Source organism: Streptomyces flavidovirens DSM 40150 (genome assembly GCF_000429085.1).
In the GTDB taxonomy this organism is placed as follows: domain Bacteria; phylum Actinomycetota; class Actinomycetes; order Streptomycetales; family Streptomycetaceae; genus Streptomyces; species Streptomyces flavidovirens.
On the sequence record NZ_AUBE01000006.1, the window covers coordinates 281,655 to 394,066 of the forward strand.

Below are 112,412 nucleotides of genomic sequence, written 5' to 3' on the forward strand. Positions count from 1 at the left end.
GTACCGCACGAGCGTGGCGCGTGTCACGGGAAAGGACTGTGCCGGCAGCTCGGTGCCGACCTCGACGTCCGCGTAAGAGATCTTCGCCGCCATCACGCCTCCTCGGCCGCGCGCGCGACGAGCTTCGTCCACGCCGTCACCACATGCTCGCCGGACTCGTCGTGGACGTCACCGCGGATGTCCAGGATGTCGTTGCCGGCCATCGACTTGACCGCCTCTATGGTCGAGGTGACCGACAGCCGGTCCCCCGCACGCACCGGGCGCTTGTACGTGAACTTCTGGTCGCCGTGCACCACCCGGCTGTAGTCCAGGCCGAGCTGCGGGTCCTCGATGACCTGTCCCGCCGCCTTGAACGTGATGGCGAAGACAAAGGTCGGCGGTGCGATCACATCGGAGTGACCGAGTGCCTTGGCGGCTTCCGGATCGGTGTACGCGGGATTGGTGTCGCCCACTGCCTCGGCGAACTCCCGGATCTTCTCCCGGCCGACCTCGTACGGTGCGGTGGGCGGATAGGCCCGCCCCACGAAGGACTGGTCGAGCGCCATGGACTCGTACCTCCTGGTGCGTGATGCGTGATGAATTGACGGGATCAAACGACGCGAGGCCGCCCCCGAAGTGGGGACGGCCTCGCATACGAGCCTGTGTTTAGCGGGTTTCGCGGTGCGCGGTGTGCGAGTTGCAGCGCGGGCAGTGCTTCTTCATCTCAAGACGGTCCGGGTTGTTACGCCGGTTCTTCTTGGTGATGTAGTTCCGCTCCTTGCACTCCACGCAGGCCAGCGTGATCTTCGGGCGGACGTCGGTGGCAGCCACGTGAGTGCTCCTTGGACGGACGGTTGACGGATGAACGCATAAAAGAGTAGCCGATCGAAGGACCGACCCCACAATCGGCTACCGTGTGTAGCGGTGACCGGACTTGAACCGGTGACACAGCGATTATGAGCCGCTTGCTCTACCGACTGAGCTACACCGCTTTGATGTCCGGATCCCCCCGCCCGAAGGCGGGGATCACCGATCACCAGAGCCCCAATACGGAATCGAACCGTAGACCTTCTCCTTACCATGGAGACGCTCTACCGACTGAGCTATTGGGGCGAGCGATGAAGACATTACACGGTCGCCCGCCGATCGCCCAAATCCGTTTCCCGCACCTCTTCACCTGCCCACCACAGCAGTCCCGTACGCCACTCGTGACCCACACCGGTACGACTTTTTCGCTCCTCCTCGAAGGCTGGTTTAAGGCCCCCTAGGCTCGACTCACGCTGCGTGATCTTGATCTTGCACGCCCCAGCCGCACCAGGAGCCCGATGTCCGACAGCCAGCCGCAGCCGCCGCGTTCGTCCGGCGGCCCCCCTGGGAACAGCGACGGCTTGCCCAGCACCGACAGCACCACGCTCCTGCTGTGCGCGGCCCGTCTCACCGACGGCCGCACTGTGGACGTACGGCTCAGCGGCGGCCGCATCGAGGCCGTCGGAACCGCGGGCAGTCTCCCCGGCGTGGGCGCGCGCGTGGACCTCGGCGGCCATCTCCTGCTCCCGGCTCCCGCCGAACCGCACGCCCACAGTGACACCGCTCTCACCGCCGACGCCGGCGGCCCCGTCTCGTACAGCACCCAGGACGTCCAGCGCCGCACCACCGAGGCCGCATTGCTGCAGCTCGGGCACGGTGCGACCGCGGTGCGCTCGCACGTACGGATCGGGGGCGTGCAGGGACTGCGGTCCATGGAGGCGGTGCTCCAGGCCCGGCGCTCGCTGCGCGGGCTGGCCGATCTGACCGCCGTGGCCGTTCCACGGCTGCTGACCGGGCTGGCGGGCGCCGACGGGCTCGCCATGCTGCGGGACGCCGTGAAGATGGGCGCCGGTGTGGTGGGCGGCTGCCCGGACCTCGACCCCGACCCGGCCGGGTACACGGAGGCGGTCCTGGAGATCGCCGCCGAGCACGGCTGCCCCGTGGACCTCCATACGGAGGGTGACGATCCGGCCCGGCTGGCTCGGCTCGCGGCGATGGTCGGCGGGCTGCGGCCCGGCGTCACCATCGGGCCGTGCGCCGGGCTCTCCCGGCTCCCCCTGGAGGCCGCGACGCGCGCCGCCGGGCAGCTGGCCGCCGCCGGCGTGACCGTCGTGTGCCTGCCGCAGGGCGACTGCTCCGGGGTGGAGCGGCGCGGCGGCGGACCGGCTCCGGTACGGCTGTTGCGGGCGGCGGGGGTGAGGGTGGCGGCGGGCAGCGGGGCGCTGCGGGACGTGGCGAATCCGGTGGGGCGCGGGGATCCGCTGGAGGCGGCCTATCTGCTGGCCTCGCAGGGCGGGATGCGGGCCGCGGACGCGTACGGGGCGGTGAGTTCGGCGGCGCGGGAGGCCATGGGGCTGCCCGAGGTGCGGGTGGAGGCGGGCTTTCCGGCCGAGCTGGTCGCCGTACGCGGGGACCGGATCGCGGGTGTGCTGTCGCTGGCGTACAGCCGGGTCGTCATCCACCGCGGGCGGGTCGTGGCCCGTACCAGCGCGGTCCGCGAGTACTGCGACTCGGCGGCCGCCGTCGCGCTCGATCTGCCGCGGCAGGGGCGGGGCTGAACTCCGGCTCCCCGGCGTGGGCACGCGCGCGCCGGTGAGCGTACGGTCGGAAACATGCGCATTGTCATCGCGGGTGGACATGGTCAGATCGCGCTGCGGCTGGAGCGGTTGCTCGCCGCGCGCGGGTACGAAGTCGCGGGCGTCATCCGCGACTCCCGGCAGAGCGAGGATCTGCGGGCGGTGGGCGCCGAACCGGTCGTACTGGACCTGGAGTCGGCCTCGGTCGAGCAGGTCGCCGAGGTGCTGGCGGGCGCCGACGCCGTCGTCTTCGCGGCGGGCGCGGGATCCGGTAGCGGTACCGAACGCAAGGACACGGTGGACCGGGGCGCGGCCGTGCTCTTCGCGGACGCGGCGGAGCGGGCCGGCGTACGCCGCTATCTCGTCGTGTCCTCGATGGGCGCCGACGCCGGACGGGCGGGTGACGAGGTGTTCGACGCGTATCTGCGCGCCAAGGGGGCGGCCGACGACGACGTACGCTCGCGGGCCGGTCTGGACTGGACGGTGCTGCGGCCGGGCAGCCTGACCAACGACGCGGGCACCGGGCTCGTGTCGCTCGGGGTCTCGACGGGGCGTGGTCCCGTGCCGCGCGACGACGTGGCGGCCGTCCTGGCCGAGCTGCTGGAGACGCCGTCGACTGCGGGCCTGACGCTGGAGTTGGTCAGTGGATCCGTGCCGGTCACTGTCGCCGTGAAGGACGTCGCCGGTAATTGATGGCGCGGCCCGGTCGGTGGATCCGGTCGGCGGGTCCGGATGAACGAGAAAACCCCCTCCGGGCTGCGTTTCTGCAGTCCGGAAGGGGTTTCCCTACCTGTGGCGGCGCCAGGATTCGAACCTGGGAAGGCTAAGCCGGCGGATTTACAGTCCGCTCCCATTGGCCACTCGGGCACACCGCCATGGGATGTCGCCTTGGGACGACCGCCTGGGCGGTTGTTCCGTGGCAACGACATAAACGATACCCGATACCCAGGGGTGCTTCGCCACTGGATTGATCAGCGCCCGGGGCGGGTGCGGGTGGCTAGGCTTTACGGGAGCGGCCCGGACGCCCGGCCGCGCACGCTGCCCGTCGAGGCACCTGGTACCGGTGCCCCCGTCCCCCGATCACAAGGAGCCACAGGACATGGCCGACTCCAGTTTCGACATCGTCTCGAAGGTCGAGCGGCAGGAGGTCGACAACGCCCTCAACCAGGCCGCGAAGGAGATCTCGCAGCGCTACGACTTCAAGAACGTCGGCGCCTCGATCGATTGGTCCGGCGAGAAGATCCTGATGCAGGCCAACTCCGAGGAGCGGGTCAAGGCCATCCTCGACGTCTTCGAGACCAAGCTGGTCAAGCGCGGGATCTCGCTCAAGGTGCTGGACGCCGGCGAGCCGCAGCTGTCCGGCAAGGAGTACAAGATCTTCGCGTCCATTGAGGAGGGCATCTCCCAGGACAACGCCAAGAAGGTGGCGAAGATCATCCGCGACGAGGGCCCCAAGGGCGTCAAGGCGCAGGTCCAGGGCGACGAGCTGCGGGTCAGCTCGAAGAGCCGTGACGACCTGCAGGCCGTGCAGGCGCTGCTGAAGGGCAAGGACTTCGACTTCGCGCTGCAGTTCGTGAACTACCGCTGACCGCTGGTTGCCGCGACGGTGGTTCGCGTCGGGACGGGGGTGGAGGCGGCTCGGCCGGCTCCACCCCCGTCGCGATGTCCGAATCCCGCCAGCCGGAGCGGTCGCGGCGGCGCAGACTCGTGGTGACGGGACGTACCGCGAAGGGAAGGAAGCCATGACGCTCTACGCGACCATGGACAGCCCACTGGGCGAGCTGCTGCTGGTCGGTGAGGAGTCCGCGACCGCCACCGGTGGCACGGCGCTGGCCTCGTTGTCGGTGCCCGGACAGAAGGGCGGGGTCGCCGTCGAGGACGTACCGGGCGCGTGGCGGCGCGATGCCGGGGCCTTCGAGGAAATCGCGCGGCAGGTACGGGCGTACTTCGGCGGAGAGCTGACGCGCTTCGACGTCGAGTACGCCGCCGGTGCCGGTACGGACTTCCAGCGGCGGGTGTGGGACGCCCTGGAGACGATTCCGTACGGCACTACGACGTCGTACGGGAAGCTCGCCGAGCGGATCGGGGTCTCGCGGGCGGGGGTGCGGGCGCTGGGGACGGCGATCGGGCATAATCCGCTGCTCGTCGTGCGGCCGTGCCACCGGGTGATCGGGGCGGACGGCTCGCTGACCGGGTACGCGGGCGGGCTGGAGCGCAAGCGGCGGCTGCTGGAGCTCGAGGGAGCCGGGGCGCGGCCGTGAACGGCCTCTTTCCCCGGCAGCGGGCGCAGGTCGCGCCGGGGGCTGTGCATGTGCCCGGCTGGCTGTCGGTGGACGAGCAGCGGGAGCTGGTCGTGGCCTGCCGGGAGTGGGCGCGCGGTCCGGTGCCGATCCGGCATACGCGGCTGCCGAACGGCGGGGTGATGTCGGTGCGGACGGTGTGCGTGGGGTGGCACTGGCAGCCGTACCGGTACACGCGCACCGCGGACGACGTGAACGGTGCGCCGGTCGCGGAGTTTCCCGAGTGGCTGGCGGAGCTGGGGCGGCGGGCGGTGGCGGACGCGTACGGGAGCGCCGGTCCATGGCGGGCGGCGGAGTACGCCCCTGACACCGCGCTGGTCAACTTCTACGACGGCGACGCGAAGATGGGCATGCACCAGGACAAGGACGAGCGGTCCGGGGCTCCTGTGGTGTCGCTGAGCATCGGTGATTCGTGCGTCTTCCGGTTCGGCAATACGCAGGGGCGCGGGCGGCCGTACACCGATGTGGAGCTGGCGTCGGGGGATCTCTTCGTGTTCGGGGGGCCTTCGCGCTTCGCGTACCACGGGGTGCCGAAGGTGCTGCCGGGCACGGGGGATCCGGCGACCGGGATGCCGGGCGGGCGGCTCAACATCACGCTGCGGGAGACGGGGCTGGGGTAGCCCGGCCCGGCGGCTCAGCAGGCCGGGTGAGTCAGTAGGGTGCGGCGCATGACACGGGAACTGCGCCGGACGCTCGGGGTCTTCGATGCGGTCGTGATCGGGCTCGGGGCGATGGTCGGGGCCGGGATCTTCGTGGCGCTCGCGCCGGCGGCGCGGGCGGCCGGTTCCGGGACGCTGCTGCTGGCGGGGCTGGCGCTGGCCGCCGTGGTGGCGTACTGCAACGCGATGGCGTCCGCGCGGCTGGCGGCCCTCTATCCGGCCTCGGGCGGGACCTATGTGTACGGGCGGGAGCGGCTCGGGCCCTTCTGGGGGTATATCGCCGGCTGGGGTTTCGTGGTGGGGAAGACCGCCTCGTGCGCCGCTATGGCGCTGACGGTCGGGGCGTATGTGTGGCCGGAGCAGGCGCATGGGGTGGCGGTGGGTGCGGTGGTCGTGCTGACTGCCGTCAACTACGGGGGCGTTCAGAAGTCGGCCTGGCTCACGCGGGCGATCGTGGGTGTGGTGTTGGTGGTTCTGGCGGGCGTTGTGGTGGTTTGCCTAGGGGCGAGTGGCCCCTCGCTGGGGTCTGGGCCCGGTGGTTCGCCCGGTGGGGTGCTTCAGGCGGCGGGGCTGCTCTTTTTCGCGTTCGCCGGGTACGCGCGGATCGCGACGCTGGGGGAAGAGGTGCGCGATCCGGCGCGTACGATCCCGCGGGCGGTTCCCCTGGCGCTGGGGATCGCGCTGGTGGTGTACGCGTGCGTGGCGGTCGCGGTGGTGTCGGTGCTGGGGGCCGGGGAACTGGCGTCCTCTGCCGCGCCGTTGGCGGATGCGGTGCGGGCGGCGGGGGTGGGGGAGCTGGCGCCCGTGGTGCGGGTCGGGGCGGCTGTGGCGGCGCTCGGGTCGCTGCTGGCGCTGATCCTCGGGGTGTCGCGTACGACGCTGGCGATGGCGCGGGACGGGCATCTGCCGAGGGCTCTGGCCGCCGTACATCCGCGGTTTCAGGTGCCGCACCGGGCCGAGTTGGTGGTGGGGGCGGTTGTCGCCGCGGTGGCCGCGGTGGGTGATGTGCGGGATGCCATCGGGTTTTCGTCGTTCGGGGTACTGGCTTACTACGCCGTGGCCAATGCGTCTGCCTGGACGCTGGGCAGGCGTGGGCGCGTTGTGGCCGGGGGCGGGCTTGTGGGGTGCGTGGTGCTGGCGTTCTCGCTGCCGGTGTCTTCGGTGGTGGCGGGGGCGGCGGTGCTGGCCGCGGGGGCGGGGGTGTACGCGTGGCGCGTTCGCTAGCGGGTTGCGAAGGGCTGGTCCGTGGGGACGATGTCGCGGCCCAGGGGGAGAAGCGAGACGGGGATCATCTTGAAGTTGGCTATGCCGAACGGGATGCCGATGATCGTGACGCACAGCGCGACGCCCGTGACGATGTGGCTCAGCGCCAGCCACCAGCCGGCGAGGATCAGCCACAGGACGTTGCCCACGAAGGAGGGCGCTCCCGCGTCGCGACGCTCTGTTGTGGTGTAGCCGAACGGCCAGAGGGCGTAGACGCCGATACGGAACGACGCCAGGCCGAAGGGGATGCCGATGATCGTGAGGCAGAGGAGTACGCCGGCGAGGAGGTAGCCGACGAAGAGCCAGAAGCCGCTGACGACCAGCCATATGACGTTCAGGATTGTCTTCACGGGCGGTGACCTGCCATCTGCTCGAGTCGGGCGATGCGTTCCGCCATGGGCGGGTGGGTGGAGAAGAGCTTCGCGGCTCCCTGTCCGGGGCGGAACGGGTTCGCGATCATCATGTGGCTCGCGGTCTCGATGCGCGGCTCGGGAGGCAGTGGGAGCTGCTTGGTGCCGATCTCCAGCTTGCGCAGGGCGCTTGCGAGGGCGAGCGGGTCGCCGGTGAGCTGAGCTCCGGAGGCGTCCGCCTGGTACTCGCGGGAGCGGCTGACCGCGAGTTGGATGACGGAGGCGGCGAGCGGTCCGAGAATCATGATCAACAGCATGCCGAAGAGACCCGGACCCTCGTCGTCGTCGGAGCGGCCGAACGGGATCAGCCAGGCGAAGTTGACGAGGAACATGATCACTGAGGCCAGGGCGCCGGCGACCGAGGAGATCAGGATGTCCCGGTTGTAGACGTGGCTCAGTTCGTGGCCGATGACGCCGCGCAGTTCACGCTCGTTGAGCAGTTGGAGGATGCCCTCGGTGCAGCAGACGGCGGCGTTGCGCGGGTTGCGGCCGGTCGCGAAGGCGTTGGGCGCCCGGGTGGGCGAGATGTACAGGCGGGGCATGGGCTGGCGGGCCTGGGTGGAGAGGTCGCGGACCATGCGGTACAGCTGTGGCGCCTCGAACTCGCTCACGGGGCGTGCGCGCATGGCTCGCAGGGCGAGCTTGTCGCTGTTCCAGTACGCGTAGGCGTTGGTGCCGAGTGCGACGAGAACCGCGACGATCAGGCCCGTACGGCCGAAGAAGCTGCCGATGACGATGATGAGTGCTGACAGTCCCCCGAGGAGTACGGCGGTCCTCAGCCCGTTGTGCCGGCGGTGCACGGTGCGCCCTCCAAATGGTGCGGCGGGGGAACCCCTTGCTGTGGGGGTGCTTCCACATCCAGTGGACCCTCCCTTACTGGTCAACGCCAAGCGAGGGGTGCTAGTTCCCTTGTGCTACCGGGCCGTCCGTTGGGCCATACGTGATTACTGGAAGAGGTTGCCCGTCGCGAAGCGCAGTACTAGCTGCGGTACGCCGGACAGGGCGATGCCCAGGACGGCGGTGAGGGCGATGGCAACAGTGACGGGCACGGGGACCGCGCGCCGGGGCTGCTCGCCCTCGGGGGCGCGGAAGAGGACCGCGGTCCACTGGAGGTAGTAGTAGAGCGCGATCACGACGTTCACCGCCATGACGACCGCGAGCCAGCCGAGTCCCGCGTCGACCGCCGCGGAGAAGACCGTGACCTTCGCGAAGAGGCCGATGATGCCGGGCGGCAGGCCCGCGAGGCACAGGAGGAAGAAGCCGAGCGCGAGGGCTGCCAGGGGGCGGGCCGCGTACAGGCCGCGGTAGTCGGCGATCCGGTTGAGCGGGTGCGTACGGGCCACCAGGGCGGCGACGGCGAAGGCGCCGAGGTTCACCACGGCGTACATCAGGGCGTACGCGACGGTGGAGCCGATCTGGTCGTCACTGGAGTACGCCGCCGCCGCGATCGGGACCAGGATGTAGCCGGCCTGGCCGACGGAGGACCAGGCGAGCAGGCGGACCGCGCTGTACGCGCGCGTGGCCGACTGGCGCAGGGCGGCGACGTTGCCCACCGTCATGGTCAGCGCCGCCAGCACGGCGATGGCCGGGCCCCATACGTCGGCGTACGAGGGGAAGGCGATGACGGTGACCAGGATGAGGCCCGTGAAGCCGACCGCCTTGCCGATGACGGAGAGGTAGGCGGCGACCGGAAGGGGCGCGCCTACGTACGTATCGGGGACCCAGAAGTGGAACGGGACCGCGGCCGTCTTGAAGGCGAAGCCGACGAGGGTAAGGGCGACGCCTGCCTTGGCGAGGGTGTCGAGCTGCGCCGGTACGTCGTCGAGGCGCACGGCGATCTCGGTGAGGTGCAGGGTGCCGGTCGTCGCGTACACGAAGCTGACGCCGAGCAGCATCACGGCGGTCGCCGTGACGGAGGAGAGGAAGAACTTCAGGGCCGCCTCGGAGGAGAGGCGGTCGCCGCGCTTCATGCCGACGAGGGCGAAGGCGGGCAGCGACGCCACTTCGAGCGCGACGACGAGGGTGGCGAGGTCGCGGGAGGCGGGCAGCAGGGCCGCACCGGCCGCGGAGGACATCAGGAGGAACCAGAACTCGCCCGCGGGGAGCTTGTTCTTCGTCGTCTCGGTCATCGACAGGAGCGCGGTGAGCAGCGCGCCGCCGAGCACCAGGAGCTGGATGACCAGGGTGAAGTGGTCGGCCGTGTAGCTGCAGACCTCGGCGTCGGACGTCAGGCAGAACGTGGAGCGGTCGCCCTGGCGCAGAGGCAGGAGGGTGAGGAGCGCTGCGGCCAGACCGGCGACGGAGAGCCGGCCGAGGAGCTGCTTCTTGTTCGCGGGTACGAAAAGGTCGGCGACCAGGACGATCATGCCGACCGTCGCGGTGATCGTCGGCGGTGCGATCGCCACCCAGTCGACGGACTGGACGAGGCTGGCGCTTTCGGCGGCCACGGTCACGACTTGCCTCCTGCGAGGAGCTTCTGCACGGCCGGGTCGGTGAGGCCGAGGAGGACCGCGGGCCAGAGTCCGGCGAGGACGGTGAGGGCGACGAGGGGGGTCCAGGCGGCGAATTCGTAGCCCTGGACGTCGGCGATCTTCGCCGGCTCGGGGGCTTGCTGTGGGGGTACGCCCATGCAGACGCGGCGTACGACTACGAGCAGGTACGCGGCGGTGAGCAGGGTGCCGACGCCGGCGATCGCCATGAAGGTGAGGAACGCGGGGCGGCTGAGGCCCTCCGCCGGGTCGAAGGCGCCGAACATCGTCAGCATCTCGCCCCAGAATCCGGCGAGGCCGGGGAGGCCGAGGGAGGCGACCGCGCCGAAGGCGAGGAGACCGCCGAGGCGGGGGGCGCGGCCGTAGAGGGCCGCGCCGGTGGCGCCGGCGAGGGTGTCGAGGTCGGCGGTGCCGTAGCGGTCCTTGAGGGCGCCGACCAGGAAGAAGAGCAGGCCGGTGATCAGGCCGTGGGCGATGTTGGCGAAGAGTGCGCCGTTGACGCCGGTGGGGGTCATGGAGGCGATGCCGAGGAGGACGAAGCCCATGTGGCCGACGGAGGAGTACGCGATCAGGCGCTTGAGGTCGCCCTTGGCGCCTTTGCGGGCCAGGGCGAGGCAGGCGAGGGATCCGTAGATGATGCCGACGACCGCGAAGGCGGCGAGGTAGGGCGCGAAGGTTTGCATGCCGTCGGGCGTGATGGGCAGTGCGATGCGGACGAATCCGTACGTACCCATCTTCAGCAGGACGCCCGCGAGGAGGACCGAGCCGACGGTGGGGGCGGCGGTGTGGGCGTCGGGGAGCCAGCTGTGCAGCGGCCACATCGGGGTCTTCACGGCGAGGCCGATGCCGATCGCCAGAACGGCGATGACCTGCACGGATGTGGTCAGTCCACGGCCGTTGTCAGTGGCGAGTGCCACCATGTCGAATGTGCCCGACTGCAGTCCGATGAGGAGGATACCGAGCAGCATGACGACGGAGCCGAGCAGCGTGTAGAGGATGAACTTCCAGGCGGCGGGCTGTCGTTGGTCACCGCCCCAGCGGGCGATCAGGAAGTACATCGGGATGAGCACCATCTCGAACGCCAGGAAGAACAGCAGGAGATCGAGGACGGCGAAGGTCGCGAGCATGCCGGATTCGAGGACCAGGACGAGGGCGACGAAGGCCTTCGGGGAGGGGCCCGCAGGCAGCTTGAAGTAGCTGTAGAGCGCGCAGAGGAAGGTCAGCAGCGCGGTCATGACGAGGAGGGGGAGCGAGATGCCGTCGATGCCGAGGTGGATCCTGACGTCGAGCGCCGGGATCCAGCTGATGTCGGTCGTGGCCTGCATCTTCGACGGGTGGTCGTGGTCGAAGCCGAGCGTGAGCGCGATGGCTGCGAGCAGGATCGCGCCGGTCACGGTCACGCCGTGGCGGAGTACGGCCTGGTGGGGGTTCTTGCCCTTCAGGCCCGGCGGGGCCGGGAGCAGGGCCGCCGCGGCGCCGAGGAGCGGGCCGACGACGATGAACGCCAGGAGGAACTGCATCACGGACGGGCTGATATCGATCACGGCTCACGCTCCGACGGCGGCGACGATGACGGCGGCGATCGCCAGGACGACGGAACCGGCGAGCAGTGCGCTGAGGTAGGTCTGCACGTTGCCGGTCTGGGCTCGGCGGACGCCCGCGCCGAGCAGGCGCGGGAGGGTGCCCGCACCGCGTACGTACGTCTCGACGACCTCGCGGTCCAGGAAGCGGACCAGCTCGGCGGCTGCCTGGACGGGCCGTACGAAGAGGGTGTTGTAGACGGCGTCGAGGTGGAAGCCGACGGCGGCGTGCCGGTGCAGGGGGCCCAGCAGGAGCCGGCCGGGGTCGGCCGGGTCGGGGGCCGACGCGATGTCGCCGTAGGCGGGGGTGTGGGTGGCGATGGCTTCCGCCTCGGAGACGGCCGGGCTTTCTTCGGGGTGGGCGGCCACGGCGCCGATCGGGGGGCGGGCGGCCATGGCGGTGGTGTGGCGCCAGGCGCCGTAGGTGACCAGTCCGCCGACGAGGGCCACGCCGGTGCCGAGGACGGCGGTGGTGACGGTCGGGGTGAGGGCGTGGCCGTCGAACCAGCCGGCGAGGTGGCCGACGGTGAGGCCGAGGGCGAGGGAGGGGATGGCGAGGAACCACAGGACGCCGTTCATGGCGACGGGCTGCTTGCCGTGTTGCGGGGCGGCGGGGCCGTGGCCGCGGAAGGCCAGCAACCACAGGCGGGTGGCGTACGCCGCGGTGAGGACCGCGGTGAGCAGGCCCGCGACGAGCACGGTCCAGCCGGCTCCGGAAGGCACGCCCGTGGTGTCACCGAGGGAGGCGTGCTCGGCGGCGACGAGGACGGCTTCCTTGGAGAAGAAGCCGGCGAAGGGCGGGATCGCCGCCAGGGCGAACAGGGCGATCGTCATCGTCCAGTACGCGTCCGGGATGCGCTTGGGCAGGCCGCTCATGCGGGACATGGCGGCGAGAGAGTTCGTGCCGGCGGCGTGGATGATCACGCCGGCGCCGAGGAAGAGGAGCGCCTTGAAGGCGCCGTGGGAGAGGAGGTGGAAGACGGCGGCGCCGCGGTCACCGACGGCCAGGGCGCCGGTCATGTAGCCGAGCTGGCCGATCGTCGAGTACGCGAGGACGCGCTTGATGTCGTCCTGGGCGAGGGCGGCGAGGGCGGAGCCGACCATCGTGACGGCGGCCATCACGGCGAGGACGGTCAGGGCCGCGGCGGAGGCGGCGAAGACGGGGAGGAGGCGGGCCACGAAGTACACACCGGCGGCGACCATCGTCGCGGCGTGGATCAGCGCGGAGACGGGCGTGGGGCCCGCCATCGCGTCGGGCAGCCAGGTGTGCAGCGGGAACTGGGCCGACTTGCCCGCCACACCGGCCAGGAGCAGCAGGGCGATCAGGGTCGGGTGGTCGAGCCCGCCGCTGCCGACGGCGCTGAGGATGCCGGTGATCCGGAACGTACCGGCGTCGGCGGCGAGGGCGAACAGGCCGAAGAGGAAGGGGATGTCGCCGAGCTTGGTGACCAGGAAGGCCTTGAGGGAGGCGGCGCGGGCTTCGGGCGTCTCCCAGTAGTGGCCGACGAGGAAGTACGAGCAGATGCCCATGATCTCCCAGCCGACCAGCAGCACCATCAGGTCGCCGGAGTAGACGACGAGCAGCATCGCGGAGGTGAAGAGGGAGATGAGGGCGGCGTACGACGGATAGCGCGGGTCGTCGCGCAGGTAGCCCGTCGAGTAGAGCTGCACGCAGGTCGCGACGACCCCGACCAGGACGGCGACGAGGACCGCGAAGCCGTCGAGGTGCAGGGCGAGGTCGATGGGGACCGAGCCGGTGGGGGTGAGCTGCGTCGAGGCGTCGATCGGCCCGTCACCGCCCTGGCGTACGGCGACGAGGGCGGCCAGCACGGCGGCTGCCACGGTCGGCAGTACGGCGAGGGGCCGGACGAAGCCGGGCGCGGTGCGGCCGAGCAGCAGGCCGGCGGCGGCGCCGAGGAACGGAAGGAGGGGGACGAGGACGGCGAGGGTCGTGGTCGTCACGCGGCGGCCTCAGCCTTCTGTGCGGCCTCTTGTGCGGCCTTCTGTGCCAGGGCGGAAGCCGCTGCTTCGTCGGCGGCCGGGCCTTCGGCGGTGTCGCGGAGTCTGTCGATGTCCGAGGTGCCGCGGTTGCGGTAGACCATCAGGACGATCGACAGGCCGATGCCGATCTCCGCCGCGGCGATGGCGATGGTGAACAGGGTGAGTGCCTGGCCGGTGTGGAGGGTGTCGCGCAGCCAGACGTCGAAGGCGACCAGGTTGAGGTTGACGGCGTTGAGCATCAGCTCGACGGACATCAGGACCAGGATCGCGTTGCGGCGCGCGAGCACTCCGTACAGACCGGTGCAGAAGAGGAGGGCTGCGAGCACGGCGGGATAGGCGAGGTGCATCAGCGCTGCTCCTTGTCGCTGTCGCTCTTGCGGGAGAGGACGATCGCGCCGACGAGGGCGGCGAGCAGCAGGACCGAGAGCGCCTCGAAGGGCAGCACCCAGTGCTGGAAGAGGATCTCGCCGGTCGCCCTCGTCGAGCCCTGGGACGGTCCCTCCAGGTCGATCCACTGGGTGCGGAACGCGTCCACGACCACCCAGACGAGTGCGGCGGCCGCGGCGACGGCGACCACGAGTGCGGCCCAGCGGTTGCCGGAGTCGGCGTCCGGGGAGCGGCCGATGGGGGCCTTGGTGAGCATCAGCCCGAAAAGGAGGAGGACGACCACGGAACCGACGTAGATCAGGACCTGTACCCAGGCGACGAACTCGGCCGTCAGCAGGAGGTACTCGACGGCGAGACCGCCGAGTGCCACGACCAGCCAGAGGGCGGCGTGCACGAGCTGCTTGGTGGTGACGGTGACGACGGCCGCGCCGAGGGTGACGATGCCGACGAGAAGGAAGGCGATCTCGACGCCGGTCGGGGAGAGGAAGCCCTGCTCGGCGGCTGCGGCGAGGTGGCTCATTCGGTGGGCCCCTCGTCTTCCTGCTGGGCGGGCTGTTGCTGGGCGGCCTGTTCCTGGGCGGCCTGTTCCTGGGCGGCTGCGAGCTTGTCGGCGGCCTTGCGGGCAGCCGCGATCTCCTTGGGCTCCTCGGCGCCCGGGTCCAGGGCGGGCGGCTCGGGCACCGTCCACATCCACTCGCGGAGCTTGTCCCGCTCGTGGGTGAGTTCGTGGATGTCGGTCTCGGCGTACTCGAACTCCGGGGACCAGAAGAGCGCGTCGAAAGGACAGACCTCGATGCAGATACCGCAGTACATGCAGAGCGAGAAGTCGATCGCGAAGCGGTCGAGGACGTTTCGGCTGCGCTCGCGGCCGCCGGGGACGGCGGCCGGGACCGTCTCCTTGTGCGAGTCGATGTAGATGCACCAGTCGGGGCACTCGCGGGCGCAGAGCATGCAGACCGTGCAGTTCTCCTCGAACAGGCCGATCACACCGCGCGAGCGGGGCGGGAGTTCGGGCTGGGTGTCCGGATACTGCGCGGTGACGTGCTTCTTCGTCATCGTGCGGAGTGTGACGGCCAGGCCCTTGGCGAGGCCTGCGCCTGGGATCGGAGGCATTACTGGATCGCCACCTTCACGATGCCGGTGAGCGCGATCTGCGCGAGAGCGAGCAGGATGAGTACGGTCCAGGCGAGCTTCTGGAGCTGGTCCTCGCGAAGGCGCGGGTAGGTCACGCGCAGCCAGATGACGCCGAACGCGAGGATCGCGGTCTTGAGGAGCGTCCAGACCCAGCCGAGGCCGTCCGCGCCCCAGGGGCCGTGCCAGCCGCCGAGGAACAGGACGGTGGTCAGACCGCACAGGACGACGATTCCGGCGTACTCCGCGAGCAGGAACAGCGCGAAGCGCAGGCCCGTGTACTCGGTGTACGCGCCGAAGATGATCTCGGAGTCGGCGACCGGCATGTCGAAGGGCGGTCGCTGGAGTTCCGCGAGGCCGGCGACGAAGAAGACGATGGCGCCGACGATCTGCCACGGCAGCCACCACCACTCGAAGGCGTTCAGGATGCCGGGGAGCGATACGGTGCCGGCCGCCATCGCCACGGAGGCGGCGGCGAGCAGCATCGGCAGTTCGTACGCGAGCAACTGGGCGGCGGTGCGCAGGCCGCCGAGGAGGGAGAACTTGTTGGCCGAGGCCCAGCCCGCCATGAGCGAGCCGAGCACTCCGACGCCCATGACAGCGAGCACGAAGAAGATGCCCGCGTCGATGACCTGGCCGACCGCGCCCTCGCTCGGGCCGATCGGGATCGCGACGAGCACGAGGAGGTACGGGAGGAGCGCGACGGCGGGCGCGAGCTGGAAGATACGGCGGTCGGCGTTGGCCGGGACGATGTCTTCCTTCTGCGCGAACTTCACGCCGTCGGCGACGAGCTGAGCCCAGCCGTGGAAACCGCCCGCGTACATGGGGCCGAGGCGGCCCTGCATGTGGGCCATCACCTTGTGCTCGGTCTGCCCCACGACGAGCGGCAGGACCATGAACACGGCGAAGACGATGACCAGGCGGAAGGCGACATCGAGTACGTCGTTCACGCGTTGTCGCTCCCTCGGTCCGGGTCTGGGGTGGCGGCGGCCGCGCCCTCGCCGTCGGCGGAGCGGTTGGCGGAGCGGTTGGCGGAGCCGTTGGCGTCCTGGCCGGGCTCCCGGTCGGCGTCGGCCTGACCGGCTTCCCGGCCGGCGGCCTGCTTGCCGGGCACCTCGCGGGGCTCCTTCGCGGCGCCCGCGTCGCCGCCCAGGGCTTCTTCGGCGGCCGCGTCGGCGGCTTGGGCCGCGTCGGCCTCGGTGTCGGCGGACGCGCCCGTTTTGGTGGCGGCTTCCGCGTCCGGCCGCGTCTGTGGCTCCGGCCGGGTCGTCGGCTCGGGATGGGTCGCCGGTTCGGGCCGCGTCTGCGGACCGGTCTCCGTTTGCGGCGCGCCCTCGTCCTCGTCCTGGAAGGCGGGGCGCGGGTGGTGCCAGGGCGCGTCCGCGCTGCGCGCGGGCGCCGCCGGTGCGGGCCGTGCCGCCGGTGCGCCGACCCCGCCCTCGGCGGACCCCGCAGCCGGCGGGGTCGTGGCTTCCGGCTCCGGGGAAGGCTGCGTCGCCGGAGCCGCGCCTGCGGTCGAGGCGCCTGTGGTCGAGGCGTCCGAGGCCTGGCTCGCCGAGCCGTCGGTCGCGCCGCGCGTGCGGCGCGGCGCGACCGGGGTCGTCGCGTCGGTCGCGGGCGTCGCGGCTTCCGCCGCCTCGCTTACCGAGCCCTCGCTCGGCTCCCGGCCCGGCGCGGCCGGGGTCGCAGCCTCGCTGGTGGGTGTCGCAGCCTCCGCTGCCTGGGTTACCGAGCCCTCCGTCGAGCTGCGGACCCGACGCGGCGACGCCGGGGGCGCAGCCTCCGGGGAAGTCGTCGCCGCCTCCGCCGCCTGGCTCGCCGAGCCCTCGGTCACGCTGCGGGCGCGGCGCGGGGGGCGGGCGGTGGTGGCTTCGGGGGACGGCGTCGTCGTCTCCGCCGCCTGGGTTGCCGGGCCTTCGGTCACGCTGCGGGCGCGGCGTGGCGGGCGGTCGGCTGCTGTGCCGGCCGCGCGGGGGGTGCGGGCGGGGCGGGCCGGAGCCGGTGGGAGCTGGCCCTTCAGGGGGCCCCACTCGTTCGGGTCCGGTACGCCGGGCGGCAGCATCTGGCGGCGCTTGGGGCCGCCGTGGTCCGACTCCCCCGGCTCCTTCGCGCCCGGCCACGCCTTGGCGACCCGCGCCGCCAGGACGAAGTCCTTGCGCAGCGGGTGGCCTTCGAAGCCCTCGGGCAGGAGGAGCGGCGCCAGGTGCGGGTGGCCCGTGAAGTCGACGCCGAACATCTCGTGTGTCTCACGCTCGTGCCACTGCGCGCCCGCGTAGATCTCGACGGCGGAGGGAACGGCGGGCGCCGAGTGCGGGACGGTCGTACGGAGCAGGAGGCGTCGTACCGTACGGCCTTCGAGGGCGACGACGTGGGCGCAGACGCGGAAGCCCGTGCCCGGCTCGTCGACCGCGCTCAGCCAGTCGAAGTAGGTGCAGCCCAGCTTGTCGCGAGCGATTTCGAGCGCCGCGATCCAGGAGCCGACCGGGACGTCGACAGTGAGCAGGTCGTAGCCGCGCTCGGCGGTCGCTTCCTCGCCGAAGATCTCGGTGACGGCGTCGGGCAGGCGGTCGTACGCCGTCGTGTTGGTCGCCTCGCTCACTTCGCGGCCTCCCCCGGTGCCGGCGGCGGCGGGACGAGGCCGCTGCGCAGGGCTGCCGTGGAGGGCCGGCCGTGGCCGTAACGCTCGCTCAGGGACTCGCGGGCGATCTTCTCCTGGAGCTTGAGGATGCCTTGGAGCAGAGCCTCGGGGCGAGGCGGGCAGCCCGGTACGTACACGTCGACCGGGATGATCTGGTCGACGCCCTTCGTGACGGAGTACGAGTCCCAGTAGGGCCCGCCGCAGTTGGAGCAGGCGCCGAAGGAGATGACGTACTTCGGCTCGGGCATCTGCTCGTACAGCCGCTTGACGGCCGGGGCCATCTTGTCCGTGACCGTGCCGGAGACGACCATCAGGTCGGCCTGGCGCGGTCCCGGCGCGAAGGGGATCACGCCGAGCCGGATGAAGTCGTGGCGCGCCATCGACGCGGCGATGAACTCGATCGCGCAGCAGGCGAGACCGAAGTTGAAGACCCACAGGCTGTAGCGGCGGCCCCAGTTCAGGACCACCTTCATGGGCTCGGGGGCTAGGCGCGCGAGCGCTCCCAGGCGCTTCGGACCGGAGAGCGGCGGCAGCGTCGGCTCGGGGAGATCGACAGGGGTCACGCGGGTCACGTCCATTCGAGGACGCCCTTCTTCCATGCGTACAGCAGTCCCACGGCCAGGAAGCCGAGGAAGATGAACATCTCGACCAGCGTCGTCGCACCGTATTCGGGCGCGGCGAAGACCGTCGCCCAGGGGAAGAGGAAGATCGAGTCGACGGCGAAGATCACGTACAGGAAGGCGTAGACGTAGTAGCGGACCTGTGTGTGCGCCCAGCCCTCTCCGACCGGGTCCACGCCGCATTCGTACGTCAGCAGCTTCTCCGGCGTCGGCACGACGGGGCGCAGCAGGCGCCCGGCGCCGAAGGCCACGGCGACGAAGAGGACGCCGATGACTGCGAGCAGTCCGACGACCGAGTAACTCTGGAAGTACCCGTCCGCGAGAACAACCGTCGGTTCCGGCACGTCCGCCCCTCTCGCTCCCTGGCCTCGTTCGCCTCGTCCGGCGATCTGTACGCACGGGAGTCTAGGCCCTGGTAAAGGCCGGGTAAGCAGCCGTCTCACACAGGGGTGGAGTTGTCCCTGCTTCCGCGCTCCCAGGCACCCCATGGCTTCCGTGGTCGGCGCCCGGCAGGCTGAGCACCATGACCGCCACCGGCAGCGACCACCTCCCAGATTACGACCGGTCAGAGCGGCCCGGGCGGGCGGCCATGGTGACAGCGACGGCGACGGTCGAGCGCCGAGCAGGGGTGGGGAAAACCCCCGGTCGGAAACGGTGACCGGCCTCATGGTTCCGGCTCTGTACGTCCCAGCATTCTTGAGTCACACACGGCAACGCTCACCAGAACCACCAGAGCAGAAACGGACGGCAGCGATGGCCACGGAGTACGCACGGCAGACCGGGGACCAGTGGGCGCCCGATGACCGGCCCCGCAGGAGGCACGTCCTTCCTCCGGCGCTGCGCGCGCCGGTCGAGGCCCGGACCTGGCGCGAGTTCGGCTACCTGATGCTCGGCCTGCCGGTCAGCGTGCTGTTCTTCGTCTTCGCGGTCACCATGACGTCGCTGGGCATGGGCCTGCTGATCACCTTCCTGGGCGTACCGGTACTGGCGGCGTGCCTGGCCGGCTGCCGCGGTTTCGGGGCGGTGGAGCGGGCCCGCGCCAGGGGGATGCTGAAGCTGGACGTGGCGGACCCGGCGCCGGTGCGCGCGAAACCGGATGGCGGGCCGATGTCCTGGATGCTCGCGATGCTCAGGAGCGGGACGTCCTGGCGTCATCTGCTGTACGCCGTGCTGCATCTGCCCTGGGCGGTGTTCGCCTTCTCGGTGTCGCTGGTCCTGTGGTCGTACGGCTGGGCCATGCTCACGTACCCGCTGTGGCAGTGGGTCTTCCCCGTCTACGCCGGTGTGGACGGTATCCAGCTATACGGCGACGGCACGCACCACATCTACCTCGACGAGGCCGGTGAACTGGCCGTGACCAGCGCGTTCGGCCTGCTCCTCACCCTCGCCACCCCCTGGGTCGTACGCGGCCTGGTGACCGTGGACCGGGTGCTGGTGACCGGGCTCCTCGGCCCGTCCAGGCTCGCCACCCGCGTCTCGGAGCTGGAGTCGGACCGGGGCGTCGTCGTCGACACCGCGGCCGCCGACCTGCGGCGCATCGAGCGCGATCTGCACGACGGGGCGCAGGCCCGGCTCGTCGCTCTCGCGATGGACCTGGGGCTGGCCAAGGAGAAGCTGGCGCACGACCCACAAGCCGCGGCACGCATGGTGGACGAGGCGCACGGCGAGGTGAAGATCGCGCTTCAGGAGCTGCGGGACCTGGCCCGCGGCATCCACCCGGCCGTCCTGACCGACCGCGGTCTGGACGCGGCGCTCTCGGCGGTGGCCTCCCGGTGCACGGTGCCGGTGCGGGTCGAGGTGGACCTTCCGGCGCGGCCGGCCCCGGCCATCGAGGGCATCGCGTACTTCACCGTCTCCGAGCTCCTCCAGAACGTCAGCAAGCACGCACGGGCGTCGCGGGCCACGGTCGACGTGTGGCAGACGGCGGACCGGCTGATGCTCCAGGTGGGCGACGACGGGCAGGGCGGCGCGGACCCAACGGCCGGTTCGGGGCTCGCGGGGCTCGCGGAGCGGCTGGACGCCGTCGATGGAGTCCTGGTCGTCGACTCGCCGGCGGGCGGGCCGACCACGGTCACGGCCGAGCTGCCCTGGCGGGGCTGACCGGCGCTGCCCACCGCCCGCTCCCCCGGCCGCCCTCCCGCCCGCCTCGCCGCCCGCTCCCCTGCCCACCTGGCCGCCTGGCCGCCCGCCCGCTCCAGAGTCGTACGCCACTATTCCCAGCACCTGGGCCCGCGCCGGTCCGGATGCTGGGATGCTGGGGTTCGACGTGTGAGGAGCAGTCAATTGCTGGGGGGCTACAGGGCCGTGAAGGACAGAGTGCGGGTCGTCATCGCCGAGGATTCAGTGCTGCTTCGGGAGGGCCTGACCCGGCTGCTGACCGATCTCGGACACGATGTCGTCGCGGGCGTCGGGGACGCGGAAGCGCTGATCAAGACGGTGGATGAGCTGGCGTCGCAGGGTGAGCTGCCGGATGTGGTGGTGGCCGACGTACGGATGCCGCCGACGCACACCGACGAGGGCGTGCGGGCGGCGGTGCGGCTGCGCAAGGACTACCCGGACATCGGGGTCCTGGTGCTCTCGCAGTACGTCGAGGAGCGGTACGCGACGGAACTGCTGGCCGGGTCGAGCCGGGGCGTGGGCTATCTGCTCAAGGACCGGGTGGCCGAAGTGCGTGAGTTCGTGGACGCCGTCGTACGGGTGGCCGGGGGCGGGACCGCGCTCGACCCCGAGGTCGTGGCGCAGTTGCTGGGCCGCAGCCGCAAGCAGGACGTGCTGGCGGGGCTGACGCCCCGCGAGCGGGAGGTCCTGGGCCTCATGGCCGAGGGCCGCACGAACTCGGCGGTCGCCAGGCAATTGGTGGTGAGTGACGGAGCCGTCGAGAAGCACGTCAGCAACATCTTCCTTAAGCTCGGACTCTCGCCCAGCGACGGTGACCACCGCCGGGTGCTGGCGGTGTTGACGTACCTGAACACCTAGGGACCGGGCAGGTGATCCGGCCGGGGGTCCTAGAACCAAAGGACGAGTACGGAGCGTCTTCGAGCAGAGCGCCGGGGGGCGGGCAAAATATGGCAAAACAGGGCAGTAGAGCGTCTCAAAATGGGGCCCAGCATGTGATAACCCCAGGGAAGGGCACCCTTACCGACGTAGGGTGGGCCCTGGGGCCACCGGCCGGCCGGCGGGCCCCGAGCAGCCGCCTCGAGGGAGGTCCAGTTCAGTGACCAGCCAGGTCAGTAGCCCGGCCGAGAAGGCCGACGGAGCCGATGGTGCCGACGGAGCGAATGACACCGTCGTCGGGGAACAGCGCAGCACGGCGGGCCAAAAGCCCTCCGAAAAAGAGATCCGCCGCCTCGATCGGGTGATCATCCGTTTCGCGGGCGACTCCGGTGACGGCATGCAGCTCACGGGCGACCGCTTCACCTCGGAGACGGCGACCTTCGGAAACGATCTGTCGACGCTGCCGAACTTCCCGGCCGAGATCCGGGCGCCCGCCGGCACGCTGCCGGGCGTATCCAGCTTCCAGCTCCACTTCGCCGACCACGACATCCTGACGCCCGGTGACGCACCGAACGTCCTGGTGGCCATGAACCCGGCCGCGCTGAAGGCGAACATCACGGACCTGCCGCGCGGCGCGGAAATCATCGTCAACACCGACGAGTTCACCAAGCGCCCGATGGCCAAGGTCGGCTACGACACCTCTCCGCTGGAGGACGGCTCACTGGACGCGTACAACGTCCACCCGGTGCCGCTGACCACGATGACGATCGAGGCGCTCAAGGACTTCGGCCTGTCCCGGAAGGAGGCCGAGCGGAGCAAGAACATGTTCGCGCTCGGGCTGCTGTCGTGGATGTACCACCGGCCGACCGAGGGCACCGAAAGGTTCCTGCGGACGAAGTTCGCCAAGAAGCCCCGGATCGCGGAGGCGAACGTCGCGGCGTTCCGGGCCGGCTGGAACTTCGGCGAGACCACCGAGGACTTCGCGGTCTCCTACGAGGTCGCCCCGGCGACCCGGGCGTTCCCTCCGGGTACGTACCGCAACATCTCCGGGAACCTGGCTCTGTCGTACGGGCTGATCGCCGCGAGCCAGCAGGCGGACCTGCCGCTCTACCTGGGCTCGTACCCGATCACTCCGGCCTCCGACATCCTGCACGAGCTCAGCAAGCACAAGAACTTCGGCGTGCGGACCTTCCAGGCCGAGGACGAGATCGCGGCCATCGGCGCGGCGCTCGGCGCGGCGTTCGGCGGGCAGCTTGCCGTCACCACCACCTCGGGCCCCGGTGTGGCGCTGAAGTCGGAGACCATCGGGCTGGCGGTGTCGCTGGAGCTGCCGCTCCTGGTGGTCGCCATCCAGCGCGGCGGGCCCTCGACGGGCCTGCCGACCAAGACGGAGCAGGCCGACCTGCTCCAGGCGATGTACGGGCGCAACGGCGAGGCCCCGGTGCCGATCGTGGCGCCGAGGACCCCCGCCGACTGCTTCGACGCGGCCATGGACGCGGCGCGCATCGCGCTGACGTACCGGACGCCGGTGTTCCTGCTCTCCGACGGTTACCTGGCCAACGGCAGCGAGCCGTGGCGGATCCCCGAAATCGACGAGCTCCCGGACCTGCGCGTGCAGTTCGCGACCGGCCCGAACCACGAGCTCGCCGACGGCACCGAGGTCTTCTGGCCGTACAAGCGCGACCCGCAGACGCTGGCGCGTCCGTGGGCGGTGCCCGGCACGCCGGGTCTGGAACACCGCATCGGCGGCATCGAGAAGCAGGACGGCACGGGCAACATCTCGTACGACCCGGCCAACCACGACTTCATGGTCCGCACCCGTCAGGCCAAGGTCGACGGCATCGAGGTCCCGGACGTTGAGGTCGACGACCCGGACCGCGCCAGGACGCTGGTGCTGGGGTGGGGCTCGACGTACGGCCCGATCGCGGCCGCCGTACGCCGGCTCCGCGCGGCCGGGACACCCATCGCGCAGGCCCACCTGCGCCACCTCAACCCGTTCCCCCGGAATCTGGGCGAGATTCTGGGGCGTTACGAGAAGGTGGTCGTGCCCGAGATGAACCTCGGACAGCTGGCCACCCTGCTCAGGGCCAAGTATCTGGTCGACGCCCACTCGTACAACCAGGTCAACGGAATGCCGTTCAAGGCCGAGCAGCTCGCCACGGCTCTCAAGGAGGCCACCCATGACTGAGGCGCTCTCGCTGGTACCCAAGGCCGAGGCCAAGCAGTCGATGAAGGACTTCAAGTCCGATCAGGAAGTGCGCTGGTGCCCCGGTTGCGGTGACTACGCGGTCCTCGCCGCCGTGCAGGGCTTCATGCCCGAGCTCGGGCTGGCGAAGGAGAACATCGTCTTCGTCTCCGGTATCGGCTGCTCGTCCCGCTTCCCGTACTACATGAACACCTACGGGATGCACTCGATCCACGGCCGCGCGCCGGCGATCGCGACCGGCCTCGCCTCCTCGCGGCGTGACCTGAGTGTGTGGGTGGTGACCGGTGACGGCGACGCGCTGTCCATCGGCGGAAACCACCTGATCCACGCGCTGCGGCGCAACGTCAACCTGAAGATCCTGCTGTTCAACAACCGGATCTACGGGCTGACCAAGGGCCAGTACAGCCCGACCTCCGAAGTCGGAAAGATCACCAAGTCGACGCCGATGGGCTCGCTCGACGCGCCCTTCAACCCCGTGTCGCTCGCCATCGGCGCCGAGGCGAGCTTCGTCGCCCGTACGGTCGACTCGGACCGCAAGCACCTCACCGAAGTACTGCGGCAGGCCGCCGACCACCCCGGTACCGCGCTGGTGGAGATCTACCAGAACTGCAACATCTTCAACGACGGCGCCTTCGATGTCCTCAAGGACAAGCAGCAGGCCGAGGAGGCCGTGATCCGGCTGGAGCACGGGCAGCCGATCCGCTTCGGCGCCGAGGGGGCGAAGGGTGTCGTACGGGACGCCGCCACCGGCGACCTCAAGGTCGTCGCGGTGACGCCCGAGAACGCGTCGCAGATCCTGGTCCACGACGCGCACGCCGCCTCGCCCACGACGGCTTTCGCGCTCTCGCGCCTCGCTGATCCGGACACGCTGCACCACACCCCGATCGGGGTACTGCGCAGCGTCGACCGGCCGGTCTACGACACGCTGATGGCCGAGCAGCTCGACACCGCCATCGAACGGAACGGCAAGGGCGACCTGGGTGCGCTGCTCGCGGGCAACGACACCTGGACCGTCGTCGGCTGAGCCTTTCCGGTACGTGAGAGGGGCGCCCGGTCATCGGACCGGGCGCCCCTCTCACGTCCGCACCACCGGGCCGTCGTGAATGCCATGACCGTCATTGCTGTCATGACCGTCCTGCAAGACGGACATGACAAGCGAGCGGGATCGGCGTTACCTTCAGCGGATTGGTGTGCGCGCGTCGGGAGGGCCTGTGAAGTCGGTCAAAGAACAGCGATCAGGGTTGCTGTACGGCATCGGCGCCTACGGGATGTGGGGCCTCGTCCCCCTCTTCTGGCCCCTCCTCAAGCCCGCTGGCGCGATGGAGATCCTGGCCCACCGCATGGTGTGGTCGCTCGCCGTCGTCGGCGTGGTGCTGGTGGCGGTACGCCGGTGGGCGTGGGTCGGGGAGCTGGTCCGGCAGCCGCGCAAGCTCGGGCTCATCGCCGTCGCCGCGACGGTCATCACCGTCAACTGGGGGCTCTACATCTGGGCCGTCAACAGCGGCCAGGTCGTCGAAGCGTCGCTCGGTTACTTCATCAACCCGCTGGTCACCATCGCCATGGGTGTCCTGCTGCTGAAGGAACGGCTGCGGCCCGCGCAGTGGGCGGCGGTCGGCGTCGGCTTCGCGGCGGTGCTCGTTTTGGCTGTCGGGTACGGGCGGCCGCCGTGGATCTCCCTGGTCCTGGCGTTCACGTTCGCGACGTACGGACTGGTCAAGAAGAAGGTCAACCTGGGTGGCGTGGAGTCGCTGGCCGCCGAGACCGCCATCCAGTTCCTGCCGGCGCTGGGCTACCTGCTGTGGATCGGGTCGCACGGGACCTTGGCCTTCGGCGCGCAGGGTGCCGGCCACGCGGCGCTGCTCGCCGCCACCGGTGTGGTGACCGCCGCGCCGCTGGTGTGCTTCGGGGCGGCGGCGATACGGGTGCCGTTGTCGACGCTCGGGTTGTTGCAGTACCTGGCGCCGGTCTTCCAGTTCGGGCTCGGCGTCCTGTACTTCCACGAGGCGATGCCGCCGGAGCGGTGGGCCGGCTTCTCGCTGGTCTGGGCGGCGCTGGCACTGCTGACGTGGGACGCGCTGCGGAACGCCCGGCGGGGCCGGACGGAGGCGGCGCGGCGGCTCGCGGCGGCGGGGGCGGGTGGTGCTGTGGGGGCGGGTTGCCCCCGGCCAGCATCCAGCCCCTCCGGCGTTTGAGGAGCGGGGCCTGGGGCGGCGCCCCAGGTCGGGAAGGGGCGGGGTGGGGAAAAGGCCCCGCAGGGCCCATCCCGCAGGGCCCGCCACCCCCGCCTACGCCACCGGCACCGTGCCGGCGTTCGCCGCAACCGGGTCAGGGGTGGCCGCCCGTACGCCGCCCGTGCCGCGCCCCCGCAGGCCGAACGCCGTGAGTGCCGCGCCCGCGACCACCATCACCGCCGGTACCGCCAGCGCCGCCCGGAACGCGCTGAGGGTGGATTCCGGCGAGCCGTCGCCGTTCGCCGCCACCAGGCCGTACACCGCCGTCACCGCCGAGATCCCGACCGCGGAGCCGAACTGCGTCGCGGTCGCGAGCAGTCCGCCCGCCACGCCCTGCTCCTTCTCCTCGATGCCGTCCGTCGCGGCGATCGTGAGCGGCCCGTACGCCAGCGCGAACGCCGTACCCGTCAGGAACAGCGTCGGCAGCATCGCGGCGTACGACCAGTCGAGACCCACCGGCAGGAACAGCACGTACGACACGATCGCCAGCACGAAGCCGCCGAAGATCACCCGCGCGTTGCCGAACCGGTTGACCAGGCGAGGGGTGAGCGTCGGTGCCAGCACCGCGTCCGCGCCCATGATCACCAGGGCCAGCGCCGTCTCCAGCGACGACCAGCCGCGCAGTTCCTGGAGGTAGAGCGTGACCATGAACTGGAAGCCGAAGAAGGAGCCGACGAAGAGCAGCGCACCCAGATCGGCACGGACCATCGACGCCTTGCGCAGGATTCCGAGCCGTACCAGCGGGGCGGGCGAGCGGCGCTCGATCGCCACGAATCCCGCCGCGAGCAGCAGCCCAGCGGCCACCACGGCGGCCGTGGTCCGCCAGCCGTCGAAGCCGTGCTCCAGCCGTACGATCCCGTACGCCAGCAACAGCATCGCCCCGGCGGCCGTCACCGCACCGGCGAGGTCGAAGGAACCCCCGCCCCGGCGCCTCACCGGCCGCGCCTCCGCCGGGAGCAGCCGCAGCGCCGCGATCAGGATGAGCCCGCCCAGCAGCACCGGCGCGAAGAACACCCACCGCCACCCGAGCTGGGTCAAAAGTCCGCCGATGACCAGGCCGAGCGAGAAGCCGCCCGCAGCGGTGCCGGCGAAGACGAGCAGCGCCTTGTTGCGCTGCGGGCCCTCCTCGTACGAGGTGGTGATGATCGACATGGCCGCCGGAGTCATGAACGCCGCCGCCACCCCGGTCGCGAAGCGGGCGACGATCAGCATCCAGCCCTCGGTCGCGAATCCGCCCAGCGTGGAGAAGCCGAGGAAGATCGCCAGCCAGGTCAGGAACATCCGCCGTCTGCCGAGCAGGTCGGCCGCGCGGCCGCCGAGCAGGGTGAATCCGGCGTACCCGAGGACGTACGCGCTCATCACCCAGGCGGCGGTGCCGGTCGGCAGCTCCAGGTCGGACCTGATGGACGGCACGGCCACCGACAGCATGGCGACGTCGATGCCTTCGAGGAAGATGGTGCCGCAGAGTACGAGCAGGAGTGCCCAGGCGCGTCGGGTCATGAGTGGTGGCCCCTCACATCACGTCAGGTGACGTCAGATGACGTCAGTTATCGGAATGCCGGTCGGTTCTCTCTTGTAACCATTGGCATCCTGCGGCAGCATCACGACCTATGGAAGAAGGCACTTTGAAGTCACCGAGTAACTGCGAAGTCACCGACTCCCAGGGGGCTTACGGCGACACCGACCCTTTCCAGTGGGACACCCGCGAGGACTGCGAGGTGCGCCAGATCCTCGACCGCGTCGCCGACAAGTGGTCGCTGCTCGTCATCGCGCTGCTCGACAGCCACGTACTGCGCTTCACCGAACTGCGGCGCAAGATCGACGGGATCAGCCAGCGCATGCTGACGGTGACGTTGCGTCAACTGGAGCGAGACGGGCTCGTCAAGCGCACGGTGCATCCGGTGGTGCCGCCGCGTGTGGAGTACGAACTCACGCCGCTCGGCGCCACGTTGCACACGACGATCCGCTCACTCGTCACGTGGACCGAGAAGCACCAGAACGAGATCGCGGCGGCCCGCGCCGACTACGACGCCCGCACGGCGGCCGACGACGAGGCAACTCCTGCGGCTCCGGCGGCAGTCGGCGCACCTTCCGCCCGCTGACTCTCCCTCCCGCTCGCGCTCCGGCGGGCCCGGTGGGCGCGCGCCTTGTTGCGGTTCCCGCAGCGTTCCATCGCGCACCAGCGGCGGCGGCCGGGGCGCGAGGTGTCGACGAACAGCAGCGAGCAGTCGTGCGAGCCGCATGCGCGGATGCGGTGGGCGTACGGTCCGGTGAACAGGTCGATCGCGTCGCGGGCCACCGTCGACAGCAGCTTGTCCCCCGTGGCGCCCGGCGCCCACGCGCGTACGGCGCCCACGCCCGCGCCCACGTCGATACGGGCGACCAGCGGCTCCCGCGCCGCCCGCGCGTTGACCACATCGAGGTCGCCCGCCGCCAGGGCCCGGCCGTGGGCCCGGTCGGCGGCCAGCCGGTGCAGCGCGTCCCGCAGGGCGCGCGCGTCCGCCAGCTCCCTCGCGCTCACCGCCAGGCCGAGCCCGCCCGGCAGCCGGCTCCGCGCCGCCCAGCGCACGAGATCGGCCGGCTCGTGCAAGACCTCGTACCGGGCGAGCAGGCCGGGGCCGCCGGTCGGGAGCAGCTCAAGGCAGAGGGCTCCCGGATCGAAGAGGTAGGGGCGGCCTTCCGGCGTACGCAGGGTCAGTCCCGGCGTTTCTGTCGCTGGCTCCATCACGTAACCAATATAAATGGTTAGCATGACACTGCACTGGAAGCTTGTCGTCGACGCCAACGACCCGCACCCGCAGGCCGATTTCTGGGCCGCTGCCCTCGGCTACGAGGTGGAGAACAACAGCGCGCTCATCGAGCGCCTCATCGGCTTCGGCGCCGTACCGCAGGCTGCTGCGGTGGAGTCCCACGGCCGCCGCGCATGGCGTGATCTGGTCGCCGTCCGGCATCCGGACGACCCGTACGACGAGGACAGCGGGGCGGGCCTCGGCCGCCGGATCCTCTTCCAGCGCGTACCGGAAAGGAAGACAGTCAAGAACCGGCTGCACATCGACGTGCACAGCGAGCCGGGAACACGGGAGGCCGAAGTCGCCCGTCTGGAGACGCTGGGCGCCGCCGTCGCCCGTCGCGTGAAGGAGTCCGGAGGGGAGTGGGTGGTCATGACCGACCCCGAGGGCAACGAATTCTGCGTCCACTGAAGCCCTGAAGCTCTGGCTTGGCTCAAGTCGGGGTTGTTCTCCCCGGCCGGGCGGCATGGTCGATTCACCGACTCGACCGACGGGGGATCTGATGAAGTACGCCATACGCCCGGCTGCCGCCGCACTCACCGCGTTCGCCTTTCTCACCGGTTCGGCGGCCTGCGTTACGCCGTCGGCTCCCGAGCCACAGCAGGCGGCGGGCGACGCCCCGCCCCGCTTACCCAGCGAGCAGCAGCTCGGTGATGTCGCCGCCGGCGCCCTGAGCGACCAGGACACGCTCGACGACGCGGGGACGTTCGTACTGTCGACGACCGACGGTATCGACAGCGCCGCCCGCAGCGAGATCGCCGCCGGCACTCCCCTGCTCATCGAGGCCGCCTGCGCGGGCAAGGGATCGGTGACCCTCACCGTCACCTCGGGCAGGTCCGGGACCCGGCAGCAGGTGGCCTGCGCCGACAAGCCGCGCGCGAAGACCTTTGCCTTCACCACCCGCGCGGGCTCGATCTCGCTCGATGCCGACCGGGGCACAGCCACGCGCGGCGGTCTCGCCTACCTCGTACGCCGTCCGGCATCCGAACACCGCTGACCGGTTTCCGCTCTTGACGAAGAGTCAAATTGTCGCTGAACATGCAGCACGCACAGCCCACGCACAGCCACGCGCAGCCCATGCACCAGCAGCTCCAGCGCCCCGCGCCGTCACCCGCGTGCCGGGGCGTCCCGCACGTTCCGTTTGTCCCCGTACGGAATCCGGAGCCCCCCACATGAACCTCTCCAGCGTCTCCTGCCGCCCGACTCCCAGACGCACCGCCGTCGCGGCCGTCGCCCTGGCCCTCACCGGCCTGGCCGCCGCCACCGCGCCCGCCGCGTCCGCCGCACCGACCGCCGCACCGACCGCCGCTGCCACCGCCCTCGCTCCCCTCGCCGCCCCTGACATACCCCTCGCCAACGTCAAGGCGCACCTGACCCAGCTCCAGTCGATAGCCACCGCCAACGGCGGCAACCGCGCCCACGGCCGCCCCGGCTACAAGGCCTCAATCGACTACCTGAAGGCCAAGCTGGACGCCGCCGGATTCACCACCTCCGTCACGACGTTCACCTCCAGCGGTGCGACCGGCTACAACCTGATCGCCGACTGGCCGGGCGGCGACCCGAACCAGATCCTGATGTCCGGCGCGCACCTCGACTCGGTCAGCTCGGGACCCGGCATCAACGACAACGGGTCCGGATCAGCCGCCGTCCTGGAGACCGCACTCGCCGTCTCCCGCGCCCAGCTCAAGCCCACAAAGCACCTGCGGTTCGGCTGGTGGGGCGCGGAGGAACTCGGGCTCGTCGGCTCGAAGGCGTACGTCAACAGCCTTCCCGCCACCGAGCGTTCGAAGTTCTCCGGCTACCTCAACTTCGACATGATCGGCTCGCCGAACCCCGGCTATTTCGTCTACGACGACGACCCGGCCATCGAGAAGACCTTCAAGGACTACTACGCCGGCCTCGGCGTCCCCACCGAGATCGAGACCGAGGGCGACGGCCGCTCGGACCACGCGAACTTCAAGAACGTGGGCATACCGGTCGGCGGCCTCTTCACCGGCGCCAGCCGTACGAAGTCGAGCGCCCAGGCCCAGAAGTGGGGCGGCACCGCCGGAACGGCCTTCGACCGCTGCTACCACTCGTCCTGCGACACCACGGCGAACATCAACGACACCGCCCTGGACCGCAACAGCGACGCGATCGCCCACGCCGTGTGGACGCTGGGCAGCGGGCCGGCCGTCCCGCCCGGCGACGTACACGAGAACACCACCGACGTCGCCGTCCCGGACAACGGCGCGGCCGTCACCTCCTCCGTCACCGTCTCCGGCCGTACGGGCAACGCCCCGGCCGCGCTCAAGGTGGGCGTGGACATCAAGCACACCTGGCGCGGTGACCTGGTCGTGGACCTGGTCGCGCCCGACGGGACGGCGTACCGGCTGAAGAGCTCCAGCAGCAGCGACTCGGCCGACAACGTGATCGCCACCTACACGGTGGACGCGTCGAGTGAAGCGGCCAACGGCACCTGGAAGCTCAGAGTCCAGGACATCGCCGCGCAGGACACCGGTTACATCGACGGCTGGAAGCTCACCTTCTGACCCACGCCGTTACGGCCCGGCCCCCGGCGGGGGCCGGGCACATTCACGCTGTCACGCTGTGATGTCCTTCGTCGTGAAACGCGCCCAGGCGGCGGAGCCGAACACCGCCGCGTACAGCGTCTGGAGTCCGAGATTGTCCAGCACCTCGTCCCAGTACACCGGCTCGCGCAGCAGGTCCGCGAAGGACAGCCAGTAGTGCGGGAAGAGGTACGGGTGGATCGCGTCCAGCTGCGGGATCGTGTCCAGGATCTGCACCGTGATCAGCAGCCCGACCGTCGCCGCCATCGCCGCGATGCCGCTGTTGGTGAGCGTCGAGACGAACAGGCCGATCGCCGCCAGCCCGGCCAGCGAGGCCGCTACGACGGCCGCGATCAGCACGGCCCGCAGCAGGCCGTCCCCGAAGCCGATCCGCGTGCCGGAGATCGTCGTGACCTCGCCCAGTGGGAAGAGCAAGGCCCCGGTGACCAGCGCCGATACGGCGACGACCAGGGTCGCGACCAGGCAGAAGACCAGGGTGGACGCGTACTTGGCGAGCAGCAGCCGGGTACGTCCGGCCGGGGCGACCAGCAGATAGCGCAGCGTGCCGGCGTTCGCCTCGCCCGCCACCGCGTCGCCCGCGACGACGCCGACGGCCATCGGCAGGAAGACCGGCAAGGTGGCGGCAAGCGCCGCGAAGACGAGGAAGAGACCGTTGTTCGTGATCTGGGTGAGGAACGCCGGGCCCGCGCCGCCCCCTTCTCGGCCTCCGCCACCGGACGGCGAACCACCGCTCGTCTCGATCTTCACGGCGATGCCGATGAGCACGGGTACGGCGGCCAGCACCGCCAGCAGCGCGAGCGTGCGCCAGCGCCGGAAGGTGGTGGTCAGTTCGGACCGGAAGAGGCCGAGGGTCCACAGCGGCCTGCGAGCCCGCGGGCCCTCCTTCGGCGGCCGGACCGCCGGCTCAGCCCGCGACATCGAAACCCTCTCCCGTCAGCGCCACGAACGCGTCCTCCAGCGAGGCCCGTTCGACGCCGAAGGACCTCACCCGTACATCGGCCCGCACGAGTGCGGCGTTGAGGTCCGCGAGGTCCACGTCTCCCTGCGGGAGCTCCCCGGTCACCCGAGCCTCCGTGACCGTCAGGTCGGTGACGCCCAGCTCCTTGAGCACCCGCGCCGCGTCCGCCGGGTCCGGTGTGGTGACGGCGAGCCGCCCGCGCGCGTCGGCCGCCAGCTCGGCGACCGGGCCCTGGACGACGAGCCGCCCCCGGGCCATCACCGCCGCGTGCGTACACACCTGTTCGATCTCGTCGAGCAGGTGCGAGGAGAGGAAGACCGTCGTACCGTCCGCCGCCAGCTCCCGTACCAGCGAGCGGATTTCGCGCATGCCCTGCGGGTCGAGGCCGTTCGTCGGCTCGTCGAGCACGAGCAGTTTGCGCGGCTGGAGCAGCGCTGACGCGAGCCCGAGCCGCTGTTTCATGCCGAGCGAGTACGCCTTGGCCTTCTTGCTCCCGGCGGCCGTCAGGCCCACCCGGTCGAGCGCCGCCTCGACCCGCGCCCGGCGGGTGCGCGGGTCGGCCGCCGGGTCGGCCGAGTCGTAACGGATCAGGTTGTCGCGGCCCGACAGGAATCCGTACAGCGCCGGTCCCTCGATGAGCGCGCCCACCTGCGGGAGGACGCTGCGGGCGGCGCCCGGCATGGGCCGGCCGAGCAGCGTCGCCGTACCGGATGTCGGTTCGATCAGGCCCAGCAGCATCCGGATGGTGGTCGTCTTCCCGGAGCCGTTGGGTCCGAGGAAGCCGAAGACGCTGCCGGCGGGCACCCTGAGTTCGAGGCCGTCGACGGCGAGCTGCCCGCCGCGGAAGCGCTTCGTGAGCCCACGTGTGGCGATCACGGCCTCACTGTCCACGGCGGACAACTCCTCCATCGCCGCTGTGCCTTACTTGGCCGCGTTGGCGGCCTGGACCAGCGCTTCCTCGGTGACCGCGCCGACGTACACCTTGCCGTCGTCCGTCATCAGGGCGTTGACGAGACGGGTCTTGAAGACCGTGCCCGAGCCGAACTCGCCGGACACCTTGTCACCCAGCGCGTCCATGAACTCCGCGGCCTCCGGCGGCACGTCGCCCTTCTCGGGCGCCTTGAAGCCGGCTTCGCCGCCGGGGGACGAGATTTCGGCGACCGTGGTCCAGCCGTTGCCGATGACGTTGAGTCCCTCGAAGTCCTTCAGGTCGTCGTGGCCCTTGAAGTCCTTGTCGAAGCCCTTCTTGAAGTCCTTCTCGTGGGCCTTCAGTTCGTCGGCCTCGGTCACCTTCGCGCCCTTGGGCGGGCTGAACCTGAAGGTGTCCGCGGACGGCTTCGCGAAGTCGACCTTCGTGAAGCCCGCGTCGATCGCGGCCTTGCCGCCGCTGCTCGGCGTGAGGGTGAACTTGAGCGGTACGCCGTTCTCGGCGTCGACCGCGACCCGGATGGACCCGATCGTCGAACCGGACTGCTTGGGCTTGATCAGCAGCTGGTACGCGTCCCGGCCCGCGACCTGCGCCGTACCGTCGACCGTGACCGATGTGGTGTCGTCCGCGGCCTTCAGCGCCTCCTCGGCCAGCTCCTTGGGGGTCGTCGGAACGCCCTCGGGCAGCTTCTCGCGCTTGCCCGAGTCCTTGGCGTCGGCGGGTGCCTCGGCGTGGAAGGCCTCGTTCGAGGCACTGTCGTACGCCCAGACCTCGCCGGCGTTGTGAATCAGGCTGTACTCCGCGGCGTTGCCCAGGATCGAGACCCGCTGCTTGTCCGGGCCGTCGGCCGCGACGCGCAGTGTGTGCGTACCGGAGGCGAGTTCCATCAGCTTGGCCTGCGGGTCGGCCGACGAGCCGTCGCCGCCGGTCTCACCCTTGGGCATCAGGCTGCCCGCCATGCCGCCGAGCGAGGGAATGCCCAGGTCGGTGTTGATCTTCACGGTGCCGGAGAGCTGCTGGGTGTCCGAGGCCGCGATCTTCTCGATCAGCTGCTGAGCAGAGATCTTCGGCAGGTCGGGGTCGCCGGAATCGGCGAGCGCCGGGACGAGCCCGATGGTCGCCGCCGCCACCCCCGCCACCGCGACCGGGACGATGTAGCGCGCCGCCTTCCGGCGCCCCGCGGCGAAGTCCCTGCCCTCGGTGGTCTGTGCGCTGTCGTTCGGTGCCATGTGTGCCCTACCTCCGTGGTTGGCGGCCGTCGTCCAGTTGCACTCGTCCACCCCGCGCCGCCATTCTCACCCGAATTGGTGGGGAGTGGTGGTTTCAATCTGACCAAAACGGCGGGCAGGAAGCGTCAGCCCCGGGGATCAACTCCATCTACTGCTACGGGATGACAACCGGCGTCGGCGCCTCCACCATCAGAGAGCGGAGACGCCGATTGCCCCTTGCATCCAGTTGCCGCGGTTGCCGCTATCGCTGGATGAAGACGTAGTACGCCTGATACGGAACGGCCGCCGACGAGCCCGCCGCGCAACTGCCGGCCGGCGCGACGCCGCCCACCGTGTTCAGCCGCAGAATCTCGGTGGTCTGGGCCAGGAGCCCGTGCTTCTCGCCGGACTGCTCGGCCTGGAGGGCGAGTTCCGGGATGTTGCCCGCACCGTTCGGGCTCTTGCTGATGAGCGAGCCCGTGACCGCGCTGTGGTCCTGGGCGATCCATTGCGGCGTACCGGAGTTCGGCCGTACGAAGGAGTGAGCGATGTCGCCGGCGAGTACGGCCCGTACGTCACGCTGCTGGAACGAGCGCTTGCCGTCCGTCCCCTTCACGCACGCGTAGATCTGCTTGCCCCTGACGACCGGTGACTGGAAGTTGTTCAGCGCGCGGTCGAAGTCGAAGCCGTTGGTGACCTTGTGGAACTGGCCGCGCACCGCGCCGGCCGGGAACTCGGCGGTGTGCAGGTTGGCGTAGAAGCTCGTCGGATTGGCCTTGAACGCCTTGAGCAGCGCCGCGTCCGCGACCTCGACCGAACCGGTCGCGTTCCGCGCCTCGCCCTTTCCGTTGCCCTTGTCCTTGCCGTGGCCCGTCCCGTGGCCGAGCTGCTCTGTGAAGTCGGCCTTGATGCCGCCGTTGGCGCCCTTGCGGCCCTGGTGGATGTGGAGCGCGGTCGGCTCGCCGGTGCCGCGCCACTCCACGGCGAACGACACCGTGCTGCCCTTGACCTTGACGAACTCCAGCGCGACGCCGTCCCGGTCGCCGAGGGCGGGCCCGCCCTCGACCGGTACCTCGTTGGCGCCGGTCAGGCTGGCCACGAAGAACGACGCCCCCGTGCCGCTGCCCGTACCGCTGCCGCCCCTGTCGGCGGCGATGGCCGGAACGACGGCGAGGGTGACGCCCGCCGCTGCCGCGACTGCGGTGATGCCGATGACGACGTCGCTCTTACGCCTGCGAATCTTCGCAATCGACCCCATGCCCGAACATCTCCCCGCTCCAGTGCCGCCGCCCCTGCGTCGACTTCCGGGCATGAATACGGAGCGAATACGATTCCGAACTCAACGCGACAATGTGACCTGAGTCACATCTCTCGCTACTACCCCGCGCGGTGCACCACCGCGTCGCACAGCTCCTCCAGAGCCGACTTCGCGTAGCACTCGGGAAGCGGCGCCAGCGAAGCCCTCGCCTCCTCGGCGTACCGGATGGTGTCGCGCCGCGCCTGCTCAAGGGCCGGGTGCGCGCGCAGCCGCCGCAGCACCTCGGCGAGCCTGGCGTCGTCCGCGAGGTCGCCGTCCAGCAGCTCGCACAGCTCGACGTCGTCCGGGCGCCCGTGCTCGGCGGCCTGTGCGCGCAGCAGCAGCACCGGCAGCGTGGGGATGCCCTCGCGCAGGTCCGTGCCCGGCGTCTTGCCCGACTCGTGGCTGTCGCTCGCGATGTCGAGTACGTCGTCGGCGAGCTGGAAGGCGGTACCGAGGCGCTCGCCGTACTGCGTGAGGATGTCGACGACGCGCTCGTCGGCGCCCGACATCAGCGCGCCGAAGCGGCCCGATACGGCGATCAGCGAGCCGGTCTTGCCGGCGATGACGTCCAGGTAGTGCCCCACGGGCTCCTGGCCCTCGCGCGGACCGGCCGTCTCCAGGATCTGGCCGGTGACGAGACGCTCGAACGCCTCCGCCTGGATCCGTACGGCTTCCGGCCCGAGGTCCGCCAGAATGTGCGAAGCGCGCGCGAAGAGGAAGTCGCCGGTGAGGACCGCGACCGAGTTGCCCCAGCGGGCATTGGCGCTGGCGACCCCGCGGCGTACGTCCGCCTCGTCCATCACGTCGTCGTGGTACAGCGTCGCCAGATGCGTCAGCTCGACGACCACGGCAGAGGGCACGATGCCCGGCGCGTGGGGGTCACCGAACTGCGCGGCCAGCATGACCAGCAGCGGCCGGAACCGCTTGCCCCCGGCCCGGACCAGATGCCGGGCGGCCTCCGTGATGAAGGGCACCTCGCTCTTGGTGGCGTCGAGGAGTCCTTCCTCGACGGCTGCCAAGCCGGTCTGGACATCGGTCTCAAGAGCCTGGTCCCGCACGCTCAGTCCGAACGGCCCGACGACGGTCACGAGGGTCACTCCTGTCTGCTGACGATCACACGGATTGTCGATGTGTCGCTGCCTTCACTCAAGTCAGCGTATCCGGTCGCCTTTCGATCACGGTGAGCGCCTTCCCGTGGCCCTGAGCACAGCCCGATGGGCCCGGTATGCCCCTTATCAACCCACGCGGTAATAAATACTACCTTTACTCCGCGCCGTGTCCGATGCCCGCCCCGAGGGCGATCACGCCGCCGTCGGACAGCCCCGCGGGCTGCTGACGCCGTCCGGCCTGGACGGACCTGGGAAGCCGCTCGCACCCTTCGGTCAGGGTCCGGCCGCGCCCGTCTCCCCAAAGGGACGCCAAGCCGGAATTCCCCCTCCAGCAAGGCTTTTTCGGACATTGCGAACTCTTTTGGCACTGCCCTCCCGGGCGACACCCACGTAACGTGTTGTCCTCCACGACCTGGAAAGCGAGGCAGCACCGATGCCCGAGCAGAGCCCGCTCGACCTGGCCGAAGGCGACCTCTTCGGCCCGCACAACCTCCCCTACGGTGTCTTCTCCACCGCGGACGAGCCCGAGCGCCGCCGTGTCGGTGTCCGTATCGGCGGCCATGTGCTGGACGCGGGGGCGGCAGCGCTCACCCTGGGCTCTCCGTACGCGGCGCTGCTCGCCCAGCCGACACTCAACCCGCTGCTGGCGGCGGGGCGTACCGCTTGGCGCGACGTACGCCGGGCGCTCACCGCGTGGGTGACGAGCCCGGCGCACCGCGCCGACATCGAACCCCTGCTGCACCCGGTCACGGCGGTCACGCTGCACCTCCCGTACGACGTCGCTGACTACGTCGACTTCTACGCGAGCGAGCACCACGCCACGAACGTCGGCAAGATCTTCCGCCCCGACGGCGACGCGCTGACCCCCAACTGGAAGCACCTGCCGATCGGTTACCACGGCCGGGCCGGCACGGTTGTGGTGTCCGGTACGGACGTGGTGCGCCCCAGCGGCCAGCGCAAGGCCCCGGCGGACCCTGCCCCGGTCTTCGGCCCTTCGGTCAAGCTCGACATCGAAGCGGAGGTCGGCTTCATCGTCGGCACGCCTTCCACTCACGGCACGCCGGTCCCGCTGGCGGACTTCCGGGAGCACGTCTTCGGTCTGTTCCTCCTCAACGACTGGTCCGCGCGGGACATCCAGGCCTGGGAGTACGTGCCCCTCGGCCCCTTCCTGGGCAAGTCCTTCGCCACCTCCGTATCGGCGTGGGTGACCCCCCTCGAAGCGCTGGACGCGGCCCATGTGGCGCCCCCGGCCCGCGACTTCCCCCTCCTCCCCTACCTGGACGACTCCCACGAGGAGGAGCCCGGCGGCTACGACGTCCGCATCGAGGTGAAGATCAACGGCGAGGTGGTTTCGTCTCCGCCCTTCTCGACCATGTACTGGACGGCGGCGCAGCAGCTCGCCCAGATGACGGCGAACGGTGCGTCGCTCCGTACGGGCGACCTCTTCGGCTCCGGCACGGTCAGCGGCCCCGAGGTGAACCAGCGGGGCTCCCTCCTCGAACTCACCTGGAACGGCCGCGACCCGATCGAACTTGCCACGGGCAAGCGCACGTTCCTGGAGGACGGCGACGAGGTGACGATGACGGCGTGGGCGCCGGGCCCGCACGGCACGAGGGTAGGCCTGGGCGAGGTAACGGGGCGGATCGTTCCGGCATCGGAGTGACGGGGTGAGCGAACCTCCCCCGTACACACGAACGGGGGAGCCGCTTGCGAACACCCGCCGTACGCTGGACAGACCCGCCAGACTCCGTCCCATGGGAGCACTGATGAGCGTCGTACCCGAGGACCCGGAGCCCACGTGGCCGGTCCCGCCCCCGGGCGGCTGGACCGCCGACGACCTGGACCGGCTTCCGAATCTGCCTCCGCACACGGAGCTGATCGACGGGAGCCTCGTTTTCGTGAGTCCACAGACCCTCTTTCATTCGCGGGCGGTCAGCTTCTTCGAGTGGCAACTGCAGGCCATCGCCCCGCCGGAGCTGGAGGTGGTGCGCGAGTTCACCATCGACATCGACCGCTACAACCGGCCCGAGCCCGACGTGATCGTCGTGGACGGGGACGTCATCGAGGACCCGGAGCAGACCCGGTTCCCCGCCGGGGCAGTGCGGCTGGCGATCGAAGTCGTCTCCGCCGAGTCCAGGTCGCGGGACCGTGAGACCAAACCGGTGAAGTACGCGCGCGCCAAGATCCCCCACTTCTGGCGGGTCGAGAACAACGGTGGCCATGCTGTCGTCTATGTCTTCGAGCTGGAGCCGAGCACCGGGGCGTACACAAGCACGGGGATCTTCCACGACCGCATGAAGGTGTCGGTCCCGTTCGCCGTTGATCTCGACCTCAGCCGCATCACCCCTCGCCGGAAGGCCGGCGGCCAGCAGTAGAAGGAGCTGGGCCCTCGGGGCCCAGCTTCTCCCCGCCACCGGCGCTCACTGCGACTCGGGCGGCTCCGTGTCCCACTCGGGCTCCGCGTCCCAGTCCCAGTCCGCCGCCCCACCGTCCGCACCCGGGGACGCCGAGGCCACCGCCCCGACCGGGGCCACCACCCCGACCGGTCCTGCCGGTGCCGCCACCGGCGCCGACGCTCCCGCCCCGCCCTGCGAGGCCAGTACGCCCAGCACGCCCTCCCCGTACGTGGCCAGCTTCTTCTCGCCCAGGCCGGCGATGGCACCCAGCTCCGAGACCGAACCCGGCCGCACCGTCGCGATCTCCCGCAGCGTCGCGTCGTGGAAGATCACGTACGCCGGTACGCCCTGCTCGCGCGCCTGCTCCGCGCGCCACGCCCGCAGCGCTTCGAAGACCGGTACCGCCTCCGCCGGCAGGTCCGCCTTGGCGGCGGCAGCCTTCGCCTTGCGCTCGCCCTTCGCGGACGCGGACCGCGCGGCCGGCACCGCCTTCGCCTCCTTGCGCAGGCGCACCTCACGCTCCCGGCTCAGCACAGAGGCACTCTCCTCCGTCATCACCAGCGTGCCGTACTCACCCTCGACCGCCAGCAGCCCCTGCGCCAGCAGTTGTCGCACCACGCCCCGCCACTCCACCTCCGCCAGCTCCTCGCCGATGCCGAACACCGATAGCTGGTCGTGGTCGAACTGGATCACCTTGGCCGTCTTGCGGCCCAGCAGGATGTCGATGATCTGGCCCGCCCCGAACTTCTGCCGCCGCTCCCGCTGCAACCGCACCACCGTCGACAGCACCTTCTGCGCCGGCACCGTCCCGTCCCACGTCTCGGGCGGGGTCAGGCACGTGTCGCAGTTGCCGCAGGACGGCGCACCGGGCTCCTGCCCGAAGTAGGCCAGGAGCTGTGCCCGCCGGCACTGCGCGGTCTCACAGAGGGCGAGCATCGCGTCCAGATGCGACGCCGCACGCCGCCGGAACGCCTCGTCACCTTCCCCGCTCTGGATCATCTTGCGCTGCTGCACCACGTCTTGGAGGCCGTACGCCATCCACGCCGTCGACGGCATGCCGTCACGCCCGGCACGGCCCGTCTCCTGGTAGTAGCCCTCGACCGACTTCGGGAGGTCCAGGTGGGCGACGAACCGCACGTCCGGCTTGTCGATGCCCATACCGAAGGCGATGGTCGCGACGACCACCAGCCCCTCCTCCCGCAGGAACCTGGACTGGTGCGCCGCGCGCGTCCCCGCGTCGAGCCCCGCGTGGTACGGAACCGCCTCGATGCCGTTGCGGCAGAGGAACTCCGCTGTCTTGTCCACCGAGTTGCGCGAGAGGCAGTAGACGATGCCCGCGTCCCCCGCGTGCTCCTCACGCAGGAACGACAGCAGCTGCTTCTTCGGGTCCGACTTCCCCACGATCCGGTACTGGATGTTGGGGCGGTCGAAGCTCGCCACGAAGTGCCGGGCCTCCGGCATGCCGAGGCGTTGCGTGATCTCCCGGTGCGTGGCGTGCGTCGCGGTCGCCGTGAGCGCGATCCTCGGCACCTCCGGCCACCGCTGGCCCAGCACGGACAGGCTCAGGTAGTCCGGCCGGAAGTCGTGGCCCCACTGGGCCACACAGTGCGCCTCGTCGATCGCGAAGACCGAGATCTTGGCGCGGGACAGCAGATCAAGCGTCGCGTCCAGACGCAGGCGCTCCGGCGCCAGGTACAGCAGGTCCAGCTCCCCGGCCAGGAACTCCGCCTCCATCGCGCGCCGCTCGCCGAAGTCCTGCGTGGAGTTGATGAACCCGGCCCGCACACCGAGCGCCCGCAGCGCGTCGACCTGGTCCTGCATCAGCGCGATGAGCGGGGAGATCACGATGCCCGTACCCGGTCTGACCAGCGCCGGGATCTGGTAGCACAACGACTTTCCGCCGCCGGTCGGCATCAGTACGACGGCGTCCCCACCCGCCACCACATGCTCGATGACCGCCGCCTGCTCGCCGCGGAACGCGTCGTACCCGAAGACGCGGTGCAGCGTTTCCAGGGCGTCGCTCCGCGTCACCTCACCGGCCTCGGCCGCCTCGACCATGCCACCTGTCCCGTCCATCGCCCTGTCCCCCGTACGTACCGTGCCCGGCTCCCCACGATAGGGGCACCCACTGACACCACCGCCCAAAAGCTGCCGCCCGGCACCCCTACGAGGAGGGACACCGGGCGGCAGCACCCACACACCACGGTCAGTCGTACGGTCAGCGGACGAAGACTCCCGCCTGGCCGGCCAGATCCAGGAAGTACTGCGGCGCGACGCCGAGCGCCAGCGTCACCGCGACGCCCACCCCGATCGCCGCCGTGGTCAGCGGCGACGGCACGGCGACCGTCGGGCCGTCGGCCCTCGGCTCGCTGAAGAACATCAGGACGATCACCCGGATGTAGAAGAACGCGGCGATCGCGGACGAGATCACACCGACCACGACCAGCGCCCCGGCACCGCCCTCGGCCGCCGCCTTGAAGACCGCGAACTTGCCCGCGAAGCCCGACGTCAGCGGGATTCCGGCGAAGGCCAGCAGGAACACCGCGAAGACCGCCGCCACCAGCGGCGACCGCCGCCCCAGCCCCGCCCACTTCGACAGGTGCGTCGCCTCGCCGCCCGCGTCCCGCACCAGCGTGACCACGGCGAAGGCGCCGATCGTCACGAAGGAGTACGCCAGCAGGTAGAAGAGGACGGACGAGATGCCCTCGGGCCTGGTCGCGATCACACCGGCCAGGATGAAACCGGCGTGCGCGATCGACGAGTACGCGAGGAGCCGCTTCATGTCGGTCTGGGTGACCGCGACGATCGCGCCGCCCAGCATGGTGATGATCGCGATGGCCCACATCACCGGACGCCAGTCCCAGCGCAGGCCCGGCAGTACGACGTACAGCAGCCGCAGCAGGGCACCGAAGGCGGCCACCTTGGTCGCGGCGGCCATGAAGCCGGTGACCGGGGTCGGAGCGCCCTGGTAGACGTCCGGGGTCCACATGTGGAAGGGGACCGCGCCGACCTTGAAGAGCAGGCCCATCAGGATCATCGCGGCGCCGATGAGGAGCAGCGCATCATTGCCCATGGTGTCGGCCAGCGCCGGGTCGATCTGCTTGACCGTGCCGTCGACGACGCTCGCGATCCTGGCGTACGAGACGGAGCCCGCGTACCCGTACATCAGCGCGATCCCGAAGAGCAGGAACGCCGACGAGAAGGCGCCGAGGAGGAAGTACTTCACCGCGGCCTCCTGCGACATCAGCCGCTTGCGGCGGGCGACGGCGCACAGCAGGTACAGCGGGAGCGAGAAGACCTCCAGCGCCACGAACAGCGTCAGCAGGTCGTTGGCCGCCGGGAAGACGAGCATCCCGGCGATCGCGAAGAGCAGGAGCGGAAAGACCTCGGTGGTGGTGAACCCGGCCTTCACCGCCGCCTTCTCACTCTCACTGCCCGGTACGGACGCGGCCTGGGCGGCGAACGAGTCGACGCGGTTGCCGTGCGCGTCCGGGTCGAGCCTGCGCTCGGCGAAGGTGAACACGGCGATCAGCGAGGCCAGCAGGATGGTGCCCTGGAGGAAGAGCGCCGGGCCGTCGACCGCGATCGCGCCCTCCGCCGCGATCTGCGCCTTTGTCGTGCCGTACCCGCCGGCCGCGAGCGCCACGACCGCCGCGAAGGCGGCGGCGACGGCGACGACCGACAGGAAAAGCTGTGTGTGGTACCGCGCCTTGCGCGGCACCACCGCCTCGACGAGTACGCCGACCACGGCCGCGCCGACGACAATGAGCGTCGGTGACAACTGGGCGTACTCGATGTGCGGGGCCGTGAAACCGCCGTCGGCGCCGGGCGCCGCGACCGTCGTCCACAGGCTGTGGACAGCTGATGCGCTCACTTGGCCGCCTCCGCCTCAATCTCGGGGGTGGGGTCCGTTTTCCGGACGTCGTTCATGGTGTGCTGCACGGCCGGGTTGACGATGTCCGTCAGCGGCTTGGGGAAGACGCCGAGGAGCAGCAGCAGCGCGATCAGCGGGGCGACGACCACCAGCTCACGGGCCTTGAGGTCGGGCATGGTCCGCACCTCGGCCTTGACCGGGCCCGTCATCGTCCGCTGGTACAGGACGAGCGTGTAGAGCGCGGCGAGCACGATGCCGAGGGTCGCGATGACTCCGGCCACGGGGTACGCCGCGAACGCGCCGACCAGCACCAGGAATTCGCTGACGAACGGTGCCAGGCCCGGCAGCGACAGCGTCGCCAGGCTGCCGACCAGGAACGTCCCGGCGAGCACCGGGGCGACCTTCTGCACACCGCCGTAGTCGGCGATGAGCCGCGACCCGCGCCGCGTGATCAGGAAGCCGGCCACCAGCATCAGCGCGGCGGTCGAGATCCCGTGGTTGACCATGTAGAGCGTCGCGCCCGACTGGCCCTGGCTCGTCATCGCGAAGATGCCGAGCACGATGAAGCCGAAGTGCGAGATCGAGGCGTACGCGATCAGCCGCTTGATGTCGCGCTGACCGACCGCGAGCAGCGCGCCGTAGACGATGCTGACCAGCGCCAGCACGATGATGACGGGCGTGGCCCACTTGCTTGCCTCCGGGAAGAGCTGGAGGCAGAAGCGCAGCATCGCGAAGGTGCCGACCTTGTCGACGACGGCCGTGATCAGGACGGCGACCGGGGCGGTCGCCTCGCCCATGGCGTTGGGCAGCCAGGTGTGCAGCGGCCACAGCGGCGCCTTCACGGCGAACGCGAAGAAGAAGCCGAGAAACAGCAGCCGCTCCGTGTTGGCCGCCATCTCCAGCTCGCCGCTCGCCCGCGCCTCGGCGATCTCCGCGAGCGAGAAGCTCCCGGCGACCACGTAGAGACCGACGACGGCGGCCAGCATGATGAGCCCGCCGGCCAGGTTGTAGAGGAGGAACTTGACGGCGGCGTACGAGCGCTGGGTGGCCGCCGCCCCGTCGGTGCCCGCGTGCGCCCGGTCCCCGAAGCCGCCGATGAGGAAGTACATCGGGATGAGCATGGCTTCGAAGAAGATGTAGAAGAGGAAGACGTCGGTGGCCTCGAAGGAGAGGATCACCATCGCCTCGACCATCAGGATCAGGGCGAAGAACCCCTGGGTCGGCCGCCAGCGTGACGACTTCGTCTCCAGGGGGTCGGCGTCGTGCCAGCCCGCGAGGATGATGAAGGGGATCAGCAGCGCCGTGAGCGCGATCAGCGCGACGGCGATGCCGTCCACGCCCAGTTCGTACCTGACCCCGAAGTCGGGGATCCAGGCGTGGGATTCGGTGAGCTGGTAGCGGTCGCCGCCGGGCTCGAAGCGGACGACCACGAGGGCCGCCAGTACGAGCGTGGCGAGCGAGAAGGCCAGCGCCAGCCACTTGGCGGCCGTTCGGCGCGCGGCGGGCACGGCGGCGGTCAGGATCGCACCGGCCGCCGGGAGCACTGCCGTAACCGTCAACAGGGGAAAGGACATCTTGATCAGACCGCCCTCATCAGCAGGGTCGCGGCAATGAGGATCGCCGTACCGCCGAACATCGAGACCGCGTACGTGCGGGCGTAGCCGTTCTGCAGTTTGCGCAGCCGGCCGGAGAGCCCGCCGACCGTGGCCGCTGTTCCGTTGACCACGCCGTCGACCAGAGTGTGGTCGACGTACACCAGCGAGCGGGTGAGGTGCTCGCCGCCGCGGACCAGGACGACGTGGTTGAAGTCGTCCTGGAGGAGGTCGCGCCGGGCGGCGCGGGTCACGAACGAGCCGCGCGGGGCGACGACCGGGACGGGCTTGCGGCCGTACTGGAGGTACGCGATGGCCACGCCCGCCAGCAGGACGGCGACCGTCATGCCGGTGATCACCGGGACGCTGATCGGCGGGTGCGGGTGGTCGAACTGCGTCACCGGCTCCAGCCAGTTCACGAACCGGTCCCCGATGCTGAAGAAGCCGCCCGCGAAGACCGACCCGAAGGCGAGCACGATCATCGGGATCGTCATCGACCTGGGCGACTCGTGCGGATGGGGCATCTCACCGGGGTGCACCTCGATGCCGGGCTCGACACTGGCCGTCTTGTCCGGGTCGGGGGCGGGCTGCCAGCGCTTCTCGCCGAAGAACGTCAGGATCATCACGCGCGTCATGTAGTACGCCGTGATGCCCGCGCCCAGCAGCGTCACCGTGCCGAGGATCCAGCCCTGGGCGCCGCCCGAGGCGAAGGCCGCCTCGATGATCTTGTCCTTGGAGAAGAAGCCGGACAGGCCCGGGAAGCCGATGATCGCGAGATAGCCGAGCCCGAACGTCACGAACGTCACCGGCATGTACTTCCGCAGGCCGCCGTACTTCCTCATGTCGACCTCGTCGTTCATGCCGTGCATGACCGATCCGGCGCCGAGGAAGAGGCCTGCCTTGAAGAAGCCGTGCGTCACCAGGTGCATGATCGCGAAGGCGTAACCGATCGGGCCGAGGCCCGCCGCCAGGATCATGTAACCGATCTGCGACATCGTGGAGCCGGCCAGCGCCTTCTTGATGTCGTCCTTCGCGCAACCGACGATCGCACCGAAGAGGAGCGTGACCGCGCCGACCGCCACGACGGCGGTCTGCGCGTCGGGAGCGGCGTTGAAGATCGCGCCGGAGCGGGTGATGAGGTAGACGCCTGCGGTCACCATGGTGGCGGCGTGGATGAGGGCCGAGACCGGGGTCGGGCCCTCCATCGCGTCACCGAGCCACGACTGGAGCGGCACCTGCGCCGACTTGCCGCACGCGGCCAGCAGCAGCATCAGCCCGATGGCCGTCATCTTGCCCTCGGACGTCTCCCCCGTCGCCTCCAGGACCGGCCCGAAGGCGAAGGTGCCGAAGGTGGTGAACATCAGCATGATCGCGATGGACAGACCCATGTCACCGACGCGGTTGACGATGAAGGCCTTCTTGGCCGCCGTCGCCGCGCTGGGCTTGTGCTGCCAGAAGCCGATGAGCAGGTACGACGCCAGACCGACGCCCTCCCACCCGAAGTACAGCAGCAGGTAGTTGTCGGCGACGACCAGCAGGAGCATCGCCGCGAGGAAGAGATTCAGGTAACCGAAGAAGCGGCGCCGTCGCTCGTCGTGCTCCATGTAGCCGATCGAATAGATGTGGATCAGCGTGCCCACACCGGTGATCAGCAGCACGAACGTCATCGACAACTGGTCGAGCTGGAACGCGATGTCACCCTGGAACCCCTCGACGGGAATCCAGCTGTAGAGGTGCTGGCGCATGGTCCGCGCCTCAGCGTCGTACCCCAGCATCGCGCCGAACAGCACTACGCCGACCACGAACGAGGCCGCCGCGAGGGCCGTGCCGATCCAGTGACCCACCCGGTCGAGCCGCCGCCCGCCGCACAGCAGGACGGCCGCTCCGAGCAAAGGCGCTGCGACGAGCAGCGCAATCAAGTTCTCCACGATTCTTGCGACCCCTTACAGCTTCATCAGGCTGGCGTCGTCGACCGAGGCCGAGTGGCGGGTCCGGAACAGCGACACGATGATCGCGAGACCCACCACGACCTCGGCGGCGGCGACCACCATCGTGAAGAACGCGATGATCTGGCCGTCGAGATTGCCGTGCATCCGGGAGAAGGCGACGAACGCGAGGTTGCAGGCGTTGAGCATCAGCTCGACGCACATGAACACGACGATCGCGTTCCGCCGGATCAGCACACCCGCCGCGCCGATGGTGAACAACAGCGCCGCGAGATACAGGTAGTTGACCGGATTCACTGCGCGACCTCCGATTCGTCCTGGCCACGGGCACCGTCACCGTCACGCTCATGCCCGGCGTCACGGCCGGCGTCACGCCCGGCGTCACGCCCGGCGTCACTGCCGGCCTCGCGGCCGAGCCGCTCCTCGGCGCGCTGCTCCAGCGCCTTGAGGTCGGCCAGCGCCTCCGTCGACACGTCCCGGATCTGACCGCGCCCGCGCAGCGTCTTGTTGACCGTGAGCTCGGACGGCGTACCGTCCGGCAGCAGACCGGCGATGTCCACCGCGTTGTGCCGGGCGTACACACCGGGTGCGGGCAGCGGCGGCAGGTGTTTGCCGCGTACGCGCTCCTGGGACATCTCCCGCTGCGTCTTCGCGCGCTCGGTGCGCTCGCGGTGCGTGAGCACCATCGCGCCGACGGTCGCCGTGATGAGCAGGGCGCCGGTGAGCTCGAAGGCGAAGACGTACTTGGTGAAGATGAGTTCGGCCAGGCCCTCGACGTTGCCGCCGGCGGCGGCGTTCGCCCTGCCGAGCCCGTTGAAGGTGGACAGCGAGGCCTGCCCGATGCCGGCGATCAGCAGGATGCCGAACCCGAGACCGCAGCCCGCGGCCAGCCAGCGCTGCCCCTTGAGCGTCTCCTTCAGCGAGTCCGCGGCCGTGACACCGACCAGCATGACCACGAAGAGGAACAGCATCATGATCGCGCCGGTGTAGACGACGATCTGGACGACGCCGAGGAAGTACGCGCCGTTGGCGAGGTAGAAGACGGCCAGGACGATCATGGTCGCGGCCAGGCACAGCGCGCTGTGCACCGCCTTCTTCATCAGGATGGTGCACAGGGCGCCGATGACGGCGACCGTACCCAGCACCCAGAACTGCACGGCCTCGCCGGTCGAAGTGGCGGAGGCGGCAAGAGCGTTCATCCCCCGATCACCTTCTTCGTCGTCGGCTCGTCCTCGCCGAAGGTCGACGCGGCCTCCTGGGGGCGCTCGCCCTTGCTGAGCGCCACCTGCCGCTCCGTGCCCGGCGCGGCCTCGGTCACCAGGCCCCGGTAGTAGTCCTGCTCGTCCATGCCGGGGAAGATCGAGTGCGGTGCCTCGACCATGCCTTCCTCCAGGCCGGCGAGCAGCTGCTCCTTGGTGTAGATGAGCGACTCGCGGCTGCTGTCGGCCAGTTCGAACTCGTTGGTCATCGTGAGCGCGCGCGTGGGGCACGCCTCGATGCACAGGCCGCACAGAATGCAGCGGGCGTAGTTGATCTGGTAGACGCGGCCGTAACGCTCACCGGGGGAGTAACGCTCCTCCTCCGTGTTCTCCGCGCCTTCCACGTAGATCGCGTCGGCCGGACAGGCCCAGGCGCACAGCTCGCACCCGATGCACTTCTCCAAGCCGTCCGGATGGCGGTTGAGCTGGTGCCGGCCGTGGAAGCGCGGCGCCGTCGTCTTCTGCTGCTCCGGATACTGCTCGGTCAGCCGCTTCTTGAACATGGCCTTGAAGGTCACGCCGAAGCCGGCCACCGGATTCTGCCAGGGCGTCCGGGGGGCTTCCCCCGGCTTTGAGGTGTCAGGCATCGTCGGCCTCCTTCCCGTCACTCATAGTGTCCGGCCCACCACTGACAATCAGCTCACGCTCGTGGCGCGGCCGCCTGCGGGGCACGGGTGGCAACTCCTGGCCGGGCAGCGGGGGCACCGGGAATCCGCCCGCCATCGGGTCGAAAGCGGGTGGTTCCTCCCCGTCTCGCGCCGCCTTCTCCTTCTCCTTCTTGTCGCGGAAGATGTCGGCGACGAAGGACAGCAGCAAAATCGCGACGATCGCCCCGGCGACGTACAGCACGATGTTCTGGAATTCCATGTTCTCGTTGCGCATCGCGCGCACCGTGGCGACCAGCATCAGCCAGACCACCGAGACCGGGATCAGGACCTTCCAGCCCAGCTTCATCAGCTGGTCGTAGCGCACGCGCGGCAGCGTGCCGCGCAGCCAGATGAAGAAGAACAGGAGCAGCTGGACCTTGACGACGAACCAGAGCATCGGCCACCAGCCGTGGTTCGCGCCCTCCCAGAAGGCCGAGATGGGGTACGGAGCCCGCCAGCCGCCCAGGAAGAGGGTGACCGAGACCGCCGAGACGGTGACCATGTTGACGTACTCCGCCAGCATGAACAGCGCGAACTTGATCGACGAGTACTCGGTGTTGAAGCCGCCGACCAGGTCGCCCTCGGACTCCGGCATGTCGAAGGGGGCCCGGTTCGTCTCGCCCACCATCGTGACGACGTAGATGATGAAGGACACCGGCAGCAGGATGATGAACCATCGGTCGTGCTGCGCCTCGACGATCGCCGAGGTCGACATCGACCCGGAGTAGAGGAACACCGAGGCGAACGCCGCGCCCATCGCGATCTCGTACGAGATCATCTGAGCGCAGGAGCGCAGGCCGCCGAGCAGCGGGTACGTCGATCCCGACGACCAGCCCGCGAGCACGATGCCGTAGATGCCGACGGAGGCGATCGCGAGGATGTACAGCATGGCGATCGGCAGGTCGGTGAGCTGCATCGTGGTGCGCTGCCCGAAGATCGACACTTCGTTGCCCGCCGGTCCGAACGGGATGACCGCGATCGCCATGAAGGCCGGGATCGCCGCGACGACCGGAGCAAGGATGTAGACCACCTTGTCCGCCCGCTTGACGATCACGTCCTCCTTGAGCATCAGCTTGACGCCGTCCGCGAGGGACTGGAGGAGACCCCACGGACCGTGCCGGTTGGGGCCGATGCGCAGCTGCATCCACGCGACGACCTTGCGCTCCCACACGATGGAGAAGAGCACGGTGATCATCAGGAACGCGAAGCAGAAGACGGCCTTGATGACGACGAGCCACCACGGGTCGTGCCCGAACATGGACAGGTCCTCGGCCGCGAGAAGCATGGAGTTCACGCGAGCACCTCCGGTACGTCGGTGGCGGTGGCAGCGGCCGCGGGGCCGATGCGGACGACCTGTCCGGGGACCGCGCCGGTGTCGGTGGCGACGCCGCCGCCCGTCGAGTTCAGCGGCAGCCACACCACGCGGTCCGGCATCGCGGTGACCTGGAGCGGCAGTTCGACCGTCCCCGCGGGCCCGGTGACGGCGAGCAGGTCGCCGTCCTTCACGCCGGTCCCGGCCGCCGTGGTGGCGGAGAGCCGCGCGACGGCGGCGTGGCGGGTGCCCGCGAGGGCCTCGTCGCCGTCCTGGAGCCGGCCCTGGTCGAGCAGCAGCCGGTGGCCCGCGAGCACGGCCTCGCCGGCGCCGGGGCGCGGCAGCGGCTGGGCGGACTCGGCGGGGTCGGTGGCGTGCGCCCCGCCCCAGGCGCCGAGCCGGTCCAGCTCGCGGCGTACGGCCCGTACGTCCGGCAGCGCGAAGTGACTGTGCTTGTCAGTGCCTGCGGTGCGGGCCAGGGCGTCGGCGAGCATGTGCAGCACCCGCGCGTCCTCAGGGGCGAGCGTGCGCGTCATCTGGTCGGGCTTGAGCGCGGCCTCGAACATCCGGGCCCTGCCCTCCCAGTTGAGGAAGGTGCCGGGCTTCTCCGCGACGGCGGCGACCGGAAGGACGACGTCCGCCCGGTCCGTCACCTCGCTGGGCCTGAGCTCCAGGGAGACGATGAAACCGGCCTGGTCGAGTGCTTCACGCGCGCGTACCGGGTCGGGAAGGTCCGCGACCTCGACGCCCCCGACGAGCAGCGCGGCCAGTTCACCGGTGGCGGCGGCCTCGATGATCTGGCCGGTGTCGCGACCGTAACGGCTCGGCAGTTCGGCCACGCCCCAGACCGCCGCCACCTCGTCCCGCGCGCGCGGGTCGGTGGCCGGGCGGCCGCCGGGAAGCAGCGCGGGCAGCGCGCCCGCCTCGACGGCGCCGCGCTCACCGGCCCGGCGCGGGATCCACACGAGGGAGGCGCCGGTCGCGTTGGCGGCCCGTACGGCCGAGGTGTACGCGCCCGGCACGGCGGCCAGCCGTTCACCGACGACGATCACGGCGCCCTCGGCCCGCAGTGCCTCGGTCGCGGCGTTCCCGTCGCCCCCGAGCTCGGTGCGGTCCGCGATCGCGTCGAGCCACTCGGGTTCGGTGCCCGGCGCGGCGGGAAGCAGCGTGCCGCCCGCCTTCGTCAGGCCGCGCGTCGCGTGCGTCGCGACGGCGAAGGTGCGCTGCCCGTGCTTGCGGTGGGCCTTGCGCAGCCGCAGGAAGACACCGGGGGCCTCCTCCTCGGACTCGATGCCGACAAGCAGTACGGCGGGCGCCTTCTCCAGCGCGGTGTACGTGATGCCCGTGCCGTCGAGATCGATTCCGCGCCCGGCGACACGGGACGCCAGGAAGTCGGCCTCCTCGCCGCTGTGCACGCGCGCGCGGAAGTCGATGTCGTTGGTGTCCAGGGCGATACGGGCGAACTTGGCGTAGGCGTAGGCGTCCTCGACGGTGAGCCGGCCGCCGGTCAGGACACCGGCCCGCCCGCGCGCCGCCGAGAGCCCCCTGGCCGCCGCTTCGAGCGCCTCGGGCCAGCTCGCCGGTTCCAGTACGCCCGCCTCGCCGCGTACGAGCGGAGTGGTGAGCCGGTCGGGGCGCTGCGCGTAACGGAAGCCGAAGCGCCCCTTGTCGCAGATCCACTCCTCGTTGACCTCGGGGTCCTCGGCCGCCAGGCGCCGCATGACCTTGCCGCGCCGGTGGTCGGTCCGGGTCGCGCAGCCGCCCGCGCAGTGCTCGCAGACGGACGGCGACGACACGAGGTCGAAGGGCCGCGCCCGGAAGCGGTACGCCGCCGAAGTCAGCGCGCCCACCGGGCAGATCTGGATGGTGTTGCCGGAGAAGTACGACTCGAAGGGGTCGCCCTTGCCGATACCGACCTGCTGGAGCGCGCCGCGCTCGAGCAGCTCGATCATCGGGTCGCCCGCGATCTGGTTCGAGAAGCGGGTGCAGCGCGCGCACAGCACGCACCGCTCGCGGTCGAGCAGCACCTGGGGGGAGAGCGGGATCGGCTTCTCGAACGTCCGCTTCCTGCCGTCGAAGCGGGACTCCGCGTCGCCGTGGGACATGGCCTGGTTCTGGAGCGGGCACTCGCCGCCCTTGTCGCAGACCGGGCAGTCCAGCGGGTGGTTGATCAGCAGCAGTTCCATCACACCGCGCTGCGCCTTCTCGGCGACCGGCGAGGTGAGCTGGGACTTGACGACCATGCCGTCGGTGCAGGTGATCGTGCACGACGCCATGGGCTTGCGCTGGCCCTCCACCTCGACGATGCACTGGCGGCAGGCGCCGGCGGGGTCAAGGAGCGGGTGGTCGCAGAAGCGCGGGATCTCGATGCCGAGCAGCTCGGCGGCCCGGATGACCAGCGTCCCCTTGGGAACGGAGATCTCGATGCCGTCGATCGTCAGAGTGACCAGATCTTCGGGCGGGACCGCCGCCTCGCCGCCTCCGGAGGGAGCACTTGTCGTGACGGTCATGCGTTCACCTCCGTGGTGTGGGCGGGCTTGTCGGCCCAGACGGTCGACTTGGCCGGGTCGAAGGGGCAGCCCTTGCCCGTGATGTGCTGCTCGTACTCCGCGCGGAAGTACTTCAGCGAGGAGAAGATCGGGGACGCGGCGCCGTCGCCGAGCGCGCAGAACGACTTGCCGTTGATGTTGTCGGCGATGTCGTTCAGCTTGTCGAGGTCGCTCATGCGGCCCTTGCCGGCCTCGATGTCACGCAGCAGTTGAACCAGCCAGTACGTCCCTTCGCGGCAGGGTGTGCACTTGCCGCAGGACTCGTGGGCGTAGAACTCGGTCCAGCGGGTGACGGCCCGCACCACGCACGTCGTCTCGTCGAAGCACTGGAGCGCCTTGGTGCCGAGCATCGAGCCCGCCGCGCCGACGCCTTCGTAGTCCAGCGGTACGTCGAGGTGCTCGTCGGTGAACATCGGCGTCGACGAGCCGCCGGGCGTCCAGAACTTCAGGCGGTGCCCGGCGCGCATGCCGCCGCTCATGTCGAGCAACTGGCGCAGCGTGATGCCGAGGGGGGCCTCGTACTGGCCGGGGCTGGTGACGTGGCCGCTCAGCGAGTAGAGCGTGAAGCCCGGGGACTTCTCGCTTCCCATCGAACGGAACCACTCCTTGCCCTTGTTGAGGATCGCGGGAACCGACGCGATGGACTCGACGTTGTTCACCACAGTCGGACACGCGTAAAGACCCGCGACGGCAGGGAAGGGGGGACGGAGCCGGGGCTGGCCGCGCCGGCCTTCGAGCGAGTCGAGCAGCGCGGTCTCCTCACCGCAGATGTACGCGCCCGCACCCGCGTGCACGGTGAGTTCGAGGTCGAGACCGCTGCCGAGGATGTTCTCGCCGAGGTAGCCCGCCGCGTACGCCTCACGTACGGCCTCGTGCAGCCTGCGCAGTACGGGGACGACTTCGCCGCGCAGGTAGATGAACGCGTGGTTCGACCGGATCGCGTAGCAGGCGATCACGATGCCCTCGATGAGGGAATGCGGGTTCGCGAAGAGGAGCGGGATGTCCTTGCAGGTCCCCGGCTCCGACTCGTCGGCGTTGACAACCAGATAGTGCGGTTTGCCGTCGCCCTGCGGGATGAACTGCCACTTCATGCCGGTGGGGAAGCCGGCGCCGCCGCGGCCGCGCAGACCGGAGTCCTTGACGTACGCGATGAGGTCGTCCGGCGACATGGCGAGGGCCTTGCGCAGGCCTTCGTACCCCTCGTGCCGCCGGTAGGTGTCCAGGGTCCAGGACTCGGGCTCGTCCCAGAACGCCGACAGGACGGGCGAGAGCAGCTTTTCAGGGCTGGTCTCGTTGATCTCGGCTGCCAAGGTCATCACTCCCCCTCCTCGGTTTCCGGTCCGGCCGGGTGAGCGGGGTCGGACGCCGAGGTCTGCTGCGGAGCGTCGTGCGAGCTGAGGTGCTCGGACGGCGAAGGATCGTGCGGCGGCCCGTCCTGCTGCTGGGCCTCTCCGCGCGGGTGGACCACACGGTGCTGCGGTGCCTCACCCTTGGCGAGCTTGAGGCCGATGAGCGAGGCGGGCCCGGCGCCACCGGTCGCCTCGACGGCGCCGGGGCGCTCGTCGGGGAAGCCGGCCAGGATGCGGGCGGTCTCCTTGTACGTGCACAGGGGCGCGCCGCGGGTGGGCCGGACGGGCCGTCCTGCCCGCAGGTCGTCGACGAGGCGCTTGGCGGATTCGGGCGTCTGGTCGTCGAAGAACTCCCAGTTGACCATCACCACGGGCGCGAAGTCGCAGGCCGCGTTGCACTCGATGTGTTCGAGGGTGACCTTGCCGTCCTCGGTCGTCTCCTGGTTGCCGACGCCGAGGTGCTGCTTGAGCTCGTCGAAGATCGCGTCGCCGCCCATGACCGCGCACAGCGTGTTGGTGCAGACGCCCACCTGGTAGTCGCCGGAGGGCTTGCGCCGGTACATCGAGTAGAAGGTGGAGACCGCGGTGACCTCGGCGGTGGTCAGGCCGAGCGTCTCGGCGCAGAACCGGACGCCGGTGCGGGTGACGTGGCCCTCCTCCGACTGCACCAGGTGCAGCAGCGGCAGCAGGGCGGACCGGCTGTCGGGGTAGCGGGCGACGATCTCCTGCGCGTCCGCGTCGAGCCGGGCGCGTACGTCGGCCGGGTAGTCGGGAGCGGGGAGCTGCGGCATCCCCAGGCTCACCTCTTGATTTGCTGGTGTGGCGGTCACCGGTCGACGCCTCCCATCACGGGGTCGATGGACGCGACGGCGACGATGACGTCGGCGACCTGGCCGCCCTCGCACATCGCCGCCATGGCCTGCAGGTTGGTGAAGGAAGGGTCGCGGAAGTGGACCCGGTAGGGACGGGTGCCGCCGTCGGAGACGACATGCACGCCGAGCTCGCCCCTGGGCGACTCGACGGTGACGTACGCCTGCCCGGCCGGGACCCGGAAGCCCTCGGTCACCAGCTTGAAGTGGTGGATCAGGGCCTCCATGGAGGTGCCCATGATCTTCTTGATGTGGTCGAGCGAGTTGCCGAGGCCGTCCGGCCCGAGCGCGAGCTGCGCGGGCCAGGCGATCTTCTTGTCGGCGACCATCACGTCGCCCGGCTCCCGGAGCCGGTCCAGGCACTGCTCGACGATCCGCAGCGACTGCCGCATCTCTTCGAGCCGGATCAGGAAGCGGCCGTAGGAGTCACACGTGTCGGCGGTCGGCACGTCGAAGTCGTACGTCTCGTAACCGCAGTAGGGGTCGCTCTTGCGCACGTCGTGCGGCAGGCCCGCCGAGCGCAGGACCGGGCCGGTCGCGCCGAGCGCCATGCAGCCGGTGAGGTCGAGGTACCCGACGTCCTGCATGCGGGCCTTGAAGATCGGGTTGCCGGTGGCGAGCTTGTCGTACTCCGGCAGGTTCCTCTTCATGGTCTTCACAAGCTCGCGGAGCTGGTCCATCGTGCCCGGAGGCAGGTCCTGGGCCAGGCCGCCGGGGCGGATGAACGCGTGGTTCATGCGCAGGCCGGTGATCAGCTCGAAGGCATCGAGAATCAGTTCACGATCACGGAATCCGTAGATCATGATCGTGGTCGCGCCCAGCTCCATGCCGCCGGTGGCGATGCACACCAGGTGCGAGGAGATCCGGTTGAGCTCCATCAGCATCACGCGGATGATGCTCGCCCGGTCCGGGATCTGCTCCTCGATGCCGAGCAGCTTCTCGACGCCCAGGCAGTACGCCGTCTCGTTGAAGAACGGCGTCAGGTAATCCATGCGCGTGACGAAGGTCGTGCCCTGCGTCCAGTTCCGGAATTCGGTGTTCTTCTCGATGCCGGTGTGCAGGTAGCCGATGCCGCAGCGGGCCTCGGTGACCGTCTCGCCGTCGATCTCCAGGATGAGCCGGAGCACGCCGTGCGTCGAGGGGTGCTGAGGCCCCATGTTGACGACGATGCGCTCGTCGTCGGCCTTGGTCGCGGCCTGCACGACGTCGTCCCAGTCGCCGCCGGTGACTGTGTATACGGGACCTTCGGTGGTCTCGCGTGCTGCTGCGGGTGGGGTAGTCACGAGTACGACCTCCGCTGGTCCGGAGCCGGAATCTGGGCGCCCTTGTACTCGACGGGGATGCCGCCGAGGGGGTAGTCCTTGCGCTGCGGGAAGCCCTGCCAGTCGTCCGGCATCATGATCCGGGTGAGGGCGGGGTGCCCGTCGAAGACGAGGCCGAAGAAGTCGTACGTCTCGCGCTCGTGCCAGTCGTTGGTCGGATAGACCGAGACCAGCGACGGGACGTGCGGGTCGCTGTCCGGGGCGCTCACTTCGAGCCGGATGAGCCGGCCGTGAGTGATCGAGCGCAGGTGGTAGACGGCGTGCAGCTCGCGGCCCTTGTCCTCCAGGTAGTGGACACCGCTGACGCCCGTACACAGCTCGAAGCGCAGGGCCGGGTCGTCGCGCAGGGTCTTCGCCACCCGCACCAGGTGCTCGCGCGCGATGTGGAAGGTGATCTCGCCGCGGTCGACGACGGTCTTCTCGATGGCGTTGTCCGGGAGGAGGTTCTGCTCCTCCAGGGCGCCTTCGAGCTCGTCGGCGACCTCGTCGAACCAGCCGCCGTACGGGCGGGTCGCGGGTCCGGGCAGGCGTACGGAGCGGACGAGGCCGCCGTAGCCGGTGGTGTCGCCGCCGTTCTTCGGGCCGAACATGCCGCGCTGGACGCGGATCTCTTCGCCGTGATCACCGCGCTGGCCGGGCAGGTTCTGCGCGCTGAGTTCCTTGTCGGGGTTCGGCTCGTTGATGTCGCTCACCGGAGCAGCCCCTTCATCTCAAGAGTGGGGAGCGCCTTCAGGGCCGCTTCCTCCGCCTCGCGGGCCGCCTCTTCCTGGTTCACGCCGAGCTTGGAGTTCTGAATCTTGTGGTGCAGCTTCAGAATCGCGTCGATCAGCATCTCGGGGCGGGGTGGGCAGCCGGGCAAATAGATGTCAACAGGAACAATATGATCAACACCCTGCACAATTGCGTAGTTATTGAACATTCCGCCTGAAGAGGCGCAAACACCCATGGAGATAACCCACTTGGGGTTCGGCATCTGGTCGTAGACCTGCCTCAGCACCGGCGCCATCTTCTGGCTGACCCGGCCTGCCACGATCATGAGGTCGGCCTGCCGCGGCGAGCCGCGGAAGACCTCCATGCCGAAGCGGGCCAGGTCGTAGCGGCCGGCGCCCGTCGTCATCATCTCGATGGCGCAGCAGGCGAGGCCGAAGGTCGCGGGGAAGACGGAGGACTTCCGCACCCAGCCCGCGGCCTGTTCGACGGTGGTCAGCAGAAAGCCGCTGGGCAGCTTCTCTTCGAGTCCCATTGGTGACCCCTCAGCCCCTCAGTCCCATTCCAGGCCGCCGCGCCGCCATACGTACGCGTAGGCAACGAAGACGGTGAGCACGAAGAGCAGCATCTCGACGAGCCCGAAAAGCCCCAGGGCGTCAAAGGAGACGGCCCAGGGGTAGAGGAAGACGATCTCGATGTCGAAGACGATGAAGAGCATCGCCGTCAGGTAGTACTTGATGGGGAAGCGGCCGCCACCGGCGGGTGTGGGTGTCGGCTCGATGCCGCACTCGTACGCTTCAAGCTTTGCCCGGTTGTAGCGCTTTGGGCCGATAAGCGTGGCCATGACCACGGAAAAGATCGCAAACCCTGCCCCGAGGGCGCCGAGCACGAGGATGGGCGCGTAGGCATTCACGCTCCTCGCTCCTTCCAGTCGTCCTTGACCGTTGGACCGCACCCGGACCTGCATTTCGCGCCGCCTCCACGATCTTCGCCACGCGAGGATCACGTATATGTGAGGCAGTTCACAAGCCCGGCTGCTTCGCATCTTATGCCTGCTGGTCTGTGATCTGCGACACGGGTCGCGACAACGTCTTTGTGATCTCCACCACCCGACGAACGATCATCAAGCCGGGTGATCGGTGATCTTCATACGCGAAGTGCACGAGTGGCTACCAGCCGTGACAAGCGGTGGTGTTGCCGCTGGTCGCGATGGGTGTGCGCTATCAAGCGATGTCCTGTACAGGCAAATTCGCAAGGGGCGGCTCGATAGTGATAAGGGAAAGCCGCCTCATCACTCCGAGGGAGCCCGGCGGACGAATGTGGACGCGTGAGCGCGTTCACGAGCGATCCAGGTCCCGAACGGTTGCCGATCTGTGACCTGCGCCACTTGATCCCCGCCTCAGGGAAAGCGGGCTTGGCCAACGGTGTGAACGGGTGGTAAGCGCCGGGCAATTGGGACGTAATGCGGAAAGCCCATGATCACAGGCATGATCACGCATGCCCGTATTGCCCGTTACGGCGTCAATAAAGCCCGGAGGAAGCCGGATTCGGGCCGCTGAGGCGCAACTGTGGCGGAGCACACCTTTCTTGAAGGGAACCGCGAACGCCTGATAGCGGTTGTCCCATGTCCCTCACCGCTCACATACCCAGCCACCGGAAACCCCGTCGTAGCGCCTCCAAGGTCGCGCTCCGTGCCGGAGTTGCCGGTGGCGTCCTCAGCACCATTGGTGTGGCTGGTGCTGCCGGGCCGGCGAATGCCGAGCCGGTGACCGCCACCATCGAAATGCCCACCATCACCGCGGACCTGGCGAACAGCGTCGCCGTCTCCGCCGAGGCCACCCAGCAGGTCGCGCACGCCTACGACCTCCAGGCCCAGCAGGACGAAGCCGCCGCCAAGGCCGCGAAGGCCGCCAAGAAGGACAAGGCGGAGGCCGAACGCAAGGCCGAGGCCGAGGCCAAGAGGAAGGCCGAAGAGGCCGCCAAGGAGAAGGCTGCTCAGGAAGCAGCCGCGAAGGCCGCCGCGAAGGAGCGCGCCTCGCGTTCCTCGGAGCGCACGACGCTCAGCGCCTCCGCCTCCGCCTCCGTCGGCTCCTCCGACTCCCCGTCGTCCTCCACCGCCACCGGCAGCGCGGCGGCCGTGGTCGCCTTCGCGCGCGCCCAGGTCGGTGACGCGTACGTCTCCGGCGGCACCGGCCCCAACTCGTGGGACTGCTCCGGCCTCACCCAGGCCGCGTTCCGCACGATCGGTGTCGACCTGCCGCGTGTCTCGCAGTCCCAGTCGACCGCGGGCACCCAGGTCGGCCTGGACAACCTCCAGCCTGGCGACATCCTCTACTGGGGTGGCGCGGGCAGCGCGTACCACGTGGGCATCTACGTGGGCGGCGGCAACTTCGTCGGCGCGCAGAACTCCGGTACCGGCGTGGTCGAGCGCCCGATGTCGTACGACATGCCGACCGGCGCGGTCCGCGTCCTCTGACCGGCCCCGCCTTTCACCTTCCTCGCGACGGAGGGCCGTCGTTCCCACGCCCTGGGAACGACGGCCCTCCGTCGTGCGTTCACTCCACGACCGCCGACGCTCACCCCTTGCGGAACAACTCAACAAGGCGCGCATAGCTGTCCCCGCCGTTCCCCCCGTCGACCGCCCGCTCGATCAGCGCCTGCGACAGCTCGGGCAGCCGCCCGTCGATGCCCCGGTCCCTCCCCGCGTGGACCAGGTGCGGCCGTGGCGTGCAGCCAGCCGCCCAGCGTGGCCCACATGATGTCGAGCAGCGCCACGTCGTACAACGCCCGCGTCTTCGCCGAGGCCGATGGGGTCGCCCAGGGCGGCCAGCGTCTCCCGGTGGGCCGCGAAGGCGGCGGGCGAGCCGCTGTAGAGAAACATGCTCGCCGGGCTGCCGGCCCCCGGCGGCGTCGACATGATGGCGCCGTCGAGGTAGCCGAAGCCGTGCCCGGCGGCCCAGGCCGCCGCTTCCCTGGCCTGCTCGGGTGAGCCGGTGGTGAGGTTGACGACCGTACGGCCCGCGAGCGACAACCAGCGCGGGTGTTACCGCCGCCCTCGACCTCTGCCTGCACCTGGTACGCCGCGACCTCGGCGCGCAGGTGGCCGGTCAGCTGGCCCGCCGCCTGGTCGTGCCGGCCCATCGCGCCGGCGGACAGGCGCAGTTCATCGACCAGCCCGTCCCCGAGACCGACGACGACAACCTCGGGCCGGCCCTCCAGTGGGCGACCGCCCGACTCCACGAGCCGCTCACCGTCGAAGACCTGGCCCGCCGCGCCCGTATGAGCCCGCGCACCTTCTACCGGCGCCTCCAGGAAGCCACCGGCACCACACCGCTCCAGTGGCTACTGGCCCGCCGCTTGGCCCGCGCCCAGTCCCTCCTCGAAACGACCGACCTCCCGATCGACCGTGTCAGCGAGGAGAGCGGCCTCGGCACGGCGGCCAACCTCCGCCGCCACTTCACCCTCCAGGTCGGCGTCTCCCCCAGCGATTACCGCCGCAATTTCGCCGGAGCCGGTGGCCGGATCTGACAGATGGCCGTCATTGCGGTCGCGGGGTGGGTGGCCCCCATGGTCGAACACCTCACATATGTCATCAGTTTCTGTGCGGCAGATCGTTCTGTGGGCGGAGGGCGTGGCGCGGCGGCGCGACGAGGATGGAGCAATCGCGTATGCCCGTACGCGAGTTGACCCCACGGGAGTGACCATGACCCCAGCCCGCCCGTACGGCCGCCGACCGCACCACCGGAGAGGCCGCCTGGCCGTCGCGGCCTCGGCCGCCGTTCTGTCGCTCGCGGTCGGCGTCGTGCCGGCGCAGGCCGCCGCCGCCGAGCACGTGACAGCCACCCCCACCTACGCCACCTCCGGCGCGCCCTTCACCGGGGTCGGCGGCCACCGCCTCGACCGGGCAGCTCTGCGCGACTCCCTCGCGGCCATTCACCGGGCCGGTATGTACGGGGCCTATTCATCGGTCCGGGACGGCTCCGAGCAGTGGCGGGGCGCCACCGGATTAGCCGATGTGGACACCGAGCGCCGGATGCGCCCCGACTTCGAGCACCGGATCGGCAGCATCACCAAGACCTTCACCGCGGTGGCCGTCCTCCAGCAGGTCCACAAGGGCCGCATCGGACTGGACGCGCCGATCGGGCGCTACCTGCCCGAGCTGGTACCGGGCGAGAGAGGCCGCGAGGTGACGGTACGCATGCTGCTCAACCACACCAGCGGCATAGCCGACTACGTACTCCCGGCCTTCCCGGGCGTCGTCGAAAACCCGGGCAAGGTACTGGAAGAAAACCGCTTCCGCCGCATGGACCCCGAGCACCTCGCCCGCCTCGGCCTCGCGGCGCCACCGGTCGCCGAACGCGGCAAGCACGCATACGCGAACACGAACTACATCCTCGCCGGGCTGCTGTTGCGGAAGGTCACAGGCCAGGACCCGGAAACGTACATCACCCGCAACGTGATCCGTAAGGCCGGGCTGCGGCACACCTACTTCCCCCGCTCGCCCTACATATCCGGGCCGCACGCCAAGATGTACGAGTCGATGTACGGCTACATCGACCCGGCCCGCGACTTCAGCGCCTACGACATGTCCTGGGCCGGTACGGCCGGGGCGATGGTGTCGACCATGCGGGACCTCAACGACTTCTACCGCCAACTGCTCGGCGGAAAGCTGCTCGGCCCCGCCGAACTCCGCGCCATGAAGACCACCGTCCCGGCACACGTCCCGGAGCCGGGCCAGGAGGTCGTGATGCGTTACGGACTGGGCCTCTTCTCCATGCGCATGCCGAGCGGCTGGTACTGGGGCCACAACGGCGCTGTCTTCGGAGCCGGGACCTGGGCGCTCTCCACCGAGGACGGCCGCAGGCAGGTCGCGATGGGCTACAACCTGACGAAGTACGAGCGGTTCGACGAGGACAACAGGCCGAAGCCGGACCCGATAGGGAACGCGCTGTTCCGGTATGTCGACGGCGCGCTCAGCGACGCGGGGCAGTCCTCCGCACCCCGCCACCGGCCGGCACCCGGCTCACTTCCCCCGCTCAACGACCTGGTGAAACCCGGACAACTGCGCTGAGCGTCATCGCTCCGGCCGGAATTTGTGCGTACGGACGGTGTCCCGCAGCCGAGCCGCCTTGCCGCGTACGACGTCCGCCGGGAGGCGGTCGTCGTCCGGGCGTACGTACGGCTCACTGCGGCAGACGCGGCACAGACCACCCGCCAGGGATTCCGGCGTACCGGGGGCATGGCAGTCGGTGCACTCCATGACGTACCGGCCCTGGACGGGCGCCGGAAGCGCGGGCGGCAGCCGGTCGATCAGCCGGTTCTGTACGAAGCCGAAGGGGTGCCGTACGGGGTCGGGCAGCATCGTCGCGACGGCCCGCACGAGCTGCGCCTCGGTGGCCCCCCGCCGGAACCAGTCCCCGGCGAGGTCGGCCAGCGCATCGCATTCCACGCCGGACAGGCCGAGCTGGGGATGCTGGTGCACGAGCCGGGCGAGCGCGTCGCGCCCGCGCGCCGAGGCCTCCTGCGCGGGCGCGGGGTCGGCCAGTCCGGTCTGCGGAACATCGCCACCAAGGAAGGCGGCCCACCAGGCGTCGGGACGAGCGGTACGCGTGAAGAACGTCCGGTACACCCACCGCGCCCCTTCGGCGTCCAGCACTTCCCGGCGTACGCGCCGCAGGTGCCCGGCCTCGGAAAGCCTGCGCAGTACGGTGCCGACGGCGCACTGCCCGAAGCCTTCCAGCTCCCTGGCCAGCGCCTTGATGGAGATGTCGGCGCCGTCGGGCAGCCGGTCGATGTAACCGGCGATCGCCGCTTCACGCTTGGGCAAGTGTGCGAAATCCCCCGCACGGCGCGGCTCCTGGTCGGGCGCGGACCGTTTCCCGAACCCGGGCTTGGCCATCGGGTGGGCGGGCGCGTGCAGGGCGGGACTAAGCTGCTGAACAGCCATGAGATCGCTCCACGATCTTGTTGGTCAGACCCCTGTGTGGTGCTGCTAACACCGCATGGGGGTCGTTTCGTTGTGGCGCACGCTACACGGCAACAGCACTGCGTGGCGACCCGACCACAAAAAGTCATCACCGCTGCTACGCCGACCAGTTGGCGCGCCGCACGCGGGTTGGGTGGGAAGGATCCCCACCCCCCATTCCTAGCAAAAGCCGCTCGAACCTCGCCCCCCGAAGCTCAAGCACCAGGTGCTGCTCTGCTCTACGGCTGTCGACGCGGGTGTGTCAGGAATTCGGGGCGACCTTTGCCAGGCCGTTGATGATGCGGTCCATCGCGTCGCCGCCTGTCGGGTCGGTCAGGTTGGCCAGCATCTTCAGGGTGAACTTCATCAGCACCGGGTGCGTCAGGCCGCGCTGGGTGGCGAGCTTCATGACCTTCGGGTTGCCGATGAGCTTCACGAAGGCGCGGCCCATCGTGTAGTAGCCGCCGTACGTCTCCTTGAGGATCTTCGGGTAGGCGTGGAGGGCGAGTTCGCGCTGGGCCGGGGTCGCGCGGGCGTGGGCCTGGACGATGACGTCGGCGGCGATCTGGCCCGACTCCATGGCGTACGCGATGCCCTCGCCGTTGAACGGGTTCACCATGCCGCCCGCGTCGCCGACCAGCAGCAGGCCCTTGGTGTAGTGCGGCTGGCGGTTGAAGGCCATCGGGAGCGCGGCGCCGCGGATCGGCATCGTCATGTTGTCCGGGGTGTAGCCCCAGTCCTCCGGCATCGACGCGCACCAGGCCTTGAGGACCTCGCGCCAGTCCAGTTCCTTGAACGCCTTGGAGGAGTTCAGGATGCCGAGGCCGACGTTCGACGTGCCGTCGCCCATGCCGAAGATCCAGCCGTAACCGGGGAGCAGGCGGTCCTGCGGGCCCCTGCGGTCCCACAGCTCCAGCCAGGACTCCAGGTAGTCGTCGTCGTGGCGCGGGGAGGTGAAGTACGTGCGTACCGCTACGCCCATCGGGCGGTCCTCGCGGCGGTGCAGACCCATGGCGAGGGAGAGGCGGGTGGAGTTGCCGTCGGCCGCGACGACCAGCGGGGCGTGGAAGGTGACCGGGGTCTTCTCCTCGCCCAGCTTGGCGTTGACGCCGGTGATCCGGCCCGTACGGGGGTCGGTGATCGGCTCGCCTACGTTGCAGCGCTCGTGCAGGCGGGCACCGGCCTTCTGGGCCTGGCGGGCGAGCTGCTCGTCGAAGTCGTCGCGCTTGCGGACGAGTCCGTAGTCGGGGTACGAGGCCAAGTCCGGCCAGTCGAGCTGGAGGCGTACGCCGCCGCCGATGATGCGCAGGCCCTTGTTGCGGAGCCAGCCCGCCTCTTCGGAGATGTCGATGCCCATCGAGACCAGCTGCTTGGTGGCGCGGGGCGTCAGGCCGTCGCCGCAGACCTTCTCGCGCGGGAACGCGGTCTTTTCGAGGAGCAGGACGTCGAGTCCGGCCTTCGCCAGGTAGTAGGCGGTGGTGGAGCCGGCGGGTCCGGCCCCGACGACGATCACATCTGCGGTGTGCTCGGAGAGGGGCTCGGTCACGGCGGGATCTCCCGTAAGACTCGACATCGCGTGCCTTGGGGGCACAGGTCAGGGGCAGTCTATTGGGGGGCGCGGAGCGGTCCTCGGAAGGGTGGCCGGGGGAGGGTGGTCAGTAGAGGGTCCAGGTGGACAGCGCGGTGTCGAAGGTCTTGCGGGAGTACTGCCAGTCCCGGTCCCGGCCCTTGGTGTAGATCGAGTAGTCGGTGCCGTTCGGCGCGATGTAGCCCTGGTCGATGGCGTGGAGGGTCTCGCCCGTCTGCTTGTCCGTGAACGTGTACTCCCAGATCGCGCCCGGGCGGCCCTGGAAGGTGTTCCGTTCCAGGCGCAGGCGCCGGAAGTCCTTCTGGTTGACCCTGGCCTTCTTCTCGATGCTGAGGAAGTTGTCGTACGAGGAGGCGTACGGGGGGTTGGGGACGACGCCGATGAGCAGGTGCTCCATGCCGGTGGAGCCGGAGTAGGTGATCTGGCCGGAGACAGCTTTCGTACGGGACCAGAGCTCGGGCACGGCGAGGGAGAAGCCGGCGGGGTCGGTCACCGTGCGGAAGCCGGCGGGGGCGTCAGGGGTTGGTGGACCTGGCAGGTCTGATGGGCTTTGTGGGGCTACCGGTGTGGTCTCCGGGATCTGCTGGGGCGGGGCCGTGGGCGCGGCCGTCGATGGCGCTGATGGTGTCGACTCGGTCGGGTGGTCGCTCGTGGTCACGACGGGCTTGTCGTTCTGCGACCGGGCCGGGGCGGTGCCGCCGCCGTCGTCGCTGAGCAGCAGCACACCGGCGGTCGCGCCGCCGCCGATGAGGAAGGCGGCGGTGAGTGTGGCCGCCCAGACGCGGGCGGGGTTCTTACGTGCAGGCGGAGGCCGGGGTCCAGGCGCGGGCACGGGCGCGAGGTGCACGGGGGGCGGCGGGTTGACGGGGGTGGCCGTCGCCGTCTCCATCGCTTCCAGGGGTACGGGTGGGACGTACTGCGGCTGCGGTCGTTCGTGCCCGCACCTCAGGCAGTAGCGGGCGTCGTCGGAGACCTCGGTCCCGCAGTGCGGGCAGTGCGGCGGCATGGACCCATCTTGCCCGGCGGGCGGGGCGCGTCAACCGGCTTCCGGGAAGCGGGGGTTGCGGCGCCGGCCGGGGTGCGGCCGGGGAGCCCTTCCTGGTCAGCTGCCGAAGAAATCACCCAGGGACGTGGCGAGCGCGTCCGGGGCCTCTTCGGCCACGTGATGTCCGGAGTCGATTCCGTGGCCGCGCACGTCGGGTGCCCAGTGCTGCCAGATCTTCAGCGGGTCACCGTAGAGGTCTTCGAGGTCGTCCTGGAGCGACCACAGGATCAGTGCGGGGCAGTTGATCCGCTCGCCGGCCCTCCGGTTGGCTTCTTCGTGGCGCTTGTCGACGGTCAGACCGGCTCGGTAGTCCTCCAGCATCGCGCGCACCACGTCGGGGTTTCTGGTGGCCTCGCGCCATTCGTCGTAGTTCTCCTGCCCCATGCTCTGCGGATCGCCGCGGTACCAGCTGTCCGGGTCGGCGTTGATGACCCGCTCGGGAATGTCCGGCTGGGCGAAGAAGAACCAGTGCCACCATCGCGTCGCGAACTCCCCGGTGATACGGGACAGGTGCTCGCTGATGGGCAGGCAGTCGATCAGCGCCACACGGGACACCGAGTCGGGGTGATCGAGGACGAGGCGCAGCGCCACGGCTCCTCCTCGGTCGTGCCCGGCGAGCAGGAAGCGGTCATGGCCGAGGGAGCGCATCACCGCCAGCATGTCCTGGGCGACCGCGCGTTTGGAATGGGCGGTGTGATCGGCTGTGGGTGCCGGGCCACGAGAGCGGCCGTATCCCCGCAGGTCGGGGCAGACGACCGTGAAGCCTCGCTCGACCAGCCGCGGGGCGACGCGGTGCCAGGTCGCGGAGGTCCTGGGGTGGCCGTGCAGCAACAGCACCGGCGGGCCCTCTCCGCCGTAACGGACGAAGATGCTCGCGTCCCGCACCTGAACCAGCTTGGATTCGAAGTCTTCGAACATCACCCCAGCGTCTCGCACCCCGTGCCGGGAGGGGGCTAGAACACCGACAAACCCGTCAGCGTCGTGAAGCGGTCCAGGGCCGCCACGCCCGTCACCGAGTTGCCGCGCTCGTCCAGGCCCGGGCTCCACACGCACAGCGTGCACCGCCCCGGTACGACCGCCACGATTCCGCCGCCCACGCCGCTCTTGCCCGGCAGCCCGACCCGGTGGGCGAATTCGCCGGCCGCGTCGTACGTACCGCACGTCAGCATCACCGCGTTGATCTGCTTCGCCTCGCTGCGCGTCAGCAGCCGGGAGTCGTCCGCGCGCAGCCCGTGGCGGGCGAGGAAGCGCGCCGCCAGGGCGAGGTCCGCGCAGCTCATCTCGATCGCGCACTGCCAGAAGTAGTGGTCGAGGAGTGTGGGGACGGGGTTGGTGATGTTGCCGTACGACGCCATGAAGTGGGCCAGGGCCGCGTTGCGGTCGCCGTGCGCGGATTCCGACTCCGCGACCTCCGGGTCGAAGGCCAGGCCGGGGTTGCCGGATTCCTGGCGGAGGAAGTCGAGGAGTTCGCTGCTCGCGTCGCCGGTCAGGGTCTGGAGGCGGTCGGTGACGACGAGCGCGCCGGCGTTGATGAACGGATTGCGCGGGATGCCGTTCTCATACTCGAGCTGGACCAGGGAGTTGAAGGGGTTGCCGGACGGCTCGCGGCCGACGTGCTCCCACAGGGAGTCGCCGCCCGTCGCCAGGACCAGCGCCAGCGTGAAGACCTTGGTGATCGACTGGGTGGAGAAGGGGCGCTGCCAGTCCCCGACTCCGTACACCTTGCCGTCCACATCCGCGATGGCCATGCCGAAGTGGCGCGGGTCGACGGCGGCGAGCGCCGGGATGTACTCGGCGGGTCTGCCGCTGCCGGCCTGCGGCGCCACGTCCCGCGCGATCCGCTCCAGGACCGACTGGTAGTCCACGGGTGGCTCTCTACTGCGGCTTCGTGCCGCGGTGCAGTGCTACGACGCCACCCGTCAGGTTGCGCCAGGCCACCTTCGACCAGCCTGCCCGCTGGAGCCGGGTCGCCAGTGCCGCCTGGTCGGGCCACGCGCGGATGGACTCGGCGAGGTAGACGTACGCGTCCGGGTTGCTGGAGACGGCCCGCGCGACCGGCGGCAGCGCGCGCATCAGGTACTCGGTGTAGACGGTGCGGAACGGGGCCCACGTCGGGTGCGAGAACTCGCAGATCACGACCCGGCCGCCGGGCTTGGTGACCCGGTACAGCTCACGCAGCGCCGCGTCCGTGTCCTGCACGTTGCGCAGGCCGAACGAGATCGTCACCGCGTCGAACACGTCGTCGCGGAACGGCAGCTTCGTCGCGTCACCGGCGGTCAGCGGCAGGTGCGGGTGGCGCTTCTTGCCCTCGCGCAGCATGCCGAGCGAGAAGTCGCAGGGGACGACGTACGCACCGGTGGCGGCGAAGGGAAGGGAGGAGGTGGCCGTACCCGCCGCGAGGTCGAGGACCTTCTGCGCGGGGCGCGCGTTCACGGCCTTGGCGACCTCCTTGCGCCACACCCGGTCCTGGCCGAGCGAGAGGACGTCGTTGGTGAGGTCGTAGTTCGCCGCCACGTCGTCGAACATCGACGCGACTTCGTGCGGCTGCTTGTTCAGGGATGCGCGGGTCATGCTCCGTATTCAAGCAGTACGTCCCGAAGCCGGGATCAGCGGAATCCACCCTCGACCCGCCCCGTGATCACACCGGCTCCGCGCTCATACCCGCCCGCGGTACACCAGCCGTCCGTCCAGGGCGGTGACCAGGCACGGCCCGTCACCCTTCTCCCCCGCGAATACGGCGAAGTCCGCGACGCCGGAGGGGGTGAGCACGCGTGGCCGCGCCGTGACCGGGGCGTCCGGCGTGCTCTCGTACCACCGGATGCCGGACCGCTCGACGGCCGTGCGCACCTCGGGCCGGGTGAACGGCCCGGCGAGCACGGTCGTGCCGCGCGCCAGCAGCCGCTGCACGCCGCGCCGGGCGCTGGCGCCCCACCGCGCGGCGGTCATGTCGAGCGCGTCCAGGGCGGCGCCGGTCAGGGGCTCGGTGCCGAGGGCGCCGGCCTCGCGGGGGTCGGGCCAGTAGGCGGCGTCGAGGAGCGCGGCGGCGTCCGGCTCGTACCGGCCGGGCGTCAGCAGCCCGGCCCACTCGCGGACGCGGGCCCGGTCGCCGTACGCGGCGTACAGCTCCTCGTACGGGCCGATGGCGGCGAAGCGCCGGCCGTCCACGACGACCGCGTGCCCGGTGTCCGTCCGCTCCTCGTCGGGATGATCCGCGAAGGGACGGACGCCGAGCACCCGGTGAATCGTCAGCACGAGGCTCCTAGTTGGGGCTGGTTGGTGCTGGTCGGCGCCAGTTGGAGGCTAGTTGGTGCTAGTTGGTGCTGAGGATCTTCAGCTCGGGGTGCGCGGTGCCGCCCTCGATGGCCGTCGACGAGAGGTGGGAGACCACGTGGTCGTGGACCGGGTCGTTCGCCGGGTCGTCGTGCACGACGATGTGCTCGTACGTCGTCGCGCGCTGCGCGGGCACGCGCCCCGCCTTGCGGATGAGATCGATGATCTCCATCCGGTTCGAGCGGTGCTTGGCCCCGGCGGACGAGACGACGTTCTCCTCCAGCATGATCGACCCCAGGTCGTCCGCGCCGTAGTGCAGCGACAACTGGCCGACCTCCTTGCCGACCGTCAGCCAGGAGCCCTGGATGTGCGCGACGTTGTCGAGGAAGAGGCGGGCGACGGCGATGAGACGCAGGTACTCGAAGAGCGTGGCCTGCGTACGGCCCTTCAGCGCGTTGTTCTGCGGCTGGTAGGTGTACGGGATGAAGGCGCGGAAGCCGCCCGTCCGGTCCTGTACGTCGCGGATCATCCGCAGGTGCTCGATGCGCTCGGCGTTGGTCTCACCCGTACCCATGAGCATCGTCGACGTCGACTCGACCCCCAGCCGGTGCGCCAGCTCCATGATCTCCAGCCAGCGCTCGCCGGACTCCTTGAGCGGCGCGATGGCCTTGCGCGGCCGCTCGGGCAGCAGCTCGGCGCCGGCACCGGCGAAGGAGTCGAGACCGGCGGCGTGGATACGGCGGATGGCTTCCTCGGCGCTCACGCCCGAGATGCGGGCCATGTGCTCGACCTCGGAGGCACCGAGGGAGTGGATGACGAGCTGGGGGTACGCCGCCTTGATCGCGGCGAAGTGCTCCTCGTAGTACTCGACGCCGTAGTCCGGGTGGTGTCCGCCCTGGAACATGATCTGCGTACCGCCGAGCTCGACGGTCTCCGCGCAGCGGCGCAGGATGTCGTCGAGGTCGCGGGTCCACACCTTGTCGCTCTTGGGCGCGGCGTAGAAGGCACAGAACTTGCACGCGGTGACGCACGAGTTCGTGTAGTTGATGTTCCGCTCGATGATGTACGTCGCGATGTGCTCCGTACCGGCGTAGCGGCGGCGGCGCACGGCGTCGGCGGCCTGGCCGAGAGCGTGCAGCGGCGCGTGGCGGTAGAGCTCCAGCGCCTCTTCCGGGGTGATCCGCCCACCCTCAGCGGCGCGGTCGAGGACGGCTGTGAGGTCGGCCTTCTCAGTCACCGGAGTTGTCCCTTTCGGCAGGGTGTGGACGGACCGGCCCAGCCTACGCCAGCCCCTCGGGTGAGCTTCGGGCACCCGGTTGACGTACAGGTGGCGACCGGGTCGCGCATCACCGTACGCTCGCCGTATGGCCGACACAGCACGCGTCACCATCACGCTCCCTGCCGCTCAGGTTGAAGCGCTCAAACAGATCACCGACAACGTCTCCGGTTACGTCGCGGACGCGGTCGCCCGGCGGCTCCGCGGCGAGCTGATCGACCAGGAGCTGGAACGCCATCAGGAGGAGCACGGCGAGTTCACCGAGGAGGAACTTGCCAAGGCTCGCGCCGAGATCTACGGCAAAGCCCTTCCCGAAGCGGGGTCGGTTGCCGCGTGACCGAAAGTTACTTCCGGACGATCGTGCTCGACAGCGAAGGCCTCTCTGGCTGGCTCGCCGACGATCGCCGGATCAGCACCATGATCAAGGTGTTCCGAGAGGCGGAGGCTGATCTCGTGATCAGCGCCGCCACCATCATCGAAGCCAGCCATGGCAAGACCAACACGGCAAGACTCAACTGGTTGCTGTCCCGCATCGGGATTCAACCCGTCACCGAGCAGGCATCCCGAGCAGCAGCCAAGCTCCTCAAGGACACAAACCTGCACGGCCACAAGTACGCCATCGACGCGATGGTCGCCGAAGTGGCCCTGCGCCAGCCGGGACCGGTCGCCATGCTGACCTCGGACACCGACGACATGCGCAAGCTCTGCGGACGCGCCGTACACCTGGTCGGCATCTGACCGGCGCCCGGTCCGCCGCGTCGGACCGGGCGCCGGTCCGCCGGCAGCGGGGGCCGCTGTCAGCGGCCCAGCCGGCGCAGTGAGCCGGCCGGGTTCCCGGTGCCCGCGCCCTTGGCCCTGACGGTCAGCGTGCCGTCCTTCTCCAGCGTGTACGTGACCTGAACGGTGCCGCTCGCGCAGCCCGGCGTGGAGGGGCGGGCGGGGTCGGCGCGGTCGGTGATGCGGAGCCGGTTCGCCGTGGCGGAGTCCAGTTCGCCCAGGCCGTTGCACCGGAGCGGGCCGAAGGTGTTCGTCGTACGGGCCACGGCGTCGCCCGGCACCCCTGCGCTGATCTTGACGGAGTACTGGCTGGCCACACCGCCCGCCGTGACGCTTCCCTCCCACGTGCCGGTGAAGGCCTTGGGCACACCGGGCGGCGTGGCGGGCGCCGCGTCGTAACCGCCGCCTTCGTCGCCGGTGTCGGTGTTGTCACCGCCCAGTCCGCTCAGGTAGACGGAGCCGCCCACCGTCGCGACCGCCAGCGCGCCCGCGACGGCGAGGACCACCGTGCAGCTCCTGCGGCGGCCGCACCCCCGGTCGCCGGGGGTGTTCTCGGTGGTCAGCGAGAGCGAGAGGCGGCCCGCCGGATCGGTGGCCATCGCGGTCGCGTCCCCGCGCGGCTCCGGTACGACGGGCACAGGCGCAGGCACGGGCACGGGCCCGGCGGCCCCGCTGCCGAACAGCGCCGGCGGCGGCCCGAACGCGCCCACCGCCGGGCTGCTGAACGGCACAGGCCCCGACAACCCCGGCGGCGCCGAAGCCGGTTCCAGGTCGAGCAGCCGCACCGCCGCCCGGCCGGCCCGCTCGACCAGCGGACCCGGCAGCCACCCCGCCGCCACCAGCCGCGCGGCCCCGCCCGGCGCCAGCCGCCGCGCCACCTCGCCGGGGGACGGCCGGTCCGCCGCCTCCTTCGCGAGGCACGCGGCGACCACCTCGCGCAACTCGCCGTCCAGCGCGTCCAGCCCGTCCAGCCGCGGCTCCTCGTGCACCACCTTGTAGAGCAGTGCCGCCGAGGAGTCGCCGGGGAACGGCGCCTCGCCCAGCGCGGCGTACGCCAGCACCGCACCCAGCGAGAAGACGTCGGCCGCCCCCGTCACGTCCTTGCTGAGGATCTGCTCGGGCGACATGTAGCCGGGCGAGCCGATGGACACGCCGGTGGAGGTGAGCGACGTGGTGCCGTCGGTGGCGCGCGCGATGCCGAAGTCGATCAGCCGGGGCCCGTCGAGCGTCAGCATGACGTTCGACGGCTTGACGTCCCGGTGTACGAGACCGAGCCCGTGCACCGCCGTCAGCGCCTCCGCGAGCCCCGCACCCAGTGCCCGTACCGCGTACGCGGGCAGCGGCCCGGCGTCGGCGACGGCCTCGGTCAGCGTCGGCCCGGCGACGTACCCGGTGGCCACCCACGGCACGGTGGCGTCCGGGTCCGCGTCCAGCACGGGCGCCGTCCAGTCCCCGCCCACCCGCCGGGCCGCCGCCACCTCGCGCCGGAAGCGGGCCCGGAACTCGTCGTCGAGCGCGTAGTGCGGGTGCGCGACCTTGACCGCGACCGTACGGCCGCCCGCGCTGCGCCCGAGATAGACGCGGCCCATGCCGCCCGCCCCGAGCCTGCCGAGGATCCGGTACGCGCCGACGGTCTGCGGGTCCCCCGCGTCGAGCGGCTGCATGGCCTCGTCCTCCCCCGTACTGCCCACTGTCGGCTCCGCCCGGTGCTCGCGGTCGCCAGCAGCCTAGGGGGCGCCCCGCTCAGCCGAGCAGCTCGACGGTGACATCGGCCGGAAACCCGGTGGTCGGGCCGGTCCTGCGGGCGAATTCCCGTACGCCCGCAAGCTGCTCGGGGCCGAAGCGGAAGTCCAGCGTCGTGAAGTAGCGCTCCAGCAGCTCCGCGTCGAAGACCTCCCAGCGCGCTGCCTGCTCGGCAACCTTGCCGACCTCTTCCAGGGACAGATCGCGGGAGGTCAGGAACGCCTCGTGCGCCTTCTTCACGACGCCCGGCTCCCGCGCGAGGTAGTCCTTGCGCGTCGCCCACACCGCGAAGACGAACGGCAGGCCCGTCCACTGCTTCCACATCTGTCCCAGGTCGTGGACCTCAAGACCGAGCCGCGGCGCGTCGTGCAGCGCGGCCCGCAGCGCCGCGTCGCCGATCAGCACGGCCGCATCCGCCTCCTGCATCATCACCCCGAGGTCGGGCGGACACGTGTAGTAGTCGGGCCGTACGCCGTACTGCTCGGCGAGCAGCAACTGCGCCAGGCGCACCGACGTACGCGAGGTCGAACCGAGCGCGACCCGCGCCTTGTCGAGCTGCTCCAGTGGCACCTGGGACACGATCACGCAGGACATGACGGGCCCGTCGCAGCCGACCGCGAGGTCGGGGAAGGCGACGAGATCGTCGGCGTTGCGCAGGAACTCGACGAGGGTGACGGGCGCGATGTCGAGATCGCCGCGCACCAGTTGCTCGCTCAGCCGCTCAGGGGTGTCCTTCGACAGCTCGAAGTCGAGAAGCGCTCCGGTACGGGCCAGCCCCCAGTAAAGAGGCAGGCAGTTCAGGAACTGGATGTGGCCGACACGTGGCCGGCTGCGACGGTGGTCGACAGCAGTTGAATTGTCCACATCGCGAGGCTAGACCCGTCCGTGACCGGGGCCGACGCCGGGGCGGCCAGGGCGAATCGGTGACCTCGGAAAGGCCTGCGGATGGACGCCGTCAAACTTCCGGGTGACGTGATCTTTCCCTCTTCCACTCTCCTCAAAGTGCGTGCTACGCTCGCCGCAAGTTGCAGTTTGGTTTCCCTTGCAGTACAGAGCCTGCGGAGCATGTGACCCGCAGGCTTTTGTAGTTTTCAGACTTCTTTGCAGGTTCTGGAGCAGGGCAACCCTTTGGCCCATAGGAGGGCTTATGGCTACCGGAACCGTCAAGTGGTTCAACGCTGAAAAGGGCTTCGGCTTCATCGCCCAGGACGGCGGCGGCCCGGATGTCTTCGTCCACTACTCCGCGATCAACGCGTCTGGTTTCCGCTCGCTCGAGGAGAACCAGCAGGTGAACTTCGACGTCACGCAGGGCCCCAAGGGCCCGCAGGCGGAGAACGTCACCCCGGTCTAGTTGCCCGGGCCGACTGATCGCGGTCGGAATACGCAGTACCAAGGAGCCCCGTTCCGTCAGGAACGGGGCTCCTGCCTGTGGTGGGCGGCGGGTACCCCGCTCACCCCGTGCCGGTGCCGGTCGCGTACAGCGCCTCTATCTCGGCGGCGTACCGCTCGGCGACCGCCCGCCGCCGGACCTTCAGCGTCGGCGTGAGCACGCCGGCGTCCACTGTGAAGTCTTCGTCGAGCACGGCGAAGGCGCGGATCCGCGCCGGACGGGAGACCCGCGCGTTCGCCGCGTCGACCGCCTCCTGGACCACGGCGCGCAGCGCCTCGCGGTCCCCCGGGTCGCGGCCTTCGCGGGCCGCCCAGCCGGCGACCTCCTGGGCGTCGAGGGTGACGAGCGCGACGGGGTACGGACGGCGGTCGCCCACCATCACCACGTGTGACACGAGCGCGGACTGCTGCTGGACGGCCTGTTCGACCGTGGTCGGAGTGAGGTTCTTCCCCGCCGACGTGATGATCAGGTCCTTCTTGCGGCCGGTGATCGTGAGGTAGCCGTCACCGTCCAGCGCCCCGAGGTCCCCGGTGTGCAGCCAGCCGTCCGCGTCGACCGTCTCGCGCGTCGCCGCCTCGTTCGCGTGGTAGCCGGGGAAGACCATCGGCCCGCGCGCCAGCACCTCGCCGTCCTCCGCGATGCGCACCTCGCAGCCCGCGACCGGCCGGCCGACCGTCCCGTACCGGACCGCACCCGGATGATTGAGCGAGATGACGCCGCCCGACTCGGTCATCCCGTACCCCTCGAAGACCTGGATGCCGCAGGCGCGCAGGAAGTCCATCGTCCGCGGGGCGATCGGGGCCGCGCCGGTCAGCGCCCATCGCAGCCGCCCTCCGAAGATGGCCCTGACCAGGCTGTAGAGACGCTGGTCGGCCTCTTCGTACGCGGCTGTCAGCTCGTCCGGCAGCCGCCCCTCCGCCGCCAGCACCCCAATCCGTACCGCCTCCTCGAACCGCTCGCGTCCGCCCTCCCGCGCCTCGGCCAGCGACAGGACCGTCGCGTGCACCTTCTCGAAGAGCCGGGGCACGGACGGCAGATGCGTCGGCTTCACCTCGGCCAGCTCGCTCACCACGTCCTCGATCCGGCCGCCGAAGTAGCAGAGTTCGCCGCCGCGCAGGAGGGTCGTGAACTGGATGAGCTGGGCGAGCAGGTGGGCGAGCGGCAGGTAGAGGTACGTGCGGTCGCCCGGCCCGCCGCCGATCAGGTCCAGGTTGGCTTCGAGTACGGCCCCGAGGTTGCCGTGGGTGAGGTGGCAGCCCTTGGGGAGCCCGGTGGTCCCCGACGTGTAGACGATCGCCGCGAGGTCGCCGTCCCCGACGTCGGCGGCCCGTGCCGCCAGTTGGCCGGGGGGCGCGGGGGGCGTGAGGGGTGCGGCTGGTCCGGTGGGCGGGCGGAGCTCGTCCAGCAGGAGGACGTGGCGCACGTCCGGGGTCTTCGCGCGCACGCCCGTCACCCGGGCGGCCCGCTCGGCGTTCTCGCAGATCACGACCGTGGCACCGGAGTCCCCTAGCACCCAGGCCAGCTCCTCGTCGCCCGCCGTGGGGTAGACGGGGACGACGACCGCGCCCACGGCGAGCACGGCGAAGTGCGCGTACGTCCACTCGACGCGGGTCTCGGAGAGGATCGCCACGCGGTCCCCCGCCCGGACTCCCGTGCCGGGCCCGGCCAGCTCCCCGGCGATCGCGCGGACCGTGTCGCGCAGTTCGGCGTATGAGACGGGCGGCATCCCCTTCGCCCGCAACGCCGGATGGTCGCCGTACCGGTCCCCCGCCCAGGCGGTGAACACCGCGAGTGTGCCGGGCCGCCTCATACGAGCTGCTCGATTCGCCTCATGCGTCCGACGGTAGGTACGGCACGGGGCCACGGGGGATGACGGGAAACGTCACCGGCACTGACCGGGCCGCTCATCCCGGTTACCGTCGTTGACTATGGCGACCACGGCTGCGGGAGCGGTTTCGGCGGCGGGGACGGTGACCACGGCGAAGACTACGATCACCGTGCACCATGTACGGGCCGTACTGCGCGGCGCCGAACGCCGAGGCATCGACACCGTGCCGCTGCTCCAGGCGGGCAACATCCCGCCCCTACTGCTCGGCGACGACCGGGCGCGCGTCACGGCCGCGCAGTTCGCAGGCCTCTTCCGCGCGGTGTACCGGGCGACGCGGGACGAGTTCCTGGGGCTGGCGTCCGCACCGAGCAGACCCGGCACATTCGCGATGATGTGCTACGCCGCGCTGGGCTGCCGGGACCTGGGCGCGGCGGTCGAACGCGGGACGGCGTTCTACCGGCTGTTCCCCGGCGGCCCGGACCTCGCGCTGGAACACGGGGGCGGGGGGCCCGGGGCGGCGTTCAGCATCCGCAGTGCTCCGGACCGCGACGAGGACCGGTTCCTCAGCGAGTGCCTGCTGATCATCTGGCACCGGTTGTGCAGCTGGCTGATAGGGCGGCGCATCCCCCTGCGGTGGGCGGAGTTCCACTACCCGCCGCCGCCGCACAAGGACGAGTACGACATCCTCTTCGGCTGCCCCGTCCGCTTCGGTGCCGAGCGCACGGCCGCCGGCTTCGACGCCCACTGGCTCGCCGCGCCGCTCGTACGGGACGAGGCGCAGCTGCGTGTGATGCTCGGCCGCGCCCCCTTCGAACTCCTCAGCCGCCGCGAGTACGGCACGACAGTGGCCGAGCAGGTCCGCCACACCCTGGCGCAGTCCCTGCGCGCGTCGCACCGGCTGCCCTCCCTCGGCGAGACGGCGGCGCGGCTCGCGGTGAGCCCGGCGACGCTGCGCCGCCGCCTCCAGCGGGAGTTGACGTCCTTCCAGCAGCTCAAGGACGCGGTGCGGCGGGACGCGGCGATCGCGGGCCTGACGGAGGGCCGCGAACCGATCGCGGAACTGGCCGCGCGGCTCGGCTTCTCCGAGGACACGTCGTTCCACCGCGCGTTCCGCCGCTGGACGGGGACCACACCGGCGGCCTATCGGGTGGGGGCGGTTGTGGAATCGGTACCCCGACCCCGGTCCCTGCTTCGCCCCTGCGTCGTTGACATGCGCGGTCAGCAAAGCTGAGCTTCCCGGTCAGCTCCGTACCTACCGGTCAGTCTCTACCGTCTCGGCAACGACCCCAGCCCCCGTAGGAACGTTGGGAGAGCCGCATGAGTCACACGAGCCGCGCCCACATCCCCGCTCGACGCAGACTGGCCGCCGTCATCACCTTGGCAGCCGCTCTCGCCCTCAGCACCACCACCTCCACCGCCGCCCCCACCGCCACCCCCGGTGACATCGTCACCTCCACCCCCACGTCCTTCCATCCCCTCCCCAACCAGCCCACGCACACCAACGCCTGGCACCTCACCTACCGCTCCACCACCGCCAAGGGCGCCCCCAACGTCGTATCCGGCACCCTCATCGTCCCCAAGGACGCGCGCACCGGGCCGCGCCCGCTGGTCACGTACGCCGTCGGTACCGTCGGGCTCGCCGACCAGTGCGCGCCGAGCGCCGGGTTCCCCAAGGGCACCACCGTCGAGGCCAACCTCATCAACCAGGCCGTCCAACGCGGCTGGGCCGTCGCCGTCACCGACTACGAAGGGCTCGGCACCCCGGGCGACCACACCTACACCGTCGGGCGCGCCGAGGGGCACGCCGTCCTCGACGCGGCACGCGCCGCCCTCCGCCACCCGGAGGCCGGCCGGAGCGGTCTGAGCGACCAATCACCCATCGGCATCATGGGGTACTCGCAGGGCGGCCAGGCATCGAGCTGGGCCGCCGAACTGCACGACTCGTACGCCCCTGAGCTCAACGTCAAGGGCACGGCGACCGGCGGCGTACCGGCCGACCTGCTGGAGGTCGCCGACTTCAACGACGGCAACATCGGCGCCGGCCTGATCCTGATGGCCGCCACCGGCCAGCACGCGGCGTTCCCCGAGCTGGAGCTCGACAGGTACCTCAACGCCAAGGGCCGCGCCTACGTCGACTTCATGAAGAAGAACTGCGTGGCCGTCGACACCGTCGCGGGCCTCTTCCAGCGCATCTCCGACGTGACTGTCACCAACCCGCTCGACCAGCCCGACTGGCAGCAGCGGCTCACCGAGTCGAACGTCGGCACCCACGCCCCCGACCACCCCGTCTACCTCTACCACGGCGGGCTCGACGAGCTGATCCCGTACTCCGTCGGCAGGCAGCTGCGCGCCGACTGGTGCGACAGGGGCGCGAATGTCCAGTGGCGCTCGCATCCCCTGCTCGGGCACATCGGCGCGGTGACCGTGGGCGCGTTCCCGGCGATGGACTGGCTGGGCGAACGGTTCACCGGCAGGCCGGCCCGGGGCAACTGCTCGTAACACCCCTTCCGGAGGGGGCGGCCCCCAGCGGGCTCCCCCTCCGCTCACTGTCGCCACCACTCGCCCTCACCGCCCGTACAGCCCCCGCATCTCTCCCCCGAAGTCCCGTACGATCGCCGCCCGCCACAGCTTGAGCGACGGCGTCAGGTAGCCGTTCTCCTCCGTGAACTCGACCGGGTCCTGCTGCCCGCGACCGTCACCTACGCGGCGGCGGGTGACGCCTTCCAGGTGCGCGGCCAGGACGGCCGGATCCACCTCACGGGCACGCGGTCGGCCCACCGGCCGGGCTCACCCCCGGAGTGAGGGCGGCGCCCACCGCTGCCCGTTCATGAGGTTCTCCAGGCCCGCCCAGGCGAAGTTCATCAGCGTCGCGGCCGTCTCCTTCGCCGAGACGCCCGGCGTCCCGTTCCCCCACCCCGCGAGCGACTCGGCGGCCCCCACCAGCGCATGGGCCAGCCCGGCCACTTCCCGCTCGGCCAGTTCCGTGTCGCAGTCCGCCTCGCGCGCCGCCGCCCCGATCAGGTACGTCACGAAGCCGATGATCTCCGCACGCATCGCGGCGACCTCGGCGGCGAACGGCTCCCCGTGCGTACGGGCCTGGTTGTGCAGCACCGCCCAGCCGTCCGGGTTCCGCGCGGCGTGCGTGAAGAACGCCCTCAGCCCGGCCCACAACTGACGATCGGCAGGCACTCCGGGCTCCCCCCCTGCCCGTACCGCTTCGACAAGCGCGCTCGCCTCGCGCCGGATGCAGGCCGTGAACAGCTCTTCCTTGGAGTGCAGGTACAGATAGACGAGCGGCTTCGACACCCCGGCCAGCTCGGCTATCTCGTCCATCGACGCGGCGCGGTACCCCCGCTGTCCGAAGGTCTGCACGGCCGCGTCCATCATCTGCCGCTCGCGCACGGCACGCGGCATCCGCTTGCCCTTCACAGCACCATCCACATCCCGGTCCTCCCGCCCCACGGCCACCTCACCGCATACCGCGACCTACTCTCCGGTAAGCGTACGGCGCCCCCTCGCCCCAAACCCGAAGTGCCCCTGAACGCAAGGCATCCAGGGGCACTTCAGCGGGTCAGCGGTAACAGCGCTGCCTGGTCACGCGGTGACCGGCACAGCGACCTTCTCCTCGGCGTCACGCACACCGTCACGCACGTCGTCGTACTCGTCGACCGGCGAGGACGAGGCCGAGTTGTACGCGTCGTGGTCGAGGATCTGCTCGCGGGCCGCGACGACGACCGGCACCAGAGCCTGACCCGCGACGTTCGTGGCGGTCCGCATCATGTCCAGGATCGGGTCGATCGCCATCAGCAGGCCCACGCCCTCCAGCGGCAGCCCCAGCGTCGAGAGGGTCAGCGTCAGCATGACCGTCGCGCCCGTCAGACCGGCGGTGGCCGCCGAGCCGATGACCGAGACGAAGGCGATCAGCAGGTAGTCCTGGATGTCGAGCTGTACGTCGAAGATCTGCGCGATGAAGATCGCCGCGAGCGCCGGGTAGATCGCGGCGCAGCCGTCCATCTTGGTCGTCGCGCCGAACGGCACGGCGAACGACGCGTACTCCTTCGGCACGCCAAGGCGCTCGGTGACCCGCTGGGTGACCGGCATGGTGCCGACCGAGGAGCGGGAGACGAAGGCGAGCTGGATGGCCGGCCAGGCGCCCTTGAAGAACTGGACCGGGTTGACCTTGGCGACCGTCGCGAGCAGCAGCGGGTAGACGCCGAACAGCACGATGGCGCAGCCGATGTAGACGTCCGCGGTGAAGGTCGCGTACTTGCTGATCAGCTCCCAGCCGTAGTCGGCGATGGCGAAGCCGATGAGGCCGACCGTACCGATGGGCGCGAGGCGGATGACCCACCACAGGGCCTTCTGGAGCAGTTCCAGGACCGCGTTGCTGAGCTTGAGGATCGGCTCGGCCTTTTCGCCGAGCTGGAGCGCGGCGATACCGGCGACGGCGGCCATGAAGACGATCTGGAGCACGTTCAGTTCGGTGAACGGCGTGATGACGTCGGTCGGCACGATGCCGGTCAGGAAGTCGCTCCAGGAGCCGGAGCCCTCGGGCTTCTTGCCGTCCTTGGGAGTGAGGCCCGTACCGGCGCCCGGGTTGGTGATCAGGCCGATCGCGAGGCCGATGGCGACCGCGATCAGTGACGTGATCATGAACCAGAGCAGCGTGCGGGAGGCCAGCCGGGCGGCGTTGTTGACCTTGCGGAGGTTGGTGATCGACACCAGGATCGCGAAGAAGACGAGCGGCGCGACGGCCAGCTTCAGCAGTTGGACGAAGATGCCGCCGACCTGCTCCAGCGTCGCCTTGAGCCAGCTGATGTCCTGGCTGCGGGCGAGCCAGCCGAGGAGGACACCGAGGATCAGACCGGTGATGATCTGGGCCCAGAAGGGGAACTTGTCGGATATCCGGAAGCGGGTCTTCTGCTTCTCGGGCGCGGTCGCGGAGTTCGCGGACACGGACACACTCCGTTGATTACGTATCGGCATACGGGACGGGGGTGCGGCGGCCGTGAGCTGCACGTGGCGTGGCGTGCTGGAGCTGTGGGCGGTCGCCGCTGCGTGATGTCGCTTCTGATGTCAGATGTGGCGGCGACAGGCCGCGGACATGCAGCGGCAGAGATCGACATGGAGGCGCGCCACCAGCACGAGCGGGACGCTCGGGTCAGGGGAGTGCGCGGCTGCTGTCGTCATGCGGAGAACGTTAACACTTGTACTTTGAGAACATCAAAGCTCTTCTTTGGGTCAGCACACCTCGGCGCCCGCCGGGAATACGCCAACACCCCAGCCCCGGACGGGTGTCCGGGACCGGGGTGTCGGTGAGGCCGCTGAGTGTGACGTACCTTACGCCGCCCCTACTGGGTCAGGCCGTCCTCCTGGCTGCGGTTGGAATCCAGCCTGGCCTTCGCGCTGTCCACGCGCTCGGCGATCCGCTCGGACATCGCGTCGCGCTGCTTGCGCAGCAGCACGAAGCTGAGCGGCGCGGAGACGACGATGGCGAGCAGCAGGACCCACAGCAGGTTGGAGTCGCCGAGGCCGGCCGGGAGCACGCCGAAGTGGACCAGGCCCCAGATGACGAAGAAGCAGCCGACGAAGACGCCCAGGCGCATGGCGGTGTAGCGGATCGTTGCGTGCTTGGTGCTCACGGGGGACCTTCTTCTCAACGGCAACCTAAAGGGTCTCTACCAGTCAAGCACAGGCCCCCGGCGAGCTGCCCGGGCCCCCACCCTCAGTGCAGTTCCAGCAGCATGATGATGTCGTCGCGGTCGTCCCCCGGCGCGACCCGGATCGCGCCGGGCACGCGCCCGACCTCCTTGTAGCCGCAGGAGGCGTAGAAGCGGTCGACGCCGGTGCCGCCGCGGCAGGTCAGCCGTATCGCTTCGACGCCCTCGAAGCCGCGTACCGCCGCCTCTGTCGCGGCCATCAGGTCCTGCCCGTATCCCTTGCCCTGATGGGCGGGGTGGACCATGACCGTGTAGAGCCACACCCAGTGCCGCATGAGGCGGTGCGTGTTGTTCGCGATGAAGACCGTCGCGGCGACGGCGCCGGCCTCGTCGTAGCCGACGAGCAGCCGGGTGCGGCCGTCGTTCATGGCGGCGAGGTGCTTGGTCCACTCGGGCCTGATGTCGTCGGCGGTCACCGGTGGTACGAAACCGACGGCGCCGCCCGCGTTGGAGACGTCCGCCCACAGGGCGAGGACGCCGTCGCGCAGGCTGGGGCCGATCCGCGGATCGAGTTCGAAGGTCAGCGGCATGCGTTCGACGATAAACGGATCAGCCGAGCGCCTGCGCCGCTATCCGCAGATCGGACACCAGGCCCTCGTAGGCCGCCTCGCGGTCGTCGGCGCGCAGGACCGCGGAGGGGTGGATGGTGGCGACCACGCTCTCGCCGCGCCCTTCGAAGGGGAGCAGCATCCCGCGCTGCTTGGTCACCCGGAAGGAGGGGCCGAGCAGCGCCTTCCCGGCGGTCGCGCCCAGTACGACGATGATCTCGGGGTCGACGACCCGCAGTTCGGCGTCGAGCCAGGGCTTGCAGGCGGTCATCTCGCGCAGGTTGGGCGTCTTGTGGATGCGTCGCTTGCCGCGTTCGGCGACGATCTCGAACTTGAAGTGCTTGACGGCGTTGGTGACGTACGTGTCGTCCGGGTCGATGCCGGCTTCGTCCAGGGCCCGTGTCAGCACCTTGCCGGCGGGGCCGACGAACGGCCGGCCCTGCCGGTCCTCCTGGTCGCCGGGCTGCTCACCGAGCAGCAGGACCCGGGCGTGCGCGTTGCCGGCGCCGAAGACGGTCTGCGTGGCGTCGCGGTGCAGCGGGCAGCCGCGGCAGCCGGCCGCGGCCTCGCGGAGGCCGGGGAGTCCGGCCCGGCCGGAGGGGAGGAAGGGTTCGGCCGTGTACGCGTCCTCGGGCGACTCGCTTGGGCTTGCCATGCGGCGCGGGTACCCCCTGGCGCCGCCGGTCACACCGCGAACCGCCAGCAAACGCCCATAAGCCACCCGTACGGCGTCAGATCCGCATCGCCTGTGGCGACTCGCGGCGGTCCGCCTCCGGCCCCGGGTACTCGCGGATGATCTCGTACCGGGTGTTGCGCTCCACCGGGCGGAATCCCGCGTCCCGGATCAGCTCCAGAAGGTCCTCGCGGCCGAGCTTGTTCGGCGTGCCGTAGTTGTCCGCGTCGTGCGTGATCTTGTACTCGACGACCGAGCCGTCCATGTCGTCCGCGCCGTGCTGGAGCGCGAGCTGCGAGGTCTGCACGCCGTGCATGACCCAGAAGACCTTGACGTGCGGCACGTTGTCGAAGAGCAGCCGCGACACCGCGAACGTCTTCAGCACATCCACGCCGCTCGCCATCGTCGTACGGGCCTGAAGACGGTTGCGGATCTTGCCGTCCTTCATGTCCTCGAAGTCGTGCTGGTAGCGCAGCGGGATGAAGACCTGGAAGCCGCCGGTCTCGTCCTGGAGCTCGCGCAGCCGCAGCACGTGGTCCACGCGGTGGCGCGGCTCCTCGATGTGCCCGTACAGCATGGTCGAAGGGGTCTTGAGGCCCTTCTCGTGCGCGAGGCGGTGGATGCGCGACCAGTCCTCCCAATGAGTCCTGTGGTCGACGATGTGCTGGCGGACCTCCCAGTCGAAGATCTCGGCGCCGCCGCCGGTCAGGGACTCCAGACCGGCCTCGATGAGCTCGTCGAGGATCTCGGAGGCCGACATGCCCGACACAATCTCGAAGTGGTGGATCTCGGTCGCCGTGAACGCCTTCAGCGAGACGTTCGGCAGCGCCTTCTTCAACTCGCTCAGAGAACGCGGGTAGTAACGCCACGGGAGGCTGGGGTGGAGGCCGTTGACGATGTGCAGCTCGGTGAGGTTCTCGTTCTCCATCGCCTTGGCGAGCTTGACAGCTTCCTCGATGCGCATCGTGTACGCGTCCTTCTCGCCCGGCTTGCGCTGGAACGAGCAGTACGCGCACGACGCGGTGCACACGTTCGTCATGTTGAGGTGACGGTTGACGTTGAAGTGGACGACGTCGCCGTTCTTGCGCGTACGCACCTCATGGGCGAGGCCGCCCAGCCAGGCCAGGTCGTCGGACTCGTAGAGGGCGATGCCGTCCTCGCGGGTCAGCCGCTCCCCGCCCCGGACCTTCTGCTCCAGCTCGCGCTTCAGCCCCGCGTCCATGTACGGCCGCCTCCCATATGTCTACGTAAAACAGGCTCCGCCCAAGGTACGCCACCCCTCGTTTCCGGGGGGCGACCCCCCAGCCCCCCTACTCCTCGGGCAGTTCCCCGACCCGGTTCTCCCACTTCGTGGAGAGCACGATCGTCGTCCGCGTCCGCGACACGCCCCGCGTCCCGGACAGCCGCCGGATCGTCTTCTCCAGGCCGTCGACGTCCCCCGCGCGGATCTTGAGCATGTACGAGTCGTCGCCGGCGATGAACCAGCAGTCCTCGATCTCCGCCAGATCGCGCAGCCTGCGCGCCACGTCCTCGTGGTCCGCCGCGTCCGAGAGCGAGATTCCGATCAGCGCGGTGACGCCGAGACCGAGCGACTTGGCGTCGACCGTGGCGCGGTAGCCGGTGATCACACCCGCTGCCTCAAGACGGTTGATGCGATCGGTGACGCTGGGGCCCGAGAGGCCGACGAGCCGGCCGAGTTCGGCGTACGAGGCCCTGCCGTTCTCCCTGAGGGCCTGGATGAGCTGCCTGTCCACGGCGTCCATATGCCTGAAGCCTTCCATTATTCAGCAATACCGCGAGTTTACGTAGGTAATCTAAGGCGCGCAGGGCTCAACGCCCCGCAAATCTTTCAGAAGATCAAAGAAGGCGACGTACTGGTCCCTCACTGGTCCTTCCGGGAGCCACCGAGCTCTCCCTCCCAGCGGCGGTACAGACGGTGCGGCACCCCCGCCGCGTCCAGCACCCGCCCCGCGACGAAGTCCACCAGGTCCTGGATGTGCGTCGCTCCCGCGTAGAACGCCGGGGAGGCCGGGAGCACCACGGCGCCCGCCTCGTCCAGCGCCACCATGTGCTTGAGGGTCTGGCCGCTCAGCGGCGTCTCGCGCACCGCCACCACGAGCCGGCGCCGCTCCTTGAGCGTCACGCTCGCCACCCGTTGCAGCAGGTCCTTCGACAGCCCCAGCGCCACGCCCGCCACACTCGCCGTCGACGCCGGGACGATCAGCATGCCCCTGGCCGGGTACGAGCCCGACGAAGGACCGGCGGCGAGGTCCCCGGCTGCCCAGTACCGCACGTCGCCGACATCGGCCGTGAACGTGCCGGGCTTCCCGTCTGCGCCGCGCGCCAGCCACGTCCGCAGGTCTTCCTGCCAGTGCGCGTCCCGGAACGCGATCCCCGTCTCGTCCAGCAGCGTCAGCCGCGCGGCCCGGCTCACCACCAGGTCCACGCTCTCGCCCGCGTCCAGCAGCCCGCGCAGCACGGCGGCGGCGTACGGCGTACCGGACGCGCCGGAGACGCCGACGACCCAGGGGCGGCGCGGCGACCGCGGCTGCTGACTGCGTGCATGTCCTGACTCCACGTGCCCGACCTTATCCGGGCGCGCGGGGGCGGAACCGAGTCAGGTGCCCGGACGTTCCACTGACAGGCCGCCACACAGGTCGTACGTACCGCAGGGGGACGCCATGCCACCGACCGCAGTCGACCGGAGCCGGAGCGCGAGCCATCCGGCCAGGACCGCCATCGTGCTCATGCTGGGCTGGGTCGCGCTGCTGTGGGTCCTGGAGGCGCTGGACGCCGCGACCGGCGCGCTGGACACGTACGGGCTGAGCCCGCGGGACTTCGGCGAGCTGCGTGACGTACTCCCGATGTCGTTCCTGCACCACGGCTTCGACCACGTGGCGTCGAACACGATCCCCCTGCTGATCCTCGGCTTCCTGGCCGCCCTGAGCGGGATACGCCGCTTCGCCGCCGTCGTCCTCACGATCATGCTCGTGGGCGGGCTCGGGGTGTGGCTCACCGCCCCCGACCACTCCAACACGGCCGGCGCGTCGGTCGTCGTCTTCGGCCTGCTCGGCTACCTGCTGGTCCGCGGCTTCGTCGACCGCAACGCCGTAGACGTCGTGATAGGTCTGCTGGTGGCCGCGGTCTACGGCTCGCTGCTGTGGGGCGTGCTCCCGACGAACACCGCCGTCAGCTGGCAGGGCCATCTCTTCGGGCTGATCGGCGGCGTGCTCGCCGCGTACCTCTTCCGGCGGCGGTCGCCGCTCATACCCGCACCCGCCGGGCGCCGCCTCACACCGTGAGACCGCGCACCAGCAGGTCGACCAGCGCGCACACGAACAGCGCTATCCCGATGAAGCCGTTCGTCGAGAAGAACGCCCGGTTGAGGCGGGACAGGTCGTGCGGCTTCACGATCGTGTGCTCGTAGAGGAAGGCCACGGTCACGACCACCAGGCCGGCCCAGAAGAACACCCCGGCGCCGGTGGCCAGCGCGTACCAGACCAGCAGGACCGTCGTCACCGCGTGGCAGGCCCGCGAGCCGTACAGCGCGGCCGGGACACCGAAGCGGGCCGGCACGGACTTCACTCCGTGCGCGCGGTCCGCCTGGACGTCCTGGCTGCCGAAGATGAGGTCGAAGCCGCCGATCCAGATGCCGACCGCGAGACCCAGGATCACCGCGTCCCAGGACCACTCCCCCGTGATCGCGAGCCAGGCACCGACAGGACCCATGGCCTGGGCGAGACCCAGAATGGCGTGCGGGAAATTCGTGAAGCGCTTGCCGTACGGATAGACCACCATCGGGACGACGGCGATCGGCGCCAGCGCCAGGCACAGCGGATTGAGCGCGGCGGCCGCGCCGAGAAAAACGACCACGGCGATGAGCGCACCGGTCCACGCCGACCGGACCGAGACCGCGCCGGTGACCAGCTCCCGGTTGGCGGTGCGGGGGTTACGGGCGTCCAGCTCGCGGTCGATGATCCGGTTGCACGCCATCGCGAACGTACGCAGGCCAACCATGGCGACGGTGACGAGCAGGAGATTGCCCCAGTGGATATTCCGGTCCAGCTCGAACATGGCGGTGAGCGCGGCGATGTAGGCGAAGGGCAGCGCGAAGACCGAGTGCTCGATCATCACGAGCCGCAGGAAGGCCTTAGTCCTCCCGACCGGCGGAACCGCGGCCGCTGCGCTGCTCACAGCCCGTACTCCGGTTCACCCCCGCGGAAGCGGGGAAACCCGGCCTCCGCACTACCGCAGCCCATTTTCGCCGAGTCCCTCACAGGCCGTACTCCTTCCAGCGCTTTGTCACCCGTTCGGCCGTAGCCGGGTCGGATTCGACCATGTTCGGCCAGCCGCCGTCGCGGGTGTAGCCCTCCTCGGGCAGCTTCTTCGTGGCGTCGATGCCCGCCTTGCCGCCCCAGAACTGCTGGTACGACGCATGGTCCAGGTGATCCACCGGACCCTCGACGACCGTCAGGTCACGGGAGTAGTCCACATTTCCCAGCGCCCGCCACGCGACCTCGTGGTAGTTGTGCACGTCGCAGTCCTTGTCGACCACGATGATCAGCTTCTCCAGCGACAGCATGTGCGCGCCCCAGATGGCGTGCATGACCTTCTGCGCGTGCTTCGGGTACTTCTTGTCGATCGCCACGATGACGCAGTTGTGGAAGCCGCCCGCCTCGGGCAGGTGGTAGTCGACGATGTCCGGCACGATGATCTTGAGCAGCGGCAGGAAGAAGCTCTCCGTGGCCCGCCCCAGCGGCCCGTCCTCCGTAGGCGGCCGCCCCACCACAATGGACTGGAGCAATGGCCGACGCCGCATAGTGATCGTGTCGATCGTCAGCGCCGGGAAGTCCTCCTGCGGCGTGTAGAACCCGGTGTGATCACCGAAGGGTCCTTCCGGCAGCATCTTCCCGGGCTCCAGCCACCCCTCCAGTACGACCTCGGCGTGCGCCGGGACCTGGAGCGGAACGGTCTTGCAGTCGACCATCTCAATCCGCTTGCCCGACAGGAATCCGGCGAAGAGGTACTCGTCGATGTCACCCGGCAGCGGAGCGGTCGAGGCGTATGTCACGGCCGGCGGAGCCCCGAAAGCAATCGCGACCGGCAGGCGCTCACCGCGCCGAGCGGCCACCTGGTAGTGATTCCGGCTGTCCTTGTGGATCTGCCAGTGCATGCCGATGGTGCGCTTGTCGTGGCGCTGGAGCCGGTACAGCCCCAGGTTCCGGATGCCCGTCTCCGGGTCCTTGGTATGAGTAAGCCCCAGATTGAAGAACGACCCACCGTCCTCCGGCCACGTAAAGAGCGCGGGCAGCAGGTCCAGATCCACGTCATCCCCCGTGATGACGACCTCCTGCACCGGCGCGGCGTCGGACTTGACCTTCTTCGGCGGCACGTGGGCCATCGCCCCGAGCTTGCCGAAAGCCTCCCGCACACCGACGAAGCCCTGCGGCAGCTCCGGCTTCAGCAGCCCGCCGATCTTGTCCCGGATGTCGTCGTACGACTTCAGCCCGAGCGCCTTGAGCAGCCGGCGGTCCGTACCGAAGACGTTCATCGCCAGGGGCATGGCGGAGCCCTTGACGTTCTCGAAGAGAAGCGCCGGGCCGCCCGCCTTGTTCACCCGGTCGACGATCTCCCCGACCTCCAGGTACGGATCGACTTCGGCCTTGATGCGCTTGAGGTCGCCCTCGCGCTCCAGCGCCCGGAGCAGGGAGCGAAGATCGTCGTAAGCCATGCGGTCCAGTATCCGGTACGCACTACGCTTGGCCCGTCACCGGGGCCGCCTTCGGCGCCCCGCGGCCCGCGTTCTGGGAGCTTGCCCTCATGCTCAGGTATCTGCCGTTCCTCCTGGTTCTGGCGCTGTGGATCTACGCCTTCATCGACTGCCTGAACACCCCCGAGGAAGAGGTCCGCCACCTCCCCAAGGTGGTCTGGGTGATCATCGTGCTGCTCTTCGGCGAGGTACTGATCGGCCCCATCGCCTGGCTGGCGGTCGGCAAGGTCCGCAAGGGAGCCGGGAACGGCACGCCCGCCGAATGGCGCCGCGGCCGCAAGCAGCAATGGGTCGCCCCTGACGACAACCCCGACTTCCTCAAGTCCCTCAAGGACGAGAACGAGAACGACGGCCCCGAGGACCCGACGCCCCCCAAGCCCTGACGCAGCGTCGGAACCAACCGGACGGCGCCCCCGCCCCACCTGCAACGCCACCGGGGAGGGGACGTGCCGGGGCGCTCCCCCCGCACCCCCGCCCACCAACCAACGGTGCCGGGCGGGGACGTGTCGGGGCGCTCCCCGCAGGGCGTTGAACGCAACCACCGCCAACGAACCAACGCACTACCCGAACGTTCGACGCCCGAGGAGACGCCCCGGCGCGGCACCGCCCCCAACACCCCCGCAAAAAGACGCCCGCCCCACCCCCGCGCCGCGATTTGCCGGCGCATCAGTCGAAAACCCGTGCACGCGCCAACTCACTTTACGTAGGTTGGAGTTAACGTAGCGACACATGTTGCTGGTGCGGGGGGGCACTGTGGACAGAGAGCTGTTCGGCCGCGAGGCAGTCCTCGACGGTCTCGCGCCACGGCTCGTCGGTCTGCCTCCTCGCGGGTTCCAGAAGGTCCCCTTCGAGCACCGCGACGATCTGCCCGCCGTGGTCCTCACCGGCGGGCGCGGTATGGGCAAGACCGCGCTGCTCAAGCGGCTGCACACCGCGTACCGCCAGCGCACCCCCATCGCTCTGATCGACTGCGAGCGAGCCGAGTTCGTCGAGCGCCCGGCCGAGCACGCGCTGTCCTGGTCCCCGGTCACCGAGGCCCTCGCCGAGCTGGGCGACCAGCTCGCGCCGCCCGTGCACGGTGCGGGGGCCGTCGAGTTCCCACGGCTGGCCGCCGGGCTGCTCGCCGTCGCGAGCCTCGGGTGGCAGCCGCACGACGACGAGAACATCGTCGCCGAAGGGCTCCGGCTCGGGCTCCTCGTCGAGCCCGGTTCGCGCTGGCGCAACCAGACCCGCACCTGGCTGACGAAGGTCGTGGCGAAGCTCGCGGCCATGGCCTCCGGGGTGGGTCCGGGGCTCGATGTGGTCGTGGAGACGACCGTCGAGTCCCTGCTCGACGACCTGTTCAACCGGGGGCAGCGCGCTTCCGCCGACTGGTACGGGAACTACCCGGGCGCCGGCGGCAAGGCCAAGCGCGGCCTGACTCTGCTGGCGCTGCACTTCCGGCGCGGCAGCGAGCACCGCGTCCGCGCCGAACGTCACCTCGTCGGTGCGCTGCGGGCCGACCTGGACGCCGCCTACCAGGGGATGGGGCGGTTACGCCGCGTGGGGCGGCCCGTCGTCCTCATCGACAACGCCCAGGCGCCGCTCGGCCGCCGGCTGGTCGAGCCCGTGCTCCGGGACCGGGCCGAGGGCAGGCGCGACCACGTGGTGCTCGTCGCGGCCCTGCGCGGCCACGACCACCCCGCTCTGCGTCACGCCGTACGCCGGACCCTGCCGGAGGTCCGGCACGAACTGGGCTGGCGGCGCGGCCGCGAGATCGCTTCCGGTGCGGTGGCTGTGGAGCTGACCCCGCTCGAACCCGAGCACGTACGGCAGTTCTTCGACCTGACCGACCCCCGCCAACTGACCCACCCGAAGCTGGCCCGTGCCGTGCACCGGCTCACCGGCGGGCGCCCCGTGGGCGTGGACCTGCTGGCCCGGGCCGCCGGGCAGGACCCGCATCCGGAGCGGTTCACCCCGGCCTCGCTGCTCGCCGCTACCGTCACGCTCCGCGAGGACCGGGAAGGGCAGGAGGTGGCCGCCGAGCTGCTCGCGCGGCTGGTTCCCCCGTCCCGGCTCGACTGGCTCACCGTACTGGCGCCCGCGCACGACGTGCCGTCGGCGGAGGCGCTGGCCGCGTCGCGGCTGCCGGGCGAGGAGGGGCGTACGGGACTGGCAGCCGTACGCGATGTACGCACGCTCCTCGCCGACGAGCACTGGCCGCCGGCCCCCGGGCACTTCGTCGGCGACCCCTTTCTGCGCACGCTGCTGCTGCACCGGCTGCGGTACGGCGACCGTGACTTCGGCCGGTGGCGGGCCGTCCACGAGACGCTGCGCGACCACTACCGGGACCGGGACGTTCCGCGGCGGCTGCACCACGAGCTGGCGCTGGGGGTCACCGAGGGCGCGGTGACGTATCTGCGGGAGACCTTCCCGCTCGCCGACGCCCGGGTCTGGCTGGACGAGCTGCGCTTCATCGCCTCCGCGCCGCATTTCGACGATCCGGATGTACGGCGGCCCGTGGCCCTGGGCCGGGCCGACGCGTCGGCGCCGCCGCCCGGTTCGGACCCCACGCTCCATCTGCGCATCCGCCGACTGCTGTTCGCGGTGTGGCAGCTGACCGATCCGCTGGCCCTTCCGGACGACGAGGTGACCGAGAAGATGGGGTACGAGCTGGGGCTCCTCTCGGAGCTGCACAGTTCCGGCAACGAGGTTCTCTGGCAGGCCTCCCGCTCCTGGCCGCAGGCCGTACGCGAGTGGCGCGCCCCGGCCGCCGGCACCACCGGCACGAGAGGAGACGGGGCATGACGGACTGGCTGAGAAGAGTCTTCTGGTTCACCCCTTTACGCAAGGGGCTCACGGTGCTGCTGGTGCTCGCGGTGGTCGCCGGCCTCTCGTACGGCGGCTACCGCATCGCCAATCCGGACCTGTCCTGCACCGAGGGCGTCGCCCGCCCCGAGGAGGGCGCGGAGTGCGTGGGGGTTTCCGGGGACGGCTATGCCTTCGAGGTCCCGGCGCTGAAGCTGGTCACCGCCGCCATCAGGAAGGAGAACGAAGAGCTGAAGGCCGGTGAGTACGCGACCGTGGCCGTGATGCTGCCGCTCACCTCGACCGACACAGGGATGCGCACCAAGGTCCTCCACGAGGTGCAGGGCGCGTTCCTCCAGCAGTACGCGGCCAACCACGACTCCAACGAGCAGGTGCCCAAGATCCGGCTCGTACTCGCCAATACCGGCAAGGGCAACCAGCACTGGCGTACGACCGTGGAGCAGTTGAAGAGGATGGTGGACGGCCCCGACAAGCTGCGGGCCGTCTCCGGCATAGCCACCAGCAGCGCCGAGACCAAGGACGCCGTCAAGGAGCTGACCGCAGCCGGCATACCTGTGATAGGGACCACGATCACCGCCGACGACATCGCCAACGGGCCGGATGGGGACCCGTACCCCGGTCTCGCCCGGGTCTCCCCCACCAACAGCGACGAGGCCCGCGCCATCGCCGATTTCGGCAAGGTCGACGCCAAGAAGGCCGTACTCGTCCAGGACACCCGGCCCGGCGACCACTACACCGCCACGCTCAAGCAGGCCTTCGCCGACCTGCTCACCGGCGCCCCGCACGAGGCGCGGCTGTTCACCTCCCCGCCCGACCCCACGGACGAAGGCACCACCCCCAACACCTTCCGGCAGATCGCGCTGCTGCTCTGCGGCACCCGCGACGCCGACACGGTGTTCTTCGCCGGGCGCCACACCCAGCTTCGGCAGTTCGTGAACGCTCTGGGGCAACGGCCCTGCGTGCACCGGGAGTTCACCGTGCTGACCGGCGACGAGGGTTCCTATCTCGGCGCGGACGACCAGCTCGACGAGACGGCCCTGACCCGCAAGGTCAGCGTCCGTTACGCCTCGCTCGCCCACCCGGACGCGTGGAAGGGGCCCGGTGCGCCGAGGACGGGTGGGTCCCCGGCGGCGTACAAGACCTTCACGGATCTGCTGGCGAAGGCGGCCGCTGCGGACATCGGGCCCATCGGCAAGACCTCGCTGACGGACGGGCAGGCGATCATCGCGTACGACGCCATGGCCGTGGCCGTCCAGGGCATCAGGGAGGCGACCTTGGCAAGCGAGAAGCTGGAGCTGCCGGACATCGGTGATGTCGTCACCCAGTGGCCGCAGACAAAGGGGCCGCTGAAGGTCGAGGGCGCGAGCGGCTGGATCTGCCTCGACAACCACGGGAACCCGTACAACAAGGCGGTGCCGATCGTGGAGCTCGCCCCGGACGGCAGCCAGCGGTTCGTGGAGATCGCCTGGCCCGACGGGGACCCGCCGGCTCAGGACTGCATGCCGCCGGGCGCCTCGTAGGCTGCGTACAGCTCGCGGTAGCGGTCCGGGGTCCACGCCGACCAGTCCTGCCGGCGGCCGTCGAGGAACTCGACGAGGTACTCCAGGTGCTGGTGCCAGCCCGCCAGGCGGCTCAGCCGCTCGGCATCGCCGGTCACCGCGACCTCGTTGGTGAAGCGCAGCACCGTGCCGTTCGTCGCCCCGGCCGGCGCCAGGTGGAAGCGGATGCGCCCGTGCCCGGCGGCGGTGTACTCCGCGACGTGCTCCACGTCCCAGGCGGTGACCGTGCCCTCGGCGACCGTACGCGCGCCGCTCTCGTCGGCGCTGAGCCACCGCAGGGTGACCGCGCCGCCCAGGCGCGGCTCCAGCGGTTCGGCGTCCGCGAGCCATCCGCGCAGGCCGGCGGGGGTGGCGACGGCGGGCCAGACCTGATGCACGGGGTGCGCCAGGTTGAGCGTGTACCGCAGCACGTCCGTGTGTTCGCGGTGCTCGCAGGTGCCGGGGCCGATCACATCCGCCATGGGTCCAGCCTCACCCCGCGGGCGGACTCGCGCACCCGCTGGGGGGAGGCCGGACCGGTGGCCGGACGGTCCGGGTCAGACTCCGGCGTACGAGTGCTTGCCGGAGAGGAAGATGTTCACGCCGTAGTAGTTCCACAGCCAGCATCCGAACGCGAAGAGCGCCAGGTAGGCGGCCTTGCGGCCCTTCCAGCCCGCCGTCGCGCGTGCGTGCAGGTAGCAGGCGTACGCGACCCAGGTGATGAAGGACCAGACCTCCTTGGGGTCCCAGCCCCAGTAGCGGCCCCACGCGTCGCCCGCCCAGATCGCGCCTGCGATGATCGTGAACGTCCACAGCGGGAAGACGGCGGCGTTCACGCGGTACGCGAACTTGTCGAGCGAGGCGGCCGACGGGAGGCGTTCGAGGACGGACGAGGCGAAGGCGCCCGGCTTGCCGCCGCGGGCGAGGTTCGCCTCGTACCCGTCACGGAAGAGGTAGAGGACCGTGCCGACCGCGCCGAGGTAGAACACCGCACCGCAGAAGATCGCGGTGGAGACGTGGATCCACAGCCAGTACGAGTCAAGGGCCGGGACCAACTGGTCGCTGTCGGTGTAGAGCCACGTCGTGGCGATGCCCAGGTCCAGCAGGACCGTGGTGACCAGCGGCAGGCCGGCCCAGCGGACGTTCTTCTTGGCGGCCAGGAACGCGAGGTACACGCCGACGACCACGGTGGAGAAGGTGATCGAGAACTCGTACATGTTGCCCCACGGCGCGCGCTGCACCGACAGGGCGCGGGCCACCACGCCACCCGCCTGGACGAGGAAGGCGAGGGTGGTGAGCGAGACGGCGATACGCCCGTAGAGGTCGCCCTTCTCGGTGCCGCCCGCCGCGCCGGGACCGTCCGGGACGTCGCGGGTGCCCGCCGCCGAGCGGGTGATGATCTTTGGCTTGTCGAGGACCGCCGTGGAGCCGCCGGAGCGTACCGTCACCTCGGGGGCGGACTTCGCGGTCGCGCCGCCTTCGGCGGTCAGCGCGGCGGCCGTGCGGCCGACCTTGCTGCGGCTGCCGAAGACCCACTCGGCGATGTGGGCGAAGAAGGCCAGCGTGTAGACGGCCATCGACGAATAGATCAGCACATTGCTGATGTTGGCGAGGTTCTCGTTGGTTGCGGCCGCGAGATTCACGCGCGGACTCCTTCGACGGGTTCAGCGGGATCAGGTGCCGTCGGCGCCTGCGAATTGAGCGTTGCGGCCAGGTCGGCCAGTTCCTCGGGGAGCTTCGAGGACTCACTGCGGCCGAGTCCGGCCATCTCGACGACGGTCACACCGTCCTCGCCCCGTACGGCCCGGACCCAGATCCGGCGGCGCTGGATGAACAGCGATCCGGCGAGTCCCGCGATAGCGGCGATGGCCCCCACGAGCGCCGGTACGTTGCCGGGCTGCTGCGAGATCTGGAAGGTCGCCCACTCCTTCACGCCCTTCTCGAACGTGATGGAGCCCGCGCCGCCCGGCAGCTTCATGGTCTCGCCGGGGAGCAGCCGCTGCTTGAGGTCGGCGCCCTGCGCGTCCTTGAACGCCTTCATCTTGCGCTTGTCGAGCTGGTACACGTTCTGCGGCAGGCCCGCGTTGACGCCGAGGCTGCCGTGGAAGGCGTTGAGCGCGAGGACGGGGAAGTCGAGGCCCGGGTACTGCGAGAGCATCGTGCCCTTGCCCGCGCCCGCGAACGTCGGCACGAAGAACGCCTGGAAGCCGAGCTGGTCCTTCTTGCCGTCCTTGTCGCGGTAGCCGTCCATGACCTTGATCGCGCCGGACGAGGTCACGTTGGAGTCCATGGGCAGCAGCGGCACCGCGCCCTTGAAGATCTCCTCGCCCCTGCCGTCCCTGACGGTGACGACCGGGGCGTACCCGTGCCCGATGAGGTAGACCTTCGAGCCGTCGACCTCCAGCGGCCGGTTCACCTCGATCTTGGTCTTCTTCTCCGCGCCGTCCGCGCCCTCGGCGTACGTCACATGGGCCTCGTACGTACGGGGCGTGCCGCGCTGGGGGCCGCTGCGCTCGTACGTCCCGACGAACTTGTCGAGCTTGAAGCTGAACGGCGCCAGGTCGTGGTCCCGGTCGAAGAGCGACCCGGACTTGAAGTCGTCGTACTGCGTCAGCGTGTTCGCGAAACCGCCGCCCTCGACGATCAGCTTGCCGCCCTCGGACTTGAAGAGCTGCCCGGTGGCGAAGGACACCAGCATCACGATGAGCGCGATGTGGAAGATCAGGTTGCCCGCCTCGCGCAGGTAGCCCTTCTCGGCCGCGACCGCGTCGCCGGCGATGTGGGACCGGAAGCGACGCTGCTTCAGCATCGCCAGCGCGGCCTCGCGGACCTGCTCGGGATCCGTTTCCGTACGCCAGGTGGTGTACGCCGGAAGTCGCGTCAGACGGCCCGGCGCGCCCGGCGGGCGGCTGCGGAGCTGGCCCACGAATTGCCAGGTGCGGGGCACGATGCAGCCGATGAGCGAGACGAAGAGAAGGATGTAGATCGCGGAGAACCACACCGAGCTGTAGACGTTGAAGAGCCCGAGGTCGTCGTAGATCGGCGCGAGCGTCTCGTGTGCCCGCCGGAACTCGTCGACCTTGGTCTCGTCGACACCGGTCTGCGGGACGAGGGAGCCGGGGATCGCGCCGAGCGACAGCAGGAACAGCAGGATTAGCGCGACCCGCATCGACGTCAGTTGCCGCCAGAACCAGCGCGCCCAGCCGGTGGTCTCACGCCAGGCCCAGGCGATCCGCCCGGCCGCGCCCGGCTGCATCACGCCGCCAAAGGAGCCGGGGACCGCCCGCTCCTGGGGGGCGGTGGAGAGCTGGGCGCCGGCTTCGCCGAGCTCCTGCTCGTCGGTCTCGGCGGCAGCGGCCGCCTCGTCCGTCGTCTCGGTCTTGCTCATGAACTCAGATCCCCACCGTGAAGCCTTGGGTCCAGCCCTGCATGTCCTGGATGATGCCGTTCCAGATTCCTGTGACGAGCAGCAGACCGGTCACGATCATCATCACGCCGCCGATGCGCATCACCCAGGCGTAGTGCTTCTTGACCCAGGTGAACGCACCGAGTGCCCGCCGGAACGCCATCGCGGTGAGCACGAAGGGCACGCCCAGGCCAAGGCAGTACGCGACGGTCAGTATGGCCCCTCGCCCCGCGCCCGCCTCGGTGAGGGCGAGCGCCTGAACGGCGCCGAGCGCCGGGCCGGTGCACGGCGCCCAGCCGATGCCGAAGAGCGCGCCCAGTAGAGGTGCGCCCGCCAGGCCGGCCGCCGGCCGCTTGTGGAAGCGGAACTCGCGCTGGGTGATCCAGGGCAGCAGCCCCATGAAGAAGACACCCATGAGGATCATCAGTCCGCCGAGCACCATGGACAGCGTTTGCTGGTGCTCCAGCAGCGTCGAGCCGAAGTAGCCGAAGAGCGCCCCGGACGAGACGAAGACGGCACTGAAGCCGAGCACGAAGAGGGACGCGCCGGCGACCATACGGCCGCGTTTGGCCTCCGCCAGGTCGGTGCCGCTGATTCCGGTGACGTACGACAGATATCCGGGTACGAGTGGCAGCACGCATGGCGAGAAGAACGAGACGAGACCGGCGGCGACGGCGATCGGCAGGGCCAGAATGAGGGCACCGCCATAGACCGTCGGGTTGTAGTCGGTGACCGCGGCGGCGAGAAGGTTCACTTGATCACTTCTCCGCGATCAGCGGGTCGATCATCTGGTGCAGCTTCTTGGCGTTGACGCCGCCCACGTAGCGCGCCGCGAGCTTTCCTTCACGGTCGATCACAATCGTCGAGGGAACGAGCTGCGGATTCAGGCTGCCCTTGGGGAAACGGAGAAGCAGCTTGCCGATCGGGTCGTAGAGGCTCGGATACTCGACGCCCCACTCCTCTTCGAACTTGAGCGCCGGGCCCGTGGAGTCGTCACGGGTGTTGATTCCGACGAACTCGACGCCCTTGTCCTTGGTCTCCTTGGCGACCTTCGCGAAATGCGGCGCCTCGGCCCGGCAGGGCGTGCACCACGAACCCCAGACGTTCAGGACGACGACCTTGCCCTTGAAGTCGTCGATGTCGAGCTTCTTGCCTTCGAGTGTCTTGCCGTCGAGCTTCGGGGCGTCCTGGCGTTCGCCCTTGGCGACGGTGGAGACGCCACCCTTGCCGGTCACGAACTTCGCGCCGTTCGAGCCCGACGACGTACTGCCGTCGCCTCCGCACGCCGAGAGCGCGAGTGCGCCCGCGATCAGGACAGCGCCCGCCGACGTGGCGCGGCGGGTGCGGTTCGAGCGGCGGCGGGGGGCGCGGCTAAGGCTCATGTGAAAAGTTTCGCATGAGCGTTCCAGAGATCTTCCGCGCCCCCCATGGTGCCCGTAAAGCCCCTTGTCAAGAGCTCTTAAGGAATGACTTCCAGCCACCGGCCGGAGACTGCCCGACTTCCAGCGAACGCAGCTTGGCGAGCACCTTCGGGTCCTGTACGTCGAGCCAGTCGCAGAACTGCCGGAAGGAGACCAGGCGTACGTCCTTCTTGCCCGCCATCCCCTTGAGCGCTTCCTCGACGGCGTCCATGTAGATTCCGCCGTTCCACTGCTCGAAGTGATTGCCTATGTAGAAGGGCGCGCGATTGCTCTCGTACGCCCGCTTGAAACCGGCGAGATAAGCCTCGGTGGCCTGCTTCTTCCAGCCGGGGTAGCGGGACGGCACGCCCTGGGTGGAATTCTTCGACTGGTTGGCGAGGATGTTGTAGTCCATCGACAGCACCTCGAAGGAATGGCCGGGGAACGGCATCGCCTGGAGCGGCAGGTCCCACAGGCCGCCCCGCTTGGCGGGCCACATCTGGCGGCCGCCGGGCGAGCTGGCGTCGTAGCGCCAGCCGAGCTTCTTCGCCGTCGGGAGCAGGTTGTCCTGGCCGAGGAGGCAGGGGGTGCGGCCGCCGACGAGTTCCTTCTCGTAGTCGAAGGGCAGCGGGTCGAGGTCGGTCCAGCCGCTGTTGGTCTTCCACTGGGTGACGAACGACTTGGCCTGGGCGGTCTCGTTCTCCCACTGGGCGGGCGTCCAGTTGCCGACGGTTCCCGAGCCCGCGCAGAAGTGCCCGTTGAAGTGGGTGCCTATCTCGTGGCCTTCGAGCCAGGCCTGGCGTACGTACTTCAGCGTGTCCTTGATGTGCCCGTCGGTCAGATAACCGATGTCGGAGGCGCCGACGGGGTTGTTCGGCGGCTTGTAGAGGCTCTTCTTCGACTCGGGCAGGAGGTAGAGCCCGGAGAGGAAGAACGTCATCGCCGCGTCGTGGTCCCTGGCGAGCTTGAGGAAGCGCGGGAACAGGCCGTTGCCGACCTCGCCCGCGCCGTCCCAGGAGAAGATCACGAACTGCGGCGGCGTCTCGCCGGGCTGGAGCGGGACGGGCTTGTCCGGCTGGTTCGGCTGCTTGCCGGTGTCGGCCGTCGAGCCGTCGCCTATCAGCCGTACGTCGTCACCGGTCTTGCTGGGCGACGGTGTGCCGTCGCCTTCACCACCGACCTTGCCGGCGCCCGCGCCGGAGCCCGGTCCCGTCGACCCGGAAGGGCCGCAGCCGGCTATGCCGACCGCGGCCGCTGCTCCCAGTCCCAGTCGGAGCAGACCCCTTCGACTCATGTCCCGCATACCGTTGCCCCATCCGCGCTTGTCATCCCCGTTGGCGTCCGCCGGTCATACAAACGGACAACGGGTAAGAGGCGGTGGTGGGGAAGCGGGTTCCGGCGAACCGGCGATTTTTGCCGGGAGTGGCCGGAAAGAGACGGATATTACGCGCCGAATGCCTTCGCTTTGCCCTTTACGGGCTTGGCGCCGGCCAGCAGATGCGCCGGTACGAGATCGCGGGCCGGCTCGCTGTACGCGACGGACACGATCTTGTCGCCCTCGAAGGTGAAGGAGGTGAGCGAGGCGAGCGTGCACTGCCGCTTGCGCGGGTCGTGCCACAGCCGCCGCCGCTCGACGAAGCTGCGCAGCGTCCAGATCGGTAGCTGGTGGCTGACGGCGACGGCCTCGTGCCCGCGCGCCGCGTCGCGGGCGGCGTTGAGCGCGCCCATCATCCGTACGACCTGCTCGATGTACGGCTCGCCCCAGGACGGCTGGAACGGATTCGTCAGGTGCCGCCAGTTCGCGGGCCTGCGCAGCGCGCCGTCGCCGACGCCGAAGGTCTTGCCCTCGAAGACGTTGGCCGCCTCGATCAGCCGCTCGTCGGTGGCCAGGTCAAGCCCGTGCGACTTGGCGATCGGCGTCGCGGTCTCCTGGGCGCGCTCCAGCGGCGAGGAGACGACGTACGCGATGTCGCGTCCGGCGAGGTGCTCGGCGACCCGGTCGGCCATCTGCCGCCCGAGCTCCGAGAGGTGGTACCCGGAGCGGCGCCCGTACAGCACGCCGTCCGGATTGTGTACTTCGCCGTGCCGCACCACGTGGACGACGGTGGTCTCGCTCATGCCGTGGCCTCCGCTGCGGCGCGGGCGGCGGCGGGCAGGGCGGCGGCGATGCGCTCGACGGCCCGCGCGTCGTGGGCGGTGGAGACGAACCAGGACTCGAAGGCGGACGGCGGCAGGTAGACGCCGCCCGCGAGCATCGCGTGGAAGAAGGCGTTGAAGCGGAAAGCTTCCTGCTTGCGCGCGTCGTCGTAGTCGCGCACCTCGTCCGCCGTGAAGAACACGGAGAACATGTTGCTGGCCGTCTGGAGCCGGTGCGCGACGCCTTCCTTGGTGAGCGCCAGGGTGACCAGCTCCTGGATCTCCCTCGACACCGCGTCGAGCCTGGCGTACGCCGGGTCGTCGAGCAGCCGCAGCTGCGCGAGGCCGGCGGCGGTCGCGACCGGGTTTCCGGAGAGGGTGCCGGCCTGGTAGACGGGGCCGGCCGGCGCGAGGTGCGCCATGACGTCCTTACGGCCGCCGAAGGCCGCGGCCGGGAAGCCGCCACCCATGACCTTGCCGAAGGTCATGAGGTCGGGGGCGACGCCGTCGACGCCGTACCAGCCGGCCTTCGACGTACGGAAGCCGGTCATGACCTCGTCGGAGATGTAGAGCGCGCCGTCGGCCTGGCACAGGGCCTTGAGCCCGGCGTTGAAGCCCTCACCCGGCGGGACGACGCCCATGTTGCCGGGCGACGCCTCGGTGATGACGCAGGCGATCTCGCCGGGGTGCGCGGCGAAGGCCGCCCGTACGGCGTCGAGGTCGTTGTACGGCAGGACGATCGTGTCGCCGGCCTGCGCGCCTGTCACGCCGGGCGTGTCGGGCAGCGCGAAGGTCGCCAGGCCCGATCCGGCGGCGGCGAGCAGCGCGTCGACGTGGCCGTGGTAGCAGCCGGCGAACTTCACCACCTTCGCGCGGCCGGTGAAGCCGCGGGCGAGGCGGATGGCCGACATGGTCGCCTCGGTGCCGCTGGAGACGAGCCGCACCTGCTCGACCGGCGCGACGCGCGCGACGATCTCCTCGGCGAGCGCGACCTCGCCCTCACCGGGCGTACCGAAGGAGGTGCCGCGCGCGACGGCCTCCTGGACGGCCGCGATGACGTCGGGGTGGGAATGGCCGAGGATCATCGGCCCCCACGAGCACACGAGGTCGACGTACTCACGGCCGTCGGCGTCGGTGAGGTACGGACCGGAACCGGACACCATGAACCGGGGCGTACCGCCCACGGCACGGAATGCGCGGACCGGAGAGTTCACGCCGCCGGGCGTCACGAGGGACGCGCGGTCGAAAAGCGTCTGCGAAACTGGGGCGTCATAGGGGAAGCTCACACAAGCCATGGTGTCAGAGGCTCCGACGGTCTTGCGGACAGGTGTTTCACCACACGTGTTTCACCGCACGGCCGTGGGGGAGGTCACTGACACGATGATCGGGTTGCGCGGCCGTGGCCGCGAGTGGTCGGGTGGAGATATGCATCGCGGTGGCGGAGTGGGCGAGGGGACCGACGACCTGGGTCCCGAGCGGGCCCAGGGCGGCCGGCATCGGCGTGAGCGCGAGCGGGAACGCGGAGCGAGGGCGGACAAGCGCGAGGCGAGCCCGAGCGCGGACGCGGACACGGGAAACAGGAGTGGCCGGGTGGGGGTGACCTACAAGTACTTCGGCGCTCCGAACGGAGCCACCGCGGCCCGTGTGCCCATTTCGATGCGCCCGGAGGAGCTGGGCGGCGACGAGCTCGGCATGGGCGGCATGTTCACGAAGATCAAGCCGGAGACGGTGGCCGCGATGGTCCTGACCGGCATCGAGGGCATACCGCTGCACAAGGTCCCGCCGCTCGAACTGGTCGTGCTGCACCCGGATTACGCCGTGGTCAAGCTCCCCATGACGGTCGTCGACCCACTGCGCGGCATCGGCGAGGAGTCGGTGGGCGCGGCAGCCTTCATCTGGTCGACGGTCCCGGACCGCGGCGGCCCGCGCGACGCGTACAACGTCTACCAACTGCTGCACGAATGGCAGGACTTCTCACACCGCCTGCACGAGGCGGGCCACCAGCCGTACTGCCTGGTCTGGCCCTGACCTGCTGTTTCGTGCGACGAGGGCGGGGCTTTAAGGCCCCGCCCTCTTCCTCAAACGCCTTGCGGGTGGCGTTCAGCAGGTCACGCCACTGCACGCCTCCGCACGCCGGTGCCGAGCCGTTTCCGCTTCTGTAGTGAAGAGACGCGGATCAAGACCGAGGGCCGGTGCCGGTGTGCAGGACGGCGAACAGCCCCTGGGCACGGTCGCCTTCCGGCAGGTGCCAGGCGCCGGCGACATGGCCGGTCGCTCCCTGCGGAAGGGCGGACGGGCCGTCCGGGAGGGGCCGCAGGACCCGGTGCAAGCGAAGGGTCATGCCGGGCGCGACAGGCAGTTCGGTGCCCTCTTGGTCGTCGGTGGCGGTGAAGGTGAATTCCGTGGGGGCGGGGCGGTCACCGGTGTAGGAGCGGGTGACTTCCCGGTCGGGGGTGTCGCTGGTGTTCTGGTCCTGGGCCTGGGCGCGGCCCTCGATCAGGGCGAGCAACTGACTGACCAACACCGGGTCGTGACAGCCGTCGTACGCCCAGCGCCGCCCCAGCACCCCGTGCTCCATGGTGCCGACGAGAGCGTCTTCCGCTCCGTCGAGCGGGGCGCCGCGATAGGTGAGCGGCACCAGGTAGGCGGCCGGGCGGGCGCCGGAGGTGTCGGTGACCACGATGAACTCAATGCCGACCTCGCCCTGCGGATCGTCCAGCCGAAAGCCGCCGGCCTTGGCCAACTGCGGTGCGCCCGTGTCGCCGCGGTACCACGGCCGGGAGGGCAGCCAGGAGGTGAGCAGTTCAAGCTTGGTCGGCTCGACTGTGGTGCGGTGTATGACGGCCATGCCGAAGAACCTCTTCCGTAAGCAGATGCATGCGTTCCCACCTTCCCATCTGCGCGGCGCCGACCGGTGGTTCGCCCAGACAAGCTCCACGAGACAGGGCCCAGGGTGACCGAGGCACTCGGGGAAAGAGAGTGAATTCTCGATCAAAGGTCGGCCTGGTCATGTGGGCATACGATCTTCAGACCTCTCCTCGGCGTGCCGATGCACCAGGCATCGACTCCGAAGGAGGCCCGCCCGTGGGCGACGTTCTTACGGCCCTGGCCATACCTGCCCTGCTGTGCGCCAGTGGCCTCTACGCGGCGTGTTCCCACTGGTGGCGTCAGTGGCACCCCGCCCCGTCGCCGCACTCGCAGAGCGCCGCCCGGCTCGCGGAACTCGACCTGATGGCGGTCACCGAGGGCATCATCCGGGAGTCGTGGGCGGAGCTGGACGACCTCTACCACGCCGCCCCGGCGGTGGACGACCCCGGAGCCAGATCGCACCCGTGACGCCGCGAGGTGCGCCCAGTACATCCCTGGGCCGTCGGGGCGACCGGGCGGCCGGCCCGCCCCTTCGCCGCCTGGGCGCGGGAACACGCCGGGGCCTTCACCGGCTAAAAGCCCTGGATGCGGCGTACGTCCCGATGGCATGCTGGCGGCGTGAACGGACCGGAGATCCATCTCAGCGTCGCCCCCGAGCTGCACCTCTTCGTCGCGGCCGAGCGGCGCGGCGGGCGTACGGTTCTGGTCACCGACGGCGCCTCGACGCTCGGCCACGTCGTCGAGTCGCTCGGCATCCCGCTCACCGAGGCGGGACGCCTGCTCGTCGACGGCCGCGACGTCCCGGCGTCGCACATCCCGGCGGCGGGTGAAAGCGTCGAGGTGCGCGCGGTGCGGCGACCGCAGCAGGTCGCGGGGGCGCCGCTGCGCTTCCTCCTCGACGTACACCTGGGCACGCTGGCGCGGCGGCTGCGCCTCCTGGGCGTCGACGCGGCGTACTTCAGCGAGGACATCGGCGACCCGGCCCTCGCCGCGTACTCGGCACGCGAACAGCGCGTACTGCTGTCGCGGGACCGCGGGCTGCTGCGGCGGCGTGAGCTGTGGGCCGGTGCGTACGTCTACAGCGACCGCCCCAAGGACCAGCTCGACGACGTGCTGAGCCGGTTCGCACCCGCCCTCGCACCCTGGACGCGCTGCGTGGCCTGCAACGGGGAGCTCAAGGACACCACCAAGGAATCCGTCAGCGGTCTCCTCGAAGGCGGCACCGAGCGCTCGTACGACGTCTTCGCCCAGTGCACGGCGTGTGAGCGCGTCTACTGGAGCGGCGCACACCACTCCAGCCTGCAGACGATCGTCGACGACGCCCTGCGCACCTACGGCGACGCGCAAACGCAGCGACAGGCGTCCTGACCGTCACCCTTCCCCGTTCCTACGGCCGCTCCGCCGTCAGATACCGCTGCACGGTGGGTGCCAGCCAGTCGATCACCTCCTGCCGCGTCATCTCGACGGCGGGCGGCAGCCGCAGCACGTACCGCGCCATCGCCATGCCGAGTATCTGGGAGGCGACCAGCGCGGCCCGCATCGGCGCCTCCGCCGGGTCCGGGCTCACGCCGGCGGCGACGGGACCGAGCTGCTCCCGGAAAATGGTCTGTATCCGCTCGGCCCCGGCGGCGTTGGTGACACCGACCCGCAGCAGAGCGGTCAGCACTTCATCCCCCTCCCAGCGGTCGAGGAAGTGCTCGACGAGGACGGCCCCCACGTGCCGGCCCGGCAGCGCGCCCAGCTCGGCCAACTCCGCCACGTCCGGCATGCGCAGGTCGAATTCCGAGGCAGCGGCGAACAGCCCCTCCTTGTTGCCGTAGTAGCGCATCACCATCGACGGGTCGATCCCGGCGTCGCGCGCGATGGCGCGGATGGTGGCGCGCTCGTACCCGTCGGCCGCGAACCGCTCGCGGGCGGCGTCCAGGATCGCCGCCTTCGTGGCGTCCGACCGACGGCGCGGCGCGGCATCAGGAGCAGAAGTAGGAAGAGGAGGAGCTGGAGCAGGCGAGTCACTCATGTCAACGACTGTAGGCCAACATCCGTTGACGCGCCATAGCTCGAAGGAGTGAGCCCGCCCCCAACCGTGCTCATCCTCATCACACACACGCCCCATGGCACGCTGAACGCATGACCGTCGCCCGCTCCGCCGCCCTCTTCCTCGTCGCCGCCCTTTTCGAGATCGGCGGCGCCTGGCTCGTCTGGCAAGGCGTACGCGGCGGAGCCCACAACCAGGGCCGCGGCCTGCTCTGGACCGGCGCGGGCGTCATCGCCCTCGGCGCGTACGGCTTCGTCGCAACGCTCCAGACCGAAGGCGAATTCGGCCGCGTCCTCGCCGCGTACGGCGGAGTCTTCGTCGCCGGCTCCATCGCCTGGGGCATGATCGCCGACGGCTACCGCCCCGATCGCTGGGACATCATCGGCGCCCTCGTCTGCCTCGCCGGAATGGCCGTCATCATGTACGCACCACGGGCTCGTTAGCCTGTCCCCATGCCTACGCCTATTGCCGTCATCACCGGAGCAAGCAGCGGAATCGGCGCCGCCACCGCCCGCCAACTGGCCGCCGCCGGCTACCGCGTCGTCCTCACCGCCCGCCGCAAGGACCGCATCGAAGCGCTGGAGGCCGAGCTCACCGCCGCCGGCCACCAGGCGACGGCGTACGCGCTGGACGTCACCGACCGCGCGGCGGTCGACGAGTTCGCCACCGCCTTCCGCACCCTCGCCGTCCTCGTCAACAACGCCGGCGTCGCGCTCGGCGCCGACCCCGTCGCCACCAGTGACCCCGACGACTGGCGCCAGATGTACGAGACGAACGTCATCGGCACCCTCAACCTCACCCAGGCCCTGCTCCCCGCCCTCACCGCGAGCGGCGACGGCACGGTGGTCGTCCTCTCCTCCACCGCCGGCCACGGCACGTACGAGAACGGCGGCGGCTACGTAGCGGCCAAGCACGGCGCGCACGTCCTCGCCGAAACCCTCCGCCTGGAGATCGTCGGCACCCCCGTCCGCGTCATCGAAATCGCGCCCGGCATGGTCAAGACCGAAGAGTTCGCCACCACCCGCTTCCGCGGCGACGCCGAGAAGGCCGCCAAGGTGTACGCGGGCGTCGCGCAGCCCCTCACCGCCGACGACGTCGCCGAAACCATCACCTGGGCGGCCACCCGCCCCAGCCACGTCAACATCGACCTCCTGGTGGTCCGCCCCCGCGCCCAGGCCTCCAACACCAAGGTCCACCGCGAATTGTGACCACCACGGGCTCGCGGAACCCCCCACTCCCCCGAAACATCCAGCGGCCCGCATCAGGAGACGTGCTCCCGATGCGGGCCGCCCGCGAAGAGCGCGACCCGCCGTTACGGCCCACCAGTCTGATCCGGCGTCTCCTGCGGCCCCGGCGGCCCCTGCGGACCCCGCGCCTCCCCCGCCACCGTCTGCCCCGACTGCCGGGCCTGCTCGGTGACCTGACCGGCCTGGTCACGCGCCTGTTCCCGCGTCGTACGCGCCGCATCGGCGGCGGACTCCTTGACTCCCTGGACCGCCTGCTGCGCGGCCTGCTGGGCGTCCTCCTTCAGATGCTGCGCCGACTCGGCCGCCGCCTGCTTGACCGGCTCGATGGCCTCACCGGCCCGGTCCGCAAGCTGCGCGGCCGCCTGCTGCTCGGCCTTCGTACTCGGCAGCATCGAACCGGCCAGCAGACCCGCCCCGAAGGCCACCAGACCCGCCGCCAGCGGGTTGCCCTCCGTCTGCCGCATCGCCTCCTCAGGCGCCCTCTTGACCGCCTCGCCCGCCTGCCCAGCCGTCTGGCGCACGGTGTCGGCGGCCTGCTCGGCACCCTCCTGCACCGACTGAGCAGCCTGCTGCGTACGGTCCTGAGCGCGGCCCGTGGTGTGCGAAGCGGTGCCCATGACCCGCCGCCGCACACCGGACACCGCCCCACGCACCCGCCGACTGCGCCGACGCGCCATCCGGCGGGGACTCGTACGATCGGCCAGCCGGTCGACGTCAGCGGACAGCCTTTCCCGCGTCGTCTCGATGTCGGCCCTTACTTGGTCGGGTGACGTGCCCATTGCGCATCCTCCTTCAGTGTCTGCACGGTCCGTTCCGGCTTCGGCGACACGCTGCGCATCCGGGAGCGGCCCATCACGAACAGGACGGCACCCACCACCGCCCACACCCCGGTGACGATCAGCGCGGCCCAGCCGGCGTCCATCACGTTCGCCAGGCCGAACACGGCCGCCAGCGAAGCGAAGAGAGCCACCATGTACCCGGCGAACCCCGCCCCGCCGAACATCCCAGCGGCCTTGCCCGCCTTCGTGACCTCCTCGCGTATCTCAAGTTTGGCCAGCTCCATCTCCTGCCGGAAAAGCAGCTGCACATCCGAGGTGACCTCCGACAGCAGCTCACCCACCGAGCTGTCCTGCGCCCGCTTGCGGGGAGCCTCCGGCCGGTACGAAGCCTGCGGCCGGTGCGGAGTCTGGGGCTGGTACGAAGCCTCCGGCCGGTGCGGAGTCTCTGGCTGGTACGGAGTCTGCGGCGAATACGTCGACATCACTCACACCTCCGGTGAACCCGGCAGCCCGGACCACCCCGGAGCCTGCGCCGCCCTGCTGTCGGTCTCGGGCGGCGGCACCTGCACCGGCGGGTCCTGCGCGTACTGAGCGGCGTCGCCGCCCGGCCGGCTGCCACCGTCACCGCGGGCCATGCGGCCACCGTCACCGCCCGACTGCGCCTTGCCGGCCTTGGCCAGCCGGCCGACGGCCAGGCCTGCCAGCGCCGCACCGCCCAGGAACACCCCTGGCCGCCGGCGCGCGAAGCCGCGCACATCGTCCATGACCCCGTCCAGGCCGTTCCTGTCCAGGTAATCGGCGGCGCGGTGACCGCCATCGGCCGCCGTCGCGGCGAGGCTGCGTACCGGGGAGTCGCTCGGGGCGTTCTGAGCCATCCCGTCGAGATCGTCCGCCCACTTCCGCAGCGTGCCCACCGCGCGCTCTGCCTGCCCCTGAACCTCGTCGTTCACCCGGCCCCGCAGGTCACGCACCGCCGTACCGGCCTGCTGGCGAGCCTCACCCGTGACGGCCTTGGCCTGCTCCGTGACCGACCCGGCGACCTCACCCGCGGCCTGCCTGGCCTGACCGGCCGTGACCGACGCCTCCTCTTTCGCTGTCTGCCCGGCCTGCTGGAAACGCCCGGCACCGCCATTCGCGGACACACCACTCATGGATTCCCACCTTCTCCGGGGATGTGTGAAGCCGGCCGGTACGCCGAGGCCTCACGCCGCGCCCCGTGTCTCTTGTGCTGGCTGGAACAACCTGCGGGTAACCCCCCATAAGCGCCCGAAACGGCGTAAATCAACATTCCGGGCTTACGCCGCCACGCCCTCGCTGCCGCCCTCGACACCCGCGCCCCGCCACCCCTCCGGCTGGCCACCCGGCAGCGACACCCAAGCCACCGCCCAGAACGCCGACCGCCACCCCCACTGCTCCCCCAGCCACGCCCCCGCGGGCACACCCGCCACACAGGCGACGGTCACCCCACCCACCACGACGGACGTGGCACGCGCCCGGGCCTCGGGCGCCACCATCCCGACCGCGGCCACCAGGGCCACGGCCCAGAACCCGGCATTCGCCACCGCCCCGACCACCATCCCGACCGCGAAGCCCGAAGTCAGCAACCCGGCAGCCGGAATCGACACGTTCAAATCACCTGCGATGTCCGACACCAGCCCGGACAACATGAACTCCGATGTGCCCTGGGCGAAGACGGCCAGCCCGAGCACGAAGACAGCAAATGGCATGAGGGAACCCCGAAAGCGCCTAGTGGATCAACCAACGAGAACCGGACGCCCACACACCCCGCACGCACCCGCACATACCGCATACGCGAGAGGGGGACAGTCCACGAAACCCGGTGATCCGGCGACGACAGCCGCGCGAAGCCCGCCCACGGCCGCTCAGGCCGGCGGCTTCAGCACGCCAAGGGGTCAGCCACCGAACAACCGGTGGCTAGCCTCTGTCAGATTCAGGGCAAGACATGCCCGGAAACTACCAGCGCGCCCGCACACCCTCCACCGGTTTACGAACGCGCGAAGGCCCCGGCAACCACAACCGGGGCCTTCTCACTCTCCGCGCGCGGGCGCTGCCAGCCTTCACACTGTCAGCCCTTCACGCAGATGACCTGCTTCAGCTTCGCGACGACCTCGACAAGGTCCCGCTGCTGGTCGATGACCTGCTCGATCGGCTTGTACGCCGCCGGAATCTCATCCACGACACCGGAGTCCTTGCGGCACTCCACGCCCAGCGTCTGCTCCGCCAGGTCCCGCGCCGAGAAGCGGCGCTTCGCCGCATTGCGGCTCATCCGGCGGCCGGCGCCGTGCGAGGCCGAGTTGAACGACTTCTCGTTCCCCAGCCCCTTCACGATGTACGACCCCGTGCCCATCGAGCCCGGAATGATCCCGAAGTCGCCGGACCCGGCCCGGATCGCGCCCTTGCGGGTGACCAGCAGGTCCATGCCGTCGTAGCGCTCTTCACTCACGTAATTGTGGTGACAGGAAATGACCGGCTCGAAGACCACCTTGGCCTTCTTGAACTCCCTGCGGACCACGTCCTGGAAGATCCCCATCATGATCGCGCGGTTGTACTTCGCATACTCCTGCGCCCAGAAAAGATCGTTCCGGTACGCCGCCATCTGCGGGGTGTCCGAGATGAAGACCGCCAGGTCACGGTCGACCAGCCCCTGGTTGTGCGGCAGCTTCTGGGCCTGGCCGATGTGGTACTCGGCCAGCTCCTTGCCGATGTTCCGCGAGCCGGAGTGCAGCATCAACCACACAGAACCGTTCGAATCAATGCAAAATTCAACGAAATGGTTCCCGGAGCCGAGCGTTCCCATCTGCTTCGTGGCGCGCTCCTGACGGAACTTGACCGCATCGGCCACCCCGTCGAACCGTCCCCAGAAGTCGTCCCACCCAGCCATCGGGAAGCCGTGCAGCCGACCGGGGTCGACCGGACTGTCGTGCATCCCCCGGCCCACCGGAATCGCCTGCTCGATCTTCGACCGGAGCCGCGAAAGATCACCCGGAAGGTCGTTCGCCGTGAGTGATGTTTTCACCGCCGACATGCCACAGCCGATGTCCACCCCGACCGCCGCCGGGCACACCGCACCGTGCATCGCGATCACCGAACCGACGGTGGCGCCCTTGCCGTAGTGGACGTCCGGCATCACGGCGAGGCCCTTGATCCAGGGCAGCGTGGCAACATTCTGGAGCTGCTGCATCGCGCCACCCTCGACCGTCGCCGGGTCGGCCCACATCCGGATCGGTACCTTCGCGCCCGGTACCTCTACATACGACATAACTCCTCTATTCCCCCGAATTTCCCATAACGCAAATCTGGCGCCAAGTACCGCGAAAGAGACAGCGGACCGGCATGTTGGCCAGTGCGTGCGATACACATTGTGTCCACCAGCCGCTATCGCGCGGCAACCGTATTTCTGATCGAAGGGAGCCTGGGACCGTGCAGCGAAAGGTGTACGTACCGGGCGTCGCGCTCCTCGCGGCGCTCACCGCCGGCTGCACCGGCGGCTCCGGTACCGACGGCTCCACCGCCGACGACAAGGCCGGCGAGGCGAACACGTCCGTCGCCGCCCCCGGCAAGTACCGCACGCTCCGTGAGCCCTGCGGCTCCGTCGACCGCAGCCTCCTGCGCGACCTCCTCCCCGGCGCCACCACGCTCTCCGAGGAGCAGCAGGAGAAGGCGTACGACGGCACAGCGGCCGTCACGTACGACACGGACCGGCGCGTCGGCTGCCGCTGGAAGGTGGACTCGCCCGCCGCCACGCACCACCTCCTGGTCGACTTCGAGCGGGTGGTCTCGTACGACTCCGACGTCAGCGACGACGACCGCGCGAAGGAGGTCTACGCGAAGCAGGAGACCGCGGCGGACCTCCCGACGCCCACGCAGAGCCCGGAGCAGGGCGACGGCCAGGGCGAGGACACGGCAGACGGCGAGGGTCAGGGGGAGGGCGAGGGAAGCGCCTCCCCCGGCGGCAGCGACTCTCCCACCGCGTCCGCCTCCAAGTCCGGCGACAAGGCCGGCGACCAGGCCGGCGACCAGGCCGCTGACAGGTCCGGTGACCAGGCCGACGGCGTGGCCGGTGACGACTCCGCCACCCGGACTCCGGACCCCGCCGACGTCGCCGACAGCGCGAGCGGCGCCGGCGCCGGCGGCAGCACCGGCACCCAGGCCCCCCTGGGCCTCGAACCCCGCATCCTGGCCGACCTCGGCGACACCGCCTTCCTGGACGACGCCCTCGTCCGCTCCGGCTCGACGACGCAGCGCCGTACCGTGAGCGTGGTGTTCCGTACCTCGAACGTCATCGTGACCGTTCAGTACAGCGAGCAGCCCGCCCTGACCACCGATGTCCCCGACAGCAAGGAACTGCAGGAGAAGACGCAGGCCGTGGCCCGCCGACTCGCCGAGCAGTTCAGTGATTAGTCGATCAGTCGATCAGTCTCCATGAGTGAAGGAACCATGCACCGATCAGCCCCGCGACTCTCTCGCATACTCGCCTGCGCAGCCGTCCCGGTGATGCTCGTCGCCGCCGGCTGCTCCTCGGACTCCGGAGGCGACAAGGACGCGCCCCCGCCCGCCACCGCCTCGCCCTCGGTGTCGGCGCAGCCGACCGTGAAGCCGGCGGCGTTCTCGAAGCTGCCCGAGCCGTGCAAGTCGATCAAGGTGAAGACGGTCGATTCGCTGGTGCCCGAGGCGAAGGACAAGTCCGGTACGGCCGACAAGTCGAACGACGTGTCCACGCGCGGCGGCTGCTCCTGGAACGGTCTCGACAGCAAGGGTGTCGACGGGTCGCAGTACCGCTGGCTGTCCATCTCCTTCATGCGGTACGACTCGGACCAGTCCCGCGGTGCCGGCGACAAGCTCGCCGAGGAGTACTACGCGAAGCAGGTCGACGCCGCGAAGGCGACCGACGGTGCGAAGAAGGTCGCGGACGAGCCCTCCGCCGGCATCGGCGACCAGGCGACGACGGTCTCGTACGACCTGCGCAAGACGGATGCGGACTTCAAGTACGCAACGGTCGTGACACGTACGGAGAACGTCGTCGCCACCGTGATCTACAACGGTGCCGGATACCAGGGCGCCAAGTCCCCCAAGGGCGCCGACCTGCTGAAGGACGCTCAGAAGGCGGCCAAGGAGGCGGTGGCGTCGGTCACGGCGGCCAACAAGTAGCCCTGGGCGAGAAGTAGTACGTATCAACCAATATCAGGCACGTACCGGAGCCCGGCCTTCCCCTTGAAGGCCGGGCTCCGCCGATACCCGCGCAACGCGGCCCGCACACATGTGCCAGGCTGACCCCCGCCAAGTCCGTCGTAACGGGAGGGGATCGCGGGTGGCCGCGATGCAGTTGACACGCACGCACCGCATATTGATCGGTGTCGTCGTCGCCGGAGCGGTGGTCATCGCCGCGATCGGATTCGCCGGTTCGTACGCCGCCGTGCGCGAGCTCGCGGAGGAGAAGGGCTTCGGGGACTTCTCGCTGGTCTTCCCGATCGGCATCGACGCGGGCATCTGCGTCCTGCTGGCCCTGGACCTCCTCCTGACCTGGATGCGGATCCCCTTCCCCCTGCTCCGCCAGACGGCCTGGCTGCTGACGGCCGCGACGATCGCCTTCAACGGCGCGGCGTCGTGGCCGGACCCGCTGGGCGTCGGCATGCACGCCGTCATCCCGGTCCTGTTCGTCGTCTCGGTCGAGGCGGCGCGGCACGCGGTCGGCCGGATCGCCGACATCACGGCCGACAAGCACATGGACGGCGTACGCCTGACCCGCTGGCTGCTGTCGCCGCTGCCGACGTTCAAGCTGTGGCGTCGCATGAAGCTGTGGGAACTGCGTTCGTACGAGCAGGTCATCAAGCTGGAGCAGGACCGCCTGATCTATCAGGCTCGCCTCCAGGCCCGCTTCGGGCGTGGCTGGCGCCGCAAGGCACCGGTCGAGTCGCTGATGCCGCTGCGTCTGGCGAAGTACGGCGTTCCGCTCGCGGACACCGGCCCCGCGGGCCTGGCGGCGGCCGGCATCGAGCCGGCGCTGCTGCCCCCGGCGCCGACCCAGGAGGCCTCGGCGCAGGCGCAAGCTCAGGCGCAGTCTCAGCCGCAGGAGATCCGGGCGCTGCCAGCGCGGGAGCACGAGCGGGAGCACGTGCGCGAGCGGGAGCGGGAGCCCGAGCAGCCGTACCCCGACGAGGAGTGGCCGCAGGAGGCTCCCGAGGCGGACGACCAGTACGCCGAAGGCGTCGAGGACCCCGAGGAGGCCCCTCCGGTCCCGGAGGGCCCCGGCTCACACACGAGCCCTTGGTTCGCGGCACCGCAGGTGGCGCAGGTGCCGCAGGTCTCGCAGCCCGCCGCCCAGGAGGCCCAGGAGGCGGCGTACGGCAACGGGTACAACCAGGCGTACGCCGAGGGGTCCGAGCCCACCCCCGTGATGGTCCCGTC

109 protein-coding genes, 3 tRNA genes and 3 pseudogenes (2 of these 115 cut by a window edge) are annotated in these 112,412 nt (G+C 70.1%); 37 read left to right on the forward strand and 78 right to left on the reverse strand.

Going from position 1 to position 112,412, the window contains the following annotated elements; genetic code table 11:
* The 5 genes from G412_RS0112490 to G412_RS0112510 form a co-directional block, all read right to left on the reverse strand.
* On the reverse strand, window positions 1–93 hold the beginning of the coding sequence (locus tag G412_RS0112490) for a MaoC family dehydratase (RefSeq protein WP_028812397.1). It extends 336 nt beyond the left edge of the window; only the first 93 of its 429 coding nucleotides appear in the window; it begins with the start codon at window positions 91–93; its stop codon lies off the left edge, out of view.
* Window positions 93–545: a MaoC family dehydratase N-terminal domain-containing protein gene (locus tag G412_RS0112495; RefSeq protein WP_028812398.1), complete on the reverse strand. Its 453-nt coding sequence runs from the start codon at window positions 543–545 to the stop codon at window positions 93–95. Before G412_RS0112495 ends, G412_RS0112490 begins: the two co-directional genes overlap by 1 nt.
* 100 nt (window positions 546–645) lie before the next feature.
* A complete protein-coding gene (gene rpmG, locus G412_RS0112500) occupies window positions 646–810 on the reverse strand; it encodes a 50S ribosomal protein L33 (protein WP_003956487.1) in 165 nt (54 codons plus the stop codon).
* An 88-nt stretch (window positions 811–898) separates the two neighbouring features.
* Window positions 899–971, reverse strand: a tRNA-Met gene (locus tag G412_RS0112505).
* A gap of 48 nt (window positions 972–1,019) precedes the next feature.
* Window positions 1,020–1,092: transfer RNA gene (locus G412_RS0112510), tRNA-Thr, on the reverse strand.
* A 212-nt stretch (window positions 1,093–1,304) separates the two neighbouring features.
* On the opposite strand from G412_RS0112510, the gene G412_RS0112515 reads away from it, so the two are divergent.
* Together G412_RS0112515 and G412_RS0112520 are read left to right on the forward strand one after the other, a co-directional pair.
* The gene (locus G412_RS0112515; RefSeq protein WP_028812399.1) at window positions 1,305–2,564 is read left to right on the forward strand and encodes an amidohydrolase family protein; all 1,260 of its coding nucleotides are present in this window, start codon (window positions 1,305–1,307) and stop codon (window positions 2,562–2,564) included.
* A gap of 54 nt (window positions 2,565–2,618) precedes the next feature.
* Entirely contained in the window at window positions 2,619–3,275 is a 657-nt protein-coding gene (locus tag G412_RS0112520; protein ID WP_028812400.1) for an SDR family oxidoreductase, read from the forward strand.
* A gap of 100 nt (window positions 3,276–3,375) precedes the next feature.
* On the opposite strand, the gene G412_RS0112525 is transcribed toward G412_RS0112520, so the two are convergent.
* A tRNA-Tyr gene (locus G412_RS0112525) sits at window positions 3,376–3,457 on the reverse strand.
* Window positions 3,458–3,681: 224 nt separating this feature from the next.
* Between G412_RS0112525 and G412_RS0112530 the strand changes: the two genes are divergently transcribed.
* The 4 genes from G412_RS0112530 to G412_RS0112545 all read left to right on the forward strand — a co-directional run bounded on the left by G412_RS0112530 (window position 3,682) and on the right by G412_RS0112545 (window position 6,765).
* Entirely contained in the window at window positions 3,682–4,170 is a 489-nt protein-coding gene (locus G412_RS0112530) for a YajQ family cyclic di-GMP-binding protein (RefSeq protein WP_028812401.1), read from the forward strand.
* Window positions 4,171–4,324: 154 nt separating this feature from the next.
* Window positions 4,325–4,843, forward strand: coding sequence for a methylated-DNA--[protein]-cysteine S-methyltransferase (locus tag G412_RS0112535; RefSeq protein WP_028812402.1), 519 nt, complete (start codon window positions 4,325–4,327; stop codon window positions 4,841–4,843).
* Entirely contained in the window at window positions 4,840–5,502 is a 663-nt protein-coding gene (locus G412_RS0112540; RefSeq protein WP_028812403.1) for an alpha-ketoglutarate-dependent dioxygenase AlkB family protein, read from the forward strand. Before G412_RS0112535 ends, G412_RS0112540 begins: the two co-directional genes overlap by 4 nt.
* Window positions 5,503–5,550: 48 nt before the next feature.
* Window positions 5,551–6,765 carry an APC family permease gene (locus G412_RS0112545; RefSeq protein ID WP_028812404.1) on the forward strand — a complete coding sequence of 405 codons (1,215 nt, stop codon included), beginning with the start codon at window positions 5,551–5,553 and terminating at the stop codon, window positions 6,763–6,765.
* Here the strand turns inward: G412_RS0112545 and G412_RS0112550 are convergent.
* From G412_RS0112550 to G412_RS0112605, 12 genes are all read right to left on the reverse strand, one after another.
* Window positions 6,762–7,154 carry a YccF domain-containing protein gene (locus G412_RS0112550; protein WP_028812405.1) on the reverse strand — a complete coding sequence of 131 codons (393 nt, stop codon included), beginning with the start codon at window positions 7,152–7,154 and terminating at the stop codon, window positions 6,762–6,764. The two genes, G412_RS0112545 and G412_RS0112550, sit on opposite strands and share 4 nt — an antisense overlap.
* Window positions 7,151–8,014, reverse strand: a complete 864-nt coding sequence (htpX, locus tag G412_RS0112555) for a zinc metalloprotease HtpX (RefSeq protein ID WP_028812406.1) — start codon at window positions 8,012–8,014, stop codon at window positions 7,151–7,153. The genes G412_RS0112550 and htpX overlap by 4 nt, the downstream gene beginning before the upstream one ends.
* Before the next feature lie 144 nt (window positions 8,015–8,158).
* Window positions 8,159–9,667, reverse strand: a complete 1,509-nt coding sequence (locus G412_RS0112560) for an NADH-quinone oxidoreductase subunit N (RefSeq protein WP_028812407.1) — start codon at window positions 9,665–9,667, stop codon at window positions 8,159–8,161.
* Window positions 9,664–11,223: an NADH-quinone oxidoreductase subunit M gene (locus G412_RS0112565; protein ID WP_028812408.1), complete on the reverse strand. Its 1,560-nt coding sequence runs from the start codon at window positions 11,221–11,223 to the stop codon at window positions 9,664–9,666. Before G412_RS0112565 ends, G412_RS0112560 begins: the two co-directional genes overlap by 4 nt.
* A 27-nt stretch (window positions 11,224–11,250) precedes the next feature.
* Window positions 11,251–13,245, reverse strand: a complete 1,995-nt coding sequence (locus G412_RS0112570) for an NADH-quinone oxidoreductase subunit 5 family protein (RefSeq protein WP_028812409.1) — start codon at window positions 13,243–13,245, stop codon at window positions 11,251–11,253.
* Window positions 13,242–13,631, reverse strand: a complete 390-nt coding sequence (gene nuoK, locus G412_RS0112575; RefSeq protein WP_028812410.1) for an NADH-quinone oxidoreductase subunit NuoK — start codon at window positions 13,629–13,631, stop codon at window positions 13,242–13,244. The genes G412_RS0112570 and nuoK (G412_RS0112575) overlap by 4 nt, the downstream gene beginning before the upstream one ends.
* Complete coding sequence (locus G412_RS0112580) at window positions 13,631–14,191, reverse strand: NADH-quinone oxidoreductase subunit J family protein (protein ID WP_028812411.1); 561 nt, start codon at window positions 14,189–14,191, stop codon at window positions 13,631–13,633. Before G412_RS0112580 ends, nuoK (G412_RS0112575) begins: the two co-directional genes overlap by 1 nt.
* The gene (locus tag G412_RS0112585; RefSeq protein WP_028812412.1) at window positions 14,188–14,784 is read right to left on the reverse strand and encodes a NuoI/complex I 23 kDa subunit family protein; all 597 of its coding nucleotides are present in this window, start codon (window positions 14,782–14,784) and stop codon (window positions 14,188–14,190) included. Before G412_RS0112585 ends, G412_RS0112580 begins: the two co-directional genes overlap by 4 nt.
* Window positions 14,784–15,752, reverse strand: a complete 969-nt coding sequence (locus tag G412_RS0112590) for a complex I subunit 1/NuoH family protein (RefSeq protein ID WP_028812413.1) — start codon at window positions 15,750–15,752, stop codon at window positions 14,784–14,786. The genes G412_RS0112585 and G412_RS0112590 overlap by 1 nt, the downstream gene beginning before the upstream one ends.
* Window positions 15,749–17,401 (reverse strand): NADH-quinone oxidoreductase subunit C, encoded by a 1,653-nt coding sequence (locus tag G412_RS34160; RefSeq protein WP_051338301.1) that lies wholly within the window; start codon window positions 17,399–17,401, stop codon window positions 15,749–15,751. The genes G412_RS0112590 and G412_RS34160 overlap by 4 nt, the downstream gene beginning before the upstream one ends.
* Window positions 17,398–18,018: an NADH-quinone oxidoreductase subunit B gene (locus G412_RS0112600; RefSeq protein ID WP_028812414.1), complete on the reverse strand. Its 621-nt coding sequence runs from the start codon at window positions 18,016–18,018 to the stop codon at window positions 17,398–17,400. Before G412_RS0112600 ends, G412_RS34160 begins: the two co-directional genes overlap by 4 nt.
* Window positions 18,009–18,404 carry an NADH-quinone oxidoreductase subunit A gene (locus tag G412_RS0112605; RefSeq protein WP_028812415.1) on the reverse strand — a complete coding sequence of 132 codons (396 nt, stop codon included), beginning with the start codon at window positions 18,402–18,404 and terminating at the stop codon, window positions 18,009–18,011. The genes G412_RS0112600 and G412_RS0112605 overlap by 10 nt, the downstream gene beginning before the upstream one ends.
* A 409-nt stretch (window positions 18,405–18,813) precedes the next feature.
* Between G412_RS0112605 and G412_RS0112610 the strand changes: the two genes are divergently transcribed.
* From G412_RS0112610 to rarD, 5 genes are all read left to right on the forward strand, one after another.
* On the forward strand, window positions 18,814–20,160 hold the full coding sequence (locus G412_RS0112610) for a sensor histidine kinase (RefSeq protein WP_028812416.1): 1,347 nt from the start codon (window positions 18,814–18,816) through the stop codon (window positions 20,158–20,160).
* A gap of 216 nt (window positions 20,161–20,376) precedes the next feature.
* Window positions 20,377–21,036: a response regulator transcription factor gene (locus tag G412_RS0112615; RefSeq protein WP_028812417.1), complete on the forward strand. Its 660-nt coding sequence runs from the start codon at window positions 20,377–20,379 to the stop codon at window positions 21,034–21,036.
* A gap of 238 nt (window positions 21,037–21,274) precedes the next feature.
* A complete protein-coding gene (locus G412_RS0112620; protein WP_028812418.1) occupies window positions 21,275–23,242 on the forward strand; it encodes a 2-oxoacid:acceptor oxidoreductase subunit alpha in 1,968 nt (655 codons plus the stop codon).
* Window positions 23,235–24,284 (forward strand): 2-oxoacid:ferredoxin oxidoreductase subunit beta, encoded by a 1,050-nt coding sequence (locus tag G412_RS0112625; RefSeq protein WP_028812419.1) that lies wholly within the window; start codon window positions 23,235–23,237, stop codon window positions 24,282–24,284. Before G412_RS0112620 ends, G412_RS0112625 begins: the two co-directional genes overlap by 8 nt.
* 187 nt (window positions 24,285–24,471) lie before the next feature.
* A complete protein-coding gene (gene rarD / locus G412_RS0112630) occupies window positions 24,472–25,452 on the forward strand; it encodes an EamA family transporter RarD (protein WP_028812420.1) in 981 nt (326 codons plus the stop codon).
* 93 nt (window positions 25,453–25,545) lie between these two features.
* On the opposite strand, the gene G412_RS0112635 is transcribed toward rarD, so the two are convergent.
* Window positions 25,546–26,991 carry an MFS transporter gene (locus G412_RS0112635; RefSeq protein WP_028812421.1) on the reverse strand — a complete coding sequence of 482 codons (1,446 nt, stop codon included), beginning with the start codon at window positions 26,989–26,991 and terminating at the stop codon, window positions 25,546–25,548.
* 110 nt (window positions 26,992–27,101) lie between these two features.
* On the opposite strand from G412_RS0112635, the gene G412_RS34165 reads away from it, so the two are divergent.
* The gene (locus tag G412_RS34165) at window positions 27,102–27,593 is read left to right on the forward strand and encodes a winged helix-turn-helix transcriptional regulator (RefSeq protein WP_051338302.1); all 492 of its coding nucleotides are present in this window, start codon (window positions 27,102–27,104) and stop codon (window positions 27,591–27,593) included.
* On the opposite strand, the gene G412_RS34170 is transcribed toward G412_RS34165, so the two are convergent.
* Window positions 27,515–28,216, reverse strand: coding sequence for a CGNR zinc finger domain-containing protein (locus G412_RS34170; RefSeq protein ID WP_037648577.1), 702 nt, complete (start codon window positions 28,214–28,216; stop codon window positions 27,515–27,517). The genes G412_RS34165 and G412_RS34170 overlap by 79 nt on opposite strands.
* 25 nt (window positions 28,217–28,241) lie before the next feature.
* Between G412_RS34170 and G412_RS0112650 the strand changes: the two genes are divergently transcribed.
* From G412_RS0112650 to G412_RS0112660, 3 genes are all read left to right on the forward strand, one after another.
* Window positions 28,242–28,691 (forward strand): VOC family protein, encoded by a 450-nt coding sequence (locus G412_RS0112650; protein ID WP_028812422.1) that lies wholly within the window; start codon window positions 28,242–28,244, stop codon window positions 28,689–28,691.
* A 91-nt stretch (window positions 28,692–28,782) separates the two neighbouring features.
* Window positions 28,783–29,277 carry a hypothetical protein gene (locus G412_RS37140; RefSeq protein ID WP_051338303.1) on the forward strand — a complete coding sequence of 165 codons (495 nt, stop codon included), beginning with the start codon at window positions 28,783–28,785 and terminating at the stop codon, window positions 29,275–29,277.
* Window positions 29,278–29,452: 175 nt separating this feature from the next.
* Complete coding sequence (locus tag G412_RS0112660; protein ID WP_028812423.1) at window positions 29,453–30,811, forward strand: M28 family metallopeptidase; 1,359 nt, start codon at window positions 29,453–29,455, stop codon at window positions 30,809–30,811.
* Window positions 30,812–30,862: 51 nt separating this feature from the next.
* Here the strand turns inward: G412_RS0112660 and G412_RS0112665 are convergent, their stop codons facing one another.
* From G412_RS0112665 to G412_RS0112685, 5 genes are all read right to left on the reverse strand, one after another.
* The gene (locus G412_RS0112665) at window positions 30,863–31,768 is read right to left on the reverse strand and encodes an ABC transporter permease (protein ID WP_028812424.1); all 906 of its coding nucleotides are present in this window, start codon (window positions 31,766–31,768) and stop codon (window positions 30,863–30,865) included.
* Window positions 31,755–32,717: an ABC transporter ATP-binding protein gene (locus G412_RS0112670; protein ID WP_028812425.1), complete on the reverse strand. Its 963-nt coding sequence runs from the start codon at window positions 32,715–32,717 to the stop codon at window positions 31,755–31,757. Before G412_RS0112670 ends, G412_RS0112665 begins: the two co-directional genes overlap by 14 nt.
* 12 nt (window positions 32,718–32,729) lie before the next feature.
* Window positions 32,730–33,965, reverse strand: a complete 1,236-nt coding sequence (locus G412_RS0112675; protein ID WP_028812426.1) for a LolA family protein — start codon at window positions 33,963–33,965, stop codon at window positions 32,730–32,732.
* Window positions 33,966–34,206: 241 nt separating this feature from the next.
* Window positions 34,207–35,202 carry a CHRD domain-containing protein gene (locus G412_RS0112680; protein WP_028812427.1) on the reverse strand — a complete coding sequence of 332 codons (996 nt, stop codon included), beginning with the start codon at window positions 35,200–35,202 and terminating at the stop codon, window positions 34,207–34,209.
* 119 nt (window positions 35,203–35,321) lie between these two features.
* Window positions 35,322–36,332, reverse strand: coding sequence for a polyprenyl synthetase family protein (locus tag G412_RS0112685; RefSeq protein WP_028812428.1), 1,011 nt, complete (start codon window positions 36,330–36,332; stop codon window positions 35,322–35,324).
* Window positions 36,333–36,786: 454 nt separating this feature from the next.
* On the opposite strand from G412_RS0112685, the gene fahA reads away from it, so the two are divergent.
* Together fahA and G412_RS0112700 are read left to right on the forward strand one after the other, a co-directional pair.
* Window positions 36,787–38,016 carry a fumarylacetoacetase gene (gene fahA, locus G412_RS0112695; RefSeq protein WP_028812429.1) on the forward strand — a complete coding sequence of 410 codons (1,230 nt, stop codon included), beginning with the start codon at window positions 36,787–36,789 and terminating at the stop codon, window positions 38,014–38,016.
* Between the two features lie 103 nt (window positions 38,017–38,119).
* On the forward strand, window positions 38,120–38,728 hold the full coding sequence (locus tag G412_RS0112700) for a Uma2 family endonuclease (RefSeq protein WP_028812430.1): 609 nt from the start codon (window positions 38,120–38,122) through the stop codon (window positions 38,726–38,728).
* A gap of 45 nt (window positions 38,729–38,773) precedes the next feature.
* On the opposite strand, the gene recQ is transcribed toward G412_RS0112700, so the two are convergent.
* The 15 genes from recQ to G412_RS0112775 form a co-directional block, all read right to left on the reverse strand.
* Window positions 38,774–40,825 (reverse strand): DNA helicase RecQ, encoded by a 2,052-nt coding sequence (gene recQ / locus G412_RS0112705; protein ID WP_051338304.1) that lies wholly within the window; start codon window positions 40,823–40,825, stop codon window positions 38,774–38,776.
* Window positions 40,826–40,967: 142 nt separating this feature from the next.
* Window positions 40,968–42,623: an NADH-quinone oxidoreductase subunit NuoN gene (gene nuoN, locus G412_RS0112710; protein WP_028812432.1), complete on the reverse strand. Its 1,656-nt coding sequence runs from the start codon at window positions 42,621–42,623 to the stop codon at window positions 40,968–40,970.
* On the reverse strand, window positions 42,620–44,197 hold the full coding sequence (locus G412_RS0112715; protein WP_028812433.1) for an NADH-quinone oxidoreductase subunit M: 1,578 nt from the start codon (window positions 44,195–44,197) through the stop codon (window positions 42,620–42,622). Before G412_RS0112715 ends, nuoN begins: the two co-directional genes overlap by 4 nt.
* 5 nt (window positions 44,198–44,202) lie before the next feature.
* Window positions 44,203–46,143, reverse strand: coding sequence for an NADH-quinone oxidoreductase subunit L (gene nuoL / locus G412_RS0112720; protein WP_028812434.1), 1,941 nt, complete (start codon window positions 46,141–46,143; stop codon window positions 44,203–44,205).
* A gap of 15 nt (window positions 46,144–46,158) precedes the next feature.
* Window positions 46,159–46,458, reverse strand: a complete 300-nt coding sequence (gene nuoK / locus G412_RS0112725; protein ID WP_028812435.1) for an NADH-quinone oxidoreductase subunit NuoK — start codon at window positions 46,456–46,458, stop codon at window positions 46,159–46,161.
* Complete coding sequence (locus G412_RS0112730; protein WP_028812436.1) at window positions 46,455–47,360, reverse strand: NADH-quinone oxidoreductase subunit J; 906 nt, start codon at window positions 47,358–47,360, stop codon at window positions 46,455–46,457. The genes nuoK (G412_RS0112725) and G412_RS0112730 overlap by 4 nt, the downstream gene beginning before the upstream one ends.
* Entirely contained in the window at window positions 47,357–48,007 is a 651-nt protein-coding gene (gene nuoI / locus G412_RS0112735; protein WP_028812437.1) for an NADH-quinone oxidoreductase subunit NuoI, read from the reverse strand. The genes G412_RS0112730 and nuoI overlap by 4 nt, the downstream gene beginning before the upstream one ends.
* Window positions 48,000–49,352, reverse strand: a complete 1,353-nt coding sequence (gene nuoH / locus G412_RS0112740; RefSeq protein ID WP_037648679.1) for an NADH-quinone oxidoreductase subunit NuoH — start codon at window positions 49,350–49,352, stop codon at window positions 48,000–48,002. The genes nuoI and nuoH overlap by 8 nt, the downstream gene beginning before the upstream one ends.
* 5 nt (window positions 49,353–49,357) lie before the next feature.
* A complete protein-coding gene (locus G412_RS0112745) occupies window positions 49,358–51,889 on the reverse strand; it encodes an NADH-quinone oxidoreductase subunit G (RefSeq protein WP_028812439.1) in 2,532 nt (843 codons plus the stop codon).
* Window positions 51,886–53,247, reverse strand: coding sequence for an NADH-quinone oxidoreductase subunit NuoF (nuoF, locus tag G412_RS0112750; RefSeq protein ID WP_208857863.1), 1,362 nt, complete (start codon window positions 53,245–53,247; stop codon window positions 51,886–51,888). The genes G412_RS0112745 and nuoF overlap by 4 nt, the downstream gene beginning before the upstream one ends.
* Window positions 53,244–54,068 carry an NADH-quinone oxidoreductase subunit NuoE gene (gene nuoE / locus G412_RS0112755; RefSeq protein WP_425274468.1) on the reverse strand — a complete coding sequence of 275 codons (825 nt, stop codon included), beginning with the start codon at window positions 54,066–54,068 and terminating at the stop codon, window positions 53,244–53,246. Before nuoE ends, nuoF begins: the two co-directional genes overlap by 4 nt.
* A gap of 35 nt (window positions 54,069–54,103) precedes the next feature.
* The gene (locus G412_RS0112760; protein ID WP_028812442.1) at window positions 54,104–55,429 is read right to left on the reverse strand and encodes an NADH-quinone oxidoreductase subunit D; all 1,326 of its coding nucleotides are present in this window, start codon (window positions 55,427–55,429) and stop codon (window positions 54,104–54,106) included.
* The gene (locus G412_RS0112765) at window positions 55,426–56,160 is read right to left on the reverse strand and encodes an NADH-quinone oxidoreductase subunit C (protein WP_028812443.1); all 735 of its coding nucleotides are present in this window, start codon (window positions 56,158–56,160) and stop codon (window positions 55,426–55,428) included. Before G412_RS0112765 ends, G412_RS0112760 begins: the two co-directional genes overlap by 4 nt.
* Window positions 56,157–56,711, reverse strand: coding sequence for a NuoB/complex I 20 kDa subunit family protein (locus G412_RS0112770; RefSeq protein ID WP_028812444.1), 555 nt, complete (start codon window positions 56,709–56,711; stop codon window positions 56,157–56,159). The genes G412_RS0112765 and G412_RS0112770 overlap by 4 nt, the downstream gene beginning before the upstream one ends.
* Before the next feature lie 18 nt (window positions 56,712–56,729).
* Complete coding sequence (locus G412_RS0112775) at window positions 56,730–57,089, reverse strand: NADH-quinone oxidoreductase subunit A (protein ID WP_003956195.1); 360 nt, start codon at window positions 57,087–57,089, stop codon at window positions 56,730–56,732.
* Between the two features lie 711 nt (window positions 57,090–57,800).
* Here G412_RS0112775 and G412_RS0112780 point away from each other — a divergent pair.
* Window positions 57,801–58,652 carry a C40 family peptidase gene (locus G412_RS0112780; protein ID WP_028812445.1) on the forward strand — a complete coding sequence of 284 codons (852 nt, stop codon included), beginning with the start codon at window positions 57,801–57,803 and terminating at the stop codon, window positions 58,650–58,652.
* A 100-nt stretch (window positions 58,653–58,752) separates the two neighbouring features.
* Here the strand turns inward: G412_RS0112780 and G412_RS41895 are convergent.
* Window positions 58,753–59,201, reverse strand: a pseudogene (locus G412_RS41895) (imine reductase family protein); the annotation flags it as partial.
* A 5-nt stretch (window positions 59,202–59,206) separates the two neighbouring features.
* On the opposite strand from G412_RS41895, the pseudogene G412_RS34180 reads away from it, so the two are divergent.
* Window positions 59,207–59,704: pseudogene (locus G412_RS34180) on the forward strand (helix-turn-helix domain-containing protein); the annotation flags it as partial.
* 175 nt (window positions 59,705–59,879) lie between these two features.
* Window positions 59,880–61,247 carry a serine hydrolase domain-containing protein gene (locus tag G412_RS0112790; protein WP_051338305.1) on the forward strand — a complete coding sequence of 456 codons (1,368 nt, stop codon included), beginning with the start codon at window positions 59,880–59,882 and terminating at the stop codon, window positions 61,245–61,247.
* 3 nt (window positions 61,248–61,250) lie between these two features.
* Here the strand turns inward: G412_RS0112790 and G412_RS0112795 are convergent, their stop codons facing one another.
* The 8 genes from G412_RS0112795 to mqnC form a co-directional block, all read right to left on the reverse strand.
* On the reverse strand, window positions 61,251–62,123 hold the full coding sequence (locus G412_RS0112795) for a hypothetical protein (RefSeq protein ID WP_028812447.1): 873 nt from the start codon (window positions 62,121–62,123) through the stop codon (window positions 61,251–61,253).
* 280 nt (window positions 62,124–62,403) lie between these two features.
* Window positions 62,404–63,687, reverse strand: coding sequence for a geranylgeranyl reductase family protein (locus tag G412_RS0112800; RefSeq protein ID WP_028812448.1), 1,284 nt, complete (start codon window positions 63,685–63,687; stop codon window positions 62,404–62,406).
* 109 nt (window positions 63,688–63,796) lie between these two features.
* Window positions 63,797–64,735, reverse strand: coding sequence for a zinc ribbon domain-containing protein (locus G412_RS0112805; RefSeq protein WP_028812449.1), 939 nt, complete (start codon window positions 64,733–64,735; stop codon window positions 63,797–63,799).
* A 96-nt stretch (window positions 64,736–64,831) separates the two neighbouring features.
* Complete coding sequence (locus G412_RS0112810; RefSeq protein ID WP_028812450.1) at window positions 64,832–65,692, reverse strand: alpha/beta fold hydrolase; 861 nt, start codon at window positions 65,690–65,692, stop codon at window positions 64,832–64,834.
* A gap of 35 nt (window positions 65,693–65,727) precedes the next feature.
* The gene (locus G412_RS0112815; RefSeq protein ID WP_028812451.1) at window positions 65,728–66,639 is read right to left on the reverse strand and encodes a glutaminase; all 912 of its coding nucleotides are present in this window, start codon (window positions 66,637–66,639) and stop codon (window positions 65,728–65,730) included.
* Window positions 66,640–66,649: 10 nt separating this feature from the next.
* The gene (locus tag G412_RS0112820; RefSeq protein ID WP_028812452.1) at window positions 66,650–67,345 is read right to left on the reverse strand and encodes a demethylmenaquinone methyltransferase; all 696 of its coding nucleotides are present in this window, start codon (window positions 67,343–67,345) and stop codon (window positions 66,650–66,652) included.
* A gap of 84 nt (window positions 67,346–67,429) precedes the next feature.
* A complete protein-coding gene (locus tag G412_RS0112825) occupies window positions 67,430–68,026 on the reverse strand; it encodes a hypothetical protein (RefSeq protein ID WP_028812453.1) in 597 nt (198 codons plus the stop codon).
* A gap of 58 nt (window positions 68,027–68,084) precedes the next feature.
* Window positions 68,085–69,281, reverse strand: coding sequence for a cyclic dehypoxanthinyl futalosine synthase (gene mqnC, locus G412_RS0112830; protein WP_028812454.1), 1,197 nt, complete (start codon window positions 69,279–69,281; stop codon window positions 68,085–68,087).
* A 127-nt stretch (window positions 69,282–69,408) separates the two neighbouring features.
* Between mqnC and G412_RS0112835 the strand changes: the two genes are divergently transcribed.
* Both G412_RS0112835 and G412_RS0112840 read left to right on the forward strand, forming a co-directional pair.
* The gene (locus G412_RS0112835; RefSeq protein WP_028812455.1) at window positions 69,409–69,657 is read left to right on the forward strand and encodes a hypothetical protein; all 249 of its coding nucleotides are present in this window, start codon (window positions 69,409–69,411) and stop codon (window positions 69,655–69,657) included.
* Complete coding sequence (locus G412_RS0112840) at window positions 69,654–70,058, forward strand: PIN domain-containing protein (RefSeq protein WP_028812456.1); 405 nt, start codon at window positions 69,654–69,656, stop codon at window positions 70,056–70,058. The genes G412_RS0112835 and G412_RS0112840 overlap by 4 nt, the downstream gene beginning before the upstream one ends.
* Window positions 70,059–70,117: 59 nt before the next feature.
* On the opposite strand, the gene G412_RS0112845 is transcribed toward G412_RS0112840, so the two are convergent.
* Window positions 70,118–71,761: a serine/threonine-protein kinase gene (locus tag G412_RS0112845; RefSeq protein ID WP_028812457.1), complete on the reverse strand. Its 1,644-nt coding sequence runs from the start codon at window positions 71,759–71,761 to the stop codon at window positions 70,118–70,120.
* Between the two features lie 79 nt (window positions 71,762–71,840).
* Window positions 71,841–72,704 (reverse strand): menaquinone biosynthetic enzyme MqnA/MqnD family protein, encoded by an 864-nt coding sequence (locus tag G412_RS0112850; protein ID WP_028812458.1) that lies wholly within the window; start codon window positions 72,702–72,704, stop codon window positions 71,841–71,843.
* Window positions 72,705–72,987: 283 nt separating this feature from the next.
* Here G412_RS0112850 and G412_RS0112855 point away from each other — a divergent pair, with 283 nt between their 5' ends.
* A complete protein-coding gene (locus tag G412_RS0112855) occupies window positions 72,988–73,191 on the forward strand; it encodes a cold-shock protein (RefSeq protein ID WP_003984261.1) in 204 nt (67 codons plus the stop codon).
* Between the two features lie 100 nt (window positions 73,192–73,291).
* Here G412_RS0112855 and G412_RS0112860 read toward each other — a convergent pair whose 3' ends face one another.
* Window positions 73,292–75,040, reverse strand: coding sequence for an AMP-dependent synthetase/ligase (locus tag G412_RS0112860; RefSeq protein WP_028812459.1), 1,749 nt, complete (start codon window positions 75,038–75,040; stop codon window positions 73,292–73,294).
* Between the two features lie 118 nt (window positions 75,041–75,158).
* Here G412_RS0112860 and G412_RS34185 point away from each other — a divergent pair, with 118 nt between their 5' ends.
* Together G412_RS34185 and G412_RS0112870 are read left to right on the forward strand one after the other, a co-directional pair.
* Window positions 75,159–76,289: an AraC family transcriptional regulator gene (locus G412_RS34185; protein WP_078606932.1), complete on the forward strand. Its 1,131-nt coding sequence runs from the start codon at window positions 75,159–75,161 to the stop codon at window positions 76,287–76,289.
* An 86-nt stretch (window positions 76,290–76,375) separates the two neighbouring features.
* Window positions 76,376–77,557 (forward strand): lipase family protein, encoded by a 1,182-nt coding sequence (locus G412_RS0112870; RefSeq protein WP_051338306.1) that lies wholly within the window; start codon window positions 76,376–76,378, stop codon window positions 77,555–77,557.
* 66 nt (window positions 77,558–77,623) lie between these two features.
* Here G412_RS0112870 and G412_RS0112875 read toward each other — a convergent pair whose 3' ends face one another.
* From G412_RS0112875 to G412_RS34190, 9 genes are all read right to left on the reverse strand, one after another.
* A complete protein-coding gene (locus tag G412_RS0112875; protein ID WP_157839086.1) occupies window positions 77,624–77,836 on the reverse strand; it encodes a hypothetical protein in 213 nt (70 codons plus the stop codon).
* A 9-nt stretch (window positions 77,837–77,845) separates the two neighbouring features.
* Window positions 77,846–78,472 (reverse strand): TetR/AcrR family transcriptional regulator, encoded by a 627-nt coding sequence (locus G412_RS0112880; protein ID WP_037648691.1) that lies wholly within the window; start codon window positions 78,470–78,472, stop codon window positions 77,846–77,848.
* A gap of 180 nt (window positions 78,473–78,652) precedes the next feature.
* Entirely contained in the window at window positions 78,653–80,014 is a 1,362-nt protein-coding gene (locus G412_RS0112885; RefSeq protein WP_028812463.1) for a dicarboxylate/amino acid:cation symporter, read from the reverse strand.
* 395 nt (window positions 80,015–80,409) lie between these two features.
* Window positions 80,410–80,664 carry a DUF4229 domain-containing protein gene (locus G412_RS0112890; protein ID WP_051338320.1) on the reverse strand — a complete coding sequence of 85 codons (255 nt, stop codon included), beginning with the start codon at window positions 80,662–80,664 and terminating at the stop codon, window positions 80,410–80,412.
* A 119-nt stretch (window positions 80,665–80,783) separates the two neighbouring features.
* On the reverse strand, window positions 80,784–81,308 hold the full coding sequence (locus G412_RS0112895) for a GNAT family N-acetyltransferase (RefSeq protein ID WP_028812465.1): 525 nt from the start codon (window positions 81,306–81,308) through the stop codon (window positions 80,784–80,786).
* Between the two features lie 19 nt (window positions 81,309–81,327).
* A complete protein-coding gene (locus G412_RS0112900) occupies window positions 81,328–81,981 on the reverse strand; it encodes a UdgX family uracil-DNA binding protein (RefSeq protein WP_028812466.1) in 654 nt (217 codons plus the stop codon).
* 76 nt (window positions 81,982–82,057) lie between these two features.
* A complete protein-coding gene (gene mqnE / locus G412_RS0112905) occupies window positions 82,058–83,221 on the reverse strand; it encodes an aminofutalosine synthase MqnE (RefSeq protein ID WP_028812467.1) in 1,164 nt (387 codons plus the stop codon).
* 88 nt (window positions 83,222–83,309) lie between these two features.
* Window positions 83,310–83,762 carry an Lrp/AsnC family transcriptional regulator gene (locus tag G412_RS0112910; RefSeq protein ID WP_028812468.1) on the reverse strand — a complete coding sequence of 151 codons (453 nt, stop codon included), beginning with the start codon at window positions 83,760–83,762 and terminating at the stop codon, window positions 83,310–83,312.
* 119 nt (window positions 83,763–83,881) lie between these two features.
* Window positions 83,882–84,577, reverse strand: a complete 696-nt coding sequence (locus tag G412_RS34190) for a UbiX family flavin prenyltransferase (RefSeq protein WP_037648593.1) — start codon at window positions 84,575–84,577, stop codon at window positions 83,882–83,884.
* 103 nt (window positions 84,578–84,680) lie between these two features.
* On the opposite strand from G412_RS34190, the gene G412_RS34195 reads away from it, so the two are divergent.
* Entirely contained in the window at window positions 84,681–85,301 is a 621-nt protein-coding gene (locus G412_RS34195; protein WP_051338307.1) for a rhomboid family intramembrane serine protease, read from the forward strand.
* Here the strand turns inward: G412_RS34195 and mqnP are convergent.
* Together mqnP and G412_RS0112930 are read right to left on the reverse strand one after the other, a co-directional pair.
* Window positions 85,291–86,193 carry a menaquinone biosynthesis prenyltransferase MqnP gene (gene mqnP, locus G412_RS0112925; protein ID WP_028812469.1) on the reverse strand — a complete coding sequence of 301 codons (903 nt, stop codon included), beginning with the start codon at window positions 86,191–86,193 and terminating at the stop codon, window positions 85,291–85,293. The genes G412_RS34195 and mqnP overlap by 11 nt on opposite strands.
* A 79-nt stretch (window positions 86,194–86,272) precedes the next feature.
* The gene (locus G412_RS0112930; RefSeq protein ID WP_028812470.1) at window positions 86,273–87,730 is read right to left on the reverse strand and encodes a menaquinone biosynthesis decarboxylase; all 1,458 of its coding nucleotides are present in this window, start codon (window positions 87,728–87,730) and stop codon (window positions 86,273–86,275) included.
* An 89-nt stretch (window positions 87,731–87,819) separates the two neighbouring features.
* Here G412_RS0112930 and G412_RS34200 point away from each other — a divergent pair, with 89 nt between their 5' ends.
* The 3 genes from G412_RS34200 (at window position 87,820) to G412_RS0112945 (ending at window position 92,097) form a co-directional block, all read left to right on the forward strand.
* Window positions 87,820–88,152, forward strand: a complete 333-nt coding sequence (locus G412_RS34200; protein ID WP_051338308.1) for a PLD nuclease N-terminal domain-containing protein — start codon at window positions 87,820–87,822, stop codon at window positions 88,150–88,152.
* Window positions 88,153–88,522: 370 nt separating this feature from the next.
* Window positions 88,523–90,556 (forward strand): ATP-binding protein, encoded by a 2,034-nt coding sequence (locus tag G412_RS0112940; RefSeq protein ID WP_028812471.1) that lies wholly within the window; start codon window positions 88,523–88,525, stop codon window positions 90,554–90,556.
* Entirely contained in the window at window positions 90,553–92,097 is a 1,545-nt protein-coding gene (locus G412_RS0112945; protein WP_028812472.1) for an ABC transporter substrate-binding protein, read from the forward strand. The genes G412_RS0112940 and G412_RS0112945 overlap by 4 nt, the downstream gene beginning before the upstream one ends.
* On the opposite strand, the gene G412_RS0112950 is transcribed toward G412_RS0112945, so the two are convergent.
* The 8 genes from G412_RS0112950 to hemL form a co-directional block, all read right to left on the reverse strand.
* Window positions 92,067–92,597: an SRPBCC domain-containing protein gene (locus tag G412_RS0112950; RefSeq protein ID WP_028812473.1), complete on the reverse strand. Its 531-nt coding sequence runs from the start codon at window positions 92,595–92,597 to the stop codon at window positions 92,067–92,069. The genes G412_RS0112945 and G412_RS0112950 overlap by 31 nt on opposite strands.
* Window positions 92,598–92,672: 75 nt before the next feature.
* A complete protein-coding gene (gene ccsB, locus G412_RS0112955; RefSeq protein ID WP_028812474.1) occupies window positions 92,673–93,758 on the reverse strand; it encodes a c-type cytochrome biogenesis protein CcsB in 1,086 nt (361 codons plus the stop codon).
* Window positions 93,755–95,503: a cytochrome c biogenesis protein ResB gene (gene resB / locus G412_RS34205; protein ID WP_037648600.1), complete on the reverse strand. Its 1,749-nt coding sequence runs from the start codon at window positions 95,501–95,503 to the stop codon at window positions 93,755–93,757. Before resB ends, ccsB begins: the two co-directional genes overlap by 4 nt.
* Window positions 95,504–95,507: 4 nt before the next feature.
* The gene (locus G412_RS0112965; protein ID WP_028812475.1) at window positions 95,508–96,275 is read right to left on the reverse strand and encodes a cytochrome c biogenesis CcdA family protein; all 768 of its coding nucleotides are present in this window, start codon (window positions 96,273–96,275) and stop codon (window positions 95,508–95,510) included.
* A gap of 4 nt (window positions 96,276–96,279) precedes the next feature.
* Complete coding sequence (locus G412_RS0112970) at window positions 96,280–96,903, reverse strand: TlpA family protein disulfide reductase (RefSeq protein WP_028812476.1); 624 nt, start codon at window positions 96,901–96,903, stop codon at window positions 96,280–96,282.
* A 67-nt stretch (window positions 96,904–96,970) separates the two neighbouring features.
* Window positions 96,971–98,224: a polysaccharide deacetylase family protein gene (locus G412_RS0112975; protein ID WP_028812477.1), complete on the reverse strand. Its 1,254-nt coding sequence runs from the start codon at window positions 98,222–98,224 to the stop codon at window positions 96,971–96,973.
* A gap of 140 nt (window positions 98,225–98,364) precedes the next feature.
* A complete protein-coding gene (locus G412_RS0112980; protein WP_028812478.1) occupies window positions 98,365–99,039 on the reverse strand; it encodes a histidine phosphatase family protein in 675 nt (224 codons plus the stop codon).
* Window positions 99,036–100,352, reverse strand: coding sequence for a glutamate-1-semialdehyde 2,1-aminomutase (hemL, locus tag G412_RS0112985; RefSeq protein WP_037648604.1), 1,317 nt, complete (start codon window positions 100,350–100,352; stop codon window positions 99,036–99,038). Before hemL ends, G412_RS0112980 begins: the two co-directional genes overlap by 4 nt.
* A 130-nt stretch (window positions 100,353–100,482) precedes the next feature.
* Here hemL and G412_RS0112990 point away from each other — a divergent pair, with 130 nt between their 5' ends.
* Complete coding sequence (locus tag G412_RS0112990; RefSeq protein WP_078606934.1) at window positions 100,483–101,085, forward strand: hypothetical protein; 603 nt, start codon at window positions 100,483–100,485, stop codon at window positions 101,083–101,085.
* A 148-nt stretch (window positions 101,086–101,233) separates the two neighbouring features.
* On the opposite strand, the gene G412_RS0112995 is transcribed toward G412_RS0112990, so the two are convergent.
* Window positions 101,234–101,905: a maltokinase N-terminal cap-like domain-containing protein gene (locus G412_RS0112995; RefSeq protein WP_028812481.1), complete on the reverse strand. Its 672-nt coding sequence runs from the start codon at window positions 101,903–101,905 to the stop codon at window positions 101,234–101,236.
* Between the two features lie 236 nt (window positions 101,906–102,141).
* Here G412_RS0112995 and G412_RS34210 point away from each other — a divergent pair, with 236 nt between their 5' ends.
* Window positions 102,142–102,393: a hypothetical protein gene (locus G412_RS34210; RefSeq protein WP_037648605.1), complete on the forward strand. Its 252-nt coding sequence runs from the start codon at window positions 102,142–102,144 to the stop codon at window positions 102,391–102,393.
* Window positions 102,394–102,543: 150 nt separating this feature from the next.
* Window positions 102,544–103,293, forward strand: coding sequence for a Mut7-C RNAse domain-containing protein (locus G412_RS0113005; RefSeq protein WP_028812482.1), 750 nt, complete (start codon window positions 102,544–102,546; stop codon window positions 103,291–103,293).
* 19 nt (window positions 103,294–103,312) lie between these two features.
* Here the strand turns inward: G412_RS0113005 and G412_RS34215 are convergent, their stop codons facing one another.
* Entirely contained in the window at window positions 103,313–103,942 is a 630-nt protein-coding gene (locus G412_RS34215; RefSeq protein WP_037648607.1) for a TetR/AcrR family transcriptional regulator, read from the reverse strand.
* A gap of 110 nt (window positions 103,943–104,052) precedes the next feature.
* Here G412_RS34215 and G412_RS0113015 point away from each other — a divergent pair, with 110 nt between their 5' ends.
* Both G412_RS0113015 and G412_RS0113020 read left to right on the forward strand, forming a co-directional pair.
* On the forward strand, window positions 104,053–104,403 hold the full coding sequence (locus G412_RS0113015; RefSeq protein ID WP_028812483.1) for a YnfA family protein: 351 nt from the start codon (window positions 104,053–104,055) through the stop codon (window positions 104,401–104,403).
* Window positions 104,404–104,412: 9 nt separating this feature from the next.
* Entirely contained in the window at window positions 104,413–105,168 is a 756-nt protein-coding gene (locus tag G412_RS0113020) for an SDR family NAD(P)-dependent oxidoreductase (protein ID WP_028812484.1), read from the forward strand.
* Between the two features lie 104 nt (window positions 105,169–105,272).
* Here G412_RS0113020 and G412_RS34220 read toward each other — a convergent pair whose 3' ends face one another.
* The 5 genes and pseudogenes from G412_RS34220 to G412_RS0113045 all read right to left on the reverse strand — a co-directional run bounded on the left by G412_RS34220 (window position 105,273) and on the right by G412_RS0113045 (window position 109,266).
* On the reverse strand, window positions 105,273–105,986 hold the full coding sequence (locus tag G412_RS34220; protein ID WP_051338309.1) for a DUF3618 domain-containing protein: 714 nt from the start codon (window positions 105,984–105,986) through the stop codon (window positions 105,273–105,275).
* Complete coding sequence (locus G412_RS40810) at window positions 105,962–106,327, reverse strand: phage holin family protein (RefSeq protein ID WP_028812485.1); 366 nt, start codon at window positions 106,325–106,327, stop codon at window positions 105,962–105,964. Before G412_RS40810 ends, G412_RS34220 begins: the two co-directional genes overlap by 25 nt.
* Before the next feature lie 144 nt (window positions 106,328–106,471).
* Window positions 106,472–107,137 (reverse strand): hypothetical protein, encoded by a 666-nt coding sequence (locus G412_RS34225; protein ID WP_051338310.1) that lies wholly within the window; start codon window positions 107,135–107,137, stop codon window positions 106,472–106,474.
* A 210-nt stretch (window positions 107,138–107,347) separates the two neighbouring features.
* Window positions 107,348–107,713 (reverse strand): annotated as a pseudogene (locus G412_RS0113040) (MFS transporter); the annotation flags it as partial.
* Window positions 107,714–108,072: 359 nt separating this feature from the next.
* Window positions 108,073–109,266, reverse strand: coding sequence for an RtcB family protein (locus G412_RS0113045; protein WP_028812487.1), 1,194 nt, complete (start codon window positions 109,264–109,266; stop codon window positions 108,073–108,075).
* Between the two features lie 161 nt (window positions 109,267–109,427).
* On the opposite strand from G412_RS0113045, the gene G412_RS0113050 reads away from it, so the two are divergent.
* The 3 genes from G412_RS0113050 to G412_RS34230 form a co-directional block, all read left to right on the forward strand.
* Window positions 109,428–110,408, forward strand: coding sequence for a hypothetical protein (locus G412_RS0113050; RefSeq protein WP_028812488.1), 981 nt, complete (start codon window positions 109,428–109,430; stop codon window positions 110,406–110,408).
* Between the two features lie 36 nt (window positions 110,409–110,444).
* Window positions 110,445–111,155, forward strand: coding sequence for a DUF3558 domain-containing protein (locus tag G412_RS0113055; RefSeq protein WP_028812489.1), 711 nt, complete (start codon window positions 110,445–110,447; stop codon window positions 111,153–111,155).
* A 160-nt stretch (window positions 111,156–111,315) separates the two neighbouring features.
* Window positions 111,316–112,412, forward strand: partial view of a DUF2637 domain-containing protein gene (locus G412_RS34230; RefSeq protein WP_078606935.1) — the 5' portion only. It continues 343 nt past the right edge of the window; 1,097 of the gene's 1,440 nt are visible here — the first part of the coding sequence; it begins with the start codon at window positions 111,316–111,318; its stop codon lies beyond the right edge, outside the window.

What these genes read in the sequence shown, in the direction of transcription:
- G412_RS0112780 (WP_028812445.1), top strand. Translation starts at nt 57,801, where the DNA reads ATGTCCCTCACCGCTCACATACCCAGCCACCGGAAACCCCGTCGTAGC.
- G412_RS0113055 (WP_028812489.1), top strand. Translation starts at nt 110,445, where the DNA reads ATGCACCGATCAGCCCCGCGACTCTCTCGCATACTCGCCTGCGCAGCC.
- resB (WP_037648600.1), bottom strand. Translation starts at nt 95,503, where the DNA reads ATGAGCAAGACCGAGACGACGGACGAGGCGGCCGCTGCCGCCGAGACC.
- G412_RS0112950 (WP_028812473.1), bottom strand. Translation starts at nt 92,597, where the DNA reads ATGGCGGATGTGATCGGCCCCGGCACCTGCGAGCACCGCGAACACACG.
- G412_RS0112670 (WP_028812425.1), bottom strand. Translation starts at nt 32,717, where the DNA reads ATGGAGGAGTTGTCCGCCGTGGACAGTGAGGCCGTGATCGCCACACGT.
- G412_RS0112535 (WP_028812402.1), top strand. Translation starts at nt 4,325, where the DNA reads ATGACGCTCTACGCGACCATGGACAGCCCACTGGGCGAGCTGCTGCTG.
- G412_RS0112910 (WP_028812468.1), bottom strand. Translation starts at nt 83,762, where the DNA reads ATGGACGCCGTGGACAGGCAGCTCATCCAGGCCCTCAGGGAGAACGGC.
- G412_RS0112585 (WP_028812412.1), bottom strand. Translation starts at nt 14,784, where the DNA reads ATGCCTCCGATCCCAGGCGCAGGCCTCGCCAAGGGCCTGGCCGTCACA.
- G412_RS0112530 (WP_028812401.1), top strand. Translation starts at nt 3,682, where the DNA reads ATGGCCGACTCCAGTTTCGACATCGTCTCGAAGGTCGAGCGGCAGGAG.
- nuoK (WP_028812410.1), bottom strand. Translation starts at nt 13,631, where the DNA reads ATGCACCTCGCCTATCCCGCCGTGCTCGCAGCCCTCCTCTTCTGCACC.
- G412_RS34170 (WP_037648577.1), bottom strand. Translation starts at nt 28,216, where the DNA reads ATGGAGCCAGCGACAGAAACGCCGGGACTGACCCTGCGTACGCCGGAA.
- nuoE (WP_425274468.1), bottom strand. Translation starts at nt 54,068, where the DNA reads ATGCCGCAGCTCCCCGCTCCCGACTACCCGGCCGACGTACGCGCCCGG.
- G412_RS0112820 (WP_028812452.1), bottom strand. Translation starts at nt 67,345, where the DNA reads ATGACCCGCGCATCCCTGAACAAGCAGCCGCACGAAGTCGCGTCGATG.
- G412_RS34200 (WP_051338308.1), top strand. Translation starts at nt 87,820, where the DNA reads ATGCTCAGGTATCTGCCGTTCCTCCTGGTTCTGGCGCTGTGGATCTAC.
- G412_RS0112880 (WP_037648691.1), bottom strand. Translation starts at nt 78,472, where the DNA reads ATGCCGCGTGCCGTGCGCGAGCGGCAGATGATGGACGCGGCCGTGCAG.
- G412_RS0112745 (WP_028812439.1), bottom strand. Translation starts at nt 51,889, where the DNA reads ATGACCGTCACGACAAGTGCTCCCTCCGGAGGCGGCGAGGCGGCGGTC.
- G412_RS0112990 (WP_078606934.1), top strand. Translation starts at nt 100,483, where the DNA reads ATGCATCGCGGTGGCGGAGTGGGCGAGGGGACCGACGACCTGGGTCCC.
- G412_RS37140 (WP_051338303.1), top strand. Translation starts at nt 28,783, where the DNA reads ATGAAGTACGCCATACGCCCGGCTGCCGCCGCACTCACCGCGTTCGCC.
- G412_RS34195 (WP_051338307.1), top strand. Translation starts at nt 84,681, where the DNA reads ATGCCACCGACCGCAGTCGACCGGAGCCGGAGCGCGAGCCATCCGGCC.
- G412_RS0112610 (WP_028812416.1), top strand. Translation starts at nt 18,814, where the DNA reads ATGGCCACGGAGTACGCACGGCAGACCGGGGACCAGTGGGCGCCCGAT.
- G412_RS0112795 (WP_028812447.1), bottom strand. Translation starts at nt 62,123, where the DNA reads ATGGCTGTTCAGCAGCTTAGTCCCGCCCTGCACGCGCCCGCCCACCCG.
- G412_RS0112860 (WP_028812459.1), bottom strand. Translation starts at nt 75,040, where the DNA reads ATGAGGCGGCCCGGCACACTCGCGGTGTTCACCGCCTGGGCGGGGGAC.
- G412_RS0112930 (WP_028812470.1), bottom strand. Translation starts at nt 87,730, where the DNA reads ATGGCTTACGACGATCTTCGCTCCCTGCTCCGGGCGCTGGAGCGCGAG.
- G412_RS0112515 (WP_028812399.1), top strand. Translation starts at nt 1,305, where the DNA reads ATGTCCGACAGCCAGCCGCAGCCGCCGCGTTCGTCCGGCGGCCCCCCT.
- G412_RS34220 (WP_051338309.1), bottom strand. Translation starts at nt 105,986, where the DNA reads ATGGGCACGTCACCCGACCAAGTAAGGGCCGACATCGAGACGACGCGG.
- G412_RS0112895 (WP_028812465.1), bottom strand. Translation starts at nt 81,308, where the DNA reads ATGCCGCTGACCTTCGAACTCGATCCGCGGATCGGCCCCAGCCTGCGC.
- mqnE (WP_028812467.1), bottom strand. Translation starts at nt 83,221, where the DNA reads ATGGACGCGGGGCTGAAGCGCGAGCTGGAGCAGAAGGTCCGGGGCGGG.
- G412_RS0112835 (WP_028812455.1), top strand. Translation starts at nt 69,409, where the DNA reads ATGGCCGACACAGCACGCGTCACCATCACGCTCCCTGCCGCTCAGGTT.
- G412_RS0112675 (WP_028812426.1), bottom strand. Translation starts at nt 33,965, where the DNA reads ATGGCACCGAACGACAGCGCACAGACCACCGAGGGCAGGGACTTCGCC.
- G412_RS34165 (WP_051338302.1), top strand. Translation starts at nt 27,102, where the DNA reads ATGGAAGAAGGCACTTTGAAGTCACCGAGTAACTGCGAAGTCACCGAC.
- G412_RS0112520 (WP_028812400.1), top strand. Translation starts at nt 2,619, where the DNA reads ATGCGCATTGTCATCGCGGGTGGACATGGTCAGATCGCGCTGCGGCTG.
- G412_RS0112680 (WP_028812427.1), bottom strand. Translation starts at nt 35,202, where the DNA reads ATGGGGTCGATTGCGAAGATTCGCAGGCGTAAGAGCGACGTCGTCATC.
- G412_RS0112980 (WP_028812478.1), bottom strand. Translation starts at nt 99,039, where the DNA reads ATGAGCGAGACCACCGTCGTCCACGTGGTGCGGCACGGCGAAGTACAC.
- G412_RS0112495 (WP_028812398.1), bottom strand. Translation starts at nt 545, where the DNA reads ATGGCGCTCGACCAGTCCTTCGTGGGGCGGGCCTATCCGCCCACCGCA.
- nuoH (WP_037648679.1), bottom strand. Translation starts at nt 49,352, where the DNA reads ATGCTTCTCGCGGCCGAGGACCTGTCCATGTTCGGGCACGACCCGTGG.
- G412_RS0112770 (WP_028812444.1), bottom strand. Translation starts at nt 56,711, where the DNA reads ATGGGACTCGAAGAGAAGCTGCCCAGCGGCTTTCTGCTGACCACCGTC.
- G412_RS0112945 (WP_028812472.1), top strand. Translation starts at nt 90,553, where the DNA reads ATGACGGACTGGCTGAGAAGAGTCTTCTGGTTCACCCCTTTACGCAAG.
- G412_RS0112730 (WP_028812436.1), bottom strand. Translation starts at nt 47,360, where the DNA reads ATGAACGCTCTTGCCGCCTCCGCCACTTCGACCGGCGAGGCCGTGCAG.
- fahA (WP_028812429.1), top strand. Translation starts at nt 36,787, where the DNA reads ATGCCCGAGCAGAGCCCGCTCGACCTGGCCGAAGGCGACCTCTTCGGC.
- G412_RS0112995 (WP_028812481.1), bottom strand. Translation starts at nt 101,905, where the DNA reads ATGGCCGTCATACACCGCACCACAGTCGAGCCGACCAAGCTTGAACTG.
- nuoI (WP_028812437.1), bottom strand. Translation starts at nt 48,007, where the DNA reads ATGCCTGACACCTCAAAGCCGGGGGAAGCCCCCCGGACGCCCTGGCAG.
- G412_RS0112650 (WP_028812422.1), top strand. Translation starts at nt 28,242, where the DNA reads ATGACACTGCACTGGAAGCTTGTCGTCGACGCCAACGACCCGCACCCG.
- G412_RS34215 (WP_037648607.1), bottom strand. Translation starts at nt 103,942, where the DNA reads ATGAGTGACTCGCCTGCTCCAGCTCCTCCTCTTCCTACTTCTGCTCCT.
- G412_RS34225 (WP_051338310.1), bottom strand. Translation starts at nt 107,137, where the DNA reads ATGAGTGGTGTGTCCGCGAATGGCGGTGCCGGGCGTTTCCAGCAGGCC.
- G412_RS0112855 (WP_003984261.1), top strand. Translation starts at nt 72,988, where the DNA reads ATGGCTACCGGAACCGTCAAGTGGTTCAACGCTGAAAAGGGCTTCGGC.
- G412_RS0112660 (WP_028812423.1), top strand. Translation starts at nt 29,453, where the DNA reads ATGAACCTCTCCAGCGTCTCCTGCCGCCCGACTCCCAGACGCACCGCC.
- G412_RS0112600 (WP_028812414.1), bottom strand. Translation starts at nt 18,018, where the DNA reads ATGGACGTGACCCGCGTGACCCCTGTCGATCTCCCCGAGCCGACGCTG.
- hemL (WP_037648604.1), bottom strand. Translation starts at nt 100,352, where the DNA reads ATGGCTTGTGTGAGCTTCCCCTATGACGCCCCAGTTTCGCAGACGCTT.
- G412_RS0112545 (WP_028812404.1), top strand. Translation starts at nt 5,551, where the DNA reads ATGACACGGGAACTGCGCCGGACGCTCGGGGTCTTCGATGCGGTCGTG.
- G412_RS0112790 (WP_051338305.1), top strand. Translation starts at nt 59,880, where the DNA reads ATGACCCCAGCCCGCCCGTACGGCCGCCGACCGCACCACCGGAGAGGC.
- G412_RS0112805 (WP_028812449.1), bottom strand. Translation starts at nt 64,735, where the DNA reads ATGCCGCCGCACTGCCCGCACTGCGGGACCGAGGTCTCCGACGACGCC.
- recQ (WP_051338304.1), bottom strand. Translation starts at nt 40,825, where the DNA reads ATGGACGGGACAGGTGGCATGGTCGAGGCGGCCGAGGCCGGTGAGGTG.
- G412_RS0112970 (WP_028812476.1), bottom strand. Translation starts at nt 96,903, where the DNA reads ATGAGCCTTAGCCGCGCCCCCCGCCGCCGCTCGAACCGCACCCGCCGC.
- G412_RS34185 (WP_078606932.1), top strand. Translation starts at nt 75,159, where the DNA reads ATGGCGACCACGGCTGCGGGAGCGGTTTCGGCGGCGGGGACGGTGACC.
- G412_RS0112625 (WP_028812419.1), top strand. Translation starts at nt 23,235, where the DNA reads ATGACTGAGGCGCTCTCGCTGGTACCCAAGGCCGAGGCCAAGCAGTCG.
- G412_RS0112665 (WP_028812424.1), bottom strand. Translation starts at nt 31,768, where the DNA reads ATGTCGCGGGCTGAGCCGGCGGTCCGGCCGCCGAAGGAGGGCCCGCGG.
- G412_RS0112635 (WP_028812421.1), bottom strand. Translation starts at nt 26,991, where the DNA reads ATGACCCGACGCGCCTGGGCACTCCTGCTCGTACTCTGCGGCACCATC.
- G412_RS0112890 (WP_051338320.1), bottom strand. Translation starts at nt 80,664, where the DNA reads ATGCGCCTGGGCGTCTTCGTCGGCTGCTTCTTCGTCATCTGGGGCCTG.
- G412_RS0112715 (WP_028812433.1), bottom strand. Translation starts at nt 44,197, where the DNA reads ATGTCCTTTCCCCTGTTGACGGTTACGGCAGTGCTCCCGGCGGCCGGT.
- G412_RS0113015 (WP_028812483.1), top strand. Translation starts at nt 104,053, where the DNA reads ATGACCGTCGCCCGCTCCGCCGCCCTCTTCCTCGTCGCCGCCCTTTTC.
- G412_RS0112975 (WP_028812477.1), bottom strand. Translation starts at nt 98,224, where the DNA reads ATGCGGGACATGAGTCGAAGGGGTCTGCTCCGACTGGGACTGGGAGCA.
- G412_RS0112900 (WP_028812466.1), bottom strand. Translation starts at nt 81,981, where the DNA reads ATGGCAAGCCCAAGCGAGTCGCCCGAGGACGCGTACACGGCCGAACCC.
- G412_RS0112810 (WP_028812450.1), bottom strand. Translation starts at nt 65,692, where the DNA reads ATGTTCGAAGACTTCGAATCCAAGCTGGTTCAGGTGCGGGACGCGAGC.
- G412_RS0113045 (WP_028812487.1), bottom strand. Translation starts at nt 109,266, where the DNA reads ATGTCGTATGTAGAGGTACCGGGCGCGAAGGTACCGATCCGGATGTGG.
- G412_RS0112845 (WP_028812457.1), bottom strand. Translation starts at nt 71,761, where the DNA reads ATGCAGCCGCTCGACGCGGGGGACCCGCAGACCGTCGGCGCGTACCGG.
- G412_RS0112870 (WP_051338306.1), top strand. Translation starts at nt 76,376, where the DNA reads ATGAGTCACACGAGCCGCGCCCACATCCCCGCTCGACGCAGACTGGCC.
- G412_RS0112580 (WP_028812411.1), bottom strand. Translation starts at nt 14,191, where the DNA reads ATGAGCCACCTCGCCGCAGCCGCCGAGCAGGGCTTCCTCTCCCCGACC.
- G412_RS0112700 (WP_028812430.1), top strand. Translation starts at nt 38,120, where the DNA reads ATGAGCGTCGTACCCGAGGACCCGGAGCCCACGTGGCCGGTCCCGCCC.
- G412_RS0113020 (WP_028812484.1), top strand. Translation starts at nt 104,413, where the DNA reads ATGCCTACGCCTATTGCCGTCATCACCGGAGCAAGCAGCGGAATCGGC.
- G412_RS0112565 (WP_028812408.1), bottom strand. Translation starts at nt 11,223, where the DNA reads ATGCAGTTCCTCCTGGCGTTCATCGTCGTCGGCCCGCTCCTCGGCGCC.